The sequence below is a fragment of the Pseudomonas batumici genome (genome assembly GCF_036585405.1).
GTDB classification, from domain to species: domain Bacteria; phylum Pseudomonadota; class Gammaproteobacteria; order Pseudomonadales; family Pseudomonadaceae; genus Aquipseudomonas; species Aquipseudomonas batumici.
In genome coordinates this window covers 5,187,291-5,300,465 of record NZ_CP144470.1, presented here as the reverse complement: position 1 = coordinate 5,300,465, position 113,175 = coordinate 5,187,291, and the positions used below count along the sequence as shown (strand labels likewise).

Genomic DNA, 113,175 nt, shown 5'->3' with positions numbered 1-113,175 from the left:
AAGAACGATTCTGAAAAAGATCAGAAATCAACATTCAGCGCCGTTTTAGCGGAATGCTCATTTCTAAGCTTTGACACAAGAAACAGCCGTAAATGGTGGAGCCAAACGGGATCGAACCGTTGACCTCCTGCGTGCAAGGCAGGCGCTCTCCCAGCTGAGCTATGGCCCCGTATTTCTACAGGCTTCCCACACAAAATTGGTGGGTCTGGGCAGATTCGAACTGCCGACCTCACCCTTATCAGGGGTGCGCTCTAACCAACTGAGCTACAGACCCAATTTCGAGCTTGTAACCGTTAGCGTTGAGCTATCAGCCTAGAGCTTAAAGCTGCTTCTATCGTCTTCTTCAATGAATCAAGCAATTCGTGTGGGAACTTATGGAGTAGCTGATGTCGTCGATTAAGGAGGTGATCCAGCCGCAGGTTCCCCTACGGCTACCTTGTTACGACTTCACCCCAGTCATGAATCACACCGTGGTAACCGTCCCCCCGAAGGTTAGACTAGCTACTTCTGGTGCAACCCACTCCCATGGTGTGACGGGCGGTGTGTACAAGGCCCGGGAACGTATTCACCGCGACATTCTGATTCGCGATTACTAGCGATTCCGACTTCACGCAGTCGAGTTGCAGACTGCGATCCGGACTACGATCGGTTTTATGGGATTAGCTCCACCTCGCGGCTTGGCAACCCTTTGTACCGACCATTGTAGCACGTGTGTAGCCCAGGCCGTAAGGGCCATGATGACTTGACGTCATCCCCACCTTCCTCCGGTTTGTCACCGGCAGTCTCCTTAGAGTGCCCACCATTACGTGCTGGTAACTAAGGACAAGGGTTGCGCTCGTTACGGGACTTAACCCAACATCTCACGACACGAGCTGACGACAGCCATGCAGCACCTGTCTCAATGTTCCCGAAGGCACCAATCCATCTCTGGAAAGTTCATTGGATGTCAAGGCCTGGTAAGGTTCTTCGCGTTGCTTCGAATTAAACCACATGCTCCACCGCTTGTGCGGGCCCCCGTCAATTCATTTGAGTTTTAACCTTGCGGCCGTACTCCCCAGGCGGTCAACTTAATGCGTTAGCTGCGCCACTAAAGACTCAAGGTCCCCAACGGCTAGTTGACATCGTTTACGGCGTGGACTACCAGGGTATCTAATCCTGTTTGCTCCCCACGCTTTCGCACCTCAGTGTCAGTATCAGTCCAGGTGGTCGCCTTCGCCACTGGTGTTCCTTCCTATATCTACGCATTTCACCGCTACACAGGAAATTCCACCACCCTCTACCATACTCTAGCTCGCCAGTTTTGGATGCAGTTCCCAGGTTGAGCCCGGGGATTTCACATTCAACTTAACGAACCACCTACGCGCGCTTTACGCCCAGTAATTCCGATTAACGCTTGCACCCTCTGTATTACCGCGGCTGCTGGCACAGAGTTAGCCGGTGCTTATTCTGTCGGTAACGTCAAAACACTAACGTATTAGGTTAATGCCCTTCCTCCCAACTTAAAGTGCTTTACAATCCGAAGACCTTCTTCACACACGCGGCATGGCTGGATCAGGCTTTCGCCCATTGTCCAATATTCCCCACTGCTGCCTCCCGTAGGAGTCTGGACCGTGTCTCAGTTCCAGTGTGACTGATCATCCTCTCAGACCAGTTACGGATCGTCGCCTTGGTGAGCCATTACCTCACCAACTAGCTAATCCGACCTAGGCTCATCTGATAGCGCAAGGCCCGAAGGTCCCCTGCTTTCTCCCGTAGGACGTATGCGGTATTAGCGTTCCTTTCGAAACGTTGTCCCCCACTACCAGGCAGATTCCTAGGCATTACTCACCCGTCCGCCGCTGAATCGAAGAGCAAGCTCTTCTCATCCGCTCGACTTGCATGTGTTAGGCCTGCCGCCAGCGTTCAATCTGAGCCATGATCAAACTCTTCAGTTCAAACATCTTTGGGTTTTGAGAAAACCCTAAACTTGGCTCAGCAATCGTTGGTTACATCTTTGATTTCTCGCGGAGTAACTTGTGATGCTGATAATCTAGTGACTATTCAGTCTGACTCCACAAGCACCCACACGAATTGCTTGATTCAGTTGTTAAAGAGCGGTTGGTTAAGCTGTTCGCTCAACCGAGGCGCGCATTCTACAGCAGCCTCATTTGCTGTCAAGTGATTATTTTCAGAAGCTTTCAAGGTTTCCCGTGTAACTTCAACCACTTGCGCTTCCGATCTCTCGTTAGCGGGAGGCGAATTCTACAGCGTTACACGCTGCTGTCAACACCTCTTTTACACCGCTTTCGATCGAGAGGATCGAACCGCTGAACCGGCGAAAATACGCTGCCGTTTCAGCTCCTTCTGGGCTTCGATACACTGAAGCGAACCGCCGATCCAAACTCTAAAAACCTTCGTAACTTATTGAATCTCAAAGGCTTTTCCGTTTCGACCGCGCCGGAAGTGGGGCGAATTATAGACCTGTAGGATTTGCCGTCAACCGTTAATTTCACTTTTCTGTCATGGAGCCGCATTAGCCCCTCCTCCCCCCCCCCTACTGCACGCCCTCCTATATAGAAGAGAAACCCTCAGGCAACACCCCGGCAGAACCGGCCACACCAAAAGGACTTTCGAAAGCAGAATTCGAAATGCATGAAGCATCGACAGACAGCGTCAGAGCGGAGTCGATAGAGGATCGAAGAAAGCAGGCAACAGATATATGGTGTCCCAGGGCAGGTTCGAACTGCCAACCTTCCCCTTAGGAGGGGGATGCTCTATCCAATTGAGCTACTGAGACAACGGTCGGCCACCAGGACAGGCGGCGCGAAGGACGGCGTGCATGTTAACGGGCATGCCGGTGTTTGTCATGTCATCCCCGGGCTTTTTAACAGTAGGTGATCTCCCGCAATCACCGCCTGAGCCGTGCCGAACACGCACTACGCGCCCCGGGGCAGCGGCTGTCGATGCTTCATCAGGCCTTCCGGGTTACAGCAAAGAACCATCATCACAAAGTGCACACTCACCAAAACAAAACACAACCTATTGTTTTAAAAGTATTTTTTCTGATAAAAAGCTTCGCATGCAGCCTGCTCCGACTCTCTCCATGAAAAACGGTCTGATCCATTATCAACCATGGGGAGCCTTTCGATGAATACCCCCATCACTCGCCAACCGCACGGCCCTGGACGATCAGCGCCAGGTAACCGTCGCGCCCGCAGGCGAACCCGACCGGCTGACGCTCCGAGTCCACTCCATCCAGGAACCGCCCATGTCCCGATATGCTTTCACCTTCCTGATCCTGACCCTGCTCGGCAGCATTGCCCTGTGGGCGGCTCCGGCCGACGCTTTCACCCTGCCACTGGTCGTCGCCACCGGACTGTTTGGCGTTTTTTTCGTCCTGGCCTTGTTCGCTGGTCGGAAAATCCGCTTCGACCCCGTCTTGCGCCCCTCCGCAGACTAGAAAACCAGCAAATTGCCACTACTCTTTAACATTAGAAGCAAAAGGCCAGACCGCCGGGTAAAATCCGTGCGGCACTGGCCAGAAGCTTCCTGACAGGCCCGGGATGGTCGATCAGAAGGTCGCTACTGAGGGGAAACTTTCCAACCAGTGCGCATTTCTGATAATTGGTGCTGGCATATTGCCTTTGTCCAGTTCAATATTTGTCACAGAATTGACGCCAAGGATCTGGCAAATATGAGGCATGATGCGGGCCTCATTTCAATTCAGGTTGAACATTTGGCCAAGCATGCTGTCCTACTGACATCCTGCGGCCAATTCCGAGAACCGCTCCCCTGAACTAACCGGTTTAAAACTATGCGCCCATTGAAACAGGCAATTTATTCCAGCCGTACGGCTGACAAATTCGTCGTGCGTCTGCCCGATGGAATGCGTGAACGCATCGCCGAGGTGGCTCGTAACCATCACCGCAGCATGAATTCCGAGATCATTGCACGCCTGGAGCAAAGCCTTATTCAGGAAGGTGCACTGGGCGACGAGTTGAGCATGCGGCTGGACAGCCCGGAACTCTCTCTGCATGAGCGTGAATTGCTCCAGCGTTTCCGCCAACTCTCCCATCGCCAGCAGAATGCACTCGTGTCGCTGATCGCCCACGACGCCGAAATGGCGGACGCCAGCTGATTCATCCCTGAAAGTTCAAGCCAGCGGTGTGCTGGCTTTTTTTTGCCTGAAATTCAGGAGGGGAGCGCTCAGAGCAGGAAGACGGTCGCCAGCCCGAGGAAGATGAAGAAGCCGCCGCTGTCGGTCATGGCGGTGATCATCACGCTGGCCCCCATCGCCGGGTCACGGCCCAGGCGCGCCAAGGTCATGGGGATCAGCACCCCCATCAACGCCGCCAGCAAGAGGTTGAGGGTCATGGCCGCGGTCATCACCACGCCTAACGACCAACTGCCGTATAGCACGTAGGCGACCACACCGATCACTCCCCCCCACACCAGGCCATTGATCAAACCAACCGCCAGCTCCTTGCGCATCAGGCGCGAGGTGTTGCCGGTGCTGACCTGGTCCAGCGCCATGGCGCGCACGATCATGGTAATGGTCTGGTTACCCGAGTTACCGCCAATGCCCGCGACGATCGGCATCAGGGCGGCCAAGGCCACCAGCTTCTCGATGGATCCCTCGAACAGGCCGATCACCCGCGAGGCGACAAAGGCCGTGATCAGGTTGATCGCCAGCCATGCCCAACGGTTGCGCAGGGATTTCCAGACCGAGGCAAAGATATCCTCCTCTTCCCGCAGGCCCGCCATGTTGAGGACTTCACTCTCGCTTTCCTCACGAATCAGGTCGACCATTTCGTCGATGGTCAAACGACCGATCAGCTTGTCGTTCTTGTCCACCACGGGGGCGGAAATCAAGTCATAACGTTCGAAGGCCTGGGCCGCGTCGTAGGCATCCTCGTCCGGGTGAAAAGTCACCGGATCGCCGGCCATGACTTCGGCCACCTGCTTCTCGGGATCGTTGACCAGCAGGCGCTTGATCGGCAGCACGCCCTTGAGCACGCCGTCATAATCGACCACGAACAGCTTGTCGGTATGGCTCGGCAGTTCCTTGAGCCGACGCAGGTAACGCAACACCACTTCCAGGCTGACGTCCTCGCGGATGGTGACCATCTCGAAGTCCATCAGGGCGCCGACCTGCTCCTCGTCATAGGACAACGCGGAGCGAACGCGCTCACGCTGCTGGCCGTCGAGGGCTTCCATCAACTCATGGACGACGTCTCGCGGCAGCTCGGGGGCCAGGTCGGCGAGTTCATCGGCATCCATCTCCTTGGCGGCAGCCAGGAGTTCATGATCCTCCATGTCGGCGATCAGGGTTTCGCGCACGGAGTCGGAAACCTCGAGCAGGATATCGCCGTCACGCTCGGCCTTGACCAACTGCCAAACGGTCAAGCGATCGTTCAGGGGCAAGGCTTCGAGGATATGGGCGACGTCGGCGGAGTGCAGGTCATCGAGCTTGCGCTGCAACTCGACGAGGTTCTGCCGGTGAACCAGGCTTTCCACCCGGTCGTGATGAGGGCCTTCCTGGCGATGCGTCAGGTCTTCGACCACGCGCTGGCGCTGCAGCAGGTCAACGACCTGGGCAAGACGGTCCTGCAGGCTGTCCTGGCTTTTCTTTGCTTCAATTTCGGTCATAGGCGAACTCCACTCCCAGCAGCGGGGCACGCCGGAAGGATCAATCAGTCAATTCGTGATTGGTAAAGCGAGAGAATAAGTAACTACTGGGTAAGTCCATGGAAATATTCCAAAAACCCCGGCGGGGCTGACGGGCGCAATCATACACTGTCCCTGGCCCTTCACGGCCAGAAATCTGGGCAAGAACAAGCGCTTGCGCCAGCCTGCAGAACGCTTTGCGGCGGTCTTTGCCCCTCGACGACTCATCTTGAAAAGAAAACCCACGACCCATCTGGAGGGCCGCTACTAGGCTGGGTGAATGACCGTCAAGGAGGACGTCCGATGCTGCCCAGAAGCCATCTTTCGCTGTTGCTCGCACTCTGCCTGCCCTTCCCCACCAGCGCCGCCGTCGTCCATCGCTGCGAAAGCGACAGCGGACATATCACCTTCACCACGTTGAGCTGCGCGCCAAGCGAAACGCTACAACCTCAGCGTGCGCACAACCCGGCGCCTGGAAGCAGAGCGCCGGCCAAGCGGTCGGAAACGACAACCTCAACCCCACGGAGCCTGACCGTAGTCGGTGAGCACGATGACGGCTGCGCCAATCTGCTGAGCGCGCAGGAAAAACGCCGGGCCATCATCAATCAGCAGGTTCGCCCCGGCATGAATCGCCTGGAAGTGGAAAGCGCCCTGGGCCGGCCGGACCGGATCAGCACGACCAACACCGCGACGCGCTATCACTACAACCTGAAAAGGGGCCGCAGCAGCCTGGTGGTGCTGGATGAGAAGGGATGCGTCAAAGGCTAGGCTCTGTACGATAACTACCTGCGCGGCGAGTTTCGTACAGACCCTAAACCCCAGACGGCAAAAAGCCCGCAACCAGTGCGGGCTTTTTGTTGTATGGTGCACTCGACAGGATTCGAACCTGTGACCGCTCGGTTCGTAGCCGAGTACTCTATCCAGCTGAGCTACGAGTGCAATTTGTGTTTTTAGACCAGATCACAACTGGTTGAAGCCACGCTATTCGTATCACTACCAACAACGCTTAAATGGTGCACTCGACAGGATTCGAACCTGTGACCGCTCGGTTCGTAGCCGAGTACTCTATCCAGCTGAGCTACGAGTGCATTTGATGCCGCGCATTATAGTCCGTGAAATCTTTTTGTAAAGCGCTTTTTTCTAGTAATTTCAACAACTTACCGAAGAAGCCAGACCAACACGTACTAAACAAATAATGGCGGAGAAGGGGGGATTCGAACCCCCGACACCCTTTTGAGGTGTACTCCCTTAGCAGGGGAGCGCCTTCGGCCACTCGGCCACCTCTCCGCAACACGGGGCGTATCATAACCAACCTTTTCCCCGTTTGCAAAGCAAAAAATCAAATAAAATTAATGGCTTGGTTCTTCGTCCTTCTCTTTCTTGATCCGCAGGTAGATTTCCTCACGGTGTACCGCCACTTCTTTGGGGGCATTGACACCAATTCGTACTTGATTTCCTTTGACGCCAAGCACGGTTACAGTGATTTCACCGTCACCGATGATCAGGCTCTCTGCGCACCGACGAGTCAGAATCAGCATACCTTTCTCCTACACGCACTTCAGTTCAGGGACAACAGTCTGCAAAAAAGGGCTTCGACTTACAGGCTATATAGCCATCGCCCTACACCCCCAAGTATTGACCAGCGCAGGTGAAAGACCAGCCGCCACCCACGCCCATCAAGAAAAACAAAGGGCGCGGTTAAACCGCGCCCTTCGGGACCACGCGTTACTCGCCTTGTCGGGCCGGCGCATCCAGCTCGAAGGCCGTGTGCAGTGCACGCACAGCCAGTTCCAGGTACTTCTCTTCGATCACCACGGAGACCTTGATCTCCGAGGTCGAGATCATCTGGATATTGATGCTTTCCTTGGCCAGAGCCTCGAACATGCGGCTGGCAACGCCGGCATGGGAACGCATGCCCACGCCCACGATCGACACCTTGGCGATCTTGGTATCGCCGACCACTTCACGGGCACCGATCTCGCGCGCGGTGTTTTCCAGGACGCTGTGCGCGGCCTGGTAGTCATTGCGGTGCACGGTGAAGGTGAAGTCGGTGGTGTTATCGTGCGCGACGTTCTGCACGATCATGTCGACTTCGATGTTCGCGGCACTGATCGGGCCGAGAATCTTGAAGGCCACGCCGGGGGTGTCTGGCACGCCACGGATGGTCAGCTTGGCTTCATCGCGGTTGAAGGCGATGCCGGAAATGATCGGCTGTTCCATGGATTCCTCTTCATCAATAGTAATGAGGGTGCCCGGACCCTCTTTGAAGCTGTGCAGGACGCGCAGCGGAACGTTGTACTTGCCGGCGAACTCGACCGCGCGGATCTGCAACACCTTGGACCCGAGGCTGGCCATTTCCAGCATCTCTTCGAAGGTGATCTTGTCCAGGCGCTGGGCCTGGGCCACGACGCGCGGGTCGGTGGTGTAGACGCCATCGACGTCGGTGTAGATCTGGCATTCGTCAGCCTTCAAGGCCGCCGCCAGCGCCACGCCCGTGGTGTCGGAACCGCCACGACCGAGGGTGGTGATGTTGCCGTGCTCGTCGACGCCCTGGAAACCGGCGACCACCACCACGCGACCGGCCTTCAGATCGCCACGGATCTTCTGGTCGTCGATCTGCAGGATGCGCGCCTTATTGTGCGCGCTGTCGGTCAGGATCCGCACCTGGTTGCCGGTGTAGGACACCGCCGGCACGCCGCGCTTGATCAGCGCCATGGCCAGCAAGGCGATGGTCACCTGCTCGCCCGTGGAAACGATCACATCCAGTTCACGGGGAACCGGCTGCTGCTCGCCGCTGATTTGCTTGGCCAGATCGATCAGGCGGTTGGTTTCGCCGCTCATCGCAGACAGTACAACCACCAGGTCATCACCGGCCTCGCGGAACTTCTTAACCTTGTCGGCTACCTGCTCGATTCGCTCGACGGAGCCGACCGAGGTACCTCCAAATTTCTGTACGATCAAAGCCATTTCTAAGCCGCCTCAGCCCGTAAAGGGGCGCCCATTAATCATCACGGTGCCTGCTACTAGACAACAGGCACCCGGTACAGCCTTAAACGCCCTGTTCGACAAACGGCACGGTCAGGGCCAGCGCGGCATCCAGTTGCGCGGCGTCGACACCACCGCCTTGCGCCATGTCCGGACGACCACCGCCCTTCCCGCCCACTGCCGCAGCGGCTTGTTTCATCAGATCACCGGCTTTGAGTTGGCCGGTCAGGTCCTTGGTCACGCCTGCGACCAGAACGACCTTTTCCTCATGGACACTGCCGAGCAGGATCACTGCGCGACCGAGTTTGTTCTTCAGTTGATCGACCAGCGCCAGCAGCGCCTTGCCGTCCTGCCCGTCCAGGCGCGCGGCCAGGACCTTGACACCCTTGACATCCAGGGCCGCAGCCGACAGGTCATCACCCGCCGCGCTGGCAGCCTTGGCCTGCAATTGCTCCAGCTGTTTTTCCAACAGGCGGTTGCGTTCCAGCACCGCCGACAGCTTGTCGATCAGGTTGTCGCGACTGCCCTTGATCAGGTTCGCGGCTTCCTTGAGTTGCTCTTCAGCGGCGTTCAGGTAAGCCAGTGCCGCAGCCCCGGTGACCGCTTCGATACGCCGTACGCCCGAGGCCACGCCGCCTTCGCTGATGATCTTCAGCAGGCCGATATCGCCGGTCCGGTTGGCGTGAATACCGCCGCACAGCTCGACGGAGAAATCGCCGCCCATACTCAGTACGCGAACGCTGTCACCGTACTTCTCGCCGAACAGCGCCATGGCACCCTTCTGCTTGGCGGTGTCGATATCGGTTTCCTCGGTTTCCACCGCCGAGTTCTTGCGGATTTCGGCGTTGACGATGTCTTCCAGCGCCTTGATCTGTTCTGGTTTGATGGCTTCGAAGTGGCTGAAGTCGAAGCGCAGGCGCTGACTGTCGACCAACGACCCCTTCTGCTGGACGTGCTCGCCCAACACCTGGCGCAACGCGGCGTGCAGCAGGTGCGTCGCCGAGTGGTTCAGCGACGTGGCGTGGCGCACCTCGGCCTCGACCTGGGCCTGGACCTGCGCCCCCACCAGCAGGCTACCGTTGGCCAGCACGCCGTGGTGCAGGAACGCCCCGCCAGTCTTGGTGGTGTCGCGCACGTCGAAACGACCGGCAGCTGCCTGAAGATAGCCGCAATCACCGACCTGGCCGCCCGACTCCGCGTAGAACGGCGTGCGATCCAGGACGACAACGCCCTCGTCACCTTCATTCAGGACGTCAACCGACTGCCCTTCTTTATAGAGCGCCACCACTTTCGCCGAACCACTGCTCGCGCTGTAGCCGGTGAACTCGGTGGCGACGTCGACCTTGACCAGGCTGTTGTAGTCCATGCCGAAGGAACTGGCCGAACGCGCACGCACGCGCTGGGCTTCCATCTCGCGCTCGAAACCGGCCTCGTCGAGGGTCAGGTTGCGTTCACGGGCGATATCGCCGGTCAGGTCCATCGGGAAACCGTAGGTGTCGTACAGCTTGAACACCACGTCGCCCGGGACCACCGAGCCCTTGAGTTCGGCCAGGTCCTGCTCGAGGATCTTCAGGCCCTGCTCCAGGGTCTTGGCAAACTGTTCTTCTTCGGCTTTCAGCACGCGCTCGATATGCGCCTGCTGGGATTTGAGCTCGGGGAAGGCCTCGCCCATCTCGGCGACCAGGGCCGCGACGATCTGATGGAAGAAGCTGCCCTTGGCGCCGAGCTTGTTGCCGTGACGGCAGGCGCGGCGAATGATCCGACGCAGCACGTAGCCACGGCCCTCGTTGGACGGCAGCACGCCGTCGGCAATCAGGAAGCCGCAGGAGCGAATATGGTCGGCCACGACTTTCAGCGACGCCTGGTTGTCGTTGGTGCAACCGATGGCCTGGGCCGAAGCGCTCAACAGACTCCGGAACAGGTCGATCTCATAGTTGGAGTGAACGTGCTGCAGTACCGCACTGATCCGCTCCAGGCCCATACCGGTGTCCACCGACGGTGCCGGCAGCGGATGCAGCACGCCATCGGCGGTGCGATTGAACTGCATGAACACGTTGTTCCAGATTTCGATGTAGCGGTCGCCATCCTCTTCCGGCGAACCGGGTGGGCCGCCCCAGATATCGGCGCCGTGATCGTAGAAAATCTCGGTGCATGGACCGCACGGGCCGGTATCGCCCATGGTCCAGAAGTTGTCGGAAGCGTAAGGTGCGCCCTTGTTGTCGCCGATACGGACCATGCGCTCGGCCGGCACGCCGACTTCCTTGGTCCAGATGTCATAGGCTTCGTCGTCGCTGGCGTAGACCGTGACCCAGAGCTTCTCCTTCGGCAGGTTCAGCCACTTGTCGGACGTCAGGAAGGTCCAGGCGAAGGTGATCGCGTCACGCTTGAAGTAGTCGCCGAAGCTGAAGTTACCCAGCATTTCGAAGAAGGTGTGGTGACGAGCGGTATAGCCGACGTTTTCCAGGTCGTTGTGCTTGCCGCCGGCGCGCACGCATTTCTGACTGCTGACCGCGCGGGTATAGGCGCGTTTTTCCTGACCCAGGAAGCAGTCCTTGAACTGGTTCATCCCCGCGTTGGTGAACAGCAGGGTCGGGTCGTTGCCCGGAATCAAAGAGCTGGAGGCGACACGGGTGTGGCCTTGCTGTTCGAAGAAGCGAAGGAAGGCTTCACGGATTTCTGCGCTTTTCATAGGTTCTTCCACGGAGTCTGCGGCCAAACGCAAGTGCATCACATCCAAAGGGGTTTGCGACTTGCAAAAGGCCGCATTATATCGGCCCTGCGCCCAGGGTACAGTGTGTTTATACGATAGAAACCGTCAATTGGACGGCCTGCAGTCTCATTCATGGCCAAATTCGGCCAATACCGCAACGACTTGTTCAATTTACGTACGGCTGGCGTCCCGGTATCCGGTGTGATCGACGGCAGGCCGGATCAATGTCTACTAAAGAAATTCGATAGTCATTATCGAAACGACGACATGCACCCCCTGAAAATATATGTTAAAAACTGGGCGCCGCCAGAGAGTCTGGCGGCAACGTTCTCAGGGCGGGGTGCAATTCCCCACCGGCGGTAATGGCGCGCAAGGTGCCTAGCCCGCGAGCGCTTGACGGTTCGGACGGCTTTGCCGGTCAGGGCCGACAAGGTCAGCAGACCCGGTGTGATCCCAGGGCCGACGGTCATAGTCCGGATGAAGAGAGAACGGGATTGACACCCAGGGGCCGTCCGCTGAATCGGTGTGTGCCTGCGCGCAGCGCACACGGAGCCGAACGTACCCTTGAATCCCATTCGATTCATATCGCCCTGTTTTTCACACAAACAGGAGTCAGAACAGATGCAACCCACCCCGATTCATCACACTCAACGTATTGCCTTCATCCAGGCCTGCTGGCACAAGGATATTGTCGATCAGGCACGCCACGGTTTCGTCTCGGAAATCGCCAAGCTGGGCTACCAGGAAAGCGATATCGACTTCTTCGAAGTCGGCGGCGCGTTCGAAATCCCCCTGCATGCCAAGCTGCTGGCCAAGTCCGGGCGCTATGCCGGCGTGGTCGCCGCTGGCCTGGTGGTCGACGGCGGGATCTACCGCCACGACTTCGTCGCCACGGCGGTGATCGACGGCCTGATGCAGGTCCAGCTGGACACCGAAGTGCCGGTGTTTTCGGTGGTGTTGACCCCTCACCACTTCCACGCCGGTGAAGAACACCAGAAATTCTTCTTCGATCACTTCGTGCACAAGGGCCAGGAAGCGGCAAAGACCTGCGCCGACACCCTGAACAAACTGCGCGCCCTGCCGCGCCCCGCGGCACAGAAACTGGCGGTCTGACCCTCCCATACCTGCCGGCCCGGGCCGGCAGGTCATTGTCAACGCATAACTATCTACGCTCTCCCGCCTTCGTCTTTGCAGTTAAGTGAGCTCGACATTTCGCCCTAGCAGGGCTTTCGAGACCCACCACTTGCGGAGACACCTCAACATGAACGACTTTTCCAGACTCACCCCGGATACCCCCGTCCCGCCCGAAAATGAACACTGGATCGACGGCAACCACGAGAATGCCAAACCCGTCACGGGCGCCATGAACCAGTATCCGGACGACCAGAGGGTCATCCACAACCACGCACTCCACATGGACGACACGGCCAGGGTGGAACGCCAGAAACTCGACGCACCTCCCGATTATCAGGGGCCGACCGACCATCTGCTCTTCACCACCCGCGACCGCTCCGACCACGTGCACCTGTACCTCACCGATCATCCGGTCCTCGATATCAATGACCAGCGCTATCACCTGAAAATGGCCTCATCCGGGCAAGTCATCGTGCTGCGCACAGAGGGTGGCCATGACAACATCAGGATAGACGACCCTGTGAAGATCACGGTCTTCATCGATTCGGGCATGGGAAACGACCGGATACTCTGTGGCGGCGGCTTCACGAAAGTCGACGCCGGCCCCGGCAACGACCAGGTCTTTACACGATCCGGCAGCAGCTATGTCGAAGCCGGGGACGGCGACGACGTTGTCAGTGCCCAGGGCAGCGGCCCCATGACCGTCTATGGCGGCAAGGGCCACGACACCCTGGCCGGCGGAGAGGGCGCCTGTTTCATGGATGGAGGACAGGGCGACGACGTGCTGCTGGGCGGTGAGGGCCATAACGTGCTCAGCGGTTCCGACGGCAACGATCAGATCACTCCCGGGCCCGGCCCCAATACGGTCTACACGGGGACAGGAGTGGACTTCGTCGAACATCTCGGGTCCAACACCCGATTGTTCAATGCGTATGACGCCGACGGCCCCGCTCCCTCAACCCATCACCAGGACCCCGGCGTCATCATCGCCGCCAAGGGGCTGGACAGTTGCGGGGTGGTGGTCGAAGGCAGGCAGGCATTTCAGGAACGGGTCAATGACGATCTCAGGTTGCTGCTGGGTTCCGGCAATGGCCGGCAACTGCTCAGCGCCCTGGGCGATGCCAGGCAGAAAAGCGGTGTTGCGGTGATGGTCAAGGAGTTGACCGCAGAAGAAAACGGTATGTGTATCCCGAACGGCTCCCAGTCCGACAGCCCGTTCGACGACGACTCCCCCTTTATCGAAAGCGCTCGCCCCAACACTCCGGTCAAGGGTTGCACGGTGTACTACGACCCGTCGTTCCTCAAGGGTGAAGTCACCAGCATCGTGCATCTCTACCACGAGTTATGCCACGCCTATAACTTCGTGACGGGAACAATGCTTCCGGGCTATGGCCTAGATGGTGTGGACGCGGGCAAACCTCGTGACGTGGTTCCCAATGCAGAACTTCAGGCCGTCGGATTGGATGTCGATTTCGACGCAAATCCAGCGACAGCGCCCCTACCTGGCAACCCCGAGGCCTTTACCGAAAACGGGCTGCGCCTGGAGTTCGGCATCACGCCGCGCAAGCAATATCGGGAAGACTGAGCGGATTCTCCTCTTGTGACTCTCCTTCCCTGCGCACCCGATTTTTAACGGAGCCCTCATGAACAGCTTTCCCGACATCCCGCCGGCCAGGTCCGAGCGCGTGATAGACGGTAGCGCTCGTTCCTTTGACGAGCACTACCAGATCGTCCAGGAATACCTGGACGACTATAAACCGACCTCAACCTACCGACTCTCGGCAGAAAATGACCCGGTCCTGATCGAGCGAAAGATCGTTTCGACGCCCTACAATCCACGACACCCGCCGCTGGATTACCTGATATTCACCACCGGCGATAGCGCTGACAGCGTCAGGGTCCACTGCCCTCGGGAGCAATTGATCGTCGACATCAACCATGAGCGTTATCTGATCAACCCGGCCGCCTCCGAGCAGATACTGGTCATCCGCACCGGAGGGGGTCCGGACAGGGTGACGGTCGATGAACAGGTGAAGATCCGGATCATCGTCGAAACAGCCGACGGCGACGATGTGATCCACAGCGAAGGCGCCGAAACCCGGATCCATGCAGGCAAAGGCGATGACTTCATCACCACCGGCGAGGGCAAGGCCTATATAGAGGCCGGAGAAGGCAACGACATGATCTTTGTCGAAGGTGACGCAACGGTCTACGGCGGGGCCGGCAATGACCATATCAGCGCCACCGCCAGCCTGGACCACAGTCACCATCTGCTCAACGGCGGTCAAGGCAACGATCTGCTGATCGGTGGCCGGGGACACAGCATCCTCAGTGGAAACGACGGCGACGACTCCATTCTGGCAGGCGTCGGGAGCAACACAATCTACACCGGAGAAGGCCGGGACACGGTCATGTTGATCAAACCGACGGATAACGTCTTCAGCAACGATAGCCGCGACCAGTTGTTCCAGGCCGCCCCCCAACCACCCGCCGATGCCGAGGAATTGCGGGTTCACGCGTCGTCTTCCGAAGGTTTTCAGATAACCCTGCTCAGCAACCTGGGCCTGGAGCAGACCGGTATCGTGGTCAACGGTTCAGCGGCATTCCAGGACCGGGTCAATGACGACCTGAGGCTGCTGAGCGGCTCTCCCCGGGGACGCCAGCTTTTATCGGTGCTGAATAAAACGGCCAGAGAACACGGCATTGCCGTCGCGATCAACCCTCTGGAATATGAGAGCAATGCACTGTTTCTGGTCAATGCCCAGGCACCGGGCAATCCCTACATCAGAGAGACAAGCGCAGGAGACAGGCTCCCGGGGGAAGCATTCACTACAACCTCGCCGTTGAAATCGACGCAACCCCCGGCGTTGTATTGCTCTACCACGAACTCTGCCATGTCTATAACAGAGTCACCGGAACGTCTTTCCCCGGGGACGGCTTCGACGGCCCGCGTGACGGCAAATCCACACGCAGGGTGCCTAATGAAGAACTGCAAGCCATAGGCCTGCCGGCGGAAGTCAGACCCTTCGATTTCGACGCAGACCCGAGCACTCCCGCCTTGGACACCAACCCGACGCCCTTCACCGAGAACGGCTTGCGTGAAGAGTTGGGATTGGCACCGAGAACCTGGGTAAAGCCGGGCTAAACCAGCGTCTCGTCGCTGGACGGCACCACCAGGATCCCCGCTCGCAGGCCGTTTTTCACCTTCGGGTTGGGGAAAATGATCCGGGCGCCCTGCTCTTCCACGACCCAGCGACTGTTCGCCAGGTCCTCGGCCAGCAGGTAGCCCTTGGGCAGTTCCGAGAAGTTCTCGATATCCGCCGGCAAGTGCATCAGGAAACCATCGCTGTGCTTGATGATTTCCCGCGCCACGCTGAACAGTTGCAGGCCATCGAGCGCCTCGTCGGTGGCCGGCTCGCAGCCCTCGATGATCTGCTTGAGGCGCAGCTCCAGGCGCGACACATCGACGCCCTGGTTCTGCCCGAACGGACGCGCCTTGCCCAGCTCCAGGGTGAAGGACTCGGCAGCGAGCTTGTCGTAGGTGTAGCTGCTGAACACGATGGACGGCTTGTTCTGCAGCAGCACCGCCGACATCCCGGCCGCGCGCAGGCGAGCCAGCTGGCGGCGTGAATGTGCCCGGCCGTCCTTGTAGGGATAGAGCGCGAACTGTTCGATCTTCGAACCGCGGATGGCGGTGTGCAAGTCGTAGTGCAGGCGCTCGCGCCCCGGCAGGTTGAAGAAGCTCGCCGCCAACCGCTCCAGCTCGCACGCCCGCAGGGCTTCGCTGCCACTGCTCAACTCATGCCGGCCATTGAACAGCCGGTTGACGTCCTGCTCGACAAAGCGCTCGCCGCGGCGCATGGCCTCGGGGTTGCCGAACAGGAACAGAATACGCGCACGGGGCTTGAGGTCGCCCCGGGCGATGTCGTGCAACAGGCGATCGAGCAACTCGATCGGCGCTGTCTCGTTACCGTGGATACCGGCGGACAACAGCAGGTCCAGCCCATTGTCCCGGGCCTCGGGAGGCCGCACTTCGAGTGCGCCCTCGCTCAGCCAGCGCATGCGCACGCCGTCGACCGTCAGTTGAGTCTTCTCCGCCGGTTCACGACCGGCGAGGGTCAGTTCAAGCAGTTTGCCGAGGGCGAGCATGGCGCGGTGTTCCTTTAATCAGTGATGGTGACCGCAGTCGGGGCCGTGTACATGATCTTCGTCGCCGATATCCGCCGGCTCCATTTCCATTTGCAGGCTGACCAGGTTGGTCGCCAATGGACGCAGCAGCAGGTTGGCGTATTCGGCGTCGCCTTCCTCGACATCGACACCGATCAGCAGCTGGCCGCGGCCGTCATGCTGAATCCACAACTCCTTGCCCTGCCATATCACCGCCACGCGGGTACAGGAGGTTTCCAGTTGAGTGCCATCGGTGTCTTCAAGGATCAGCTGCAAGGTATCGCTCATGGTTCAGGCTCTCGTCTGGAGGTGAAACGCCGCGCTCCAGGGTAGAGCGCCGGCCTTCAATTGATCTGGAATGGGTAAACCGAGCCCAGTTTAAGGATTTGCGTCAGTTCATCCAATGCCGTACGGCATTCAAGCAGCAACTGCGGGTCCGCCAGATCGCTTTCGCGCAGGGTATCGCGGTAGTGCTTGTCGACCCACTGGGTCAGCGTGCCATACAACGGCGCCGTCATGATAACCCCGGGGTTGACCGCCGCCAGCTCGGTTTCCTTCAAGGCCACGCGCAACCGCAGGCAGGCCGGGCCACCGCCGTTCTGCATGCTCTGCTTGAGGTCGAAGACCTTCACCTCGCGAACCGGACCGCCAGAACTGGTCAGCTCTTGCAGGTAGGCCCAGACACGCGGGTTGCTGCGGCACTCTTCCGGCACGATCAACAACATGCCGCCGTCGGCACGGTTCAGCAACTGGCTGTTGAACAGGTAGGAACGCACCGCGTCTTCCACTGCCACTTTCGAGCGCGGCACGCAGATCGACTGGAAGTTGCCACCGCGCTTGGCCAGTTTGCCCTGCAGCTCGGCGAGCATCTGCTCGGTCTCGAGGAAAGCGTCCTCGTGGTAGAACAGCACCTCGCCGTTACCCACCGCGATCACGTCGTTGTGGAACACCCCCTGGTCGATCACCGCCGGATTCTGTTGAGCATAGACCACGCCATCGTCACTCAGGCCATGCAGCCGGGCGACCGCCTGCGAAGCTTCGAGGGTCTGGCGCGCCGGGTATTTCTGCGGTGCCGGATAGCGGGTATCGAAAGCGCTGCGACCGAACACGAAGAACTCGACGCCTGCTTCGCCGTATTCACGGCAGAAACGTGTGTGGTTGGCCGCGCCTTCGTCGCCGAACTGGGCCACGGCGGGCAGCGCCGCGTGATGGGCGAAATGCTTCGAGTCGGCGAACATCGCCCCCAGCACGCGGCTGGTGGTCGGGTGTTCGATGCTGCGGTGGTATTTGCAGTTGAGGTTGGCGGCGGTGAAATGCACGCGGCCGTCGGCGGTGTCGGCACTCGGGCTGACGGTGCCGGCGTTGGCCACCCACATGCTCGACGCCGAGCAACTGGCAACCAGCAGGGGCATCGCCTGCTTGGCGGCCTGTTCGATCACTTGCGCGTCGCTGCCGCTGAAACCGAGGCTGCGCAGGGCGGCCACATCAGGACGCTCCTGCGGGGCCAGCACGCCCTGGACATAACCCATGTCCATCAGCGCTTTCATTTTCGCCAGGCCTTGCAGCGCCGCTTCCTTGGGGTTGGAAGCCTGCTGGCTGTTGCTCTGGGAGGCGACGTTGCCGTAGGAAAGGCCGCCATAGTTATGGGTCGGGCCTACAAGACCGTCAAAATTGACTTCAAAGGATTTCATCGGCGAGGCTCCATGGATCTGTTTTTATAAGCGCAAATCATCTGTGTATGGCGACCGCTTCGCGGTCATCGCTGGCAATCGAACGTCGACCGGCGCTCCTACAAGGTTTGGCGGCGCGCACAATGGGCGCACCACTGTGGGAGCCGGCTTGCTGGCGATAGGGCCCGCAGGCCCGACGACTCAGGAAAGCCGGACACCCGGTGTCAGCGTCGCCGGCACCGTCAAGCTCGGCGTTTCCAGCGATGCCACCGGGTACGCGCAATAATCCGCCGCGTAATAGGCGCTGGCGCGATGGTTGCCCGACGCCCCGACCCCGCCGAACGGCGCGCTGCTGGCAGCACCCGTCAGTTGTTTGTTCCAGTTGACGATCCCGGCCCGGCTTTCCAGCCAGAACTGCTGGTAACGCGCCTCGGAGTCCGACAGCAGACCCGCCGCCAGGCCGTATTGCGTATTGTTGGCCTCGGCAATCGCCGCGTCGAAATCGGCGTAGCGAATGACCTGCAGCAAGGGTCCGAACAGTTCTTCGTCCGGACGCTCGGCCACCGCCGTCACATCGAGAATACCCGGGGTCAGCAGCGCCGCATTGGCCTGCGGCTGAGTCATTTCCAGCAACGCCAGCGCGCCCTGTGCCAACAGATGCGCCTGGGCATCCATCAAGGCACGTGCGGCACCGAGGGACACCACCGAGCCCATGAACGGCGCCGGCTGCTGGTCGAACGCGCCGACTTCAATGGTCGCGCTGACCGCCACCAGGCGCTCCAGCAGCTTGTCGCCCCAGGCCCCGGCGGGCACCAGCAGGCGACGGGCACAGGTGCAACGCTGGCCAGCCGAGATGAAGGCCGACTGAATGATCGTGTACACCGCCGCGTCCAGGTCCTGGACCTGATCCACCACCAGCGGATTGTTGCCGCCCATTTCCAGGGCCAGGATCTTGTCTGGGCGCCCGGAGAATTGCTTATGCAGATGATTGCCGGTGCGGCTCGAACCGGTGAAGAACAGGCCGTCGATGCCCGGGTTCGCCGCCAGGGCGATCCCGGTCTCCCGCGCCCCTTGCAGCAGGTTCAACACACCCCCCGGCAGACCGGCTTCGATCCAGCAACGCACGGTCAGTTCGGCGACCTTCGGGGTCAGCTCGCTCGGCTTGAACAGCACGCTGTTACCGGCCAGCAACGCCGGAACGATGTGGCCGTTGGGCAGGTGGCCGGGGAAGTTGTAAGGACCGAACACCGCCACCACACCGTGGGGTTTGTGACGCAGTACTGCGGTGGCGTCGCCCAGCGGGCCGCTCTTCTCGCCGGTACGCTCACGGTAGCTCTGCACCGAGATGGCGATCTTGTTGACCATGCTGGTCACTTCGGTCGCCGCCTCCCACAGGGGCTTGCCGGTTTCTTCACCAATGCAACGGGCCAACTCGTCGGCACGGTTTTTCAAGTGGGCGGCAAAGCTTTCGAGCACGGCAATACGCTCGTCGAGGGAACGCTTGGCCCACGCCGGGAAAGCCTGGCGCGCGGCCTGCACGGCGGCGTCGACTTGCGCGGCGCTGGCGCCCTTGCCGGACCACAGCACCTGCTGGGTCACCGGATTCAACGATTCGAAGGCCTCGCCCTGGCCTTCCTGCCAGGCACCGGCGATGTAAAGCGTGCTCATTATTTCGACTCCCGGGAAGCAGACAACGGAACCGCGCGGACCTGATCGCCCGCACTGAGTTGAAGACGTTTGGCGGTCAGCGGATCGACCACCAGCGTGCCCGCCGCCAGGCGCGCCGGTGCCGCGGTGATGCGGCAGTCCTCGCGCTTGCGGTTGTGGATCAGGTACGGCGTGGCGTCATCACCCGGGGTGCCGACGGCCAACACCAGCGCCTGGCTGTCGCGCACCGCACGGATCTTGCTGGTTTCGCACTCCACCGCAGGACCTGCGTCGAAGATGTCGACATAGCCCTGGTAACTGAAGCCTTCGCTCTTGAGCATCGCCAGTGCCGGCTCGGTGTCGGTGTGCACCTTGCCGATCACCGCGCGCGCCTCTTCGGAGAGGAAGCAGGTGTACAGCGGGAACTTGGGCATCAGCTCGGCGATAAAGGCCTTGTTGCCCACGCCGGTCAGGTAATCGGCCTGGCTGAATTCCATCTTGAAGAAGTGCCGGCCCAGGCTTTCCCAGAACGGCGAACGCCCGGCCGCATCGGACATGCCCCGCATCTCGGCGATGATCTTGTTGCCGAACAGCTCCGGGAACTCGGCGATAAACAGCATCCGCGCCTTGGCCAGCATGCGGCCATTGAGGCCACTGCGATAGTCGGCATGCAGGAACAGCGAGCACAGCTCCGAGTTACCGGTCAGGTCGTTGGCCAGGAACAGCGTCGGAATCTCACGGTAGATCTGCAACTCCTGGGAGGCACTGACCGTCAGGCCCACCCGGAAGTTGTACCAGGGCTCACGCAGGCCCACGGCACCGGCGATGGCGCTGATGCCGACCACACGGCCGTCATCGTCTTCGAGGACGAACAGATAGTCCGCGTCGCCGCGACCGGCCTCGCCGGTGAAGGTCTTTTCCGCCCAGCCGACCCGATGGGCCAGGCGCTCTTCGTTGGCTGGCAAGGTGGTCAGGCCGGTGCCCGTGCTACGGGCCAGGTCGATCAGAGCGGGTAAATCGCTGCTGCGTACGGGACGAACGATCATGCTATCTCCTCAGACGGGCACCGGCTGACGGGTGCCCGCGAAACTCGCTGTAAGGCTGCTTTCGATACCGGCCTTAAACCGCTACCAGGCGCACGCTGGCGCCTTCGCCGACGCCCAGGGCCTCGGCGGCTTGCAGGTCCAGGGTGACCGGTTTGCCCGGCGCATAATCGAGCTCCAGCAACACCGCGCGGTAGTCCTGCAGCTGCGCGTTGGACACCAGGTACTGGCGACCGCCGCCCTTGCCGGCATCACCGATCTTCACCGGCACCACCCGGCTCTGGGCGATGGAGCGAATCCCGCTCACCCGTGCATGCAGGGTCGGGCCGCCATCGAAGATGTCGATGTAGTGATCGGTTTCGAAACCTTCGCGCATCAGGATGTCGAAGGTGATCTGCGCACGCGGGTGCACCTGGCCCATCGCTTCCTGCGCGGCGTCCGGCAGCAGCGGCACATAGATCGGGTAGTGCGGCATCAGCTCGGCGAGGAAGGTCCGGCTTTTCAGGCCGCACAGGCGCTCGGCCTCAGCGTAGTTCAGGTCGAAGAAGTTACGCCCGATGGCGTCCCAGAAGGGCGAGTCGCCCTGTTCGTCGCTGTAGCCGACGATCTCGGTCACCACCGAATCGGCGAACCGTTCCGGGTGGCTGGCGACGAACAGCAGACGCCCGCGGGAATTGAGTTCCGACCAGGCCGAACCCACCAGCTCCGGGACCACGTAGAAGCTGGTCAGCAGGCTGTTGCCGGTCAGGTCGTGGCACTGGGAAAGCACATGGATCTTGTTGTGGATCTTCAGCTCGCGGGACGCATGCACGAAGGTCTCGTTGCGGAAGCTGTAGAACGGTTCCGAGTAGCCGGCCGAGGCCACGATGGCCGAGCAGCCCGCCAGCTTGCCGGTGTCGGTGTCTTCAAGCACGAAGAAATAGCTTTCTTCACCATTGAAGCTGACCTCGGCGGCGAACGAGGCTTCGCTTGCCGCGATCTTGTCGCGCAGGCGGCCTTCGTCGTCCGGCAGGGAAGTGACACCGATCGGGCTGTCCGCGGCCAGGCGCCGTACCTCGTCCAGGTCAGCCATTTGCGCGGGGCGCATCACCAGCATGGTGTCACTCCTTCAATCCAGAACAGGTCGGTGCTTGGCACCGACAGAAAAAAATACCGGGGGAACGCCGCCCGTCATAAGAGCGTGGTGGCCCGGTACAGGAAATTTGGCCCGCTGGCGGCCATCCAGGGCCACCAGCGGGCGGTCCATCAGGCTTGAGTCAGCTTGGCCACGGCGCGCTCGAAGCGATCCAGGCCTTCGTTGATGTCCGCCTCTTCAACCACCAGGCTCGGGGCGAAACGAATCACGTCCGGGCCGGCCTGCAGGATCATCAGGTTTTCTTTTTCCGCGGCGTTGAACACGTCCTTGGCCTTGCCCTTCCAGGCATCGGCCAGCACGCAACCGAGCAACAGGCCCATGCCACGCACCTGGGTGAACAGGCCGTATTGGGCACCGATCTGCTCCAGGCGGGTCTTGAACAGGTCGTGCTTGGCTTTCACACCGCTCAACACTTGCGGGGTGTTGATCACATCGATCACCGCGTTGCCGACCGCACACGCCAGCGGGTTGCCGCCGTAGGTGGTGCCGTGGGTTCCGACCACCAGGTGCTTGGCCAGCGCTTCCGTGGTCAGCATCGCGGCAATCGGGAAACCGCCGCCCAGGCTCTTGGCGCTGGTGAGGATGTCCGGAATCACGCCGTAGTGCATGTAGGCGAACAGTTCGCCGCTGCGGCCCATGCCGGTCTGCACTTCGTCGAACACCAGCAGCGCGTCGTGCTGGTTGCACAGCTCGCGGGCGCCTTGCAGGTAGGACAGCTCGGCCGGCAGCACGCCGCCCTCGCCCTGGATCGGTTCCAGCACCACGGCGCAGGTCTTGTCCGAGACTGCCGCTTTCAGCGCGTCCAGATCATTGAACGGCACATGGGTGATACCGGTGATTTTCGGACCGAAGCCATCGGAATACTTCGACTGGCCACCGACGTTCACGGTGAACAGGGTGCGGCCGTGGAAGCTGTTGAGCGCGGCGATGATTTCGTACTTCTCCGAACCGAAGCGGTCGAACGCCACACGACGGGCCAGCTTGAAGGCGGCCTCGTTGGCTTCGGCGCCGGAGTTGCAGAAGAACACGCGCTCGGCGAAGGTGGCGTCCACCAGCTTCTTGGCCAGGCGCAAGGCCGGCTCGTTGGTGAACACGTTGGACACATGCCACAGGTTGTTCGCCTGTTCGGTCAGCGCGCCGACCAGCGCCGGATGCGCGTGACCCAATACGTTAACCGCGATACCGCCGGCGAAATCGATCAGCTCCCGGCCCGCCTGGTCCCACACTCGGGAACCCGCGCCACGCACAGGAATAAAAGCCGCAGGTGCGTAGTTGGGAACCATGACCTGATCGAAATCGGCGCGTTGCACCGGAGCTTGCTCAACGGACATCGGAGTCTCCTGAAGAGGAACGCCTGCCTGGAACTGGCGAGCGATGGGGGGATTGTAAGGACAGTTTTCGGTCAGGCCTTGCCGCCAAGCGACAACTTCTTATAGCGCCAAACCGGGTTTTGCCGAGGTTGTCGGCAATGCGACAAATTGCGTCGCAAAGGCGCAGTTTAAACGCTGGCCGCGGTTTTGGTATCTATTTAGGCACGGCTGTCCCCGGGCGCTGGATAGCCTCGCTGCTTTACTCGCCACACGAGAAACCACGCCATGCCGACGCCCGCCGCAACCACGTCCGCGCATTACCCCGACAATTTCGAACTGATCAAAAGCAAACTGCCGAACTGGCTGACCGACGCCCCCCAGTCCCTGCGCCAGAGCTATGGCGACAGCCTGTTGCTGACCCACACCCACAAGACCCGGGTGGCCGAGCACCTGCAAGGTTTGCAGGGCCTCGAGGCCTTTGCCGTGCCGATCCTTTCCAACGCCCTGAGAACCCGCTTCGGACACCGACTGGATCGGCAACACGACCGAATCACCTGCGTACGGCTGATCACCGCCGCCACCCTCTCGACACCGCGCAAGGTATCCGTCGTCGACATGAGCCTGCTTGAGGCCGCCCTGAAGAACTTCGTCACGCCCCGGCATGAGAACCCGGTGTTCTACAACGAATCCCGTCTGTACCGATGGCTCAACGACAGGCAGACCCTGCCCATTCAAGCCTTCACGCCGCGGGCATTCGTCGAGCTGTGCCGGGAGCTGGATATCGGTGGTCAGTACGACCGCCATATGGAGGCGGTGCTGCTGCCGAAAAAGCCCTCGGGCGAGGCTGACAACAGCTTTCGCGATCAGTATGAACTCAGTGAAAACCACGAACTGGTTACCCAGGCCCATATCGCCCTGATGAAAGGCCATATCAGCGCCTCGACCCACGACTTTCTGAACGCCGTCAGTCAAAAGGAGCCCTTGCCCCACTGGGATGGCAAACCGGTGAACTGCAGCGAATTGCAGCTGTTCAACTTCAAGACGCCCCTCAGCAGCTCGACCGGCGTCACCCTCAAAGGCGCCTTGCTGATTGAGCACCAGGACACCCTGGCCGCGCGCAACCGCCCTTGTATCGTCTATCTGAGCGGTGATCCGGAGCAGGCCCTCAAGCAATACGCCAGCTTCGACGCGTTCGAAGAGGAACTGGGCCGCCGCCTGGGCAGCAGCGACTACCGGAGCTTCTTCAGCCGCTACATCAACCTGCGCACCCAATCGGCTTTTTTCAGCGCCCTCGAGCGCAGCCTTGGCACCTCGGGCACGGCGGCCGAGCTGCAACTCAAACGTTTTCCGCTGATCGGCCAGCCACTCCGTGAACTCCATACCCAGCACCTGGTCAAGCTGCTGGACGATGGCAACTTCAGCGCCGTGCCGGTGGCCACTGTCGACCGCCAGGACCAGCGCGACTACCTGCAATCGCTGGCGAATATCGGCCTGAATCTGCTGAACGTCGCCGCCCTGTTCGTCCCCGGGCTGGGCGAGGCCATGCTGGCGGTGGCCGGCGCGCAGATGATCAGCGCGGTCTACAACGGTATCGAAGACTGGCATCACGACGAGCGTGAACAAGCCCTCAAAGGTCTGATCGGTGTCACCCTGAACCTGGCGCTGATTGGCGGCATCAGCGTGGTCGCCCACCGATTTGCCGGGGCCGGACTGGTCAAGGAGTTGAAACAAGTGACCCTGCCCAGCGGAGAAAGCACCCTGTGGAAACCGGACCTGACACCCTACGAGCAATCACCGGCACGGCCCGAGAGCCTGCAACCGAACGCCAGCGGCCTGTATGAAATCAACGGCCGCCAATACCTCAAACAGGACGACAGACTCTATGAAGCCGAACTGAATCCGCAGGGCAATCGTGGCAGGATCAAGCACCCGAACAGACCCGGCCAATACTCGCCCAGCTTCAGGCATAACGGTGCCGGTGCCTGGTTTCACGAACTGGAGAACCCCTTGCAGTGGCAAGGCCCGCAGCTGATGCACCGCCTGGGTCTGGCCGGCGAAGCCTTTTCCGACATCGACACCGCGCGGATCATGGCGGTCAGCGACACCGACGAAGCCCTGCTGCGCCGGGTGCATTTCGACAGTCAGCGGCCCCCCGCACTGCTCAAGGACAGCCTGCTGCGCTTTCGCCTCGACCGCGATATCCAGCGTTTCATCGAGCAGATGGCCCGCGGCGAGGCCGCACCCGACGAAAGCATGCAGGAGCAGATTCTGCTGGACCTCTGGCAAGCGCAGCCCAGGGCACTACAGCTGGTGGACAACCAGGGACGGGTGATCATGGAGACCACCCGCACCGGCACAACCCAGGGGCAACCGGTGGTCATCCCGCTCGCCCCCTTGCACGACGGCGATCTGCTCAAGACCCTACTGAACTCGCCCGACCTGAAGGAAAGCGATATCCGCACACTGCTGGGGGAAAGCCAGAGTTTCGCCACCCCCGCCGAAAAGCCGGAAACGCGGTTGCTGAACTTTCGCAAGCAAATCGCCCGACATGCCCACCTGCGCCGAAAAGCACTGTTCGAATCGCAATACCGGTTTCGTACCCAATCACGCGATCCCTCGGTGGGCGTGCTGCAAACAGCGTTTCCCGACCTGCCCGTGGTCGTGCTCGAAGAACTCGCCGAACAGGCCAGCGGTGCACAACTGCAAGCCTTGCGCGAGTCCGCCGAAATCGCCCCGGACATCGCCGACGAAGCCGCGCAGTATCGCCAGCAGGTGCGCCTGGCCCGCGCCCGCGAGGGGTTGTATCTGACGTCGAGCGGCAATGCCGACAGCGAAAAGCTCATGCTGCACAGTGTGCAACGCCTCCCCGGCTGGTCCACGCAAGTGCGTATCGAGGTGCGCACGCAATCGTCAACCGGGCCGTTGCTCGATAGCATCGGCAGCGCCGACGCGCCGATCTGCAAAGTGCTGATCAAGGAAAACGACCTGTACCAGACCCGCGATGCCCTGGACCAGGAGCTGCACGACTCCGATGATCTCTACGCCTCGCTGCTGCATGCCCTGCCCGACACCCAGCGCCGCGAACTGGGTTACCCCAGCCCCAAGCAGGGTGAGCAACTCCGGCAAGCCGTGCAGAACAGCCCCTTGCCCGGGCCCGACGCACTCCGCCAGATACTGGAAATGCCACCGCCCATCCCCAGCGGACAATCACCCATGGCCTTGGCCAAGAGGCGACCCGGTTATCAGCTCAGCGGCCGTGGGGCGCCGCAGGCGGGCAGTCGCTGGGCCCTCGAGGATCGTGTAGCCCGGCTGTTTCCGAGCTTCTCCGATGAGCAGATCCGGCAATTTATCGGCAGCCTGGGCAGTATGCGGGTCTTCGATGAACTGCGGCGGCTGGAGCAGGAGTACGAACGACTGACGGAGGAGCTGGAGCTCTGGTCATTCATCACCTCCTCCACTCACCCGATCAGCGGGGAACGCTTGAGCCTGATGCAGCGCGTCAACCAACAACGCACCCGCGCCCAGTTCGCCGAAGCCATCCGGCGTTGCTGGCGCCGTGAGCCCGACCTGTTCTACTCCAACAATCCCGAGGAGCACGGCTACACCCTCAGCGCCAATGGCTTGCTGGGCGAATTGCCCGAACTGTCGGTCGACTTCAACCATGTCCGCTACCTGAACCTAGTGGCCGACACCCCGGCCCGGGAGTTGGCCCGGTTCATGGCGCGCTTTCCCGACCTGCGCCGGCTCTCCATACGCGGCTTCCAACTCGACAGCCTGCCCGAATCGATCACACAAGGGCGCCTGACCGAAATGAGCCTGGTCAACTGCAATCTGCGCCTGACCGCCCAGACGACGCAAGCACTCTCCGGCATGCGGACCCTGGAGATTCTCGACCTGAGCCACAACCCTCTCGGCCAGCCCCCCGACCTGCGTCAACTGCAGGCACTGGAGGTCATCGACCTGAGTCACACCGGAATCAACGCGATTCCCGAGGGCCTGTTCGAACTGCCGCGATTGGAAGCCGCCCTGCTCAGCGACAATGCCATCAGCGACCTGCCGCAGACACTCAATGAGGTTTCCGGCAACCTCGGCTCCGGCCTGGACCTGAACGGCAATCCACTGTCCGAGTCCAGCCTGCAACTCGCCCGGGACTATTACCGCAGAACCGGCCACTCACTCGGCGTTCAGTCCCAGGTCGAGCGAACACGCATCCAGGCGCTCTATCCGGGCCTGAATGGCGAACAGCTGGAGAGCTTCATTCGGGCCCAACCGCGAATCCTCAAGGAGTCCTTGAGCCAGTTGAACCGACTGGAAGCCCAATACCGCCAGCTGCAAGCCGATCTACAGGCCTGGACCAGCGATATCCCCGCGCTTCACCCGCAAACGCAGGCACCGCTGAGCCCGGTCGAGTTGGCGCTGGAAAGTCTGAACCGAGATGACTTTGCCCAAGAGCTGCAACGGAGTTGGCAGCGCCAGAGCGAAGAAATGCTGCCTGACGGCACGCACTTGTATAGCTTCACCTTCACCCAGCGATTCACCGGCAGACTGCCCGCGCTCTCAGCGGATTTCAGCCATCTCGCCCGCCTGGAGATCCACGGTTACGGCGCCAGCCACGGACTCGACGGCTTCCTCCACAGCTTCCCCCATCTACGCGTGCTGTATGCCTCCAGCTTTATGGACCGGGACTTCCCCGCCGCGATTTTCGACATGCCGCACTTGAGAAACCTGGAACTGCCCTACGGCCGGATCCGACTGAGCGAAACCTCACACCGACAGCTCGCGGACATGACCGGCCTGCACATGCTGGACCTGTCCGGCAATCCGCTGCAATCGGCCACGCTGCGAGCCGAGGGCATACTGCTGACACCGAACGTCGCACGGATGACGGACCTGAGAGTGCTCGACCTGAGCGACAGCGGTATCCAACAGACACCCGAGGGGCTGTTCGGACTACGCGTACTGGGGATTGCCGACTTGCGCGACAACCAGATCAGCGACATACCGGAAAGCCTGTTCGAGGTACCGACCTCGCAATCGGTGACCTATGACTTCAGGAACAACCCGCTGACGGAGGCCAGCCTGCAAAGAGTCCGCAGCTACAGAGAGCTGAACGACGGCGTACAGCAGGTCAGAATCCTGATCGGTGACGATGTGAGCAGCGGCGACGAGAGCGAAAGCGACAATGGCGGCAGTGTCCCGCCAGTGGCATCCCCCATAACGCCGCCCACGCCCCGCGAAGAATAAGCCTTAGCCGCGTTCCGAAGGCACCGATGACAACTCGAACGGGCTGCTGCTGCGCCGCTGGTTGCGATCTTCGCGCGGCGTGGCGCCAAAGAAATTGCGGTAGGCGCTGGAGAAATGCGGCCCCGAGGAGAAACCGCAGGACAGACCGATCTGGATGATCGACTTGCTGGTCTGCATCAGCATCTGCCGCGCCTTGTTCAGGCGCAGCTCCAGGTAATACTGGCTCGGCACGCGGTTGAGGTACTGCTTGAAGATACGCTCCAACTGACGCCGCGACACACAGACATGCTGGGCGATCTCGTCGGTGGTCAGCGGCTCCTCGATATTGGCCTCCATCAGCAGCACGGCCTGGGTCAGTTTCGGATGGCTGGAGCCCAGGCGGTTCTGCAAGGGAATGCGCTGGCGCTCACCGCCTTCGCGGATACGCTCGACCACCAGTTCCTCGGAAACCGCGCCGGCCAACTCGGCACCATGGTCACGGGCGAGTACCGCCAGCAACAGGTCCAGCACCGACATGCCGCCACAGGCGGTCAGGCGATCACGATCCCAGTCGAACAGATGACTGGTGGCGATCACCTTGGGAAAACGTTCGGCGAAATCATCCTGCCAGCGCCAGTGCACCGCCGCACGGTAACCGTCGAGCAAACCCAGTTGGGCCAGCGGGTACACCCCGGCGGACAAACCGGCCACCACGCAACCGGCGCGAACCAGTTGCTTGAGGGCACTGCTCAAGGCCGGCGCCAGGCTGGTGGGCGGCTCGTCCGCCAGCAGGAAGAGTTTCTGGAAACCTTCCAGCTTGCCGGCCCAGGGCTCGCCCGGCAGCTGCCAGGTGCCGGCGGCCGCGACCTCGGCGGACGCCTCGGCCTGCAGGAAGGACAATTCGTAGACCACTTCCGGATGCACCCGCTGTGCGACACGCAAGGCCTCCTCGGCCAGCGCCAGCGTCAAGGCTTGGGTGCTGGGCCAAATCAGGAAACCGATTCGATGGGCAGTCATGGCAGGCAATCCGAAAACAGAACAGAGTGAAAAGCCGAGGGCAGCCCACTCAAAGTAGACCACGCCGCGCATGGCGCGCAGCATGACCTATTTGGGTGCGCAACGGCAGCATAAAAAACGACGACTATTTCAAGCTGCCCGAGAGGAATTGCTGCAGGCGCTCGGACTGTGGATTAACCAGCACTTCGCGCGGATTACCGCGCTCTTCCACCACGCCTTTATGCAAAAACACCAGCTGGTTGGAGACTTCACGGGCAAAGCCCATCTCGTGGGTCACCACCACCATGGTCCGGCCTTCCTGGGCCAGGGCCTGCATCACCTTCAACACGTCGCCCACCAGTTCGGGGTCCAGTGCCGAGGTCGGTTCGTCGAACAGCATCACTTCCGGCTCCATCGCCAGCGCCCGGGCAATCGCCACGCGCTGCTGCTCGCCACCGGACATATGACCCGGGTAGGCGTCCTTGCGATGCGCCACGCCGACTTTCGCCAGGTAGTGCTCGGCCTTTTCCAGCGCTTCTTTCTTCGACACGCCGAGGACGTGCACCGGTGCCTCGATGATGTTTTCCAACGCGGTCATGTGCGACCACAGGTTGAAATGCTGGAACACCATCGACAGCCGCGAGCGCATGCGCTGCAACTGTTTCGGGTCGGCGGCCTTCATCGCGCCGTCCTTGCTGGCCACCAGCTTCAGCTCTTCGTTGTTGAGCAGGATACGCCCGGCATGGGGCTGTTCCAGCAGGTTGATGCAGCGCAGGAAAGTACTTTTGCCGGAGCCACTGGAGCCGATGATGCTGATCACATCGCCAGCGGCGGCTTCCAGGGACACGCCCTTGAGCACTTCGTGACTGCCATAGCGTTTATGCAGGTCTTGGACTTCAAGCTTGTACATGCGGTCGGTTCTCACAAAAACAGTCAGGTCAGTCGCTGAGCGAGCCGGTGTGGCGACGCGGCACGCGCCCCGCCACCTTGGCCAGCCCGATCGTGGGTTGGGCGTAACGCAGCCGTTCCATGGTCAGTGCTTCCTCGGCGCCAGATAGCTCAGCCAGCGGCCCTCGGCCTGCTTGAACAGGCGCACCAGGATGAAGGTCAGGCACAGGTAGAACACGCCGGCGGTGATGTAGGCCTCGAACGGCAGGTAATACTGGGCGTTGACGGTACGGGCGGCACCGGTGATGTCGATCAGGGTCACGATGGACGCCAGACTGGTGGTCTGCAGCATCATGATCACTTCGTTGCTGTACTGCGGCAACGCCCGGCGCAGGGCCGACGGCAGCAGGATGCGGCGGTACATCTTGTAGCGCGACATGCCCATGGCCTTGGCCGCCTCGATTTCGCCATTGGGCGTGGCCTTGAGGCTGCCGGCGATGATTTCGGCGGTGTAGGCGCTGGTGTTGATGGCAAAGGCCAGGCAGGCACAGAAGGTCGCGCTCGACAGCCAGGGCCAGAGGAAACTCTCGCGCACCGCCTCGAACTGGGCCAGACCGTAGTAGATCAGGAACAGCTGCACCAGCATCGGCGTGCCGCGGATCACGTAGGTGTAGAGCCAGGCGGCCATGTTCACCACCGGCTGCTTGGAGACCCGCATCAGCCCCAGCGGCAACGCCGCCAAGAGACCGAACAGCAGCGACAAGGCCAGCAGTTTCAGGGTGGTCAGCAAGCCGCCGAGGTACAGCGGCAAGGCTTCCCAGATGACGTTGTAGTCGAAGATCATAGATCAGCCGCCCTTACGCCTACCGAGTAGCGCTTCTCAAGGTGACGCAATGCCAGCAACGAGACACTGGTGATCACCAGGTACATCGCCGCCACTGCGAGGAAGAAGGTGAAAGGCTCGCGGGTGGCGTCCGCCGCCTGCTTGGCCTTGAACATCATGTCTTGCAGACCGACCACGGAAATCAGCGCGGTGGCCTTGGTCAGGACCAGCCAGTTGTTGGTGAAGCCAGGGATCGCCAGGCGAACCATCTGCGGTACCAGCACCCGGAAAAACACCTGCAGGCTGCTCATGCCGTAGGCCATGCCAGCCTCGGCCTGCCCCTTGGGAATGGCCATGAAGGCCCCGCGAAAGGTTTCCGACAGGTAGGCACCGAAAATGAACCCCAGGGTGCCGATACCGGCGACCAGCGGGTTGAGGTCGATGTAATCGTCATGACCGAGCAACGGCGCGACGCGGTTGAGCAGGTCCTGGCCACCGTAGAAGATCAGCAGGATCAGCACCAGGTCGGGAATCCCGCGGATGACCGTGGCATACAGGTCGCCCAGCCGGGCCAGCCAGCGCACCGGCGACAGACGCAAGGCCACCCCGATCAGACCCAGAACAATGGCCAGGGCCATGGACGACAAGGCGAGCTGAAGCGTCAGCCAAACGCCATCGAGGATGACAGCCCCGTAGCCTTTCAACATGATTCAGGTCCTCGAAATTAGGGATGAAAAAATGGCGCAAACCTCAGAGCTCCTGCTGCTTGCGCCATTTCGGACTTGTCGCTGCGGCGTATTACTTGCCGTAGATATCGAAGTCGAAGTACTTGTCCTCGATCTGCTTGTACGTGCCATTGGCACGAATCGCGACGATGGCGGCGTTGATCTTGTCCAGCTCGGCCTTGTCGCCTTTGCGCACGGCGATGCCGATACCGTCACCGAAGTATTTCTCGTCGGTGAATTGCGGACCGACGAACGCGAAGCCCTTGCCGGAGTCGGTCTTCAGGAAACCGTCCTGCAGCAGGGTGGCGTCAGCCACGGTGCCGTCGAGGCGACCGGCGGCCACGTCCAGGTAGATCTCGTTCTGCGAACCGTAAGGCTTGATTTCGGCACCCAGCGGCTTGAGGACTTCTTCAGCGAAGCGGTTGTGGATCGAACCGCGTTGCACGCCGATCTTCTTGCCCTTGAGTTCCGACAGGTTGTCACTGACAACGGTGCCTTCCTTCATCACCAGGCGAGCCGGGGTGTTGTAGTACTTGTTGGTGAAATCGACCGATTTCTTGCGATCGTCGGTGATCGACATGGACGACAGGATGGCGTCGATCTTGCGGACCTTGAGGGCCGGGATCAGGCCGTCGAACTCCTGCTCGACCCAGACGCACTTGACCTTCATCTCGGCGCACAGGGCGTTGCCGATGTCGTAGTCGAAGCCGACGATGCTGCCGTCCGGCGCCTTGGAAGCGAACGGAGGGTAAGCGGCTTCGATACCAATTTTCAGTGGCTTTTCATCGGCGAATGTCGGCAGCGACAGCACGGACAGCGCCAGGGCGCCAAGAAGCACGAGTTTCTTCATCTTAGAACTCCATCGGTCAAGGGCAAAACGGCAGAGTGAGCAACAGCCCAATATGCGGATGGGAAAGCAGTCTTCGCGCAAGGGTCGGCGGCGAACGCGTTCGGCGCGCGCCACGACAAGCGAGTGATCGGCATTCTAACGACAGGTCCGAAGCCGATATTTCCTCAATGCGACAACTAATTACAGAAGCGCCGAGAAAGCGTCTCAGACACATTGACAACCCTTGAGCTTTGTGCAAGGGCGAAAGAAGGGATAACCGATCTATCCTGCAAATAGCGGGCCTATTATTGGCAAAGCCTTCTATTCCGGCAAGCACGGCGTTCGATGAGATTTTCGCGACCCCGGATTCGGGCCAAAAACGGGCACCGGCGTTTCCCTTTGCCCCGTGCCCGGGCGCCAGGTGACACAATTGGTTACCTGCCGAACAACCGGTAACAGACGGAGGAATTCACAGCAAAAACCGATATTTATCCCACTTCCTTCAAAGACATTGCTGTCTTTGTAGGAGCGAGCTTGCTCGCGATGGTAGTCCAGGCACGCGGGGCATCAGGATGCCCCGCGTTATCGTTGACGTCCATCGTCGGAACGCCGCCCGGAGCAATCGAGCGTCGACCGGCTGCTCCCACCCCGCAAACGGGCGCAGTCGGACTTGCAGGCCCAAACAGCTCTAACGAAAGCTCAAATAGATCGGCATGACATGATCCAGAGTCAACGGCGCCAATTGCAATTGCGCGTAGCTGTGGCGGTCAACCCAAACCGCCTCTTCTATCTCAGCCGCGGCATTGACAGGGACATCTATCGAAATCTGAAACAGCTCACAGCACACCTCGAAACCCGGTTCGTTAGCCGCTGGAGCCCTAAACATGCCCAAAAAATGCGCTTGGGCAGTATCGATTTGTACGCCTATTTCTTCATCCAGCTCCCGGGCCAAGGCATTTACCGCCAATTCGCCGGGTTCGATCTTGCCCCCAGGTTGCATAAAAGCCGTAGTGTTGCGTTTGCGTACCAAGAGGGTCTTGCCGCAAGGGTCGATCAATAGGGCAGCAGCGATGTGGATTGATTGAGTCATTGGTAAGTCTTAGCTGATGAAAAAGAGATTGTTAACATTTTCATGCGAGGTGTGCGGTCCGGGAATGAAAAGCCCCGCCCGGCGCTAGCGCCGGACGGGGCTCGGTCAACCTGGAACGGCGGTTACGCGACGCTCATGGTCTTGTGGGTATCGATCAGATGCTGCACCACGCCCGGATCCGCCAGGGTGGAGATATCCCCCAGGCCGTCGTACTCCGCCGTGGCGATCTTGCGCAGGATACGCCGCATGATTTTCCCCGAACGGGTCTTCGGCAGTCCCGGCGCCCACTGGATGACATCCGGCGAGGCAATCGGCCCGATCTCCTTGCGCACCCAGTTCTTCAACTCCAGGCGCAGTGCCTCGCTGGGCTCCTCGCCGCTGTTGAGGGTGACATAGACATAGATGCCCTGCCCCTTGATATCGTGCGGCACTCCCACCACCGCCGCCTCGGCGACTTTCGGGTGGGCGACCATGGCGCTCTCGATCTCGGCGGTGCCCATGCGGTGGCCGGACACGTTGAGCACGTCATCCACACGCCCGGTGATCCAGTAGTAGCCATCCTCGTCGCGGCGCGCACCATCACCGGTGAAGTACATGCCACGGAAGGTCTTGAAGTAGGTATCGACGAAGCGATCATGATCGCCGTACAGGGTCCGCGCCTGGCCCGGCCACGAATCGAGGATCACCAGGTTGCCTTCGGCGGCGCCCTCGATGATGTTGCCCAGGTTGTCCACCAGCGCCGGCACCACGCCGAAGAACGGCCGCGTCGCTGAACCCGGCTTGAGCGCATGGGCGCCCGGCAGCGGGCTCATCATGTTGCCGCCGGTCTCGGTCTGCCACCAGGTATCGACGATCGGGCAGCGCGACTTGCCGACATTCCTGTAGTACCAGTCCCAGGCTTCCGGGTTGATCGGTTCGCCCACCGAACCCAGCAGGCGCAGGCTGCTGCCATCGGCGCCTTCGACAGCCGCCGTGCCCTGGGCCATCATGGCGCGGATCGCGGTCGGTGCGGTGTAGAGGATGTTGACCTTGTGCTTGTCGACGACCTTCGCCACCCGGGTGATGTCCGGATAGTTCGGCACGCCTTCGAACAGCACGGTGGTTGCGCCATTGGCCAGCGGGCCGTAGACAATGTAGGTGTGGCCGGTGACCCAGCCGACGTCGGCGGTGCACCAGTAGACTTCACCCGGACGGTAGTCGAACACCCGCTCGTGGGTCAGCGCCGCATACAGCAGGTAACCGCCGCTGGTGTGCTGCACGCCCTTGGGCTTGCCGGTGGAGCCGGAGGTGTAGAGGATGAACAGCGCTTCTTCGGCGCCCATCTCCTTCGGCGCACAGACACTGCCGGCCACCTTCATCAGGTCTTCGAACCAGATGTCGCGATGCTGGTTCCACTTGATATCGCCGCCGGTGCGCTTGCACACGATGACTTTCTGGATGCTGTGGGTTTCCGGGTTGGTCAGGGCGTCGTCGACGTTGGCCTTGAGCGGGATCTTCTTGCCGGCACGCACACCTTCGTCGGCGGTGATCACCACTTTGGAGCGGCAGTCGATGATGCGACCGGCCAGGGCTTCCGGCGAGAAACCACCGAACACCACCGAGTGGATCGCGCCGATGCGAGCACAGGCCAGCATGGCGACCACGGCCTCGGGGATCATCGGCATATAGATGGTCACCACGTCGCCACGGTGCACGTCCTGGCCACGCAGGGCGTTGGCGAACTTGCAGACCTGCTCGTGCAGCTCGCGGTAAGTGATGTTGCGGGAATCGGCGGGATCGTCGCCTTCCCAGATGATCGCGACCTGGTCACCGCGCTCGGCCAGATGGCGGTCCAGGCAGTTGTAGGAAACGTTCAGGGTGCCGTCGGCAAACCACTTGATATCGACATGGTGATCGTCGAAGGAGGTCTGTTTCACCGTGGTGAAAGGCTTGATCCAGTCGAGGCGCTTGGCTTGTTCGCGCCAGAAGCCGTCTGGGTTGACGACCGACTGCTGGTACATCGCCTTGTAGGTCGCCTCGTCGGTCAGCGTAGTCGCCAGGACCTCAGGACGAACGGGGTACAGGGAAGCCGCACTCATCTTTCTTACCTCGGTGGGTAGTTGTTGTTTTATGGCCCTGTTGTAGCCGGGCCTGCGCCATGGAACCATTCGACGATGGTAGTAACAAGCCCCTGCACAACCTCGTATCAAGTGCCGCAAGGCTTAAAACACGGGGTCTGTAGCGATTTCCGGCGGACTGAAAATAGCTCGAAAACCGGGCTTCGGCGACGTTTTTCGACGATTGTTACAGGTTTTGTCAATAGTCTTTATCAAAACCCCCTCTATATGAATGTTTTGTAGACTCTTAACATCCACTCCGCCAACTAAGGCAGCGAATTAACTTAGCGACAGCCCCCACGAAGGCCGTTAATTCGAACTCAAATCAAGACCGCGTCACACGTAGCCTCACAAGGGCTACGTGACCCCTTACGACCCGAAAAAGGTGAATCGAGATGAAAGCTCTAGTCGTTCTGGCCCTCAGCAGCCTGTGTGCAACCGCCATGGCTGACGAGATTCCAACCGACGTTGCCAGCAAGACTGCTCCGGTGGAACAGTACACTTACAGTTCCCACCCGGATATTCAGAAAGTTATCTCCATGAGTGAAACTCCGGATGTTTGCGAAGTTGTCCCGGCACGCATGGTCTATGAAGATTCGCAAGGCGTCCGGCATACCATGGAATACCGCGTCATGGGTAACGGTTGCTCCCATGGTTGAAACCCCGGCCTGAACCAGCATTGTAAAATCACCCGCCGCAAGAAGCGCTTCTTGCGGCAAAGGTGTTTCCCTCCGCCCCCCTCCTCCTCCACGACCTGCCCGCCCCCTGCTCGGATCTTTACCCTCACGACGGTAAAAACTGGCTGAAACGCCCGGACAAAAACCTTATACTGTCGGACTCTATTCGCGCCTGAAAAAGCGCCGAATCGAGCTGAAAACCCTCGTCGATTCAGCCTCTTGCAGGCCCCAGGGGAAGGCCCGGCGCCCTCTCTCGGCGACGACACGGGGTCATCCCGTACCTATTCATGTTTTTGCGTGCACGAACCGCTGCTGCAAGCAACATATCCTTTAGATCCAAAGCGGCCACTGGTCGTGTGACCACCCAACCATCAATGTTTTTCACACGGGCATCTGGCCCTCACGCAGGAGACGACACGTCATGCTGAGCTGGGACGAATTCGACAAAGAAGAAGGCGAGGTAGCCGTCAAGGGCGCCAACGCCGGCCACGCCACCGAAGCCAACCTGGACCGCCTCGACAGCGCCGGTGGCGCCGCGGCCCTGGAAGCCCGTGCCGTGACCGCTTCCGACTCGGCCGCCATCGCCCGCGCCAAGGCCGCGCTCGACGCCCTCGACGTCGCCGAAGGCCTGGCCGAGCTCGAAGGCGCTTCAGCCCGTGTCGCGGTCGATGAAAAGCGCATGATCAACTGCCGCGCCGACCTCAACCAGCTCGTGCCGTTCAAGTACGACTGGGCCTGGCAGAAGTACCTCGACGGCTGCGCGAACCACTGGATGCCGCAAGAAGTCAACATGACCGCCGACATCGCCCTCTGGAAAAACCCGGAAGGCCTGACCGACGACGAACGCCGCATCGTCATGCGCAACCTGGGCTTCTTCTCCACCGCCGACTCCCTGGTGGCGAACAACCTGGTGCTGGCCGTGTACCGCCTGATCACCAACCCCGAGTGCCGCCAGTACATCCTGCGCCAGGCCTTCGAAGAGGCGATCCACACCCACGCCTACCAGTACTGCATCGAATCGCTGGCCATGGATGAAGGCGAGATCTTCAACATGTACCACGAGATTCCATCGGTGGCGAAAAAGGCCACCTGGGGCCTGAAGTACACCCGTTCGATCTCCGACCCGGAATTCAAGACCGGCACCGTCGAGACCGACAAGGAACTGCTGCGCAACCTGATCGCCTACTACTGCGTACTGGAAGGCATCTTCTTCTACTGCGGCTTCACCCAGATCCTGTCCATGGGTCGGCGCAACAAGATGACCGGCGTCGCCGAGCAGTTCCAGTACATCCTGCGTGACGAATCCATGCACCTGAACTTCGGCATCGACGTGATCAACCAGATCAAGATCGAGAACCCGCACCTGTGGGATGCCGAGATGAAGGAAGAAGCCACCCAGATGATCCTGCAGGGCACCCAGCTGGAAATCGAATACGCCCGTGACACCATGCCGCGCGGCGTGCTGGGCATGAACGCGGCGATGATGGAGGACTACCTCAAGTTCATCGCCAACCGTCGCCTGAGCCAGATCGGCTTGAAGGAAGAGTACCCAGGCACCACCAACCCGTTCCCATGGATGAGCGAGATCATGGACTTGAAGAAAGAGAAGAACTTCTTCGAGACCCGCGTGATCGAGTATCAGACTGGCGGGGCGTTGAGCTGGGATTGATGCAGGTATTCACCTTGGGTGAATAGACTGGAACATCGAAAAGCCCTGAACTTGTTCAGGGCTTTTTTGTTTGTGTCTGGGCACTGCGTTATGAAGCCATGTGCTTCGCTTCCAGCCCTCGCGTTTCGATCAGCGATGTTGTCCATTAATCAGAAACAAGAGCCCTGGCGCCGATTTGACGCTAGGTGGGCAACGACAAGTGGCGAGCCTTTCCATGCTCTTGCAGCTCCTGCTCGATAAACGCCGCAATCATGGCCCGGTAGACCTGCTCGACCACATCGGGATTGACAGCGTACTCCTCGGATAATGCCCGCACCTTGGCTATCACCTGCTCCACGCGCTGTGGTGCCCTGACCGCATCGCTGTCTTTCTTGAAGCGCGCGGCCTCGGTGACGTAGGCACCCCGCTCCGCCAGCAGCGTTACGATCTGCCGGTCCAAACGGTCGATGTTTTCGCGGACTTCTTCGAGTGATGTACAACGGACGGCCATGTCGTTCTATCTCCTGTTGATTCCGGTCACTTTGGCTGATCCCTCTCTCCCTTTGCAACCTATGCTCAGGCCATGGCATTAGCGATTGCAGGAATCGAAGCGACCCGAGCGGCGACAAAGGGCGCGATTCAAACGCCCTGAGCCTCTCCGTATTCACCCCATCAGGCATACAACTCGCGCAACGCCGCCGTCGCCAGAAACCCAGAGCGCGAGGCGTAGCGATGATCCTTCTGCACACGCTCGTCAATCCGCTCAAGCAGATGCTCGGGCAGCGAGGCGTTGAATCTCACCGACTTGCCCAGGTAAGGCGTCACATCGAAGTCGACGATGGCCCAGAGACCGCCGGCATAGTCCGGATTGTCCAGATAGACATCGGCCTCCTGCGCATGGGGCAACGGCTCGCCATCCGCCAGCAACCCCTCGAAGTGCAAGGCCAAGGCCTCGTGCACATTCTCCAGGGCTTCGGAAAAAGTGCTTCCGGCGGAAAAACAACCCGGCACATCCGGCACGGTCACGCCGTAGTCCGATTCCGCCTCTTTATGCAATACGACTGGAAATTTCATTGGATACCTCGCCCACATGGAAACACGTCATGACTGTTTCCATCGCTATACGCTGCGCCCTTCAGGCCAGCCGACTTCAATATGTTATGGAGTGTTCCCTTAGGAACTTCCGCCTTGGGATGGGGAACAGTGACACGGCCTGTCTTTCTCGGATGCCGAAATTGATGGTGACTTCCCTTCACCGCCACCTCATACCAACCATCGGCTTCGATCAGTTCAATGACCTCTCTGCTTCGCATGCTCACTCCTTGAGCTCTGTTGTGTAAGGTACACACGCGCTTGATTTACATCAAGCTGAAAATACACACCCTACACAACAATGTTTTTGCCAAGCAGAGAAAGGTCGTGACAAAGCATGTCGCACGGCTGATGCCTGCACCTGGGCTGATCGCGATCCCTGCGCGCACAGCGACCCGATACCGATAATCGGAATGCTGAAAAAACGTTTGATCAGGTCCGAAAACAACTGTACAAAAACACAGTATTCTCAAATCAACCGATCAAGCCCGGAGAGCCCCATGTCCAGCCAAGCCGCCAGTCATGTGATGAGGACCACCGTTGAACGCATCGTTTTGCATCAATTCACGCCCCAGCACTGCGTGCAGGCTCGCGTCATGCTGGGCTGGAGCCATGAGCAGTTGAGCCGGGAGTCCGGCGTCTCGGTCGCGGCCATCCAGCGCTTCGAAACCGGCGAACCACTTAAGGATGTCACCCGCTTGGCCCTGGCCTTTCGCTTCGAGGCAGAAGGCCTGGTGTTCTTCCCCGGGTTTGCCCCCGGACGCGGGATGAATATCCGCGGAACCACGCCGGACCCGATTGAGCGCAAGGATTACGAACTGATCGAATAATCGGCTTACAGCGATGCTGCCGGACTCTCCAGCGCTCGCGCCACCTGATCAACCAGCGCCCCCACCGCATGCTCGGTGGAGTCCAACCGCAACACCGGACACGGCAAGCTCCTGATCCAGGTTTCATGGCGTTTGAGGCTGCGCGTGCCATGGTCGCCGGTGTCGTAGCCCGCCGCCCACTCCAGGAAGGTGCGAGTCGCGATAAAACGCTCTCCCCCTTCATGAATCTGCGCGCCGTAGCGCTGGAATTCGCGGGTGCGCAAACGCTGCAAACGGACCTCGGGATCGAGGCGCATGAAGATCGCCAGGGTGAATGTCGGAATCAGCGCATCGCCCCAGCCACAGAGCGAACCGGAGAGCACCCAGTTGTCCTGCCGGGCCAGTTGCTCACTCAGCAACTGCGCCCGCTGCTCACGAGGGCGCTTGCAACTGAAGGGCTTGGCGGCGGGCTGCCAATAGAAATTGTCCGAGTCGAAATGCGCAATTCCGAAGTGCTCGGCCAGTGCAGCTCCCAGCGTTGTGGTGCCGGAGCCCGACGCGCCGAAGAGATGAATTCGATGAGCCATGGTCGTTCCTGACGTTCCGCTTCCAGTCTCGAGCGCCATGGTAAACCTGTACCTTACTGGAGTCTGTACGAAAACTTTCGGCTGGTGAGCCGACGTTTTCGTACAGCACCTAGCTCTGCAATTGCAGCGACCGCCGGATAACCTGCGGCGGCTGGCCATAAGCACGCAGAAAGGCGCGGCGCATGCGCTCCGGATCGGCAAAGCCGGTGTCGCGAGCAACGATATCGATGGAATGCCAGCCTGACTCCATCATCAACCGCGCCGCTTCCAGGCGCAGGTGTTCAATGGCCTTGGCCGGCGACTGGCCAGTCTCGGCCCGAAACAACCGGCTGAACTGCCGAGGACTGAGGTGAGCAGCCTGTGCCAGTTGTTCAACCGACAAAGGTTGTCGCAGGTTCTGCCGGGCGAAGGCCAGGGCGGTCTGAATGCGGTCGGATTTAGGGTCGAGTTCCAGTAAGGCCGAGAACTGCGACTGACCGCCTGCCCGACGGTGATAAACCACCAGCGAACGGGCGACCTGACGGGTCACCTCTACCCCCAGGTCCTGTTCGACCAACGCCAGGGCCAAGTCAATGGAGGCGGTCATGCCGGCCGATGTCCAGATCGGGCCATCGAGGGTGAAGATCCGATCCTCGTCCAGGAGTACCTGCGGGTAACGCTGTTTGAATTCCCTGGCGTGATACCAGTGGGTGGTCGCGCGGCGCCCGTCCAGCAAGCCGGCGGCGGCCAGATGAAACGAGCCGGTGCAGGCCGACGCCACTCGTCGAGCAAAATCCGGCGCCCTGCGCAGGTAGTCGATCAGGCCGGCAGATCCCACTGCCAGATCGTTGTCCCCCACCACCAGCAGCGTGTCGTAGCGTTCGCGCCCAAAAGGTTGCGTCTGGACCGCAAAACCCAGGGAGCTGCTGACCGGTCCGCCGTGCTCGGAAATCAGATCCACCCGATAGACCTGACGCTCCACCTCCAGGTTGGCGTACTCGAAGACCGTTCCGGTGGCCAGGCTCAAGGCCTGGAAGCCCGGAAACAGGATGATGCCGATGCTGATCATGGACGGCGAGCCCTCGATGTCCTGAAAGGTGGGATATATGACATTGATGACAATAGATTACCTCCATAATCTTATCGCCAGCAACGCCGACATCTCGCCGGCCACTCTGGAGAATTGCCATGACCCAATCATCCTCGAAAGGTTTTGCCCTGATTACCGGCGCCTCTTCCGGTATCGGCGCCGTCTACGCCGACCGTCTGGCACACAGCGGCTACGACCTGATTCTGGTAGCACGCAACCGCGAACGCCTGGAGCAACTGGCCACGCGACTGGGTAACGCCACCCAACGGACCGTCGAAGTGGTCCAGGCCGATTTGAATGACTCGGGCGATCTGGCACGGATCGCGCAAATCCTCGAGCAGGACCAGCGGATCAATCTGCTGGTGAACAACGCCGGCGTCGGGGCATCCGCCTCGCTGCTGGAATCCGAACAAGCGAAAATGGATGCGATGATTCACTTGAACGTCGTGGTGCTGACCCGCCTGGCCAAAGCGGCGGCGACCAACTTCGTGGCCCGCACTGAAGGGACGATCATCAACATCGCCTCCATCGTCGCCCTGGCGCCCGAGTTGCTCAACGGTGTGTATGGCGGAACCAAGGCTTTCGTGCTGGCATTCACTCAATCCCTGCATCACGAACTGAGCGAAAAAGGCGTCAAGGTCCAGGCCGTATTACCGGGTGCCACCAGCACCGAGTTCTGGGATATCGCCGGTTTGCCGGTCCAACACCTGCCCAGCGAGATCGTGATGAGTTCCGAGCAGATGGTGGATGCGGCACTCGCCGGCCTGGCCCTCGGCGAACCGGTCACTATCCCTTCGCTACCGGACATTGCCGATTGGCAGGCGTTCGAACAGGCTCGCCAGGCACTCAAGCCCAATCTTTCACACAAGGCGCCCGCTGCTCGCTATGCGGTAAAAGGCTGATCCTGCGACCTGCCACCCGGCCCGGTGGCAGGCCGACAAGCTACCCGGGCTTATTCAAAGTCCGGGTCCTGTCGCGCATTCGAAGCCTGCTCGTAGCCATAGGCAATCGCCAGCAGTTCAGCCTCGCTCCAACGCGCACCGTAGAAATACACCGAAGTGGGCATGCCGTCGGCGTCCATCCCCGAAGGCACGGTAATCCCCGGATACCCGGCAAAGGTTGCGCTTCCCAGCTCAAGAATCGCGAACGGATGGGGATCCCCCAGTGCCGCATCCAGTCCGTTATCCGCCAGCAACTTATCGACGTTGCTGCGCGCCTCATCGCCCAATCCATCTGACAGCTTCAGGTATTCAGCCTCGTCAAACGCCAGCGCATTGGCTCGCTTGAGCAGGTCCTGGTTGTAGTTTCCCTCACCGGGATGGCTTTCGTTGTAATCCACCAGTGCCTGAAGGGTCGAGACTTGCAAACCTGAACGACTGGCCAGATAGCCAGGCAACACCCGCTTGATCGTCATCTCGAACAGGCGGCTCACCCGCGACCAATCGTTGTCACTCCAATCGGTCCCCTTCAAGTCGACCGGAACCAGTTGCGCACCAGCCCGGCGCAGGGTATCCAGCGCCTGGGCAAACTGCGGATGCTCGTTCAGGTCGGCGCTGCCGGGTTTGAAGCGACTGGGATAGCCGATGACTTTTCCTTGCAGCGCATCGGCTTTCAGCTTTTGCGTGTAGTCCTTCCTGACAGGCACTTGCGCGGTGGCCAGGTCACGCGGATCGAGTGCCACCATGGCATTGAGGAGCAATGCTGCATCGCGCACCGTACGCGTGATCGGCCCCGCGCTGTCGAGTTCACGAGAAGCGGGAATGATGCCCGTGCGGCTTAACAACCCCACCGAAGGCCTCAGGCCGACGACGCCATTCTTCGACGCTGGACAAATCACCGAACCGAAGGTGTCGGTCCCCAACGACAGCGGCGCGTACCCCGCTGCGATCGCGGCAGCGGAGCCCGAACTGGAGCCACAGACATCGCCGGCCAGCGCATGGGGATTCTTCGTCAGTCCCCCTCGCCCGCTCCATCCATCAGGCAATTGGTCACCGCGAAAGTTCGCCCACTCGCTCATGTTGGTCTTGCCCAGGATGATCGCCCCCTGCTCACGGAGTTTCTGCACGATAAAGGCATCGTCAGCCGCCGCGGCCCCGACCATGGCCAATGATCCCGCCGCCGTCTGCATCTGGTCGGCGGTGTGGATATTGTCCTTGAGCAGCACCGGGATGCCATGCAAGGGACCACGCACATTGCCCCCTTGGCGCTCCTCGTCCAACGTCCGGGCAATCGACAACGCTTCGGGATTGAACTCGATCACCGCGTCAATGGCCGGTCCGAACGAATCCAGATCGACCGTACGGGAGACGAGATAACTCACCAGCTCCTGCGAAGTGAAGTGTCCTTCGGCCAACGCCAGCGCCATCTCCCCGGCACTGGCATAGATCATCTGCGCCAACACGGCGTTTTTAACGCTGGCTTGCGCCGGGAACACGGGTTGGTCGGAGGTATTCGCTTGACTGACCAGCGGGGTCAGACAAAGGGCGTGCAAAAACGCCAAGCGGGTGAGCACCCCGGCGTGCTTTCTGAGCATTCGATTCATGACTTCGTGTCCTGATAAAACCAAACACCCGTGATCCATATCACGGGCGGCGGTCATCCTAATGGGCGCTTCCGTCAGAAGCGCCGGACACAATCGGTTGCAGGCTGAGCGAAAAATCAATGCAAGCCGTGGGACACCCTAGCGAGCCGCAATCGGCGTTTCAGCCGCTTCCGGGTGCTCCACTTCCAGCCACCAGGCATACCCGCGATGCGGTTGCAGCAGGTTGAAGGCCTCGCCCATCCGCGGCGTGGTGATGGACACATTGCGTTCCCAGGCCAGGGCCAGGATCCGGTCGAAGGGTTCATGCCAGGCATGGAAGGACAGGTCGAACGTGCCGTTGTGGATCGGCAGCAACCAACGCCCCTGGAGGTCGAGGTGAGCCTGCAGGCTCTGCTCCGGTTGCATGTGCACATGCGGCCAATCGACGTTGTAGGCACCGGTTTCCATCAGGGTCAGATCGAAGGGGCCGTAATGTTCACCGATCCGCTTGAAGCCCTCGAAGTAGCCACTGTCACCGCTGAAGAAAATCCGCTGGTCACCCACCATCATGACCCAGGACGCCCACAGCGTCTGGTTGCTGTCGAACAGCGTGCGACCGGAAAAATGCTGCGCCGGGGTAGCGGCAAAGCGAATACCGCCCACCTGGGTCTCTTCCCACCAGTCCAGCTGCCGCACCTTCTCAGCCGGGATGCCCCACTTGATCAACTGGTCGCCAACCCCCAGGGGCGCGAGGAAATGTCGCGTCTTGGCGGCGAGTTGCAGGACTGTCTTGTAGTCAAGATGGTCGTAATGATTGTGGGAAAGAATCACTCCCTCGATGGGCGGCAATGCTTCAAGGCTGATGGGCGGTTGATGAAAGCGCTTGGGACCGGCCCATTGCACCGGCGACGCACGTTCGGCGAACACCGGGTCGGTCAGCCAGAACTGCCCCTGCAGCTTGAGCAACAACGTCGAGTGGCCGAGACGGAACACACTGAAGTCGTCCGCCGCCAGCAGTTGCTCGCGGGTCAGCCCCAGGACCGGGACGCTGCCGGCCGGACGGGTATTGCGGGGTTTGTGAAACAGCGCTTTCCAGAAGATACCCAGCATCTTGCCGAACCCGCCCCGGGGTGTTGGCACGTGGTTTCGGTACTGCCCCTGCTCCTGCAAGGACGATGGTTTGACGCGGGTAAGCGAACGAGTAGCCATAACGGGGTGACTCCCGGAAACCGCAAAGGGTTCCCACGTTCTTCTGCTGGATGATCGAGAGCCGCTGCACGCAAGCCTTGATCGAATGAAATACTGGAGCGGAGCAACTACACTACACAGTGTAGTTTCAAGCTTGCAACAACGCCGCCAATAAGTAAACTACCGAGTGTAACTTTTCTTCTCCTGCCGAAGCCGCCCCATGACCGCTCCCCTACGCCTCACCGACCGCAAGCGCGAAGCCATTATCCAGGCGGCCATCGAGGCCTTTCGCGCCGACGGTTTCGAGGTCACCAGCATGGACAAGATCGCCGCCAAGGCCGGGGTGTCCAAGCGCACGGTGTACAACCACTTCCCCAGCAAGGAAGAGTTGTTCGCGGAAATCATGCACCACCTGTGGGCCAGCAGCGCGGCACAAGTGGACATGTCCTACCACCCGGATCGGACCTTGCGCGAGCAATTGCGCGAATTGCTGGCCTTGAAACTGCGCCTCCTCAGCGAAAATAGCTTCCTCGACCTGGCCCGGGTCGCGATCGCCGCCACCATCCATGCGCCCGAACGAGCCCAAGGCATGGTCGCGCGCCTGGCCGAACGGGAAGAAGCCTTCAACCAGTGGATTCGCGATGCCCAGGCCGACGGCACCTTCAAGCCCGTGGACCCGGCCTTCGCGGCCGCCCAGTTGCACGGCCTGCTCAAGACCTTCGCCTTCTGGCCACAGATCAGCCTCGGCCAGCCGCCCCTGGACCCGCCGACACAGGCCCGTGTCATAGAGTCGTCGCTGGATCTGTTTCTCGCCGGCTACGAAATCGTCAAATAACCGGCGAATACTGCCAAACCCGCCCCAAGACCTTTGAAATGGCTTGGAAGGACACTGATTATTCTTTACGGAATGCTCGACAATATTCATCCTCCTTATCCGATGAACGGCCGTTCCGTGCAGAACACCACCCTGGTGTTCAGATTAAACAGTGGCGCAAAAAACCTATGCAAATCCAACGAGGCAAAGGGTTATCGTTTGCCAGGCGCATTTACCTACCGCGCACGGTAGGCGTTGGTGTCGGCTGTTTCAGCGTCATCGCCGCGCTCTACCCGTTGGCCATGCCGATGTGGATCTGGATATTGATGGCGATCAATGCCGTGGCCTGGCCGCACCTGGCCTACCAGGTCGCCAGGCGCTCACCCTTTCCCTACCAGGCCGAACGCCGCAATATCCTGATCGATTCGCTGATGGGAGGATTCTGGGCCGCCACCATCCAGTTCACGCCACTGACCACGATCAACATGCTGGGCTTGATGGCCATGCACAACGTCGCGGCCGGCGGACCACGGCTGATGGCCCAGGGGCTGGTCGCCCAGGCCATCGGCATCCTGGTGTCCTGGCTGATCTTCGCCCCGGCCTTCAACCCGCTGACCACGTCGGTGCAGATCTATAGCGTTCTGCCGGTGCTGATCCTCTACCCCCTGGTGATCGGCATGGGCTGCTACCAACTGGCGATCAAGCTGGCCGAACACAAACGCATCCTCAGCGCCCTGAGCCGTACCGACAGCCTCACCGGGCTGCTCAATCACGGCTCCTGGAAAGACCTGCTGCACCTCAAGTTCCACAAATGCCGCTACAGTCAGTGCCGCGCGGTGATTGCCTTGATCGACATCGACCACTTCAAGGCCATCAACGACACCTACGGTCATCTGGTCGGCGACAGTGTGCTGCGTCAATTGAGCAAGGACCTGCGCGACAACCTGCGCGAAGATGACCTGGCCGGGCGCTATGGTGGCGATGAGTTCTGCGTGATCCTGCCGGAGATGTCACTGGAACGGGCCAATGAAGTGATGGAGCGCCTACGGGAAGTGTTCGGTAACTATCGCAATGCCGATGTCCCGGAATTGCGGGTCAGCCTGAGTATTGGCCTGGCCTCCTGTCGCAAGGATTTCAACGATGCCGGCGCCTGGCTGAACGAAGCCGACAAAGCGCTCTATGTCGCCAAGAACACCGGGCGCAACAAGGTCAACAGCGCAGATGCGGACAATGCTTGTTGCAGCCTGGCCGACCCGGTCTGAGTCGCTTGCCTCGGTCTGAGAGGCACTTCAGTCAGTTGTTGTAGAATTTCACGTTGCCTTGTATAAGAAAAAGACATCACAAGGCCACTATTCAGCCAGGACTTTCCTGAACGATCACCTTGATAGGGACATTTGCACAACCCAGGAGTTTTCATGGGCACGGCAGTGCAGTGCTCTGGATCGAAAATGCTTTGCGGCCGCATACGCCGCAGTGAATTGCCAGCCATGGAGCGCTGGCATCGGGCTGTCGCTTCCCTTGCCCTTTCTCGGACAAGCCGCAAGCCGCATGACCAGGGACTGACTCTCACGTTGTATCCCTCTCCGAGCAAATGCCATGCTATTCAATACCTATAAAAAAACCATCAGTGCCCTCCAACAATCCCTGACCGAACAAGCCAACCAGCTCAGTGCCATCGACCGGTCCATGGTCGTGATCGAGTTCGACCTCAATGGCACGGTCCTGCGCGCCAACGACAATTTCCTCAAGGCCACCGGCTATCGCCAGGAACAGGTGGTGGGCCAGCCGCATCGGATGTTCTGCACACCCGCCTACGCCCGCAGTGCCGAGTACACCCAGCTCTGGGCGCGGCTGAAGTCCGGCCAGTTCGAAGCCGGGACATTCGAGCGTGTGGCGGCCGATGGCCGCTCCGTCTGGCTGGAAGCCAGCTACAACCCGATCAAGGATGACGGGGGCCGCGTGTGCAAGATCGTCAAATATGGTCTGGACGTCACGGCCAAGATGCAATGCGAGAGTGAGGCCAACAGCAAGTTGCAGGCCATCGACCGGGCCATGGCAATGATCGAATTCAATCCCGACGGCAGCGTTATCGCCGCGAACCAGAATTTTCTCGGCCTGATGGGCTACACCCTCGCGGAAATCCAGGGCAAGCACCACAAGATGTTCTGCAGACCGGACACCACCCACAGCAGCGAGTACCAGGATTTCTGGCGACGGCTGAACCAGGGCGAGTTCTTCAGCGGCCAGTTCGAACGTGTCGGCAAGCGTGGCCAGACCCTGTGGCTCGAGGCCAGCTACAACCCGGTGTACGACGCCAGCGGTCGCCTGTGCAAGGTGGTCAAGTTCGCCACGGACGTCACTGGCCGCGTGGAGAAACACGAACAGGATGCCAGGAGTGCGAGCGACGCCTACCACATCTCGATCGAGACGAGAAAAGTCGCCGAGCACGGCACCGGCGTGATCCAGCAGGCAGCCACCGAAATGCGCGAAATCGCCTCGAACATCGAAGGTTCTTCAGCGCTGATCGCCAAGCTGGGCGAGCGCTCCGAACAAATCACCGCCATCGTCAATACCATTCGCGGGATTGCCGAGCAGACCAACCTGCTGGCGCTGAACGCGGCCATTGAAGCCGCCCGGGCCGGCGAACAGGGACGAGGTTTCGCGGTGGTCGCCGACGAGGTGCGGCTGCTGGCGGCGCGTACCAGCGGCTCGACGGCCGAGATCTCCGAGATGATCGGCATGATCCAGAGCGAAACCCAGAAAGCCATCGACAGCATGACCGGCACCCGCGACCGGGCGGCCAAGGGGGTCGACCTGGCGGACCAGGCCGGCACGGTGATCCTGCAGATTCGCGACGGCGCCAGTAACGCGGTGCAGGCGGTGAGCATGTTCGCCAACGAGCGCAACTGACACCCGAGCGGGCAGCGCGAGCGCCAGGGAAGGCGCCGGGCAACATCGGATAGGGCTATAGTGTGCCCTGACTCCCATGCCCCGCAGAGTTCGCCATGACCTCAAAAAAACCTGAAGACTCCTCGAAAAGCACCGACCACCTGCGCTTCCACCGCCCCCACGCACATTTGTCCAGCACCTTCGGCAACGACACCTTTGCGCTGAAAGCCGAAGCCTTCGCGCGTTTTTTTGGTACGCCGATGTTTCTCGGCGCCCAGACGGTGATCGTCGGGGCCTGGATTATCCTCAACGTCGCGGGCGTGACCCAGTTCGACGTCTACCCGTTCATCCTGCTCAACCTGGCGTTCAGCCTGCAGGCGGCCTATGCCGCCCCCCTGATCCTGCTGGCCCAGACCCGCCAGGCCGCCCGCGACAAGGCCCATGCCGACGCGGACGCGCAACACCGTGAAGCACTGGCGATCGCCAATACCGAGCGTCAGGCAGCGGCGGCGAAAACCAGCGAACAACTGCTGGCGCTGCTCGAACAGAACACCCAACTGACCGAAATGACCAAGCAACTGACCGAACGCATCGAGAGCCTGACGCTGGAGATGCACGAGCATTTCGTGCGCAAGACCTGATGGCGGTAAACGCTATTTCAAGAAGGTGTTCCGCCAGCATCACCTAGGCGAATGGTCCGCGCCAGTTCATCGAACAAGGTCACCACCGAGCGCAACGCCCGGCAGTCGGGGCGGGTCAGCAACCACAACGCCGTGTCGTAGCTCGGCGGTACATCCGCCAGCGACTGCAAGCCCTGCTGCTCACCCGACATGAAGTCCGGCAGCACCGCGATCCCCAACCCGGCCCGCGCCAGCTCCGCCACCGACAACATGCTGTTGCAACGGTAGTTCGGCACCACCCCGGGAAAGCGCTGACGGCGCCAGCTCACGCTCGGATGATCGGGGAGAAAATCATCCGGGGCGATCCAGGCCAGTCGCTCCAGATCCCCGAGAGCGACCGTCGACAGATACGCCGGGCTGGCACAGACCCGGTAGGACACCATGCCCAGGCAGCGCCCCACCAGATGTTCCGGCGGCGAGTCGGTCAAGCGCAAAGCGATATCGGCATCACGCCGGTTCAGGTTGGCAAAATCGTTGGAGGTACTGAGCTCCAGGGTCAGGGCCGGATAAGCCGGCATGAACCGCGCCAGCGCCGGTAACAACAGCGCATGCAGGACCGAGGCGGTGCAGGTCAGGCGCACCGTGCCGCTGATCACCTCGCCGCCCTGTTCGATGCTGACGCACGCCGCCTCCAACGCCTGCTCGGCGCGCTCCGCCTGTTCGGCCAGGGATTGGGCCAGGCTGGTGGGCAGGTAACCGGCGCGACTCTTCTCGAACAACTGCCGGCCCAGCGCCGCCTCCAGCCGACGCACCGAACGGAACACCGTCGACACATCGACCTTGAGCAAACCTGCCGCTCGCGCCAGGGAGCGTCCGCGGACCAGCGCGAGTATCAGCGACAGGTCGGCATGCTCGAGTCGATAGTGCAGCGGTGCATTGATCACTTGGGTAAATGCCTATATTGAATGCGTCGTCGCCACCTTATAGTTCGCTCCGGGAATCAACAAGCCTGGGGGAAATATCCATGGAGCCACGCTCGCCACGCACCGTCCTGAACATCGCCCTGATCGGCGATCACGACCCGCAGATCACCGCTCACCGCGCCCTTACCGTGGCCCTGCAACGGGCAGCCGAGGACGCTGGCCTGAACGTGCAGGCCCAATGGCTGGCCACGAACAGCCTCACGCCGCAGACCGACCTGAGTCTTTTCGACGGTTTCTGGTGCACCCCGGGCAGCCCCTACCGCAGCCTGGAAGGCGCACTGCTGGCGATTACCCATGCCCGCGAACAACGACGCCCGTATCTGGGCACCTGTGCCGGTTTCCAACACGCCATCCTGGAATATGCGCGCCATGTGCTGGGCTGGACGGACGCCGAGCATGGCGAAACCGCGCCCGACTCGCCGCGCTCAGTGATTTCGCCGCTGAGCTGCTCCCTGGTCGAAGCCCATGACCGCATCCGGTTTGTCGAAGGCACGCTGATTGCCAAGGCCTACGGGGCCCTGGAAACCCATGAGGGTTATCACTGCCGCTACGGCATCAACCCCAAGTTCGAAAGTGCCTTGCTCGACGGCGACCTGCGCGCCAGCGGCCACGACACCCAGGGCGATCTGCGGGCGATCGAGCTCAAGGGACATCCCTTCTTCGTTGCCACCCTGTTCCAACCCGAACGCGCGGCGCTGGAAGGTCGTACCCCGGCACTGGCCAGCGCATTCCTGGCGGCCTGCGCGAGTCAGCGGCAATGATTGCCCAGACCCCGCAACCGCCCTACTACGCCGTCATCTTCACCTCCCTGCGTACCGAGGGTGATCAAGGCTACGGCGAGGCGGCGCAACGCATGGTCGAACTGGCCCGACAACAACCGGGCTTTCTCGGCGTGGAGTCGGCCCGGGGCGAGGACGGACTGGGCATCACCGTATCCTACTGGAGCAACGAAGCGGCGATCCTGGCCTGGAAGCAACACGCCGAACACAGCGAAATCCGCGAACGCGGTCGTTCGACCTGGTACCAGGCCTTTCACACTCGGGTGTGCAAGGTCGAACGGGCCTACCCTTTCGAGCGTTGACGGCCAGCATCACATCAGGAGGCGCTGACCGCCCGGCGCAGCGCCACGATCTCGGGAACGTCCACACGCCGCTGGTACACCCGCAACGGTTCGCTGATGTTGATCCGCTCATCGATATTCTGTGCCAGCAATAGCTGAATCCGTTCGCGACTGAGGCTCATGGCCTCTTGCGCGGTCGGCCGCCAGACAAACTCGCAGGCCGGAAAGATGGCGTCATCCGCCACATCCATGCCGAAGGCGTCCTCACTGAAGCGGACGATGTATTGACCGGTCTTGCGATTGAAGCCGACAAAGCCCTTGAGTTGGTCGGCCGCCTGGCAGATGAGCTCGGACGTGATACGCATGGTAAACCTCACTGAAGAGCCGCACGGCTCATGATGGATGGTTTACACGCAGGGCATGCCTGTCCCTCTGGCGGGGAAATAGGCGACAAGTCCTGAAACACAATACCCGATGAACCTGTCGAAAACCGGATCTGGCGCACGTTTGTGGCGGTTTCGCGGTAGCCGCTGTAGCAATCCGTTGTTAAAAGGAAGTCTTCACCCTCCGCGAAAGGAATTCGAGCATGCCCGTCAACTTCACCCAAAGCGCCCTGGTGCTGAGCCTGCTGCTGGGCCTCGGCACCGCCGAGGCCAACAGCGCCTCCAGCGACCTCGCAGCCGTGGCCGGTATTCCCCATCCCGCCGTGATCGCCCACCGTGGCGCGTCCTTCGATGCCCCGGAATCCACCGCGGCCTCCTACACCCTGGCCCGCGACCTGGGTGCCGACTATCTGGAAATGGACCTGCAACGCAGCAAGGATGGGGTGATCTTCGCCCTGCACGACAACAACCTGTCGCGCACCACCGACGTGGCCAGCAAGTTCCCGGAGCGCAAGGACAGCCCGGCCAACGCCTTCACCTGGGCCGAACTGCAGACCCTGGACGCCGGCAGCTGGTTCAACAAGGCCTACCCCGAGCGCGCCCGCCCGTCCTATGTCGGCCTGAAAATCCTCAGCCTGGACCAGATCATCGACATCGCCCAGGCCAATCCGAAACACCAGCCGGGGCTGTACATCGAGACCAAGGCGCCCAAGCAGTTCCCCGGTATCGAGCATGAGCTGAAGAACAAGTTGCAGGAGCGCGGCCTGCTGAGCCAAACGTCGGTGGTGTCCAAGGAACAGCCCCAGGTCGGCCAGGGCAAAGGCAAGGTGATCCTGCAGACGTTCGAGAAGAGCAGCCTGGAACTGCTGCAAAAGGAAATGCCGGACACGCCGAAGATCCTGCTGCTGTGGGTCGGTGAAGGCAGCATCGAGCCCAGGTCGAAGGTGAGCTTTGCCGACTCCGGCGAGAAGACCAAGGCCGCCTACTACGCCAAACAGGAACCCAAGGACAAGGCCGAGTTCGAGAAGTGGGTCGACTACGCCAAGGCCCAGGGCGCCATCGGTACCGGCCCGTCGGCGGAGCTGACCCAGGGTGGCGACCAGAGCTATTCGGACCTGGTCAAACCCTGGATGAACCAGTACACCCACGATAAGGGCATGCTGGTGCATGCCTACACCATCGATACGCCTACGGACTTCAAGAAGGTGCTGGACGCCGGGGTGGATGGCATCTTCACCAACCGCTCGTCCGAGTTGCTGAAGTACTTCAAGCGCCCGTCACCGAAAACCGTGCCGCAGATCCTCGAGGCCAACGGCTACTGAGCAAGAGGCGGCGTACTCCCTCGAGAACGCCGCCAAACCTGCAGGAGCCAGCTTGTCGGCGATAACCGTTACCAGAGCGCCAAGGTATAGCTGATGATCAGGCGGTTCTCGTCCAGATCGTTGCCGAAGTTCGAACGTACTGTCGCATTGCGCCACTTCACGCCCAGCCCCTTGAGCGTGCCGTCCTGGAACACATAGCCGATGTCGGTGTTGCGCTCCCACTCCTTGCCTTCACCCGGAATCGTGCGCTGCACATTGTCGCCGGACACGTAGCGGGTCATGAAGGTCAGACCCGGCAGGCCCAACTGCGCAAAGTCGTAGTCATAGCGCACCTGCCAGGAACGCTCGTCGATATTGGCGAAGTCGCCGATCTGCACGAAGTTCACCAGGTACGGATCGCTGTGCCCGATGTAAGGGTACGGGTCCTTGCCGCTCATGCGCTGATAGCCGAACCCCAGGGCATGCCCCTTGAGGCTGTAGGTGAACATGCCCCCCAGTGCCCGGTTATCCAGCGGACGGAAGTTGCCGTCCTCGGTACTACGGGCGTAACGCAGGTCGCTCTTCAGGTTCTGGCCCTGACCCAGGTCCCAGTTATGCACCAGGCCGAGGAAGTTCTGCTGGTAGATACTCTCCAACTTGCCATAGCGGTACTGGGTCAGCAGGCTGGGCGACCACTGATAATCCGCCCCGGCGAACTGGAACTTGTCGCTCGAACCGCCAATGCGGTTGGCGGTCATTTTCTGATTGTCGGTGGAGTCGACATACTTGATCTGGTTGAACGAGCCCCCCGTCAACTTCAAGTGGTCAATTTCCTGCACGTTCAACAAACCGCCCTGGAAGGTGCTCGGTAGCAGACGGGTGTCGTTGGAAATGATCACCGGGTCCTTTATCTGCATGTTCCCCACTTTCAAGGTGCTCTTGGAAAAACGTACCTTGGCCGCCACCGCCAGCTTGCCGTAGCTGTCCTGGGAGCCGCCGTGCCGGGTGTCCGCCGGCAGCAGGCCGGTGCCCGCCGTGCCGCGCCCCGAGTCCAGTTTGTAACCGACCATGCCCAGGGCATCGAGGCCGAAACCCAGGGTGCCTTCGGTGTAGCCGGATTCCATGCGCAACAGGAAACCCTGGGCCCATTCATCGGCCTTTTCCCGCGAGCCCGGCTGGCGAAAATCCCGGTTGAAGTAGAAGTTGCGCGCCTCCAGGCTGCCCTTGCTGTCGGCGAGGAAATCCGCCCGGGCACCCGGCGCACAGAGCAGGCCCAAGCCCAGTAACGTGCCCGCCGGTACCGACAAACGCGAGAAATAATCGAACGGTTTCATGCTGTGCTCCTTTGTTGCGGGCGCGAGCCGACCCTCTCGGGGGCGTTGGGATCGCGACCGATGTGGTTGAAACGTCAGGATCAGGAGTGCCCGGGCCCACGGGGCCCGGGTGCGTCGGGACTCAGCTCTCGAGCTGGCGACCGCGGGTTTCCGGCAGGCTCAGGGCCGCCAGGATCACCACCGCATAGGCACCGGCGGCAAACACCCCGATGCCGACGCCGATCGGCAGGGTTTCACTCAGCGCGCCGATCAGCAGTGGGAACAACGCGGCGATGGAGCGCCCGGCGTTGTAGCAGAAGCCCTGGCCCGAACCGCGCATGCGGGTGGGAAACAGCTCGGTCAGGAATGCGCCCATGCCGGCGAAAATGCCCGAGGCGAAGAACCCCAGGGGAAACCCCAGCCAGAGCATCCAGGTGTTATCGATGGGCAGTTGGGTATAGGCCAGGACGATGCTCATGGAGCCGAGGGCAAAGAGGATGAAGTTCTTCTTGCGGCCAACGGCGTCGGTCAACAACGCGCTGCTGACATAGCCGACATAGGAGCCGACGATCACCATCGCCAGGTAACCGCCGGTGCCCAGCACGCTCAGGCCGCGCTCGGTTTTCAGGTAGGTCGGCAACCAGGTGGTGATGGCGTAGTAACCGCCCAGCGCGCCGGTGGTCAGCAACGACGCACGCAAGGTGGTGCTGAGCATGCGTGGCGCGAAGATCTCGAAGAAAGCCCAGGGCGAGGGCTTTTCAGACTGGCCCAGACGCTCGTCCCGGGCCTGCTCGAAAGTGTCGGACTCCTTGACCAACCGGCGGATCAGCAGTACGAACAGCGCGGGTATCAGGCCGATCATGAACAGCGCCCGCCAGGCCTGCTCCGCCGGCAGAAAGCTGAACAAGCCGGCATAGAGCAAGGCCGTCAGTCCCCAGCCCAGTGCCCAACCGGCCTGCACCATGCCCACCGCCTTGCCGCGATCCTGGGAGCGGATCACCTCGCCGATCAGCACCGCGCCGGCGGTCCACTCACCCCCGAAACCGAAGCCCATGAACGTGCGCGCCACCAGCAGTTGGTTATAGTTCTGCGCCAGCCCGCACAGGAAGGTGAAGAAGGCAAACCAGAGCACCGTCAGTTGCAGGGTGCGCACCCGACCGATGCGGTCGGACAGGATCCCGGCGATCCAGCCGCCGGCCGCCGAGGCCAGCAAGGTCGAGGTGCCGATCAGCCCGGCATCGCCCTTGGAAATGCCCCAGGTGGCAATCAGGGTGGGGATCACGAAACTCAGCATCTGGGTGTCCATGCCGTCCAGGGCATAGCCGATCTTGCAGCTCCAGAAGGTGCGTTTTTCATTTTTGCTCAGTGGGCCGTACCAACTGAACGGTCCGGCACGGCTCGCCCCTGAAGGCACGTGGTCAGTCGTGGTGTGTTCCATGGAGGGTTCCTGCGGCAGCAAGGGAAGATGACGGACATGCCTCATTGTTTTTTTGTGAAGGCGTTGTCGTGGAGAGCCGACGCGGTGAGCTGCGTCGTGGAGTGGATTCTTCGCGCCGGAGCGGTACAGCGTCAAACGGAAAAAAAGCCGGTCAATGCATAAGAAAAGTTGATGCCCCTCTCAGGGATGCCTGGCGAAATCCGGGATCGCCGACCGGGACCGAAGATCAGTTTTTCTTGTTCGCAATAACAGATTTTCTCGTTGGACGACGCTGCCGCGGCGCCCTAAAAAGGCCTCGACCCAACACAAGAGAGACGTTCGATGAACCTGCCTGCGCTGTCCTTCGACCAGTTGCGCCATCTGGCGCCGCGCGCCTTGCGCCGACACATCGCCACCGACCAGTATCAAGGCCATACCAGCGGCCTGGGCCAGGGCCGGGTGCAAGCCAATATCGTGATCCTGCCCGGGGACTGGGCCGACGAGTTCCTGCGCTTCTGCACCCTCAATCGCCAGGCCTGTCCGATACTGGACATCACCCGACCCGGGGACCCGCTGTTCCGTCACCTGGGCGAGCACGTCGACATCCGCCACGACGTGCCCCGCTACCGGGTCTATCGCCAGGGCGAGCTGACAGAGCAGCCGCAGAACATCAAGCACCTCTGGCGTGACGACCTGGTGGCCTTCGCCATCGGTTGCTCATTCTCCTTCGAACAACCCTTGCTGGAGGCCGGCATCGATCTGCGCCATGTCAAATTGGGACGCAACGTGGCGATGTACCAGACCGATATCGACACCCGCCCCACCGAACGCCTGCAGGGCAAGCTGGTGGTGAGCATGCGGCCACTGAAGGCCGCCGATGCAATCCGGGCGATCCAGATCACCGGGCGCATGCCCAACGTGCATGGCGCACCGGTGCACATCGGCGACCCGCGGCTGATCGGTATCCATGATCTCGGCGCACCGGACTACGGTGACGCCGTGCCGCTGGCCAACGATGAACTGCCGGTGTTCTGGGCCTGCGGGGTGACCCCGCAAGCGGTGGTGCAAGCGTCACGCCCACCGTTGTGCATCACCCACGCGCCGGGCTGCATGCTGGTGAGCGATCTGCACAATCACAGCCTTTGACTCAGGCGGTGGTGTTCACCGAAGTGCCCGAGGTGCTGCTGCCTTCTTCCTGCAAGGCGTTGGTCAGGGCGGCGGTGACCGTCGCAATGGAACCGGCAATGGAAGACACCTGCGACTCCGCGGACGATAGCGCGGTGGCCTTGGCGTCCGGGCTGTCATTGCTCGACTGGGCCTTCTGCATCTGCAGCTCCGCTTGCTGCAACTGCTTTTGCAGATCGGCCAGTTGCTTTTGCAGCTCCTTGACCGTCTCGGAGGAGGAGCTGGAGCTCGAACTGCTGTCGCTGCCGCCGCTGCCAGACGCGCCGCCAGAGCCGGTCACTTGACTGGTGTCGACCTTGGTCGTGCCGCTGGCAGCCCCTGTGGTGCTGGTGCTGCTGGTGTCACTGCTGGTGGTGCTGGTGGTCTTGTTGGTGCTGGTGGTGGAAACGCTTGAAGCAATGTTGACCGAAGTGATGCCGACCATGGAGGATCTCCCGATTCAGTTATAGGCAGTCCTATGATCGACAGCTTTACAGCATGATTGAGAGTGATTCTGTATCACACGTGTCAGCACCCCGATACAACCCCACATCCTTGTGGCTCCAGGTCAGGCCCCGAGGCGGGCCGTCACATCATTCAACTGCCCCGACAAGCCGTGCAGGTTCTGGCTGGCGGCTTCGGTGCGCTTGACGTTGTCCAGATTGGTACTGGCGATGGCGGTGATCTCGGTCAGGTTGCGCGAAATGTCCTCGGCCACCGAGGTCTGCTCTTCGGCGGCGGTGGCGATCTGGCGGTTCATGTCGCGGATCGCTTCCACGGCAGTGGTGATACGCTCGAGCATGGCGCCGGCCTCGGTCACCTGCTCGACGCTCTCTTCACTGCGGGCCTGGCCGCCCTCGATGGCCTGCGCCGCATCCACCGCGCCGGTCTGTACCGAGTGGATGATCTGGTTGATCTCGGCGATGGAATCCGCCGTACGCTGGGCCAGGCTGCGCACCTCATCGGCGACCACGGCAAACCCGCGTCCGGCTTCCCCGGCACGGGCGGCCTCGATGGCGGCGTTGAGGGCCAGCAGGTTGGTCTGTTCGGCAATCCCGCGAATCACTTCCAGCACCTTGCCGATCCGCCCACTGTCGGCTTCCAGGCGTCGAATGACCGTGGCGGTGGTGGTGATCTCTCCACGCATGCGGGTAATGGTCTCGATGGTCGATTGCATCACCAACTCACCCTGCTGGGCCGAGCGATCGGCATCATCCGCCGCCGTCGCGGCATCCCCGGCATGGCGGGCGACCTCCTGGGCGGTAGCGGACATTTCGGTCATGGCGGTGGCCACCTGGTCGGTGCGCTCGAACTGTTCGTGGGTCCCTTGGGCCATCAGGCCGGCAATCGACTTCAGCTCGCCGCTGGCGCCGTCCAGGTCCGAGGTGCTGCGCTTGAGGTGACTGAAAGTCTCCGCCAGGAAGTCGCGCAGGGTATTGGCCGCCACCGCCAGGTGACCCAACTCGTCCTGGCGATTGGCACTCACGCGATCATCGAACTTGCCATGGCTCAATTGCGCCACATAGGCAATCAGGCGGCGGATCGGCGTCACCAGATTGCGGTTGATCAGCCACAGGCTCAACAGGCCGATCAACAGCCCCGACGCCAGCAACACCAGGATACCGATCCAGATGGTCCGTTCGGCCTCGGCACTGATGGCCATCGACTGTTCATCACCCTGCTTGCGCAACTGGGCGACCAACGTACTCATCTGTTCGCTGGCGGCGCGGTCCACGCCCTTGACCGCCTGGTCACCGGCGCTCGAGTCGGCCCCGGCGGCCAGGTAGGCCTCGCGACCTTTCAAGTAGGCGCTGCCCAGCAAACGGTGTTCTTCACGCAGTTGCTCGATCTGTGACTTGAGCCGTGCATCCATGCCCGGCTGGGCGGCCAGACGGCCGAGAATATCCTGCACATCGCGCTGGCGCGCTTCAAACTGCGACCAGTACCGGTTCAGATCCTGGGGTTGCTTGCCACGCAGCAGGACATCCTTCCACTCCTGCACCTGGGCCTTGAATTGCACGTTGGCCTCGTCGATCAGGTGTGAGGTGCGCAAGGGGCCTTCGATCAGGTCGCGATATTCCTGGACGCCATTGGACAGGAAGTGGAAGCAGGTCAGCGCGATCAGCAGCATGGCGATCAGGCTGCCACTCAGGAGCGTGAGAATTTGGGCTCTCAAGGATTTCTGCAACATCGGGGGGAATCTCTGAACAAGGATTGAGCGTTCCCTGTAGGAAACGCGAGCAGTCGAAACATCCCTGTCAGCGACAACCGGGCACATGGCCAATAGTGCTGCGGATTACATCACTACCATCGGCGCGCCAGTGCGGCGCTTGAATTGAGCCGACCATCGGTCAATGGCGCGCATCATACCCGTCGTCCGGTGAAAAAAGTGCCAACCCCCTCACGTCCACGCAAACTCGCTGGCGGGCGACCCGGAGGGATTCCGGATCCTGATGGCGCCGGACGTTTCGCAAGCGTCAGGATTACTGACTTGGAGCAGTCTGCCTGTAACATTTGGCAACGATCATGTCTGGCATCCGTTCTCAAAAAGGATTTACGGCATGGCCACCCCGTCATTGACTGCCGCCTCGCCCGCCCAGGACACAGGCAAACCCCAGCTCGAAAGCAAACCCCGCGTCCTCACCGCCGTGATCTTTTTCGCGGTGCTGGCCATGGGGCTGCTGTTCACCGCCTACAGCCTGATGCACGACATGCACGACTTCGGCACCGTGGTCACCACCTGGACGCCCTTCCTGCTGCTCGGCGTGGCGCTGTTGATCGCCCTGGGCTTCGAGTTCGTCAACGGTTTCCACGACACCGCCAACGCGGTGGCCACGGTGATCTACACCCATTCCCTGCCGCCGCATTTCGCGGTGGTCTGGTCCGGCTGTTTCAACTTCCTCGGCGTGCTGCTCTCCAGCGGTGCGGTGGCCTTCGGCATCATTGCCCTGCTGCCGGTGGAACTGATCCTGCAAGTGGGCTCCTCGGCCGGCTTCGCGATGATCTTCGCCCTGCTGATCGCCGCCATCCTGTGGAACCTCGGCACCTGGTGGCTGGGCCTGCCGGCCTCCTCGTCCCACACCCTGATCGGCTCGATCATCGGTGTGGGCGTGGCCAACGCGCTGATGCATGGGCGCGACGGCACCAGCGGCGTGGACTGGAGCCAGGCGATCAAGATCGGTTACGCCCTGCTGGTGTCGCCGCTGGTGGGTTTCTTCTGCGCCGCCCTGCTGTTGCTGGCCCTGCGCCTGCTGGTCAAGAACCGTGCGCTGTACAAAGCGCCCAAAGGCAAGGCGCCACCCCCGTGGTGGATTCGCGGCCTGCTGATCCTGACCTGTACCGGTGTGTCCTTCGCCCACGGTTCCAACGACGGGCAGAAGGGCATGGGCCTGATCATGCTGATCCTGGTCGGCACCCTGCCGATGGCCTACGCCCTGAACCGCACCATGCCGGCCGACCAGGCGCTGCAATTCGCCGCGGTCGCCGAAGTCACCCAGCAGGCGCTGGTACGCAGTGCGCCGCAACCGGCCCCGGCCGACCCGCGCCAGACGCTCTCGGAGTATGTGCGCAGCAAACAGGCGACACCGGAACTGGTCCCGTCACTGGCCGCCCTGGCCGGCAGCATCGGTACTGAAGTCAAGGGCTACGGCTCGCTGGCCAAGGTCCCGGCCGAAGCCATGGGTAACGTGCGCAACGACATGTACCTGAGCAGCGAAACCATCCGCCTGATGGACAAGGACAAGGTCGGCAACTTCGACGCCGATACCCAGGGCAAGCTGCAGCTGTTCAAGCAGCAGATCGACGGCGCCACCCGCTTCATTCCGCTGTGGGTGAAGATTGCCGTGGCCATCGCCCTGGGCCTGGGCACCATGGTCGGCTGGAAGCGCATCGTGGTCACCGTGGGCGAGAAGATCGGCAAGAGCCACCTGACCTACGCCCAGGGCGCCTCGGCGGAAATGGTCGCCATGCTGACCATCGGCGCGGCGGACATGTACGGCTTGCCGGTGTCCACCACCCACGTCCTGTCCTCGGGCGTGGCCGGGACCATGATCGCCAATGGCGGTGGCCTGCAGATGCGCACCATCCGCAACCTGGTCATGGCCTGGGTCCTGACCCTGCCGGCGGCGATCCTGTTGTCGGGCAGCCTGTACTGGTTGTTCACGAAGCTGTTCTGAGCCCTGCCCCGGGACCGCATGCCCAGGGCATGCGGTCCGCTTCAAGCGTCAGCCAGATCCTCCTGCATCACCTGCCCCAACCACGCCATGAACACCCGCACCCGCCGGGGCAAATGGCGTTGCTGGGCATACAGCAGCGACACCTCCAGCGGCGCCGGCAGACAGTCGGGCAACACCTCGACCAACGCACCGCTGTCCAGATGCTTGCGCATGCCGGAGTACGGCGCCTGGATCAGGCCGAACCCGCCCAGGCAAGCCGCCTCATAACAATCGATATTGTTCACCGTGACACTGCCGGCCATCGGCACCTGTTGCAGCTTGCCGTTGTGCAGGTACTCGAATCCCGAGGAGCGGGCGCCCAGCACACCGACATAGTGCACCAGCCGATGGTTGGCCAGATCGGCGACGGACTCCGGTCGACCATAACGCTGCAGATAGGCGGGACTGACGCAGTTGACCATCCGTAGCGCGCACAAATGCCGAGCCACCACCGATTGATCGGGTTGCGCGCCGACCCGCAGCACACAATCGAACCCCTCGCCCAGCAGATCGACGCGGCGGTCGGTGCCGCTGATCTCCAGCTCGATCAGCGGATGACGGGCCATGAACTCCGGCAGGCGCGACATGATCACACGACGGGCCATGACACTGGGCATATCGAACCGAATACGCCCGGCGAGCAAGGCCGCATCCTGGCGAAACAGGCCTTGCAGCTCATCCATCTGCGCCAGCAGGTCCTTGCTGCGTTCATACAGCACCAGGCCGTCCTGGGTCGCCTGGACCTTGCGCGTGGTGCGCTGCAACAGGCGCGTGCCCACCAGTTCCTCCAGCGCCTGGACGTGCTCGGACACACTGGACCTGGGCAGGCCAAGACTTTCCCCCGCCTGGGTGAAACTCGACAGTTCGGTGACCCGGATAAAGGTCCGCAACAGGTCCAGCTTGTTCATGACGGCGCTTTCCTATTGTTCGGCGTATGCGATCAGTGTTTCCGATTCAGCACCATTTATCCAATCCAGACCGGATAAATACACTCTCCTCACGTCATCCACCCCTTGAGGAACACCACATGACTCGCAAAATCGCCCTGATCACCGGTGCCAGTCGCGGCCTGGGCAAAAGCACCGCGCTGCACCTGGCCGCCCAAGGTGTCGATATCATCGGCACCTACAACAGCCGGGCCGACAACGCCCAGGCCGTGGCGGCCGAAATCGAAAAACTCGGTGGCCGCGCCGCCATGCTGCAACTGGACGTGGGCCGGACCGACGGATTCAAGGCTTTCAGCGAGGCCGTGGCCAAGGTTCTGGCCACTGTCTTTGCCCGCGAGCACTTTGATTTCCTGGTCAACAACGCCGGGGTCGGGGTGCATGCCCTGTTCGCCGAGACCAGTGAAGAGCAGTTCGACCAATTGCTGAACGTGCACTTCAAGGGGCCGTTTTTCCTGACCCAGAAACTCTTGCCGCTGCTGGCCGACGGCGGGCGTATCGTCAATATTTCCAGCGGCCTGGCGCGCTTCAGCCTGCCGGGATACGGTGCCTATGCGGCGATGAAGGGGGCAATGGAAACCTTGACCCGTTACCAGGCCAAGGAACTCGGGGCGCGCGGTATCAGTGTGAACTGCCTGGCCCCCGGTGCCATCGAGACCGATTTCGGGGGCGGCGCCGTGCGCGATAACCAGGACCTGAACACCTATGTCGCGGCCAACACCGCGCTGGGCCGCGCCGGCTTGCCGGACGATATCGGCGGGGCCATCGCGCTGTTGCTGGGCGACGGCGGCCAGTGGATCACCGGGCAGCGGATCGAGGCCTCGGGCGGCATGTTCCTGTAAATACGGCGGAGCCCGAGCTTGGCGCTTTCGTGAGCAAGCTCGGCTCCTACGAGGTCCGTGCCCGCAGCAACAACCGCTCGCGCACAGCGTCATAGGCCCAGTGATACAGGTAGGTATAGGGCAGGAAAAACAGCAGCACACCGATATCCAGCAGCAACGCCGTCAACAGGCTGAGCTCCAGCCACCAGGCCACCAGCGGCACGCTCACCACGATCAGCCCACCTTCGAACAACAGGGCATGGAGCAGGCGGGTCCAGACGTTCCGGGCCAGGGCGAAGCGCTCGCACATCCGGTCGAACATCCCGTTGAATACAACGTTCCAGCCCAGGGCGATAAAGCAGTTGGCGACCGTCACCACGCCCATGTCCAGCAGCGGCTTGCTCATCACCCAGGCGAACAGCGGCGTGCACAGGAGTACGGCGAAAACCTCGAAGCCAATGGCCTGTAATACTCGCTCGGTAAAGGACTTGCCGGGGGTCATGACGGACGCCTCCATTGATGTCTGGAGTTGCCATTATCGCCGCCCCTATAGATACTAAAAGTCGATTACCATCGACAAAAGCGATAGTTTATGGCCTCCAACGAAATGCTCCAGGCCTTTGTCCAGGCCGCGACCCTGGGCTCCTTTTCCGCGGCGGCACGCAAGCTGGGCAAGAGCCAATCCACCATCAGCGCGGCAGTGGCGAGCCTGGAAATCGACCTGGGTATCGAGCTGTTCGACCGCAGCACCCGCAAGCCCGGCCTGACCGCCGCCGGCCATGTCATGCTGCAGAAGGCCGAGGACATCCTGGCGGCCAACAATCGCCTGGAAATGACCGCCCGCCAATTGGCCGGGGGCTTGGAAGCGAAGCTGACGGTGGTGATTTCCGACACCTACCAGTCCAACCGTTTCGAGGCGGCCCTGAGCGGCTTCGAAGCGCGCTACCCGGACCTTGAGCTGGAATGCCTGATCGCCGAATGCGCCGACCTGGTGGAGCTGGTCCGGCAAGGCCGCGCACAGGTAGCCTTTGCCGAGCGGCAGGACAGCTACCCGCCGGACCTGGGCAGCGCCACCGTGGATGAACGCACCGAGTTTGCCGTGTTCGTCCACCGCGATCATCCCTTGGCGAAACAGACCAAGGTCGATCAACCCAACCTGCAGCGGCACCGCGAACTGCGGCTGGCAACCATCGTCAATCCTTACGAGAGCCGTGCCCAGGGGCGCTTCTGGTCGGCATCGAGTTACCTGATGTTGCTGGAGATGGCCCAGCGCGGGTTCGGCTGGGCTTCGTTGCCGCGCTGGCTGGTGGAGCGCTTCGACAACGCTTCGCTGGTGGAGCTGCCGGTCCGCGGCTGGCCGCGGCCGATCGCGGTGGATGCGCTCTGGTCACGCCTGCATCCGCCGGGGCCGGCGGGCAGTTGGTTGCTGGCCAGGATGCTGGAGTAACGGCCCTACTCTACCCGGCGCCCTTCAACTCCTCCAGCCGGCGCTCGATAAAACGCCGCTCCGGCGCCTGCTGCGTCAATTCCAGCGCACGCTGATAAGCCTCGCGCGCCTGTTCCACCCGCCCCAGCCGCCGGCAGAAATCCGCCCGCGCCGAATGCGCCAGATGATAGTCCAGCAATTCGCCGCGCCCGAGGATGCCCTCCACCAGTTCAAGCCCCGCCAGGGGGCCGTCACGCATGGCTACCGCTACCGCCCGATTGAGTTCTATCACCGCCGAGGGCACCACCCGCAGCAACAGGTCATAGAGCCCGACAATCTGCCGCCAGTCGGTGTCCTCGGCCGTCGCCGACTCGGCATGCACGGCGGCTATCGCGGCCTGCAAGCCGTAGGGCCCGAAACGTCCCGTGGCCAGTGCGCGCTCCACCAGGGCACAGCCTTCGGCAATCAGCACCGGGTTCCAGCACGAGCGATCCTGGGCATCGAGCAGCACCAGTTCCCCGCTCCCGGAGACCCGCGCCTGGCGCCGCGACTCATGCAGCAGCATCAACGCCAGCAAGCCCATGACCTCGGGATCGGGCAACAACTCCAGCAACAGGCGCCCAAGGCGAATGGCTTCCGCCGTCAGGTCATCGCGGGTCAGGTTGGCTCCCAGGGATGCCGAATAGCCCTCGTTGAACACCAGGTAGATAACCCGCAACACACTGTCCAGGCGCTCAGGCAACTCCGCCCGGGAAGGCACCTGGTAAGGAATCTTCGCATCGCGAATCTTGGTCTTGGCCCGGACAATGCGCTGGGCGATGGTCGAGGGGCTGGAAAGAAAGGCCCGGGCAATTTCTTCCGTGGTCAGGTCGCAGACTTCGCGCAACGTCAGTGGCACCTGGGCATCCGCCGACAGCGCCGGGTGACAGCAGGTAAAGATCAGCCGCAGCCGATCGTCCTCGACGTCCTCGTCGCACCATTCACCCTGCTCCAGCGCTTCGGCCTGGGCGATCAACTGCTCCCGGGACGCGGCAAAACGTGCCCGTCGGCGCAGCACATCGATGGCCTTGAAACGCCCGGTGGAGACCAGCCAGGCACGGGGATTGGCCGGCACGCCATCGCGCTGCCAGCGTTCGACGGCGATGAAGAAGGCTTCGTGCAAGGCCTCCTCCGCCAGGTCGAAATCCCCGAGCAAACGGATCAGGGTCGCCAGGATCCGCCGTGACTCCTGTCGATAAACCGCCTCGACCTGCTGCTTGACGCTATCGGCTTCGAGGGTCAATCCGGCAACCCCAGATTGAGCGCCCGCACCGGCCGCACTTCCACGCTGCCCACCCGTGCGGCCGGGATATGGCCGGCAATCTGCAAGGCTTCGTTGAGATCGCGGGCCTCCACCAGATAGAACCCGGCCAGTTGCTCCTTGGTCTCGGCAAACGGCCCGTCGACGATGGACAGCTTGCCGCCACGCATGCGCACCGTCGTGGCGGTGCTCACCGACTCCAGCGGCTCGGCGGCAAGTATTCGGCCACTGGCCTGGATCGACTGGGCATAGGCCAGGCACTCGGGGTCCTGGGGACTGTCGGGGTGGGAATGCATCAGCTCTTCGTTACTGTAGATCAGGCATAGGTATTTCATGGAGTGTCTCCAGGGCGGTCGAGCAACTATGGCTGCTGTTTCGAGCTTTGGCGAAGGCCATCGACGATCAGCAGGTGTACGAATAGTCGCCTGGGAGCGAGCGAAATCGACAGGCGTGAAAAGTCGCTGGAAAAATAATATCAAGCCTGACAAAGCCGATAGAATCCGCCCTCTGCTACCAGAAAAAAGACCTGCCGCTGTGAGAACCGTCACGCATCCCCGACTGGCCCACTATGCCGATCTGACCGCCCTTCAGCGAGAGCAGCTCGTGGGCCTCGAAGTCCATCCTGAACAACTGCAGTTTTGCGGTGACATCCAGTCGGCCCTGCACTCCCTGCCGCGCAAGTCCCATGACGGTGTGCTGGGTCTGGTCCTGCTCGACGAGGACATGCCGGTGGCCTTCCTGTTGCTCAAGCGCCACCCTTTCGTTCCGCACTGGGCCGGCGCAGGCAGCGCCACCCTGCATGCCCTGCAAGTCGACAGACAGGTGCAAGGCCGGGGTTTCGGCGTGGCCTGCCTGCAAGCCCTGCCCGAAGCGGCACGCCGGGCCTGGCCGCAGACCCGTGAGTTACTGCTGTCGGTAGGAACGGATAACAAAGCAGCAATGAACCTTTACCTGAAACAGGGTTGGGTCGATACCGGCGAAGCCTACCGCGGCGAACGAAGATTGGCCTTGGCACTTTGAAGTTGTGGGTGGCCATAACTATGAGATCAGTTGGTCATTTACAGTAAAACTTGAGCGCTGGGCAAATTCGCCTTCCAGTTATTAAATCGATCACGTCGCTACTTCATCAGGAAGCCGACGTGCCGCTACTTGATAAACCGTTATTTAACTCAAGTGGCCATTTAATAAACTGAAAGGACTCAATACCCATGGATGCACAAAGTCGAATCTCGAACAACGCCCCAAAAACCTCGCCCTCCGCGGTCATCAAACGGCCCGGCAGCGCCGGAAAATTTGATCTGGAATTTGGTGAACACCGCGACGGTCTGGTTATTTTTTCAGAAAGAGGTCCTGGCTTTGTCGGTCCCTCTTTATTGCGGCCCGACGGCCGTCATCGGTTTATCGGCGTACATGAAGACCGCCCGGAAAGTATCACCCAGGCCGACTTCAGCGAAGACGGCCTTTACTATAATGACTTCGCCCAATCACTCGGAAGTTCCAGCCGAAGACTGATCAAGGCTGTCGTCGACGAAGATGACAAATTCCTCTTGCTCGGCCACTTCCGCTCCGGTGAACAGGTCTTCTGCGCTCGTATCACTGAAACCGGCGCCCCGGACCCCGACTTCGGCGATAACGGTCAGGTCACCCTGCCTTACACGGCGCCCTGGACCGGCTATGGCCGCCGACTCACCGTGCAACCCCAGGACGGCTTTATCGTCCTGGCCCTGAGGAACAGCGCCGTGGGCGAGCCGGCACGCGACGTTATCGTGCGTCTCGACCGCAGCGGCAGTTTCGACCTGCGCTTCGGCACCTGCGGGGTGGTCACGGCACCGGAACCGAACATCGCCTTCGAGGCGGTTCAGGTCCAGGCCGATGGCAAGCTGATCGTGGCCGGTCGACGCGGCCGCAAGGCCATGCTGATGCGCTACGGGGCCACCGGCCTGCCGGACAAGACCTTCGGCTGCGCCGGCTATCTGGAGCTGGAGCCGGCCCGCGACGGCAACGCCGCGTTTTTCGATATCGCCGTGCAGCCCGATCAGAAAATCGTCGTCACCGGCTCCGCGGATCTCACCCACAACATCGCCCTGCTCACCCGCGTCAGCGCCGACGGCAAGCTGGACGATACCTTCAATGCCGGGGTGCCCTGGGAGCTGCCGGAACTGGATATATCCTTCGCCCTGGCGGTGCAGGAGGACGGGAAAATCGTCAGTGCCGGTCATATCAACAGCGGCAGCCGCTGCTGGTTGATGCGCCATTTGAGCAACGGCGAACTGGATCCTTATTTTGGCGATAACGGGATCAGCCGCCTGATCTACATCGGCGACTCCACCAGCTACCTCTCCAACCTGGAGTTGCAGCCGGATGGCAAGATCCTGGTCTCTGGACGCTACGCCACCCATTCGGCGTTGATTCGCTGTTACGGCAACTGAGCACGTAGCACCTGGGGAAAGGCAACGTCATATCGGTTATACGGCGCTCCTCGATGCCACCCAGGCGCCCCAGAACAGGCTGGAAAAGAACCGCGTCGCGGCGCCGAATCCGGCCTCCTCGAGCAAGTGCTGAACCGCCGCCTCCGAGTGTGGCGGATCGGCACCCTGGAGAATCTTGCCAAGCTTGGCGCGAACGGCATCGGCACTCGCGCCCTGCTGACGCCAGCGCTCGCCCCAGGCCGCCAACAACAACGGCTGGCTGGCATAGGCCTGATGGTTGCCCGCCACAATCAACGGGGCTCCCGGTTTTAGCCGGGTGGCAATCGCCTTGAGGATGTCGTGCTTGGTTTGATCGCCGGGCAGGTGATGCAACACACCGATCAGGGTCGCGGCATCATAGGGCGGCTCGTCGGTCAGTTCCTCGACCGTACCCAGGAATACCCGCGTGTGCGCAAGCAGCCCCTGTGCCTGAAGGCTGGCCTGTGCCAACTCAAGCATCGGTGCCGAGGGGTCGACCGCAGTGAACCGCCAAAGCGGCTCAAGCGCCGCCGCCGTCAGGATTTCCTGGGCGGTACCACCGGCCCCCACCACCAGAATCCTCGCCTCGCGCCCGCTGCCCAGGCTGGCCGCCAGCATGCAGGCGACCAACTCGTGACAGGCGTCATAACCAGCCAGGGCGATGCGGCTTTGCTCGGCGTATTCATCGGCACGGGACACATCGAATTTCCGAGCAGAATCCAGGTGTTCGGACGACATGGGCTTTCTCTTCTTGGCGGGGACTTCAGCCCAAGGTAGTCGCCCTGCGAAAATAAAGAAAATTCATGTTTTTAATGCAATGCATTCCTTGCTGGAATACGTAAAAGTACCGGCGGTTCAATGGACATTACGCAGCCGAACGTCCCGTTGATCGAAAGCCGACGACGGGGTCGAGAGAGTGGTTGGCGGCATCGGAACGACGATTTCAGCCCACTTCGTATTCGCCCCATATTGTTGCGCGAACACCCCGTAAAGCTTTCATATAGTCGATGTCATTTGCCCGGGTTTTCGACTATTTCTCTGCAGGTCGCCGCCTGATGCGGTGTTTTCCGGAGACTTGTCATGACCCATACCCAGATCGGCCTGCTCATGCTGTCGGGCATCAGCGTGTTCGGTATGATCACCCTCTACCTCGACTTCTGGCGTGCGACCAAAACGCAAAAGGACAACAAGGAAGGACATTGAAAGGGCATAGGGAAACCCGCTCCCCTATGCCGAAGGAGAACGTAGGTCGTGCGGGCTCAGGCCTTGATCGGCACCCAGATCTCCACCGTGCCGGTGCCTTTTTCCGGATTGAAATCGGCGCTGTAGCGTTCGAACTCCGGCGCATCCGCCGCCTGGTAGCCGGACTGCGGCAACCAGTCGTTCCAGATGAACTCGAATGTCTGCTTGAGGGTTTCCAGCGAGCCTTGATGTTCGAAGACCGCGTAGTGCTGGTCCTGCAACTCTACCCAGCGGTACAGCTCGGGCAGGTCGTCGAGCTTGCTGATCTGCACTCCGGCGATGTACTCGAAGCCGCCCTGACCATCCGGATTGCAGCAGATACCGTACGTCACTTCACCCACTTGGCTGGGGACTTTTCCGATGTGCGGCACAAAAGCATCCCACAGGTCGGGGATGGCGCCCGAGGTCTCGGCGGTAAAACGCGCGCCCAGGCCGGCGATCAATCGAAAATGACCATGCTCGAAACGTGGCTCTGGCAAGGTATACATGTAGCCAAGGTTATGTGCTGCGTCCATGGGTGAAAACTCCATATGGGGAACGACTCCGGAGGCAGTATAGAAGCAAATGGCCGTGCCGTTTGACCGACCCGGCACTTGTCCGCCGTCGGAAATATTTTCCGCAAGCCATCTGGACAGATGGCCAGCATCCCCCTTATTGTCAGCCCCGCAGGCCACCGCAGTGGCCAACGTCGCTCGGACGGTTCCGGGCGCTTACGTGTCAGAGGTTTACATGGCAACCCCAGGTTCGCCGCGCCGCTTTGCGCGCATTGATCGACTCCCCCCTACGTATTCAATATCACCGCCGAGCTGAAGATGGCCGCCCGTCGTCGTGGCGAAGACATCATCGACCTGAGCATGGGTAACCCCGACGGCGCCACCCCGCCGCATATCGTCGAAAAACTGGTCACCGTCGCACAGCGCGAAGACACCCACGGCTACTCCACGTCCAAGGGTATCCCACGGCTGCGTCGGGCGATTTCCCACTGGTACAAGGATCGCTACCAGGTCGATATCGACCCGGAAAGCGAAGCCATCGTCACCATCGGTTCGAAAGAGGGTCTGGCCCACCTGATGCTCGCCACCCTCGACCAGGGCGACACGGTGCTGGTGCCCAACCCCAGCTACCCGATCCATATCTACGGCGCGGTGATCGCCGGCGCCCAGGTCCGCTCGGTACCGCTGGTGCCAGGCGTGGACTTCTTCGCCGAACTGGAACGAGCCATCCGTGGCTCCATCCCCAAGCCGAAGATGATGATTCTCGGTTTCCCCTCGAACCCCACCGCGCAGTGCGTGGAACTGGATTTCTTCGAGCGGGTGATCGCCCTGGCCAAGCAGTACGACGTCCTGGTGATCCACGACCTGGCGTATGCCGACATCGTCTATGACGGCTGGAAAGCCCCGTCGATCATGCAGGTGCCGGGCGCCAAGGACATCGCGGTGGAATTCTTCACCCTGTCCAAGAGCTACAACATGGCCGGCTGGCGTATCGGTTTCATGGTCGGCAATCCGGAATTGGTCAGCGCCCTGGCGCGGATCAAGAGCTACCACGACTACGGCACCTTCACCCCCTTGCAGGTGGCGGCCATCGCCGCGCTGGAAGGCGACCAGCAGTGTGTCCGGGACATCGCCGAGCAGTACCGCCAACGCCGCAACGTGCTGGTCAAAGGCTTGCACGAACTGGGCTGGATGGTCGAGAACCCCAAGGCCTCGATGTACGTCTGGGCGAAGATACCCGAGGCCTACGCCCATCTGGGCTCGCTGGAGTTCGCCAAGAAACTGCTGGCCGAAGCCAAGGTCTGCGTATCGCCGGGGGTCGGCTTCGGCGAGTACGGTGACGATCATGTGCGTTTCGCCCTGATTGAAAACCAGGACCGCATCCGCCAGGCCGTGCGCGGGATTCGCGGGATGTTCCGGGCCGATGGTCTGCTGAAGAAAACCGCTGCGGAATAACCTGCGTAGCGAACGGGTCTGCCACAGGATCGGGGCCGACACCTGCCACAGGTGTCGGCCCCGAATCGTTCAGACCACCAGCGACAACAGCAGGATAAACACCAGCCCCACCACCGACAGAATCGTCTCCATGGCCGTCCAGGTCTTGAACGTCTCGGCCACGGTCATGTTGAAGTACTGCTTGACCAGCCAGAACCCGGCATCGTTGACGTGCGACAGGATCAACGACCCCGCCCCCGTCGCCAACACCAGCAATTCGCGGTTCACCCCTGGAATCAGGTCCACCACCGGCATCACGATGCCCGCCCCGGTAATGGTCGCCACCGTTGCCGAACCCGTGGCCACGCGGATCACCGCCGCCACCAGCCAGGCCAGCAGGATCGGCGAAATCTGCGCATTCACGGCGATATGCCCGATCACATCGCCCACGCCGCTGGTCACCAGCATCTGCTTGAAGCCACCCCCGGCACCGATGATCAGGATGATCGCCGCCGTCGGCGCCAGGCTGGCGTCCAGCAGCTTGAGCACGCGCTTGGAATCCATGCCCTGGCGCTTGCCGAAGGTGTACAGCGCCAACAGCAGCGCCAGCAGCAAGGCACTGATCGGGTGACCGATCATGTCCATCCAGATCCGGAAGAAATGCCCGTCCGGCAGGGCAATGTCGGCGAAGGTCTTGAGCAGCATCAGGAACACCGGCAGCAGCACGGTGACCAGGGTCACGCCGAAGCTCGGCAGCGCCGTCACTTGCGGCTCACGGGCCAACTGGTCGACCAATTCCTGCGACGGGTTGCCCGGGATGTACCGGGCAATGAAGGTGCCGAAGATCGGCCCGGCGATGATAGCGGTCGGCAAGGCGACGATCAGGCCGTAGAAAATGGTCTTGCCGATATCGGCGTTGAACACCCCGATGGCCAGCAGCGGCCCCGGATGCGGCGGCACCAGACCGTGCACCGCCGAGAGCCCGGCCAGCAGCGGAATGCCGATCTTGATCAGCGGCACACCGGTGCGCCGCGCGACGATGAACACCAGCGGAATCAGCAGCACGAAGCCGATCTCGAAGAACAGCGGAATGCCCACCAGGAACGCCGAGCACATCATCGCCCACTGCACCCGCTCCTTGCCGAAGGCACGGATCAGGGTCTGGGCGATCTGATCGGCGCCGCCGGAATCGGACATCATCTTGCCGAGCATCGTACCCAGCGCCAGGATGATCCCGACAAAGCCCAGCACGCCGCCGAAACCGTCCTGGAAAGCCTTGATGATCTTGTCCGCGGGCATGCCCGAGGTCAGGCCGAGAAACGCCGAGGCGATGATCAGGCCGATGAAGGGGTGAATCTTGAAGCGGGTGATCAACACGATCAGCCCGATAATCGTGACCACTGCATCCAGCAACAGATAGGTCTCGTGGGACAGTCCGAACATAAGGTGTCTCCTGCTTGTTGTTTTTATGCGGTGCGTTGTTTGACGATAGCCGACTGGGACAGCGCTATCTTTTCCAGGCGAAAATCAGGCCGAGCGGTCCAACCCGTGTGCCTGCCACCAGCGATGGGCCGACTGCGCCAGGCGTTCGACGCTCTGGGTGGAAGCGTCCAGGGCCAGGGTCAGGGGCTCGCCGACCGGCGATTCAAGGGTGGCGAACTGGCTGTCGATCAGGGTCGAGGGCATGAAATGCCCCGGACGATGCGCCACCCGCTCGGCGGCGACTTCGCGGTTCAGTTCGAGAAACACGAAGCCCAGGCCCGGCGCGGCGCGGCGCAGGCGTTCACGGTAACTGTGCTTGAGCGCCGAACAGGTCAGCACCGGGTGCTGGCCGGTCGCCAGGACCCGCCGCAACTCGTCGCACAGGCTGTCGAGCCAGCCGGCACGGTCGTCATCGGTCAGGGGAATGCCGGCACTCATCTTGGCGATATTGGCGGCGGGGTGAAAACTGTCGCCTTCGATCTGGGCCGCGCCGTTGAGCCGGCACAGGGCCTCGCCCACACTGGACTTGCCGCAACCGGAGACGCCCATGATGACCAGGGCAGTGATGGGTTGACTCATGTAACACCTCGACACGCAGACAGCGCTGTCTTTGTCAGAGCTTTCATTACAGGGAAAGCAAAGCACAAAACGCAAACTGCCGACGCTTTCTTGTCATTTTTATGGGGTGGTGCGGTACCACGGGTTGCAACAACCGTCCGACGACACCGGGCGCGATTCAGGTCGATCACACTCAGGCAATTGCAGGCTCGTCGAGACAGCGCTACCTTAGTGCCTTGAATTTTGTTTGGCAAGCCGTCCGATGACCTCCACGAAAAACGACAGGAATACCCGTACCACGGGACGCCCTACCCTCAGCGAAGTCGCGCGCCTGGCCGGCGTCAGTCCCATCACCGCGTCGCGGGCCCTGCGCGGCATCAGCAGCGTGGCCACGGAACTGGTGGAAAAGGTCCGACACGCGGCGGAGGAATTGAACTACGTGGTCAATCCGGCCGCCCGCGCCCTGGCCTCAGCCCAGAGCCATTCGGTGGTGGTGCTGGTGCCGTCGCTGTCCAACCTGTTGTTCATCGACACCCTGGAAGCCATTCACTCGGTGCTGCGGCCCCGGGGCTTCGAAGTGCTGATCGGCAACTATCACTATTCCCGCGACGAAGAAGAAAACCTGCTGCGCAACTACATGGCCTACCAGCCACGGGGCCTGTTGCTGACCGGCTTCGATCGTTCGGAAAGCGCGCGGCGGATGATCGAGGCGAGCAACGTGCCCTGCGTCTACATGATGGACCTGGACCCCGGTGCCGGGGTGAACTGCGTCGGCTTCTCGCAACAGAGCGCCGGCGCCACGGCGGCCGAGCACCTGATCTCCCGAGGACGCAAGCACCTGGCCTACATCGGCGCGCAGCTGGACCAGCGCACCCTGCTGCGCGGCGAAGGCTTTCGCCACGCGCTGCAGGCGGCAGGGCTGTATCACCCGGATCTGGAACTGCTGACGCCGCGCCCTTCGTCGGTGGGCCTGGGCGGAGAACTGTTCCTGCAACTGATGCACAGCCATCCGCAGGTCGACGGGATCTTCTTCGGTAACGACGACCTGGCCCAGGGCGCCCTGCTGGAGGCCATGCGCTGTGGTATCAAGGTGCCGGAACAGGTCGCGGTGGTGGGCTTCAACGACCTGCCCGGCTCGGCCTTCATGGTGCCGCGCCTGAGCAGCATCCGCACGCCCCGGGAGGCTGTCGGCCGGCGGGCGGCGGAGCAGATGCTGAGTTTGATGGCCGGTAATCCGGTCGCCCAACCGGTGCAGGACATGGGCTTTGAACTGATGGTGCGCGAGAGCAGTTGACCCGCGGTAGGAGCCTGGATCACGCCCCTGTCCGCAGGGGCATGCCCGACATCAATCCTGTTCGATCCGACGCTTTTCCCGCGCCAGCAACAACCCCGCAAACACCCCGATCCACACCACCGAAGCGCCGTAGTTCAGGCGCTGGTACAGGCCGAACCCCTCCCCTTGCGCCACCGCCAGTCCCATCAAGGGCAACGCCGCCAAGGCCACCAGGGTGCACGCCAGGGAAAACCAGGCGAACGCCCTGGAGCCCAGCAACCGAGCGGCGAGGTACACCCACAATGCGTTGGCGATCACCAGGGTCAGAAACATCACCAGGCCCGCGCTGTTGTGCACGGTCTGGCTGAAGGACGGGTTCTGCAGTCCGCAGCCCGCGTCGCAGGAAAAGTAACCGGTGAACAGGCTGGCAATGCCATGCAGCGCAATCAGCACACCACTGATCTGGGCCAGGCCGCGCCCTTCGAAACAGGCAAAGACCGTCACACCGAAAGCGAAGAACAACAGCCCCAGCGGCAGGTTGTTGATCAACGGCGACAACTCGTGGGTCGGCGCACCCAGCGCGCCCAACTCACTCATGGCCTGATTGAGATGGCTGTAGCCCGGATACAGGGCACCGGCCAGGGCCACCCCCACAACTAACCAGAACGGCGTCAACAACCCGGCCATGCAGCCGAATCTACGTAATGCCTTGTGCATCTAGCGGGGACCTCTGAGCGTTGGATTAAAGCAGCGGGCCACTATCCTAAAACGCCATGCGAACCTCGGGCTAGAGATTTATCGAGCCGACAGATTCGTGGCCATGGTCTATCTTCAATCGTCACGAATCATTCATCTGGTCGTCATAAAAACAACATGGAAGTCAGAATGAACCCACTCAAGGTGTTGCTGACCGGTGCCTGTGGCCGCATCGGCAAGACGTTTTTCCAGGCGGCAAAACACCGCTACGATTTTGTCCTCGCCGACCGCCACCAACCGGACTTTGCCATCGGCGATCACCGCTTCATCCGCCTGGACATGGCCGACAAGGATGAATTGGCGACCCTGGTCGAGGGCATCGACGTGGTGGTGCACCTGGCGGGTATTCCTTTTGCGGATTCGTCCTTCGAGGAACTGCTGCCGAACAATATCCTGGCCACCACCTACCTGCTCGAGGCCGCCGCGCGCGCCCAGTGCAAGCGCGTGGTGTTCGCCAGCAGCGCCCAGGCCATCGAGGGTTACCCGATGGATCGACAGATCACCCCGGGGATGCCGGTGATGCCGGCCAATCTGTACGGGGTAAGTAAATGTTATGGCGAAGCGCTGTGTGCGTTCTATTCGGCCAAGCGCGGATTATCGACCATTGTCTTGCGCGTCGGTGCCTTCGAGTTTCCCGATGATCATGACCTGCGCACCCGCCGCGACCTGAGTGCCTGGCTCAGCCCGCGCGACGCCGTGCAGTTGTTGCAGCGGGCGATCGAGGTGGAAGGCGTGCAGCACCTGGTAGCCCACGCCATCTCCAACAACCGCTTCAAGCGCCTGGACCTGAGCGAAACCACCCAGGTACTGGGTTATCAACCGGTGGACGACGCTTTCCGCGAGTTCGGCCTGCCGCTTCACTGAAACCCGGAACCGCCCTGCCGGAAGCGGCAATCGATGCGGCAAGGCCTCTCCGCTTGCCGCGGCGTTTTCAGCCATGATGTATCCGGAAGACCTTGATAAGGCCGACTTTGTACCAACAGGCATACAAATTGCTGGCATCGGCCCTGTACTCACATTCAGGTGTTTATCCCATGTTGGTCAATGCCCGTAACAACCCGGTGATTCAACCCAGCCATCGTGCGGACCTGGATCCGACCACCGCCGCCGCCAGCGCGCTGTCCAGTGGCTTTATCCAGAATGCCCAGGCGGCCGCCACGGCCACCAGCGCACCCGGTACCCAGAACGCCGCGGACAAGATCGCCGACAACCTCAACGCGGCCTTCGCCAAGACCCGTGTGCACCTGCAGGCCGCGGTGCCGAATGTCGCGGCCCCGGCGACCCTGACCGCCACGGCGCCGACGACCCGCACGGCCCCCGCCGCCATCGCGAGCAACGACAGCAACGCGACGAAGGAATTCAAGGACTACATGAACAAGCCGGTGGCCCAGCGCATCCGCGAACAGCTCCTCAAGGAACAGGGCCTGACCGAGGACAGCCTGAAAAGCCTGTCGCCGGAAAAACAGAAAGGCATCGAGGACAAGATCGCCGAACGCCTCAAGCTGGAGTTCAACGCGAAGACCGCGGATAACCAGGCCAGCCCTGTCGACCAGCAGATGGCCGGCGCCTTCCTGGCCACGAAGTAACCCATCGGCGCCGGGACTGACGCTGTTCCGGCAAGCGTCAAATCAGCGCAACATCTCGAACAAGGCCCGCACTGCCGCCGAGCGCGCGCCCGCCGCCGACGGCAGCAAGCCGAAGCGGCGCTCGATCGTCGCCTCCAGGCGCAGTACCCGCAGGCCCCTGCGTCCGGCGGGCAGGGCCAGTTCGGGGACCAGCGTCACACCGAGGTTTTCCCGCACCAGGGCATAGGCGCTGCTCCACTCACGGACCTCGACGCGCACGTCCTGAAGCGACAGACCGATTTCGGCGGCAATGCTCCGCGCGTTGACCGCGCAACCGCCGGTCGCCAGCACGAAGGGTTCGACGACCAGCTCGGCCAGGCTCACGCAGCCATCGACGCCCCTGGCGGCCAGCCGATGGCCCATCGGGACCACAGCGACCCAGGCATCGCGCCCCAACTCCAGGGCGCCGCTTGCGATATCGGGGTTGAGCACCACGCCGACATCCACGGTGTCATTGGCGAGCATGGCCTGCACTTCATGGTCGCTGACCTCCAGAGCCACGACTTCGATACCGGGATGACGCTGGCGGAACTGACGCAACAGCGGTGGCAGCAAGGTGCTCAGGACCATGGGAAAGCTCGCCAGGCGAATGCTGCCGTCGATCAGTCCTTTATCGCTGTCGACCTGCCGGCGGATGGTTTTCAGGGCGGTGAGCATTATCCGAGCCTGCTCGAGAACCTGCAGGCCGATGGCGGTAGGCAATGACTGGCGGGCGTGACGGGTGAACAGCTGGACGCCCAGGGTCTGCTCCATCGCCGCCAACGCCTGGCTGGCCGCCGATTGCGTCATGCCGACCTGTTCGGCGGCGCGGGTCAGGGTACCGGTATCGAGCACCGCCACCAGCAGGCGCCAATGCAGCAGATTCATCATGACAGTAGCTGACCTTATGGCTGTTTTCTCAAGAATTAATTTTACCCAGGTCGATGGCAAGGATGACACTGCCGCTCGCCAAAGCCGTCAAGGCTGAACACGGTTCTTATTCAGGGAGTCCGATTGCCATGAAGCTGTACTACGTCCCACAAACCTGCTCGCTGTCACCGCATATCGTCCTGCGTGAACTCGGCCTGCCCTTCGAACTGGTGCGAGTCGACAACCAGAGCAAAGTCACCGAACACGGCGAAGACTTCCTCAAGATCAATCCCAAGGGCTACGTGGCCGCCCTCCAGCTGGAAGATGGCCGGGTGCTCACCGAAGGCACGGCCATCGTGCAGTTTCTCGCCGACCTCAAGCCCGAGGCCGGGCTGGCGCCGCTCAATGGCAGTTGGGAGCGCTCGCGCTTGCAGGAAGTGCTGAATTTCATTTCCGGCGAAGTGCATGGCGGGATGGGGCCGTTGTTCAACAGTGCGATACCGGACGCGGTGAAAGCGATTTTCCGGGAGAAGCTGTACAAGCGTTTCGCCCTGCTGAGCCGCACGCTGGAACAGCATGACTATCTGCTGGGCGAACACTTCGGCGTGGCCGATGCCTACCTGTTCACCGTGCTGCGCTGGACGGCCCTCCTTGGCCTGGACCTGGAGCCGTGGCCGGCGTTGCAGCGGTTCATGGCGCGAATCGACCAGCGTCCGGCGGTGATCGCCGCGCTGGCGGTGGAACTGGCGTAACACCCCGCGCCTCGATCAACGCCAGCTACACCGCAAACAAGCCCGGCAGCCGGCCCAGACGCTTGAGCCTCACAGGCTGGTGCTCACACGCTGGGCCACCGTCGAGGGCACCCAGGCGTTCCAGACCTGCGGCTGCTCACGCAGGAAAGCTTCGGCGACCTGGCGCGGCGGCAGGCGTTTCTCGCCCATTTCGGCCAGGGTGCGGTTCAGCAGGTCGATGGGCAGGTCGACTTTTGCAAAGAACTCCACCAGTTCCGGGTACTGCGCCTTGAACGGCGCGGACACGCCGATCGCCAGGTGCGCCGGCATCGAACGGGTACCCCGCGGGTTCGGGTTGCTGGCATCGGCCAGGGTCTTCCAGGCCTCGGCGTCGAACGGCGGCTCTTCCAGCTTCACCAGGTTGAAGCGGCCCAGCAGCGGGGTCGGCGACCAATAGTAGAAGAGCACCGGCTTACCGCGCCTGACCGAAGCCGTGACCTCCGCATCCAACGCCGCGCCGGAGCCGGTGCGGAAGTTGACGAAGCTGTCGCTCAGGCCATAGGCCTTGAGTTTCTGGCTGTTGACGATCTCCGAGGTCCAGCCGCTGGGGCTGTTGAGGAAGCGTCCGCGGGACGGGTCTTCGGCGTCGCGGAACACGTCCTTGTAGCGTGGCAGGTCGGCCACCGACCTGAGGTCCGGCGCCAGTGGCTTGAGGCCGCGCGCCGGGTCGCCCTTGATCACGTATTCCGGCACCCACCAGCCTTCGGTGGCGCCCTTGACCGTGTCGCCGAGGCCGAACACCTTGCCTTCGTTTTCGGCCTTGACCCAGGCCGGGCTGCGTCCGGCCCATTCTTCGCCGATGACCTGGATATCGTTTTTCGCCAGGGCGGCTTCCAGGCTCACGGTGCTGCCGGGCAAGGTATCGGTGGAATAACCGTAGCCTTTCTCGACGATCAGCCGCAGGACTTCGGTGATCAGGCTGCCGCTTTCCCAGGTGATGTCACCGAAGTGGATCAGGGCGTTATTTTCGGCGGCGGGTGCGGGCTGGGCCAACAGGCTCAGGGCCAGTAGGGAGCCGCCAAACAGGGTCTTGATGGATTTCATGTTCACCTCGTGGTGGTTGGGATTTCAGGTCGGGTCATTGCGTTCCACTGGGATTCATCCGGCCCATGGCCGTCAGAAGCTGTCACTCAGCCGAGTGCAACGGCCCTCCCTGCGGCGCCGCCGCTGGCAGGTAGCAGTGTGGCCGGCCCGGGCCATGTAGTCGCTGACCGAGCGCTGGGAAATACCCAGCTCGGCGGCGATCTCGGGATAGGTCAGGCCGTTGACCCGGGACAGCAGGAAAGTGGCCTTGACCTTGTCCGGCAGGCCGTCGAGCAGGCTGTCGATGTTTTCCAGGGCTTCGAGCATCCGGGCCTGATCTTCGGGAGATGACCCTTCGGCGTCGGGGAGCTGTTGCAAGGCATCGAGATGGGCGCGTTCCAGATCGCGGCGACGCCAGAGCTGGTAGATCAGGCGCTGGGCGATGGTGGTCAGCAGGGCCCGCGGCTGGCGGATCGGCCCGGCGTCGGGGGCCATCAGCAGTTGGACGAAGGTGTCGGCGGCGATGTCTTCGGCGCTGGCGCTGGAGTCCAGGTGGCGGCGCAAACGGGTGCACAGCCATGGGTAATGACTACGGAACAATCCGCCCACGTAATCGCGGTGAGGTGTGTCGGCGCCGGACATAGTGGCTCCAATTCAAGAGGGGTGCGCTGTATGTCCGGTGGTCCGGTGGCAGAATCCTACCAACACGACTTATTCTTTAATAATACTTAAAAACTATTTTTATATTCCTATAAGTTAGTTTATGCGTGAAAGGCTACGCCCTGCCGGTCATCTCTGGCACCGCTAGCGCAAGTGAGCAAACCCCAGTGCCTGGGCCTGATCCCGATAATCCAGCAGGACCTGATAGTCCGCCTCGCTCGCCGGCAACACCTCGCCCAACCCCAGCGTGGCCGCGACATCGGGAAGCTCGCGCAGCGCCTGGTTCATTGCCGCACGAATGCGCTCGATGTCCTCGACGCTCGACTCGACAGGGGCAATGTAAGGCAGGCACGGACTCAAGGCGCTGCGCGCCACCACCCTCAAGCCGGCCACCTCATGGGGCGCAAAACGCGCGAGATAAGCAAAGGTCACGCTGTCCACCGCCGCCAGGTCGGCCAGGTCCTCGCGCAACCAGCGCAGGCTTTCGCGGTGGGCACCACTCTGCCCGACACTGGCGAAGAACCGACCATCCCGGTGCAAGGGCGCCAGACGCTGGCGCAGCAGGTTCATCCCGCTGTTGGAGCCCTCGTCGTTGATCACCCCACGACTGCCGTGGAAGTCTTCCAGCGTCCGACGCCCCTCCCGCTCACGGCTCAGCAACAGGCTGCAATGATCGCCGCCCGAAGCGTGCTCCAGTTCATAACGCGGACGTCCGATCAGCTTGACCTGCCCCCGCAAAAGGGTCATCAGCGGGTAGCCGCAGGTCTGGGTGAACAACAGCTGCGGTGACAGCCAGAGTTGCATCAAGTCCAGGCCCCGGGCCGAACGACGGCTGACGCCGAGCCTTGCCACAATCCGCTCGATCCAGCGCTCGTTGGCCTCCTGCACTTCGCCGGGGGCAACGTACATCGGCAGTTCGGCATAACGATGAGTCATGAACCTTCCTCAGGCAAACGGATGCCGTGGGCTATCGACAACCTTCAGCGCATGTTGTCGCGCCAGCTCGCCATAGCCTTTTACCAGGTAGCCACCGCTACGCGCCAACCACGCCGCGCGCCGCGCGCGATAGACCCGTGGCAGGAAATACCAGGGCAGCTTCGGCAGGTCGTGGTGCACCAGGTGCAGGTTCAGGTTGAGGAACAGCCAGCGCCAGGGCCAGCCCGCTTCGTTGAGCACCGTGCGCTGGTGCGGCAAGGCACTCGGGCGGTGTTCATAGAAAGACCGCAGCGCTCCCACCGACAGCGCCGGAACGCTGATCAGCAGCAGGTAATGCCAGGCTGGGATAATGCTGTAGTGAACGATGAACGCCAGCATCAGCAGGGCCAGCGTGCCGTGGGTCAGCCACATCAGCCAGGCCTGGCGGTCGCCGCGCCGCAGGCGCCTGCCTTCTTCCCTGGCCAGGCCGAACAGCGCCAGCGGCGCACCCAGCAACAGGCGCCCAGGGACCGTCTTGTTTAAATAGTGCACGCCGCGCTCCAGGGCTGAACGGCCCTGCCAGTCCTGCTGGCCGAAGTAGCGGCTTTCCGGATCGACACCCGGCAAGGTCAGGTCCTCGTCGCGGTGATGCAACAGGTGGCTGTCGCGATACAGGGTGTAGGGGTACCAGACGGCGAACGGCGCATAACCCATGAGCTTGTTCAGCCAGACGAAACGCGTCGGATGGCCATGCAGCAGTTCATGCTGCACCGACATCCAGAGCGTGACGATGGGGATCAGCAGGACGGTGCTCGGCCACAGGCCCAGCCGGGGGCTGGCCAGCACCACGGCCAACCAGCCCAGGTAGACGCCGATCAGCAATAGCCAGGTTGGCCATTCGGTACGACCGGTGAAGGTTTGGTGCAACTGCAGGATTTCTTCGCGTTGAGCAATATCGAGGTAATTGGGCATCGTTCGGCTTCACACAGGTTCAGCCGATGGATAAACCCCGGCGTTCTCTCCTGATGTGCATTACCGAGGAAAAATCTTGCAGATCGATTGGTTATATCGTTGGAACCCTCAGTGACCGAAGACGTCCACCTTCTTCGCTCTCTTTGCTGCGCGCTTTTCATCGGCGCTCCTGATCGGTTTCTTCTTGGCGGCTTTTTTTGCATCCAGACTCTTGCTCATGATGCGTACTCCACGGTGGATGTAGATTAAGGTATAGACCCATCCGGCCACTTCGGCTCCTTATAATCCGGCGCCTGCCTCCTCCACCGACAAATCCCATGCCCAATCCCAACTACGAGCGACTCGCGCCCCCCCTGCGGCCCCTGCTGAACAAGTTCTACCGAGCGCACCACTCACCGATGCGCTCGGCCAGCGACGGGCAACTGTGGGTCGCCAGGCAAGGGGAAATCATCGGCGGGCTCTCGTTGACGCCCATCGCCCAGGGGCATTGGCTCACCGGGCTGTTCGTCGCCCCGCAATGGCGCGGTCGGGGGATCGCCGCGCAGTTGCTGCAACAGGCCCTCGGCGACTGCGACGGCCCGGTCTGGCTGTTCTGCCATCCCGACCTGCTCGGGTTCTATGAACGGTTGGGATTCCATGGCGCCCCGGCCCTGCCACAGCCACTGGCGGAGCGCCTGGCCCGCTACTCACGCAGCAAGCCGATGATCGCCCTGGGTATGGATCGACACCCCATTTACCCGTGACTCGAAGCCTGGGGCGGTCACTCGTCCGCCGGGGCCAGGTCGGGGAACAGCACGTCGGTGAAACCGAATCGACTGAAGTCGCTGATCCGCGACGGGTACAGACGCCCGATCAGGTGGTCGCATTCGTGCTGCACGACACGGGCATGGAAACTCTCCGCAGTGCGCACCAGCGGCGCGCCATTGGGCGTGTAGCCTTCGTAACGGATACGCGAGTAGCGCTGCACCACGCCGCGCAGGCCCGGCACCGAGAGGCAGCCTTCCCAGCCCTCTTCCAGCTCCGGCCCCAGGGGCGTGATCAGCGGGTTGATCAGGATGGTCTGCGGCACCGCCTCGGCATCCGGGTAACGCTCGCTGTGCTCGAAACCGAAGATCACCAGCTGCAGGTCGACGCCGATCTGTGGCGCGGCCAGACCAACGCCACCGACATGCTCCATGGTCTGGAACATGTCGTCGATCAGGTCCCACAATTCCTTGCTGTTGAACATTTCCGGCGGCACCGGCGGGGCGACGCGCAACAGGCGCTCATCGCCCATTTTCAGGATTTCACGGATCATGATCAGGCTTCGTCAGTAGTCGGTTTGAGGGAGTGGTCCCGCCCCAGTCCGGAGATGGGCATTTTGTCGTCGTGCGCCTGGAGGTCCTTTTCGCCGGGATGCTTGCCTTCGGACGACATGTGTTCGATCACCGCATTCATTTCCGCCCCCAGCAGCAGGACCGCCGCGGAGATATAGAAGTACAGCAGCAGCACGATGATCGCTCCGATACTGCCATACATTGCATTGTAGTCGGCGAAGGTTTTCACGTAGTAGCCGAAGCCCAGGGAGGCGACGATCCACACCACCACCGCCAGCACGGAGCCCGGAGAGATAAAGCGGAATTTGTGCTTCACATCCGGCATCGCGTAGTACATCAGGGCCACGGCGAACATCAGCAGCAGGACCACCACCGGCCAACGCAACCAGGTCCAGAGGGTGACGACGTACTCCTCCATACCGATCTGCCCCGCCAGCCAGCTCATCACCTGCGGCCCGAGCACCATCAACGCGGCGGCGGCCAGCAGCATCACGGCGATGCCGACGGTATAGAAGACCGACAGCGGGAAGCGCTTCCAGATCGGCCGCCCCTCGACCACATCGTAGGCAGCGTTCATCGCGCTCATCATCAGGCGCACACCGGCCGAGGCGGTCCACAGGGCAATGACGATACCCACCGAGAGCAGGCCGCCCTTGGATTGCTGCAACTGGTCGATCACCGGGTTGACCTGGTCCAACGCCTGGGGCGGCAACACCAGCGCCGACTGCAGGCGCAGCCAGGTGAAGAAGTCCGGCAGGTGGAGGAAACCGATCAGGGCGATCAGGAACAACAGGAAGGGAAACAGCGAAAACAGCATCTGGTAGGCCAGTGCCGAAGCATAGGTCGACATTTCGTCGGCGACGAAGGCAGTGACCGTGCGCATCATCACGCGGTGCAGGGGCAGCCCGCGCAATTCGGGGAAAATCATAGCGTCTCCTTTCGCCGCAAATAAAGGTAGCGAGTCAAGGCGACTCAAAGGGCTTTCCTATAATGGTCTTTCTATCGCAAAGCAACGCGGTTGGCGACCCTCAAAGCATTTCTCGATCCTAAGCAGTGTAGCCGCCACGGGAAAACGGCCATCCGGGGATGGCCGCGGTATCCGTTCCCTTGAAGTTTCAGCACGGCTTTTCATCGAAGAACTCAGGTTTGCCTTTATGTTTGCCCGCCAACCCCTGAGAATGCGCGGCAGATTCAGGCTCTGGCGCTGAAGATCGATAACGGTAGGAAAGTCATGAAACTCGATAAAAAGCAGGCCATCGCCCGCCGAAACCAGGAACTGGGCGGCGCGGTGCTGGGCGTCAACAACTGTCATTTCACCGAACTGAACCGCAACAAGAACATCTGGTGGTTCGATATCCCGGTGGCTCGCCTGGCGATCGGGCAATACGAATGGGTGCATCTGTTGCTGTACACGCCGAGCACCGACCAGTTGTTGCACCTGAAGGTGACGACGCAGTTCCTGCGCGAGAAGATGGAAGGTCTGGTGGTGCGCAACGCCGGCAAGCGCCGACCGACCCTGAGCCTGGAGCTGAGCGCCGACAAGGACTCGTTCCTCAAGGACGTGCGGCCGGCGGGTACCGGCGTGGGGTTCGCGCAGTTCCAGCAACCCTGAGTCGCGCATGCCATAAACGACAAAGCCCCGCAATGCGGGGCTTTGTCGTTTCGCGGGATCAGGCCGTCTTTTTCAGGCCCAGCTTCTTGAGCTCGGCATCGCGCAGCTCGCGGCGCAGGATCTTGCCGACGTTGGTGGTCGGCAGCGCATCGCGGAACTCGACGTACCTGGGCACCTTGTAGCCGGTGACATTGGCGCGCATGTGCTCCATCACCTGGTCCTTGGTCAGGGTCACGCCCGGCTTGGCCACGATGAAGATCTTGATGACCTCCCCGGACTTCTCGTCCGGCACGCCGATGGCCGCGCATTGCAGCACGCCGGGCAAGGTCGCCAGCACGTCTTCCAGCTCGTTCGGATAAACGTTGAAGCCCGACACCAGGATCATGTCCTTCTTGCGGTCGACAATACGCATGTAGCCGTCCGGCTGGATCACCGCGATATCGCCGGTCTTCAACCAGCCTTCGCTGTCGAGGATCTCGTCGGTGGCGTCCTGGCGCTGCCAGTAGCCCTTCATCACCTGCGGGCCCTTGACGCACAGCTCGCCGATTTCGCCCAGGGCCTGTTCTTCCCCGGCATCGTTGACCACCTTGCACAGGGTCGAGGGCACCGGAATGCCGATCGTGCCGGCCTGGATGTTCTGGCTCGGGTTCACCGAAGCCACCGGGCTGGTTTCAGTCATCCCGTAGCCTTCGCAGATCGAACAGCCGGTCACCGCCTTCCAGCGTTCGGACGCCGCCAGTTGCAGGGCCATGCCGCCGGACAAGGTGACCTTGAGCCCGGAGAAGTCCAGCTTGCGGAAGGCCTCGTTGTTGCACAGCGCCACGAACAGCGTGTTCAGGCCGACAAAGGCGCTGAACTTCCACTTCGACAGCTCCTTGACCATCGCCGGCAGGTCACGCGGGTTGCTGATCAGGATGTTGTGGTTGCCGCTCAGCATCATCGCCATGCAATGAAAGGTGAAGGCATAGATGTGGTACAGCGGCAGCGGGGTGATGACGATCTCGCCACCTTCATTGAGGTTCGAGCCCATCAGCGCCCTGCACTGCAGCATGTTCGCCACCAGGTTGCGGTGGGTCAGCATCGCGCCCTTGGCCACGCCCGTGGTGCCGCCGGTGTATTGCAGCACGGCGACGTCGCCGCTGGACGGATTGGCTTCCTTGACCGGCTGGCCACGGCCCTTGCTCAGCACGTCGTTGAACTTGACGGCCTTGGGCAGGTGATAGGCCGGGACCATTTTCTTCACGTACTTGATGACACTGTTGATCAGCAGGCGCTTGAGCGGCGGCAACAGGTCGGCGACTTCGGTGACGATCACGTGCTTGACGCCGGTCTTGGGCACCACGGCCTCGGCCAGGTGCGCCATGTTCGCCAGGCACACCAGGGCCTTGGCGCCGGAGTCGTTGAACTGGTGTTCCATTTCCCGCGCGGTGTACAGCGGGTTGGTGTTGACCACGATCAGCCCGGCGCGAATGGCACCGAATACGGCGACGGGATATTGCAGCACGTTGGGCAACTGCACGGCGATGCGATCGCCCGGCTGCAGGTCGGTGTTCTGTTGCAGGTAAGCGGCAAAAGCACCCGACAGTTCGTACAGCTCACCGTAGGTGAGTGTCTTGCCGAGGTTGCTGAAGGCCGGCTTGCTGGCGAATCGTTGGCAAGACTGTTTCAATACCGTCTGAACATTCGGGTACTCGTCAGGATTGATCTCGGCAGCAATCCCAGCCGGGTACTTATCCTTCCAAAAGTCTTCGATCATGGAAGCCTACTCCTCAGCAACGCGAATTCAGTACCGCATTTGATGCGATTATTATTTATCTGTGTTTTTTATGGGGTGAGTCCGGCTTTTATCGATGCCGAGAAGTCACAAAGCGCGCCGAGAGTAGCAGCTTTGCCGAGGGTCGCCTAGAGCCAAATGCGGCCCTTACGGTCATAAACATGACTCAATAAACACCAATAGTCATTTTTAGAGTAAAAATTCTATTTACTTGAATTCCGCTCTAGATCGGCTGTTTCAGGCCAAAAAAGCTTCGCGGGCAAGCCCTGCTCCCACATCGGTTCCTGTGGGAGCGGAGCTTGTCGGAACGCCGCACCGCCGCGAAGAGGCCTTCAGCGGCGCCACATCAGGTCCGGCCTAGGCGATATCGCGCAACTCCCGCCGCAGGATCTTGCCTACCGGCGTCATCGGCAAGGAATCGCGCAGCACAATGTGCTTGGGCACCTTGTAGCCGGTAAAGTTTTCCTTGCAGTAGGCCTTCAGCTCTTCGAGGCTGACCCCCGAATCCCGCGCCACCACGAACAACTTCACCGCCTCGCCGGAACGCTCGTCCGGTACACCGATGACCGCGCAGTTGGCGACCTTCGGATGGGCCATCACCACATCTTCGATTTCATTGGGATACACGTTGAAACCAGAGACGATGATCATGTCCTTCTTGCGGTCGACGATGCGCACGAAGCCGTCCGGGTCGATCACCGCGATATCGCCGGTCTTGAACCAGCCCTCGGCGTCCAGCACCTGTTCGGTGGCCTCCGGCTGCTGCCAGTAGCCCTTCATGACCTGCGGCCCCTTGATGCACAGCTCGCCACGCTCGCCCAACGGTTGCTCGACCCCATTGTCGTCGATGACCTTCAAGGCGGTGCCGGGCACCGGAAGGCCGACCGTGCCCAACCGGCCCTTGTCGCCATAAGGGTTGGTGCAGGCGATCGGCGAGGTTTCGGTCAGCCCGTAGCCTTCGGTGATGCGACAGCCGGTGAGCTGCTGCCAGCGTTCGGCGGTGGCCTTGACCAGCGCGGTACCACCGGAGTTGGTGAGTTTCAGGCTGGAAAAATCCAGGGTCTTGAAATCCGGATGCTCCATCAAGGCCACGAACAGGGTGTTGAGCCCCAGCAGCGCGGAAAAGCGCCAGTTCTTCAGCTCCTTGATAAAGCCACCGATGTCCCGCGGGTTGCTGATCAGCACGTTGTGGTTGCCGGTGACCATCATGCACATGCAGTTCGCGGTGAAGGCATAGATGTGGTACAGCGGCAGCGGCGCGATCATCACCTCCTGGCCTTCCTTGAGCAGCGGCTGGCCGTCGGGCCCCGGCTGGGACAGGCAGCAGCGGGCCTGCTGCATGTTCGCCACCAGGTTGCCGTGGGTCAGCATCGCGCCCTTGGCCAGGCCGGTGGTGCCGCCGGTGTATTGCAAGACCGCGATATCCTCGAGGCCGACGCTCAATGGCCGGATGCCGTGCCCCCGGCCCAGGCGCAGGGCGCTCTTGAACGAGGCCGCCTGGGGCAGGTCGTAGGCCGGGACCAGCTTCTTCACCTTGTCCACCACCAGGTTGGTCAGCCAGCCCTTGGCGGCGGGCATCAGGTCGCCCATCTTCGCTTCGATCAGGTACTCGATCTTCGTATCGGGCAGCACTTCCTGCACCCGCTGGCCGAACAGGTTCAGGTACACCAGCGCGCGGGCGCCGGAATCCTTGAACTGATGGCGCATCTCGCGAACGGTGTACAGCGGATTGGTGTTGACCACGATCAGCCCCGCGCGCAGCGCCCCGAACACGGCAATCGGATAATGCAGGACGTTGGGCAACTGCACCGCGATCCGATCACCCGGTTGCAGCTCGGTGTGGTTTTGCAGGTAACCGGCGAAGGCCGCGCTGTAGCGCTCGAGTTCGGCGTAGGTCAGGGTCACGCCCATGTTGCTGAAGGCCGGACGGTCGGCGAACTTCTTGCAGGAGCGCTCGAACACCTCGATCACCGACTTGTAGGCGCCCCGGTCGATATCCAGGGGGACGCCGGTGGGGCGTTTGTCATTCCAGAAATCAGGTTGCATTGTTTTTGTCCTCTTACCTGAGCCTCTGCGGGGCCGCCTGCGCGCCAAGGCGAAAAAAGCGGTGCTTAGCGGACGTTAGCAGTTAACGCGGATCAGGCAAATATGCCAAACACTGTCATCAACATCATGAATCTAGCTGCCAATGCGCAGCAGGGTCTGCTTCCTGTGCGAGGATGCGCTATACAATGGGGCGACAACGTGCCCCCACCCGATGTCCGTCTCGCCCCCGTGCAAAGGAACCGCCATGATCCATGACACCTTCTGGCTGACCGTGAGTGACCACAGCCGCCTGTACGTCAATCGCTGGTTGCCGGATGCCCCGCCGAAAGCCGTGATCATGCTGTCCCACGGCATGGCCGAGCACAGCGGTCGCTATGAGCGCCTGGCCGATGCCCTGTGCGAGGCCGGCCATGGCGTGTACGCCCTCGATCAGCGCGGCCACGGCAAGACCGCCGAACACGGCATACTCGGGCACTATGCCGACCAGGATGGTTGGTGCGCGGTGGTCAGTGACCTGGCCAGCCTCAACCAGCGCATCGGCGCACAACACCCGGGTGTGCCGATCATCCTGCTCGGCCACAGCATGGGCAGCTACATCGCCCAGGCCTACCTGCTGCACCACAGCGCCAGCTTGCAGGGCGCGATCCTCAGCGGCTCGAATTTCCAACCGGTGGCGCTGTACCGCGCGGCCGGCGCGATTGCCCGCTTCGAACGCTGGCGCCAGGGCCCCGCCGGGCGCAGCGGGCTGATCAACTGGCTGTCGTTCGGCTCGTTCAACAAGGCCTTCAAGCCCAACCGCACCGCCTTCGACTGGCTGAGCCGCGACCCGAATGAAGTGGACAAGTACGTCAACGACCCGCTGTGCGGCTTCCGTTGCACCAACCAATTATGGATCGATCTGCTCGGCGGCCTGCAGCAGATCAGCAAGGCCAGGAACCTGGCGCAGATCGACCCGGGCCTGCCACTGCTGGTGATGGGCGGTGAATGTGATCCGGTCAGCGAGGGCAAGCGTCTCAAGAATCTGGCTGACGCCTTGCGCGCCGCCGGTAGCCAGAACCTGCAATTGAACGTCTACCCACAGGCACGGCATGAAGTGTTCAACGAGACCAACCGCGAGGAAGTCACCCACGACGTGGTCCTGTGGCTGGAACAGGCCCTGGCCCATCGTCGACCCTCGCGCGCGGAATGATCACCAGTCAAATTCTTTACTTTAAAATCAATGGGTTGATTTTAAACAACACCCTTACAGGACACCCTTGCGATGACCCAGGTTACCAACACGCCTTACGAGGCCCTTGAAGTCGGCCAGACCGCCAGCTACAGCAAGACCGTTGAAGAGCGCGATATCCAGTTGTTCGCCGCCATGTCCGGCGATCACAACCCGGTGCACCTGGACCCCGAGTTCGCGGCGGCGAGCATGTTCAAGGAGCGTATCGCCCACGGCATGTTCAGCGGTGCGCTGATCAGCGCCGCGGTGGCCTGCGAGCTGCCTGGACCTGGCACCATCTACCTGGGCCAGCAGATGACGTTCCAGAAGCCGGTGAAGATCGGCGACACCCTGACCGTGCGCCTGGAGATTCTCGAGAAGTTGCCGAAATTCCGCGTACGCATCGCCACCCGCGTGTTCAACCAGCGCGATGAGCTGGTGGTCGACGGCGAGGCCGAGATCCTCGCCCCGCGCAAGCAACAGACGGTGACCCTGCCGACCCTGCCCGCCATCAGCATCGGTTGATGCATAAAAAACGCCGGATAAACCGGCGTTTTTTTGTTCAGGCACGAAACCTGTCAGGCAAAATCTGTATGCCGGTTATTGGCAGGAACTGTCCATTGGCCTGCCTGCAGAACGCCTGTATTTTCCAAGACGCTTGAACAGCGCAAGACAAGGTTGCCATGAATCCCGAGACACTCGAACTGCTGGTCACCCGCGAGATGCCGTTCGGCAAATACAAGGGGCGGATCATCGCCGACCTGCCCGGCCCATACCTGAACTGGTTCGCCCGCCAGGGTTTCCCCCACGGCGAGCTCGGCGGCCTGCTCGCGCTGATGCAGGAGATCGACCACAACGGCTTGTCCGACCTGCTCGATCCGTTGCGCGCCAAGCACGGCAAACCCAAACCCCGCCATTGATCCCGTTGTCGAGAGAAGCACCGCCATGTCAAGGAATGAAGAGCAGGCCCGCGACGAACACTTCTGGCAGGGCGTGGCCGCGCGCTACGACGTCGAGCCCGGCCCGATCAACCTGGAAAACGGTTACTTCGGCCGCATGACCCGCAGCGTCGTGGCGGCGTACCAAGGCCATATCGAATTCATCAACCGCAGCAACTCGGTGCATGTGCGCCAGCGCTTCGACACCCTCGAAAGCCTGGAGATTCGCGCGCAACTGGCCGATCTGCTGGGCACCTCTCCGGAGTCAGTGGCCCTGACCCGCTGCGCCAGCGACGGCCTGCACGCGCTGATCCGCAACTACAATGCCCTGCGGCCCGGCGATCAGCTGCTGGTCAGCGACCAGGAATACCCCAGCGTACTGGGTGCCATGCGCTGGCTGGCGCGCCACCGCGGCGTCGAGCTGATCGAGATCAGCCACCCCTTCCCGGTGAGTTTCGACAGCCTGGTGGCCACTTATCAGGAGGCTTTCGAACGTTATCCCCGGCTGAAGCTGATGGCCCTGACCTATGTCACCCATCGCAGCGGACTGGTGATGCCGGTGCAGGCCATCGCGGGCGCGGCCCGGGAGCATGGGATCGACGTGATCCTCGACGGCGCCCATGCCCTGGGCCAGATCGATTTCAACCTTGAAGCACTGGGTATCCTGTTTGCCGGTTTCAACCTGCAGAAATGGATGGCCGCGCCCCTGAGCCTGGGCTTTCTCTATATCGATCCCAAGCGCCTGGCGGATATCGACCCGGACATGGGGGAGGAACGCTACCCCCTCGACGATATCCGCGCCCGCGCGCCCTATGGCACGCCGAATATTCCGGCCTGGATGACCTTGCCCCTGGTCCTCGAGGAGCATCGGGCACTCGGCGGTTCGGTGGCCAAGGGCGCACGCCTCAATTACCTGCGCGATCTTTGGGTGAGCAAGGCGCGCGGGATGCCGGGCATCGAGGTGCTGACACCGGATGATCCCAGGCTGTATTGCGCCATCACCTCGTTGCGTTTTCGGCATGAGCCGGACCAGCAGCGGATGGCCGACCGGCTGCTGGCGGACTACAACCTGTTTACCGTGGTCCGCGACGGCGCGGCCCATGGTCATTGCATCCGGATCACGCCGGGGTTGGCCAATTCGGCGCAGGACCTGAAGTTGCTGGTGCGGGCGTTGGACGAGTTGAGCGGTTGAATGACCCGCTTCGCGGGATCGCCAGCAAGCCGGCTCCTGCAATAACGCTGTGACAGCACTTTTCGTCAGGCAAAAAAAACGGTGCGCCGACCAAGCGCACCGTAAAGCCGTAGAACACACAACGAATTCAGTAACGATGAATCAGTCCAGCAAGGCCAGCGCCTCGGCGGTGCACTCCTGGATCCGCGCCCAGTCGCCGTTCTTGATCCACTCGGGATCGAGCATCCAGCTGCCACCCACGCACATCACGTTCTTCAACGCCATGTAGCTCTTGATATTGGCCGGGCCGACACCGCCGGTCGGGCAGAACTTCACTTCGCCGAACGGACCGCCCAGCGCCTTGATCGCCGCCACGCCGCCGCTGACTTCCGCCGGGAACAGCTTGAAGCGGCGATAGCCCAGGCCATACCCCTCCATGATCCCCGAGGCATTGCTGATGCCAGGCAGCAACGGAATCGGACTGTCGACGCTGGCTTCCAGCAGGTCACGGGTAATGCCCGGGGTGACGATGAACTGCGAACCCGCCGCCTCCGCCGCCGCCAGCATCTGCCGATCGAGCACGGTACCGGCGCCGGTCACCAGCTCCGGACGCTGCTCGCGCAGGATCTGGATGGCCTTGAGGCCGAACTGCGAGCGCAGGGTCACTTCCAGCGCCGTCAGGCCGCCGGCGGCCAGGGCGTCGGCCAGCGGCAGCACGTCCTGCTCGCGGGCAATGGTGATCACCGGAAGAATCCGTGCACGGGTGCAGAGCTCATCGATCAGGACGACCTTGTCTGCCATGGAGACGGTCGGGACATTTTTTGTCATAGCAGCGGATCCTTGGCTCATGGGCACCAGTAAATATCCAGGGTAGGTTGCAGGAAGGCACGAATTGGCATGGTGGCGAGGCTGTCGCCAGCCAACGCGGCATTCAGGGTGGTGAGTTTCGACTGACCGGAAATCGCCAGCACGGTGAAGGTGGCCGAAGCCAGCAGGGCCCGGCTCATGCTCAGGCGCTGGCGCGGCACGGTCGGCGCCATCATCGGCCAGACCCGACGGCTGCCATCCACTTGCAGAGCCGCCGCCAGGTTCGGGCTGCCAGGGAACAGCGAAGCGGTGTGACCGTCATCGCCCATGCCCAGGACCAGCACGTCGATCGCCGGCAGCTCGGCGAGCAGGCCATCGGCCTGTTCCGCCGCCGCCTCCAGGTTCGCCGCCGCGTTGTACAAGCCGATGAACCGGGCCTTGGCCGCAGGACCTTGGAGCAGGTAGCGCTTGAGCAGACCGGCATTGCTGTCGGCGTGCTCCACCGGCACCCAGCGCTCGTCGGCGAGACTGACGACCACCTTGGACCAGTCCAGCTCCTGTTTCACCAGGCTCTGGAAGAACGCCACCGGGCTGCGCCCGCCGGACACCACCAGGGTCGCCACGCCGCGCGCGGCGATGGCACCACGCAATTGCTCGGCAACCGCCCGGGCCTGGCCCTCGGCCAACAAGGTCGGGGTGCGGAATTCATGCACCTGCACGCCCTGCGGCAGTTTCAATTCAGATATCGCCATACCACGACCTCCCATCCCGCGTGATCAGTGCAATGGAACTCATCGGTCCCCAGGACCCCGCCGCGTACGGCTTGGGCGCATCGCCGGATTTCTTCCAGCCGGCGATCAACTGGTCGCACCACTTCCACGCGGCTTCGATTTCATCTTTACGGACAAACAGGTTCTGGTTGCCGTGCATCACTTCCAGCAGCAGACGCTCGTAGGCGTCCGGAATCCGCGCACTGCGGTAGGTGTCGGAGAAATTCAGTTGCAGCGGCCCGCTGCGCAGTTGCATGCCCTTGTCCAGGCCCTGCTCCTTGGTCATCACCCGCAGGGAAATGCCTTCGTCCGGTTGCAGGCGGATGATCAGCTTGTTGCTGATCTGCAGGCGCTGCTCGGGGGCGAAGATGTAGTGCGACGGTTCCTTGAAGTGGATGACGATCTGCGACAGCTTCTGCGGCATGCGCTTGCCGGTACGCAGGTAGAACGGCACGCCGGCCCAGCGCCAGTTGCGGATATCGGCGCGCAGGGCGACGAAGGTTTCGGTGTCGCTCTGGGTGTTGGAGTTTTCCTCCTCCAGGTAACCCGGCACCGAGTGCCCTTCGCTGTGCCCGGCAATGTACTGGCCGCGCACCACCTGGGTGGTCAGGCCTTCCGGACTGATCGGCGCCAGGGCCTTGAGCACCTTGACCTTCTCGTCACGGATGCTGTCGGCCGAGAGGTCCGCTGGCGGGTCCATGGCGATCAGGCAGAGCAGTTGCAGCAGGTGGTTCTGGATCATGTCCCGCAGCTGGCCGGCCTTGTCGAAGTAACCCCAGCGGCCTTCGATACCGACCTTCTCGGCCACGGTGATTTCCACGTGGGAGATGTAGTTCTGGTTCCACTGGGTTTCGAACAGGCTGTTGGCGAAACGCAGGGCGATCAGGTTCTGCACCGTCTCCTTGCCCAGGTAGTGGTCGATGCGATAGGTGCGGTTTTCCGGGAAGAACCGCGCCACGGCGTCGTTGACCTTGCGCGACGACTCAAGGTCCGAACCGATGGGCTTCTCCAGCACCACCCGGGTGTTTTCCGCCAGGCCGACCTTGGCCAGGTTCTCGCAGATCGCGCCATAGACCGAGGCCGGCGTGGCGAAATAGGCAATCAGGCACTGGCGGGTACCGGCCTGCTCGGCCAAGGCGACATAGTCGTCGGCCTTGAGGAAGTCCACATGCAGATAGCTCAGGCGCGCGAGAAAGCGCTCGAGCACCGCTTCGTCGATCTCCTTGGCCTCGACAAAGACCCGCAGTTCTTCCTCGATGGTCGCCAGGTGCTCGGCAGGACTGCCGGGCTCGCGCGCCAACGCCAGGATGCGCGTGTCCGCATGCAGCAGGCCGGCGCCATCAAGGTGATACAAGGCAGGAAACAGCTTGCGAAGCGCCAGATCGCCCAGGGCGCCGAACAAGGCAAAGGTGCACGGTTCAACCGTTATCGAAGGCATGATGTTTGTTCTTTTATCAAGTTAAGCGATAAATACCTTTTTTCGAGGCATCACTCAAGGAAAAATGTAGTAATAACCACAACATTTTATCAAAATGATGATTCCGAGTGGTGGTCATCACACGCCATCAGTAGGATAGGCCACCGCCGGGAACCGCCCAAGGGCATGGTTCCGGGCCTTGCAGAACCCAAGTTGTCTCGAATCAAGGACCCTCAAAATGGACCGCGTGCGAAATCTCCTGGAGCAGATCCAGAGCCGCCTCGAAGACCTGAACAAGGCCGAGCGCAAAGTCGCCGAAGTCATCCTGCTCAACCCACAGCAGGCGACCCGTTTCAGCATCGCAGCCCTCGCCCAGGCGGCCTCGGTGAGCGAGCCGACGGTCAATCGCTTCTGCCGCTCGTTCGGTGTCAGCGGCTATCCCGAACTCAAGTTGCAACTGGCCCAGAGCCTGGCCAGCGGCGCCGCCTACGTGAGCCGCGCGGTGGAGGCCGACGACAACCCCGAGGCCTACACGCAAAAGATCTTCGGCAGCGCCATCGCCTCCCTGGACAGCGCTTGCCAGGCCCTGGACCCGAACCTGATCAGCCGTGCCGTCGACCTGTTGATCCAGGCCCGGCAGATCCACTTCTTCGGCCTGGGCGCTTCGGCGCCGGTGGCCCTGGATGCCCAGCACAAGTTCTTCCGTTTCAACCTGGCGGTCACCGCCCATGCCGATGTGCTGATGCAGCGGATGATCGCGTCGGTGGCCCACACCGGCGAGCTGTTCGTGATCATTTCCTACACCGGACGCACGCGGGAACTGGTGGAAGTGGCGCGCATCGCCCGGGAGAACGGCGCTTCGGTGCTGGGTCTGACGGCAGCGGGCTCGCCCCTGGCCAAGGCCAGTACCCTGAGCCTGAACATTCCGCTGCCGGAAGACACCGACATCTACATGCCAATGACCTCGCGGATCATCCAGTTGACGGTGCTGGACGTCCTGGCCACCGGCATGACCCTGCGCCGCGGCGTGGATTTCCAGCCGCACCTGCGCAAGATCAAGGAAAGCCTCAACGCCAGCCGCTATCCGGTGGGCGACGAGTTCAACTGAGGCCCGTACGGATCAGGCCGAAGCACGTGCCTGCAAACTCAGATGCGCCCGCTCCCCGGGCGCCAGGCACAGGCTGTCGGTGCCGCCACTGGCGGCCTCGACACAGACGAACCCCATCACTTCGCTCCAGCTCACCCCCAGCAACGGCCGGTGCCCCGGGTGCCAGACCACGGTGTCGGCGCTGTCGCCGGTGTCGATGCACAATTCCCGCTGCCAGGCATGATCCTTGAGGTGCAGCTCCCCTTCATGCTGGAAGACCCGCTGGCAACCGCCCTCGACTCGCAACTCGCCTTCCTGCCGGCAGGCCTGGCGATTCAACTGGTCATAGCCCTGTGCGCCCTCAAGCCCAGACAGCGCTATCTCACCCACGTCGCCAATACGCCAATAGGCGTGCAACGCATGGCTCAGCTGGCACGGTTCGCTGTCCTGATGCTCGGTGCTCAGGCGCAGGTCCATGCTCTCGCCCAAGCGAGCATGCAAATCAACCTGCCAGTCGCACAGCTGCAAACGCCAGTGCAGGCTGACACCTTCCTCGTCGCTGCTGCTTTCCAGCAGTTTCCAGTCGATCAACCGCGCCCAACCATGGGACGGCCAGGCGTTCTCGCTCGGATGGCGACCGTACCAGGGCCAGCACACCGGCACTCCACCGCGAATCGCGCCGACCTGCGGCCACTTCGCCGCGCACCACAACCAGGGCTTCTGCCCCCGAGGCTGGAAGTGCAGCAATTGCGCGCCCTGGCGGCTGAACACCGCCTGGCACAGCGGATGGTCGATCACCAGCACCTCGCGCTGTTGAAAGCGCTCCCACTGGAAAATCGGCTGTTCGCGCCGGGATTTGAAAAAGCGTTGTAGCGGTTGCTCGTGCATGTGCCGCGAATCCTGAAATCACCAAACCATTTGCATCTTTCCACCTGTAGGAGCGTCGACCAGCTGCTCCTACAACGCGCGCCAAAAAAAAGCGGACGGTCTGGTGGACCATCCGCAAGATGCGCACATAGAGAGAGAGCTTACCAGCCGAGGCCTTAGAAGACCGACTGAATTTTCAGACCGGCCACCACAGCGTTGTCGACTTGATTCACGCCACCCGGGTGGGTGACGTACTGCAGGTTGGGACGTACGGTCAGCCAGTTGGTGACGTGGAAGCCGTAGTTGATCTCGTAGTTGTACTCGGTGTTGCGCAGTGGCGAGAACAGCGGGTCGTTGTAGTCGCTGACGCCAAGGGCGGTGTTTTGCAACTCGGCGTTTTTCCTCACGTCCTCGTTGACATGGATACGGGCGAAACCGATCCCGACGTCATCCTTCGGACGCGCATCGAACGGCCCCTTGTACACGAACATCAGCGACTGGTAGTTGTCGACGAGGTTGGTGGCCTTGTCGTGGAAGGTCGCGTTGGCCGCGATGTTCAGACCGCGGGAAGCGTCGCCGTTGTGGCTGGTGAGTTGCTGCTGCGCAACGAACCAGTAACCGTGCTTGCTGTCGTGGACACGATAGGGCTGCCCCGTCGTTGCGGCATTCCCGCCATTGGCGTCCTTGAGCACGTCATTAGCCGGAGCCGCGCTTTTGTAGTAACCGACACGGTATTCGCCCGGCAGGTCGTTGACCTTCGGCGACCAGACCAGTTCGACCGGCAAGACGGTGCCCTTGGTGCCGCTACCGCTGAGCTTGAAGCCGTTGCCGTGCTCCAGTTGCGACGGGTTCTGGTTGTACGCACCGATCTGCGCATACAGCTCAGGCGTGATGTTGTACTTCACGCGAATGGCGGCCTGGCTGACGGGCCAGTTGAACCAGGTGTTGACATAGTTACCCACCTGGGAGCCACAGAAAGACAGGTTCTGGAAGTCGCAAGGGAAGGTGTTGAAGTCTTCGCCTTCGCCGAAGTAACCGGCCTTGACGTCCAGTTTATTGTCGAAGAACTGATGCTGGATCCACAATTGGGTCAGACGGACCATATGGCCACGACCGTAGACTTCCATGGAGGAACTCAGGGTGCCGGCACGCGGATCGCCGACACGGTCATTGGAGATGTTCTGACCGTTGCGGTTGGTCAGCTCGATCTTGGCCTGGGTGTTATCCCAGCCCCACAGTTTTTGCAGGTCCAGCGCCGCCCCCAGGCCGAACTGGTCACTGTAGCGCGCCGTCTTGTCGTGGTTATAGCCGCCGCCCAGGTTGCCGCCCACTTCACCGACGTAATCCGCCTTGATGTCGATACCTTGCTCGATCAGCTTGGTCCGCTCGCCACCCCAGTCGCCGGTCATCCACTTCGAGTCGGCGCTGAAAGCGTCGGCCGCCATGGCATTGCCAGCCAGGACCAGTGTTGCCGCCGCCGACAATTGGCAGAACAGGCGGGTATTGACGTGTCGCTTTTTCATCCCTACATCCTCGTCTTATTGTTATTAACTGCTTTATCTAACGCGGTTACATCGACTGCGACGCGGGGCGAACCCCGCGTTACGAATTTCAGCGGCCCTTGAACTGCGCCACGTTGTCGGCATGCACCTGGGCCTGCGGCTTGCCCACCACCCCCAGGCGCTCGCCGGTCTGGGCGTCGAACAGCAACACCTTGGCCGGATCGAATTGCAGGGTCAGGGTTTCGCCCACCTGCGGCGCCACGTCCGGCGCCAGTCGGCAGCAGACCTTGGTGTCGTTGAGGTTGACGAACACCAGGGTGTCGGGACCGGTCGGCTCGGTGACCTGCACCTCGGCACGGATGCTCGGCAGCCCGTTGGACTCGCCCTGCATCAGGCCGATCTGCTCCGGGCGCATGCCAAGGATCACTTCACGGTCCTCCAGACCGGCATCGGTCATGCCCATCGGCAACTCGCAACGGGCCTGGCCGCTGTCGAGCAAGGCCAGCAGGCGGCCGTCCTTGCGCTGCAGGCGCAGGGGGATGAAGTTCATCGGCGGCGAACCGATGAAGCTGGCGACGAACAGGTTTGCCGGATCGTTGTAGATCTGCTTGGGCGTGCCGAACTGCTGGATGATGCCGTCCTTCATCACCGCCACCTTGTCGCCCAGGGTCATGGCTTCGATCTGGTCGTGGGTCACGTAGACCGTGGTGGTTTTCAGGCGCTGGTGCATCAGTTTCATTTCGGTGCGCATCTCGACCCGCAGCTTGGCGTCGAGGTTGGACAGCGGTTCGTCGAACAGGTAGATCTTCGGCCGCCGAGCCAGGGCACGACCCATGGCGACCCGTTGCTGCTGGCCGCCGGACAACTGGCCGGGCTTGCGATTGAGCAAGTGCTCGATCTGCAGCAGCTTGGCGACTCGCGCGACCTCCTCGTCGATGGCCGACTGGCTCATCTTGCGGATTTTCAGGCCGAACTCGATGTTCTCGCGCACGCTCATGGTCGGGTAGAGCGCATACGACTGGAACACCATGGCGATGTCGCGGTCCTTCGGGCTCATGCCGCTGACGTCCTGGTCACCGATCATGATCGCGCCGCCGGTGATGTTCTCCAGGCCCGCGATGCAGTTCATCAGCGTTGACTTGCCGCAGCCCGAAGGCCCCACCAGGATCAGGAACTCGCCGTCCGAGATCGACAGTTCGATGTTCTTCAGGGTGTCCGGCAGGCCGGCGCCGTAGGTCTTGTTTACATTGCGAAGTTCGAGCGTTGCCATGATTACCCCTTGACCGCGCCGGCCGTCAGCCCGCGCACGAAATACTTGCCTGCGACCACATAGACCAGCAGGGTCGGCAGCCCGGCGATCATCGCCGCTGCCATATCAACGTTGTATTCCTTGACCCCGGTACTGGTGTTGACCAGGTTGTTCAGCGCCACCGTGATCGGTTGCGAATCACCGCTGGAGAACACCACGCCGAACAGGAAGTCGTTCCAGATCTGGGTGAACTGCCAGATCAGGCAGACCATGATGATCGGGGTCGACATCGGCAGAATGATCCGCCGGAAGATGGTGAAGAAACCCGCGCCATCCAGGCGTGCCGCCTTCACCAGCGCATCGGGAATGCTGACGTAGTAGTTACGGAAGAACAGCGTGGTGAACGCCAGCCCGTAGACGATATGCACGAACACCAGGCCGGTGGTGGTGCTGGCCAGGCCCATCTTGCCGAGGGTGAACGAGGCCGGCAGCAGCACGGTCTGGAACGGCAGGAAGCAGCCGAACAGCAACAGGCCGAAGAACAACTGCGAACCGCGAAAGCGCCACATCGACAACACGTAGCCGTTCAACGCACCGATCGCGGTGGAGACCAGGACCGCCGGAACGGTGATCTTGATCGAGTTCCAGAAGTAACCGTTGACCGTGCCCCAGGCCTTGACCCAGCCGATGTCGGTGACCACCGTTGGCCAGCTCAGCAGGTTGCCGGTGCTGATGTCTTCCGGCGACTTGAAGCTGGTCAACAGCATGACCACCAGCGGTACCAGATAGAGCAGCACGGCGAGGAGCAGCACCGCGTAGATGGCAATGCGGCTCAGGCTGATGGACGGTTTGTAGGCGAGACTAGTCATGACGCTTGGCCCTCAGCTCGGAGTACAGGTAAGGCACGATGATCGAGAGAATCGCACCGAGCATCAGGATCGCACTGGCCGAGCCCATGCCCATCTGGCCGCGACTGAAGGTGAACGAATACATGAACATGGCGGGCAGGTCGGACGAGTAACCCGGGCCACCGGCTGTCATCGCCGCCACCAGGTCGAAACTCTTGATCGCGATGTGCGCCAGGATCATCACCGCACTGAAGAACACCGGACGCAGGCTGGGCAGCACCACTTTCCAGTAGATCGTGGGCATGCTCGCGCCATCGATCTGGGCGGCACGAATGATCGATTGATCGACACCGCGCAGACCGGCCAGGAACATCGCCATGATGAACCCCGAGGCCTGCCAGACCGCGGCAATCACCAGGCAATACACCACGCGATCAGGGTCGATCAGCCAGTCCAGGCGGAAGCCTTCCCAGCCCCAGTCACGCAGCAGCTTGTCCAGGCCCATGCCCGGGTTGAGCAGCCATTTCCAGGCGGTACCGGTGACGATCATCGAGAGCGCCATCGGGTACAGGTAAATGGTGCGGATGAAACCTTCGCGACGGATGCGCTGGTCGAGGAACACCGCCAGCAGCACGCCGATCACCAGGGTGACAGCAATGAACAACCCGCCGAAGACCGCCAGGTTCTTGCTCGCCACCCACCAGCGGTCGTTGTCGAACAAGCGTGCGTATTGCGCCAGGCCTACCCATTGGTAGGTCGGCAGGAAAGTCGAGTTGGTGAACGACAGTACGAACGTCCACAGGATATAGCCATAGAAGCCCACCAAGACGATGAACATGCTGGGCGCCAGCACCAGTTTGGGTAGCCAGCGCTGCAACGCATCGAACGGCGAGGCCTTGCTGAACACAGCAACAGAACTCATGGGAAGCATCCACTTGAATCGGTTTGATCCAGGCCACAGCCGTGCCTGAAACCCGGTGAGGTTCCAGTGACACGAACTGCGGCTGGGGCCTACGTGTTACGCCAAGGATTTACTTGGCAGACTTGACCGCTGCGCCGAGTTTCTTGGCGGCATCGACAGGGTCGGCTTTCGGGTCGTTGATGTAGTTGGTCACGACATCAAAGAACGCCCCTTGCACGGCCAGCGTGGTCGCCATGTTGTGCGCCATGCTCGGCTGCAGGCCGCCGGTCTTGGCATCCGCCAGGAAGTCCTTGGCGGCGACCTGGGCGCAGGAGTCGAAACCGTATTTGCCCATGTCGCTCAGCATGTCGTTACGAACCGGGATCGAGCCCTTGTTGATGCTGAAGACTTTCTGGAAGTTATCCCCCAGGACGACCTTGGCGATATCCTGCTGGCCCGCCGCGGTGCCCTTGTCTTTCTGCTTGAACACCACCAGGGAGTCGATGTTGTAGGTGAAGGCTTTTTCGGTGCCTGGGAAGGCTACGCATTCGTAGTCCTTGCCGGCGACTTTCTTGGCCGCCGTCCACTCGCTCTTGGCCCAGTCACCCATGACCTGCATGCCGGCCTTGCCGTTGATGACCTTGGCCGCTTCCAGGTTCCAGTCCTGGCCTTTGCCGTCGACGTCCATGTAGGTCGCGACTTTCTTCAGCTCGGTCAGCGCCTTGACCATTTCAGGACCGGTCAGGGCCGCGTTATCCAGGTCGACCAGGGCTTTCTTGTAGCCATCAACCCCCATGACCGAGAGTACGACGGCTTCGAAAACGGTGCTGTCCTGCCAAGGCTGACCGCCGTGGGCAAGCGCAATGAAACCCGCGGCCTTGAGCTTGTCGCCGGCAGCGTCGAATTCCTGGAGGGTGGTCGGCGCTTTTTCGATGCCGGCTTTCTTGAAGACTTCAGGGTTGATCCACAGCCAGTTGACGCGGTGGATGTTCACCGGCACGGCCACGTAGTTACCGTTGTACTTCACGGTATCGGAGACTTTCTTGTCGAGCAGGCCGTCCCACTTCTCTTCCTGGGCAGCGCCCTTCAGGACATCGGTGTCGAGCAGCCCGGTAGACGCCCATTCCTGGATGTCCGGCCCCTTGACCTGCGCCATGGCCGGAGGGTTGCCGGCGACGGCACGGCTCTTGAGCACGGTCATGGCGGTGGCACCGCCGCCGCCGGCTACGGCGCCGTCTTTCCAGGTGAAACCGTCTTTTTCAACTTGGGCCTTGAGGACATCGACCGCGGCTTTCTCACCACCGGAAGTCCACCAGTGAACGACTTCCACGGACCCTTTCGAGTCAGCGGCCATAGCACTGAGAGGAAACAACGAGGCGAGGGAAACGACAGCGGCGAGGCGGGAAATCGAATTCATCTGTAGTACCTTTCTTGTTGTTATGCATGCAAGCCTGGTGCTTGCGCTGCATGGGATTTTAGTCAAGGCAAGGCCCCTCGCGGGTAACGAAGGGACGTGCAAATGTCACGACATGGTGACATGAGTTGCGCTGCCATTATCACCCGAAGACTGCCGGGCCAGAGCGCTCGCGAGGCTTTTAGCCAGTGGCAGGCCGGGAAGCAGTACTGCTTGAAAGGCATGATAGAGGTCAGGCTTGCCGCCCCAGATCTTCGCATCGGGTCGGTTGTGCTCATCCAGTTCGTGATGCCAACTGCCCAGCACCCGGTCGATGAAATGCACGTCGATGAAATCCCAGAAGCGTCGATACCAGGTTTCGTACTGCGCCTCGCCCGTGCGCCGGAGCAGGGCGGCGGCCGTGGCGCTGGCTTCGGCGTGGGTCCAGTGCAGGCGCTGGCGGACCACCGGGCGGTTGTGCCAATCCAGTGTGTAGACAATGCCCGCGACACCATCGGCCTGCCAGCCGTAACGGCAGGCGCTGTCGAACAGAGCGCGGGCATCGTCCAGCAACCAGTCGGGGGTCAATAGGCCCGCTTGGCGGCGAGCGGCCTCCAGGTGCAGCACCAGGCGCGCCCACTCGAAACCGTGGCCCGGCGTTGTGCCATAGGGACGAAAGCCGTCCGCCGGGTTGTCGTGGTTGTACTCGCGCAGCGGTTGCCACTGGCGGTCGAAATGCTCGATGACCATGAAATCGTTGGCGGCGGCGTGAGTGTGGATCACCCGCTCGACGATACGCAGCGCGCGGTCCAGCCAGCGGCTGTCGCCGGTGACATCCGCCAGGGCGAGAAAAGCCTCGGTGCCGTGCATGTTGCTGTTGGCGCCGCGATAAGCCTCTTCCTGCTGCCAATCACGGGCAAAGGACTCACGCAGGGCGCCCTCCTCCTCGCTCCAGAAATGCGTCTCGAGCACCCGGATCGCTTCGGCCAGCAGACGCGGGGCATCGGCGCTGCCGGCCACCACCGCGGAACTCGCGGCCAGGGCGACAAAGGCATGCAGGTAAGCAGCCTTGCCACTGTTGCCATCGCGATGCCCGGGCGCTGCATACCAGCCACCGTGGACCGCATCGCGCAAGGCCCCCCAGAGGGCGGCGACACCGTGATCGACCAGCGCCAGGCAACCGGGAATCCCCTGGATATGGGCCATGGCGAAACTGTGGGTCATGCGCGCGGTGTTCATGGTTTCGGCCATGGCGCCGTCCGCCAGGCGCCCGTGCGCGTCGAGATTGCCGAAGCCTTCGGCCAGGCGCGAGGCCCTGGCAAACGCCAGCAGCCGCCGGCCCTCGGCCAGCAACCAGGCACGATGCGCAGGAGCGTTGAGCCAACTGCTGAAGGGCAGTTCAAGGGTGTCCATCCGAGTACCTTTCTTGTTGTCAGGGTCGAAACCGTTATCGGGCGATTCTAGCCAGCCGACCTTCGTCATCAGGTCACGAAGCCCCGCGCAAATGTCACCACTTGGTGACAAAGGCACAGGGGAAAGAGCGCTTCGAATCAGCGCTTCGGAAAGTAGGAAAATTGCTGAATAAGTCGTTTCCCTTTCCCGTGTAGGAGTGATCCCTAACGTCTTTTCCCACGTTGAAGCACTCCTTTACTTAGGCGAATCTGCTGCACGTCTTCATTCCAAATGCGCCGGTCGAGCGCCCACGAGGAGGTGTGTTCCATGGTTGCCCCCCATCTGCGCAACCCCCGCCAATGCTGCATCTTCCCGCTCTACAACGAGCAAGGCCTGTGTGCCTGGAAGGTCGAGGTCATGCGGGGCGGCGCCCGGTTGGGCGGGGTCTTCAGCTTCGCCGAGTGTGGCGGCGAGGGACCGGCCCGGAGCATGGCCGAGTCCTGTCGCAACGCCCTGGTGCTGAAAATGCAGCCGTCGCAGAGCTATGCCGAGCGCCAGCGGCTGATGCCCCACAACACCAGCGGTCATCCCGGGGTGATCCGGGTCGAGACGAACCATACCGGCTACTGGCGGGCCAGCACGCGGATTCATGGCTACTGCCTGAGCCGCAGTTTCAGTGTCCGCCGCCACGGCGAAGAACAGGCCAAGCGCCTGGCGCTACGTGAGCGCGAACGCCAGCTGGCCCTGTGCAACGAACCCTATGAACAGGCGATGGAAGCCTTGCAACGCTACTTCAGCCAGAGCAACAGCCGCGTGCGCGAGCACCGCATCCGCGCCGCCATGGCACGGCCGCGGGAGGTTCGGGCCTCAGCCGATATCCTCGCGCCGGACTCGTTCGAGCCGGCGCTGAACATCAGCCCGGAACAGGCGCTCCTGTCGATCAGTCGGCATTTCGCGGCAAGTACAAAGTAACCCGCAGCCCGCCTTCGCGCAGGTTCTGCAAGCTCACCTCGCCGCCATGGCTGTGGGCGATATTGCGCGCAATCCCCAGCCCCAGACCATAGCCCTGCTGCTGGCCGGACAAGCGAAAATGCGGCTCGAACACCTGCTCCAGGCGCTGCTCGGGCACTCCCGGACCTTCGTCATCGACGTGCAGCACAAAGGCCACCTCATCGTCTTCGACGCGCAGATGGGCCTTGTCACCATACTTGAGGGCGTTGTCGATCAGGTTGCCCATGCAGCGCCGCAACGCCAGCGGCTTGCCGGGAAAGGCCGCGAGGGCACGACCGTCGAGCGTCACCCGACCGTTGCCGTTGGGCGGCAGGTAGGGTTCGATCAGGCAATCGAGGGCATGGTTGAGGTCCACCGGTTCGATGTTCTCGTGGATATCGGTGTCCTTCACGCATTGCAGCGCGCCCTTGACCAGCATCTCCAGCTCATCGAGATCCCGCCCGAACTTGTACTGCAGTTGCTCGTCCTCCAGCAACTCGACCCGCAGCCGCAGGCGAGTGATGGGGGTGCGCAGGTCGTGGGAAATGGCACTGAACAGTTGGCTGCGCTCGGTCAGGTAACGGCTGATGCGCTCACGCATGGCGTTGAGGGCCCGTCCCACCTCCACGACTTCGCTGCCGCCGCCCTCGGCCACCGGCCGCACCTGCGCATCGCCCAGCGACATGTCCCGCGCCGCCCGTGCCAGGCGCTTGAGGGGCCGACTCTGCCAGTGCACCAGCAGGCCGATGAACAACAGCAGGAAGCCGCTGGTCAAGACAATGAACCACACCTGCTGGGACGGCAGGCCTTCCTCTTCCAGGCTGGTGTAAGGCTCCGGCAGCAAGGAGGCTATGTACAGCCATTCGCCGGGGGCCATCTGGATCTGCGTCACCAGCACCGGCGGATTGACCGGTTCCAGGGTCAGCGCATAGTGGGCCCAGGAACGCGGCAGCTCATCCAGTTTCAGGCCACCGTTGAAGATCCGCAGGTCGTCGGGGCTGACGAATTGCACCGAGATATCCACCTCGTTGCCCAGCGCCTGGCGCAGCACCTCGTGCACGGCTTCGAGCACCGCCGTCTTGCGTGGAGTGGCCGGCAGCAGGCGCATGTCCAGGGGTTTGTCATTGAGGGTGACGACAAAACGCGTACCACCCATGCTGCGCAATTGATCGAGCACCAGGGGACGATAGGCCAGTGGCAGAGAGCGCAGGTAGCTGACACTGGCGGTCATCGAATGGGCCAGGCTGCGGGCACTGGTGACCAGCCCTTCGAGCTGCGTGGCGCGCAACTGCGAGAGCCAGATCACGCTGGACAGCGTCTGGGCGATCAACACCGCCAGCAGGGTCAGCAGCAGCATGCGCCCCAGCAGCGAGCGCGGAACCGGCAGGCGCCGGCGCAGCTCAGAGAGCATTGGCCGGGGTGACGTTGGCCGCCAGCTGATAGCCGCTGCCGCGCACGGTACGAATCAGCCGCGGCGGCTTGTCGGTGTCACGCAGGCGTTGGCGCAGGCGACTGACCGCCATGTCGACGATCCGGTCCAGGGGCATCAGGTCACGTCCACGGGTGGCATTGCCGATGGTGTCGCGGTCGAGGATTTCCTGGGGATGATCGAGAAACAGCTTGAGCAGGGCGAAGTCCGCGCCAGAGAGAATCACTTCTTCGCCGTCGAGATGGAACAGTCGGTGACTGACCGTGTCCAGGCGCCATTCGTCGAAGGCCAGGACCTCGCTGCCGCCGCGCTCCTGGCCGAACTGGGCACGGCGCAACAGGGCCTTGATCCGCGCCTGCAACTCCCGGGGGCTGAAGGGCTTGCCCAGGTAGTCATCGGCGCCCAGCTCCAGGCCGATCACCCGATCGGCCTCGTCGGAACTGGCGGTGAGCATGATGATCGGCACCTGGGCCTGGCGCGGATGCTGGCGCACCCAGCGGCACAGGCTGAAGCCGTCCTCGTCGGGCAGCATGACGTCGAGGATCACCAGGTCGCTGGGGGCATCGTTGAGGGCCTGGCGAAAGCCGGCGCCATCGCCGACGGTACGCACCTGGAAACCGGCACGGCTGAGGTAGGTGTCCAGCAACTCACGGATTTCCTGATCGTCGTCGACCAGGAGAATGGACTTACTGAATACGCTCACGAAAATCGTCCTTGTTGTTGTGGGGAGGACAGAAATGCGGATTATGCCTTAATCGATTAAGCCGTGAAGGCCTGCTGCAACGCCACCCCCGCGCCAATCAGCCCGGAATAGGGTGCCGTCACCAGCCACACCGGAATCCCCTTGAAGTAATCGCTCATGCAACCTTTGTCGGCGAAGCTTCTGGCAAAACCGCTGTTGATGAAAAAGTCGGCAAACCGCGGGATCACCCCGCCGACGATATACACCCCGCCGCGCGCGCCCGTGGTCAGCACGTTGTTGCCCGCCACCCGGCCCAGCCAGCAACTGAACTGCTCCAGCACTTCCCGGGCAATCGGATCGCCGGCCAGACCGGCCGCGGTGATCGACTCAGGGGTTTCCAGCACCGGCACATGCCCGTCCACCGCGCAGATCGCCCGGTACACCCGTGGCAAGCCGCCGCCACTCAAGGCGGTCTCGGCGCTGACATGACCGATCTCACTGTGGATATGCTGCCAGAGCTGGGTCTCGCGCGGGCTGCTCAGGGGCAGGTCGACATGCCCGCCCTCCCCCGGCAAGGCCATGAAGCGCTGCTCGCCCAGGTCCAGCAAGGTGCCCACGCCCAGCCCGGTGCCGGGCCCGATCACCACCGCCGGACGCAAGGGTTCCGGCGTGCCTTCGCAGACTACCCGGTAATCCCCCGGTTCCAGCCGGGTCATGCCCAGGGCCATGGCGGAAAAGTCGTTGACCAGCAACAGCTCGTCGACCTGCAAGGTCTCGCAGAAGGTACGGCGGCTCAGCCGCCAGTGGTTATTGGTGAAACGGAACTCGTCGCCACCCACAGGACCCGCCACCGACAGGCACACGGCGCCGACCGAGCCCGGCGCCAGGCCGAGGCCGTCGAGGTAGACCTTGATGGCCTCCTCGGGACTGGCGTAATCGACGGTCGCCAAGACCTTTACCGAATCCAGGGCATTGTCCTTCCACAGCGCGAACCGCGCATTGGTCCCGCCGATATCCCCTACCAACGCCAACTTCATTCAAGGTGCTCCAGGGCCGAAGTGAACGCGCTGGCGCCCTGCTCCGCCGAGCTGAAGGCCATGCGCATGAAGCCGAAGAGTTCACGGCCGCAGCCGATATTATTACCCAACAGGCCGACCGCAGGCTCGCGCGCGGCGAATTCGGCGTCGTCCACCAGTACCCGCAAGGTGCCCTTGACACCGTCCACGCGAATCATGTCGCCGTCGCGGACCCGCGCCAGCGCACCACCGACATGGGCTTCGGGACAGACATGGATGGCCGCCGGGATCTTGCCCGAGGCCCCTGACATGCGCCCGTCGGTGACCAGCGCGACCTTGAAGCCACGGTCCTGCAGCACGCCGAGGAACGGGGTCATCTTGTGCAGTTCGGGCATGCCGTTGGAGCGCGGACCCTGGAAGCGCATCACCGCAACGAAATCCTTCTCCAGCAAGCCGGCCTTGAACGCATCGGCCAGGTCCTGCTGGTCCTGGAACACCACCGCCGGGGCTTCGACGATCTGGTGCTCCAGCGCCACGGCGGAGACTTTCATCACGCCACGCCCGAGGTTGCCTTCCATCACCCGCAGGCCGCCTTCGGGGGAGAAGGCACGGGCCACCGGGCGCAGGATGTTTTCATCGAGGCTTTCGATCGGCCCGTCGCGCCAGACCAGTTGACCGTCCTGCAGGAACGGTTCCTGGGTGTAGCGGCTCAGGCCGTGACCGGCCACGGTGTTGACGTCTTCGTGCAGCAGGCCGGCTTCCAGCAGTTCGCGGATCAGGAATGCCATGCCGCCCGCCGCCTGGAAGTGGTTGATATCGGCCTTGCCGTTCGGATAGACGTGGGACAGGGTCGGCACCACCTCGGAGAGGTCGGCCATGTCCTGCCAGGTCAGTTGGATACCGGCCGCCTGGGCAATCGCCGGCATGTGCAGGGTGTGGTTGGTGGAGCCGCCGGTGGCATGCAGGGCCACGATGGAGTTGACCAGCGAACGCTCGTCGACGATCTCGCCCAGGGGCATGAAGCTGCCGCTCTGCTTGGTCAGGCGGGTGATCTGGTGCGCCGCTTCACGGGTCAGGGCATCGCGCAGCGGGGTATTGGGGTTGACGAAGGACGCGCCCGGCAGGTGCAGGCCCATCACCTCCATCAGCAACTGGTTGGTGTTGGCGGTGCCGTAGAAGGTGCAGGTGCCCGGGCTGTGGTAGGACTTCATCTCCGACTCCAGCAGCTCCTCGCGGCTGGCCTTGCCTTCGGCATAGCGCTGGCGCACGTCGGCTTTTTCCTTGTTGGAAATCCCCGAGACCATCGGCCCACCGGGCACGAAGATGGTCGGCAGGTGACCGAAGCGCAAGGCCCCCATCAACAGGCCGGGGACGATCTTGTCGCAGATGCCGAGCATCATCGCCGCGTCGAACATGTTGTGGGACAGGGCCACGGCGGTGGACATCGCGATCACTTCGCGGCTGGCGATGCCCAGCTCCATGCCCGGCTCGCCCTGGGTCACGCCGTCGCACATGGCCGGTACGCCGCCGGCGAACTGGCCGACCGAGCCGATCTCGCGCAACGCCTGCTTGATCTGTTCCGGATAGGTTTCGTAGGGCTGGTGCGCGGAGAGCATGTCGTTATATGACGAAACAATCGCCACGTTGGCGGCGTTCATCAGACGCAGGCTCTGCTTGTCGTCGCTGCCACACCCGGCCACGCCGTGGGCGAAGTTCGCGCATTGCAGCTTGCCGCGCATTGGGCCGTCACTGGCGGCACCGCGAATCAGTGCCAGATACGCCTGGCGAGTGGCGCGGCTGCGGGCGACAAGCCGTTCGGTGACCTCAAGGACGCGGGGATGCATGTGTTGAACTCCAGGCTAACGGATGTGGCGACCTGTGGTTCCAAGCTGACCGAAAGCCTCGTACGACGGGGCTTTGCAATCATTCGGACCCGTTGATCCAGGTCACTCGTTGTAGATAAAACAAAATATTGCCACTAAAAAGGCTTGTTTTCTATTTTTTTGCGAATAATCTTGTAATTCCAACAACAAAATTATGACAGGCACGTCCCCAAATGACTCTACGAATCGCAATCAACGGATTTGGCCGCATCGGCCGCAACGTACTGCGTGCACTCTATACCCAAGGTTACCGCCAGGACCTGCAGGTCGTCGCCATCAACGACCTGGGCGACAGTGCCATCAATGCCCATCTGCTCAAGTACGACACGGTTCACGGCACCTTTGATGCCAGCGTAGAGCATGACGCTGAAAGCCTGACCGTCAACGGCGACCGGATTGCCGTCAGCGCGATCCGCAACCCGGCCGAACTGCCCTGGGCCGCCGAGAAGATCGACGTGGTCTTCGAATGCACCGGTCTGTTCACCGACCGTGCCAAGGCCGCCGCGCACCTGAGCGCCGGCGCCCGCAAAGTGATTATTTCCGCACCGGCCAAAGGTGCCGATGCCACCGTGGTGTACGGGGTCAACCATGACATCCTGCGCTCATCGCACCAGATCATTTCCAACGCGTCGTGCACCACCAACTGCCTGGCCCCGGTGGCCCAGGTGCTGCACCGCGAACTGGGCATCGAAAGTGGCCTGATGACCACCATCCATGCCTACACCAACGACCAGAACCTGACCGACGTCTACCACACCGACCCGTACCGCGCCCGTTCGGCGACCCAGAACATGATCCCGAGCAAGACCGGCGCCGCCGAAGCCGTGGGCCTGGTGCTGCCGGAACTGGCGGGCAAGCTGACCGGCATGGCCGTGCGCGTGCCGGTGATCAACGTTTCCCTGGTGGACCTGACCGTGCAGCTCAAGCGCGAGGCCACGGCCGATGAGGTCAACGCCCTGCTCAAGGAAGCCAGCCGGCATTCGAAGATCCTCGGCTACAACACCCTGCCGCTGGTTTCCAGCGACTTCAATCACAACCCGCTGTCGTCGATCTTCGACGCCAACCACACCAAGGTCAGCGGCAAGCTGCTCAAGGTCCTGGCCTGGTACGACAACGAGTGGGGCTTCTCCAACCGCATGCTGGATAACTGCCTGGCGCTGTGCAACGCCGAATAACCGCGGAACGAGGAACAGGCGTGGAGCCACCGATGATAGGGATCAGCTTTACCCATACCACCATGGCGGCGCGCAAGCGCATCGCCCTGGTGGCCCACGACAACTGCAAAGTGTTTCTGCTGGACTGGGCCGAGCGCCAGAAAGACCGCCTGGCCCAGCATGAGCTGGTGGCCACCGGCACCACCGGCTTGCTGCTGAACAAGCGCCTGGGGTTGCCGGTGGAAAGCATGATCAGCGGCCCGTTGGGCGGCGACCAGCAACTGGGCGCACGCATCGCCGAGCAGCGGGTGGACATGCTGGTGTTCTTCTGGGATCCGTTCGAACCGCAGCCCCACGACCCGGATATCAAGGCGTTGCTGCGGGTCGCGGCGGTGTGGAACATTCCGGTGGCCTGCAACGAATGCACCGCCGACTACCTGCTCAGTAGTCCGCTGATGGAGCAGGCGCATGAGTATCGGGTGCCTGATTACAACGCGTATCTGGCGGCAAGACGTTAACGTCGGTTAGCCAGGCTGAACACGATCCCTTGTAGACGAACCAGTTAGTGGCACGTTGCCTTGCTTCGCTTCCGAGTATCCGAGAGAATCCCGACGCCCTAGCGTTTTGGCGCTATGGCAGGGAAGCGTTAATGGAAGTCACTTACTGGGTAGGGAGAAGGACGTGAAAAAACTGTTCAAATGGGTTGGTATCGTTTTGGGTTGCCTGATCGCAATCTCACTCATCTCGAACGCCATGAAATCCCCAGAGCAAAAACAGGCGGACGCTGCAGCTCGGGAACAAAAACAGGCTCAACAAGCCGCCGCCGATCAGGCCCAGGCTCAGGCA

Annotated in this window: 103 protein-coding genes, 6 tRNA genes, 1 rRNA gene, 4 pseudogenes and 1 riboswitch (1 of these 115 cut by a window edge); of the genes and pseudogenes, 43 read left to right on the top strand and 71 right to left on the bottom strand. The window is 61.8% G+C overall.

The features are described 5' to 3' along the window. Positions 1–93: 93 nt before the first annotated feature. The 4 genes from NUH87_RS24135 to NUH87_RS24120 form a co-directional block, all read right to left on the bottom strand. Positions 94–169, bottom strand: a tRNA-Ala gene (locus NUH87_RS24135). A 28-nt stretch (positions 170–197) separates the two neighbouring features. Next, a tRNA-Ile gene (locus NUH87_RS24130) sits at positions 198–274 on the bottom strand. 123 nt (positions 275–397) lie between these two features. Next, positions 398–1,934: ribosomal RNA gene (locus NUH87_RS24125) — 16S ribosomal RNA — on the bottom strand. A 765-nt stretch (positions 1,935–2,699) separates the two neighbouring features. Continuing rightward, positions 2,700–2,776 (bottom strand) — tRNA-Arg (locus tag NUH87_RS24120). Positions 2,777–3,247: 471 nt separating this feature from the next. Between NUH87_RS24120 and NUH87_RS24115 the strand changes: the two genes are divergently transcribed. After that, positions 3,248–3,439, top strand: a complete 192-nt coding sequence (locus tag NUH87_RS24115; protein ID WP_040070181.1) for a PA3371 family protein — start codon at positions 3,248–3,250, stop codon at positions 3,437–3,439. A 354-nt stretch (positions 3,440–3,793) separates the two neighbouring features. Further along, positions 3,794–4,117, top strand: coding sequence for an Arc family DNA-binding protein (locus tag NUH87_RS24110; protein WP_103497682.1), 324 nt, complete (start codon positions 3,794–3,796; stop codon positions 4,115–4,117). 68 nt (positions 4,118–4,185) lie between these two features. On the opposite strand, the gene mgtE is transcribed toward NUH87_RS24110, so the two are convergent. Beyond that, on the bottom strand, positions 4,186–5,628 hold the full coding sequence (gene mgtE, locus NUH87_RS24105; RefSeq protein WP_338522975.1) for a magnesium transporter: 1,443 nt from the start codon (positions 5,626–5,628) through the stop codon (positions 4,186–4,188). 321 nt (positions 5,629–5,949) lie between these two features. Here mgtE and bamE point away from each other — a divergent pair, with 321 nt between their 5' ends. After that, positions 5,950–6,414 carry an outer membrane protein assembly factor BamE domain-containing protein gene (gene bamE / locus NUH87_RS24100; RefSeq protein ID WP_338522974.1) on the top strand — a complete coding sequence of 155 codons (465 nt, stop codon included), beginning with the start codon at positions 5,950–5,952 and terminating at the stop codon, positions 6,412–6,414. A 94-nt stretch (positions 6,415–6,508) separates the two neighbouring features. Here bamE and NUH87_RS24095 read toward each other — a convergent pair. From NUH87_RS24095 to alaS, 6 genes are all read right to left on the bottom strand, one after another. After that, positions 6,509–6,585, bottom strand: a tRNA-Arg gene (locus NUH87_RS24095). Between the two features lie 72 nt (positions 6,586–6,657). Continuing rightward, positions 6,658–6,734 (bottom strand) — tRNA-Arg (locus NUH87_RS24090). A gap of 108 nt (positions 6,735–6,842) precedes the next feature. Beyond that, positions 6,843–6,933, bottom strand: a tRNA-Ser gene (locus NUH87_RS24085). Between the two features lie 62 nt (positions 6,934–6,995). Continuing rightward, positions 6,996–7,184, bottom strand: a complete 189-nt coding sequence (gene csrA, locus NUH87_RS24080; RefSeq protein ID WP_002554426.1) for a carbon storage regulator CsrA — start codon at positions 7,182–7,184, stop codon at positions 6,996–6,998. A gap of 187 nt (positions 7,185–7,371) precedes the next feature. Next, positions 7,372–8,613 carry an aspartate kinase gene (locus NUH87_RS24075; protein ID WP_040070185.1) on the bottom strand — a complete coding sequence of 414 codons (1,242 nt, stop codon included), beginning with the start codon at positions 8,611–8,613 and terminating at the stop codon, positions 7,372–7,374. 82 nt (positions 8,614–8,695) lie between these two features. After that, complete coding sequence (alaS, locus tag NUH87_RS24070; RefSeq protein WP_338522973.1) at positions 8,696–11,320, bottom strand: alanine--tRNA ligase; 2,625 nt, start codon at positions 11,318–11,320, stop codon at positions 8,696–8,698. Positions 11,321–11,663: 343 nt separating this feature from the next. Next, a riboswitch (FMN riboswitch) is annotated at positions 11,664–11,835 on the top strand. 127 nt (positions 11,836–11,962) lie between these two features. On the opposite strand from alaS, the gene NUH87_RS24065 reads away from it, so the two are divergent. The 4 genes and pseudogenes from NUH87_RS24065 (at position 11,963) to NUH87_RS24050 (ending at position 15,620) form a co-directional block, all read left to right on the top strand. Further along, complete coding sequence (locus tag NUH87_RS24065) at positions 11,963–12,454, top strand: 6,7-dimethyl-8-ribityllumazine synthase (RefSeq protein ID WP_338522972.1); 492 nt, start codon at positions 11,963–11,965, stop codon at positions 12,452–12,454. A 148-nt stretch (positions 12,455–12,602) separates the two neighbouring features. Then, the gene (locus NUH87_RS24060) at positions 12,603–14,060 is read left to right on the top strand and encodes a M91 family zinc metallopeptidase (protein WP_338522971.1); all 1,458 of its coding nucleotides are present in this window, start codon (positions 12,603–12,605) and stop codon (positions 14,058–14,060) included. A 58-nt stretch (positions 14,061–14,118) separates the two neighbouring features. Further along, a pseudogene (locus NUH87_RS24055) lies at positions 14,119–15,186 on the top strand (M91 family zinc metallopeptidase); the annotation flags it as partial. Positions 15,187–15,299: 113 nt separating this feature from the next. Further along, positions 15,300–15,620: a M91 family zinc metallopeptidase gene (locus NUH87_RS24050; RefSeq protein ID WP_338526921.1), complete on the top strand. Its 321-nt coding sequence runs from the start codon at positions 15,300–15,302 to the stop codon at positions 15,618–15,620. On the opposite strand, the gene astE is transcribed toward NUH87_RS24050, so the two are convergent. The 7 genes from astE to NUH87_RS24015 form a co-directional block, all read right to left on the bottom strand. Then, complete coding sequence (astE, locus tag NUH87_RS24045; protein ID WP_040070190.1) at positions 15,617–16,624, bottom strand: succinylglutamate desuccinylase; 1,008 nt, start codon at positions 16,622–16,624, stop codon at positions 15,617–15,619. The genes NUH87_RS24050 and astE overlap by 4 nt on opposite strands. A gap of 18 nt (positions 16,625–16,642) precedes the next feature. Beyond that, positions 16,643–16,930: a hypothetical protein gene (locus NUH87_RS24040; RefSeq protein ID WP_040070191.1), complete on the bottom strand. Its 288-nt coding sequence runs from the start codon at positions 16,928–16,930 to the stop codon at positions 16,643–16,645. A 56-nt stretch (positions 16,931–16,986) separates the two neighbouring features. After that, complete coding sequence (gene astB / locus NUH87_RS24035; protein ID WP_040070192.1) at positions 16,987–18,333, bottom strand: N-succinylarginine dihydrolase; 1,347 nt, start codon at positions 18,331–18,333, stop codon at positions 16,987–16,989. Positions 18,334–18,513: 180 nt separating this feature from the next. Beyond that, positions 18,514–19,983, bottom strand: a complete 1,470-nt coding sequence (gene astD, locus NUH87_RS24030; RefSeq protein WP_338526919.1) for a succinylglutamate-semialdehyde dehydrogenase — start codon at positions 19,981–19,983, stop codon at positions 18,514–18,516. Continuing rightward, positions 19,980–21,005: an arginine N-succinyltransferase gene (gene astA / locus NUH87_RS24025; protein ID WP_040070194.1), complete on the bottom strand. Its 1,026-nt coding sequence runs from the start codon at positions 21,003–21,005 to the stop codon at positions 19,980–19,982. Before astA ends, astD begins: the two co-directional genes overlap by 4 nt. A gap of 73 nt (positions 21,006–21,078) precedes the next feature. Continuing rightward, positions 21,079–22,098: an arginine/ornithine succinyltransferase subunit alpha gene (gene aruF, locus NUH87_RS24020; protein ID WP_338522970.1), complete on the bottom strand. Its 1,020-nt coding sequence runs from the start codon at positions 22,096–22,098 to the stop codon at positions 21,079–21,081. A gap of 149 nt (positions 22,099–22,247) precedes the next feature. Then, positions 22,248–23,468: an aspartate aminotransferase family protein gene (locus tag NUH87_RS24015; RefSeq protein WP_338522969.1), complete on the bottom strand. Its 1,221-nt coding sequence runs from the start codon at positions 23,466–23,468 to the stop codon at positions 22,248–22,250. Between the two features lie 264 nt (positions 23,469–23,732). Here NUH87_RS24015 and NUH87_RS24010 point away from each other — a divergent pair, with 264 nt between their 5' ends. Next, positions 23,733–28,691, top strand: a complete 4,959-nt coding sequence (locus tag NUH87_RS24010; protein ID WP_338522968.1) for a dermonecrotic toxin domain-containing protein — start codon at positions 23,733–23,735, stop codon at positions 28,689–28,691. A gap of 3 nt (positions 28,692–28,694) precedes the next feature. Here NUH87_RS24010 and NUH87_RS24005 read toward each other — a convergent pair whose 3' ends face one another. From NUH87_RS24005 to acs, 7 genes are all read right to left on the bottom strand, one after another. Next, positions 28,695–29,687 (bottom strand): GlxA family transcriptional regulator, encoded by a 993-nt coding sequence (locus NUH87_RS24005; protein WP_338522967.1) that lies wholly within the window; start codon positions 29,685–29,687, stop codon positions 28,695–28,697. Between the two features lie 124 nt (positions 29,688–29,811). Next, positions 29,812–30,576 carry an ABC transporter ATP-binding protein gene (locus NUH87_RS24000; RefSeq protein ID WP_338522966.1) on the bottom strand — a complete coding sequence of 255 codons (765 nt, stop codon included), beginning with the start codon at positions 30,574–30,576 and terminating at the stop codon, positions 29,812–29,814. A 123-nt stretch (positions 30,577–30,699) separates the two neighbouring features. Further along, positions 30,700–31,398 carry an ABC transporter permease gene (locus tag NUH87_RS23995; RefSeq protein WP_338522965.1) on the bottom strand — a complete coding sequence of 233 codons (699 nt, stop codon included), beginning with the start codon at positions 31,396–31,398 and terminating at the stop codon, positions 30,700–30,702. Beyond that, entirely contained in the window at positions 31,395–32,084 is a 690-nt protein-coding gene (locus tag NUH87_RS23990; RefSeq protein ID WP_040070201.1) for an ABC transporter permease, read from the bottom strand. The genes NUH87_RS23995 and NUH87_RS23990 overlap by 4 nt, the downstream gene beginning before the upstream one ends. A gap of 91 nt (positions 32,085–32,175) precedes the next feature. Next, positions 32,176–32,952 (bottom strand): ABC transporter substrate-binding protein, encoded by a 777-nt coding sequence (locus NUH87_RS23985; RefSeq protein WP_040070202.1) that lies wholly within the window; start codon positions 32,950–32,952, stop codon positions 32,176–32,178. Positions 32,953–33,619: 667 nt separating this feature from the next. Further along, positions 33,620–34,021: an NUDIX domain-containing protein gene (locus NUH87_RS23980; protein WP_338522964.1), complete on the bottom strand. Its 402-nt coding sequence runs from the start codon at positions 34,019–34,021 to the stop codon at positions 33,620–33,622. 122 nt (positions 34,022–34,143) lie between these two features. Beyond that, entirely contained in the window at positions 34,144–36,099 is a 1,956-nt protein-coding gene (acs, locus tag NUH87_RS23975) for an acetate--CoA ligase (protein WP_338522963.1), read from the bottom strand. A gap of 413 nt (positions 36,100–36,512) precedes the next feature. Here acs and NUH87_RS23970 point away from each other — a divergent pair, with 413 nt between their 5' ends. Together NUH87_RS23970 and NUH87_RS23965 are read left to right on the top strand one after the other, a co-directional pair. After that, on the top strand, positions 36,513–36,776 hold the full coding sequence (locus NUH87_RS23970; RefSeq protein ID WP_040070205.1) for a DUF2790 domain-containing protein: 264 nt from the start codon (positions 36,513–36,515) through the stop codon (positions 36,774–36,776). A 439-nt stretch (positions 36,777–37,215) separates the two neighbouring features. Beyond that, positions 37,216–38,463 carry a ribonucleotide-diphosphate reductase subunit beta gene (locus NUH87_RS23965; protein WP_338522962.1) on the top strand — a complete coding sequence of 416 codons (1,248 nt, stop codon included), beginning with the start codon at positions 37,216–37,218 and terminating at the stop codon, positions 38,461–38,463. 181 nt (positions 38,464–38,644) lie between these two features. Here NUH87_RS23965 and NUH87_RS23960 read toward each other — a convergent pair whose 3' ends face one another. The 3 genes from NUH87_RS23960 to NUH87_RS23950 form a co-directional block, all read right to left on the bottom strand. After that, a complete protein-coding gene (locus NUH87_RS23960; RefSeq protein WP_338522961.1) occupies positions 38,645–38,953 on the bottom strand; it encodes a chorismate mutase in 309 nt (102 codons plus the stop codon). A 161-nt stretch (positions 38,954–39,114) separates the two neighbouring features. After that, the gene (locus tag NUH87_RS23955; protein WP_040070208.1) at positions 39,115–39,516 is read right to left on the bottom strand and encodes a type II toxin-antitoxin system HicB family antitoxin; all 402 of its coding nucleotides are present in this window, start codon (positions 39,514–39,516) and stop codon (positions 39,115–39,117) included. Continuing rightward, positions 39,513–39,755 (bottom strand): type II toxin-antitoxin system HicA family toxin, encoded by a 243-nt coding sequence (locus NUH87_RS23950; protein WP_338522960.1) that lies wholly within the window; start codon positions 39,753–39,755, stop codon positions 39,513–39,515. Before NUH87_RS23950 ends, NUH87_RS23955 begins: the two co-directional genes overlap by 4 nt. A 279-nt stretch (positions 39,756–40,034) precedes the next feature. Between NUH87_RS23950 and NUH87_RS23945 the strand changes: the two genes are divergently transcribed. Further along, a complete protein-coding gene (locus NUH87_RS23945) occupies positions 40,035–40,364 on the top strand; it encodes a helix-turn-helix transcriptional regulator (RefSeq protein ID WP_338522959.1) in 330 nt (109 codons plus the stop codon). A 5-nt stretch (positions 40,365–40,369) separates the two neighbouring features. On the opposite strand, the gene NUH87_RS23940 is transcribed toward NUH87_RS23945, so the two are convergent. After that, on the bottom strand, positions 40,370–40,930 hold the full coding sequence (locus NUH87_RS23940) for an AAA family ATPase (protein WP_338522958.1): 561 nt from the start codon (positions 40,928–40,930) through the stop codon (positions 40,370–40,372). A 109-nt stretch (positions 40,931–41,039) separates the two neighbouring features. Next, positions 41,040–41,978 carry a GlxA family transcriptional regulator gene (locus NUH87_RS23935; protein ID WP_338522957.1) on the bottom strand — a complete coding sequence of 313 codons (939 nt, stop codon included), beginning with the start codon at positions 41,976–41,978 and terminating at the stop codon, positions 41,040–41,042. A 119-nt stretch (positions 41,979–42,097) separates the two neighbouring features. On the opposite strand from NUH87_RS23935, the gene NUH87_RS23930 reads away from it, so the two are divergent. Next, positions 42,098–42,901 carry an SDR family oxidoreductase gene (locus NUH87_RS23930; RefSeq protein WP_338522956.1) on the top strand — a complete coding sequence of 268 codons (804 nt, stop codon included), beginning with the start codon at positions 42,098–42,100 and terminating at the stop codon, positions 42,899–42,901. Between the two features lie 50 nt (positions 42,902–42,951). On the opposite strand, the gene NUH87_RS23925 is transcribed toward NUH87_RS23930, so the two are convergent. Both NUH87_RS23925 and NUH87_RS23920 read right to left on the bottom strand, forming a co-directional pair. Beyond that, positions 42,952–44,541, bottom strand: coding sequence for an amidase family protein (locus NUH87_RS23925; protein WP_338522955.1), 1,590 nt, complete (start codon positions 44,539–44,541; stop codon positions 42,952–42,954). A gap of 138 nt (positions 44,542–44,679) precedes the next feature. Next, positions 44,680–45,729 (bottom strand): MBL fold metallo-hydrolase, encoded by a 1,050-nt coding sequence (locus NUH87_RS23920; protein WP_338522954.1) that lies wholly within the window; start codon positions 45,727–45,729, stop codon positions 44,680–44,682. Between the two features lie 199 nt (positions 45,730–45,928). On the opposite strand from NUH87_RS23920, the gene NUH87_RS23915 reads away from it, so the two are divergent. From NUH87_RS23915 to NUH87_RS23900, 5 genes and pseudogenes are all read left to right on the top strand, one after another. Further along, entirely contained in the window at positions 45,929–46,543 is a 615-nt protein-coding gene (locus NUH87_RS23915; RefSeq protein WP_338522953.1) for a TetR/AcrR family transcriptional regulator, read from the top strand. Between the two features lie 167 nt (positions 46,544–46,710). Continuing rightward, complete coding sequence (locus NUH87_RS23910) at positions 46,711–47,784, top strand: diguanylate cyclase (protein WP_338522952.1); 1,074 nt, start codon at positions 46,711–46,713, stop codon at positions 47,782–47,784. A gap of 334 nt (positions 47,785–48,118) precedes the next feature. Continuing rightward, positions 48,119–48,892: pseudogene (locus NUH87_RS31370) on the top strand (PAS domain-containing protein); the annotation flags it as partial. A 111-nt stretch (positions 48,893–49,003) separates the two neighbouring features. Continuing rightward, on the top strand, positions 49,004–49,432 hold the full coding sequence (locus NUH87_RS31365) for a methyl-accepting chemotaxis protein (protein ID WP_422393957.1): 429 nt from the start codon (positions 49,004–49,006) through the stop codon (positions 49,430–49,432). Positions 49,433–49,527: 95 nt separating this feature from the next. After that, positions 49,528–50,052 (top strand): DUF1003 domain-containing protein, encoded by a 525-nt coding sequence (locus NUH87_RS23900; RefSeq protein WP_338522950.1) that lies wholly within the window; start codon positions 49,528–49,530, stop codon positions 50,050–50,052. Positions 50,053–50,069: 17 nt separating this feature from the next. Here NUH87_RS23900 and NUH87_RS23895 read toward each other — a convergent pair whose 3' ends face one another. Beyond that, a complete protein-coding gene (locus NUH87_RS23895) occupies positions 50,070–50,975 on the bottom strand; it encodes a LysR family transcriptional regulator (RefSeq protein WP_338522949.1) in 906 nt (301 codons plus the stop codon). 80 nt (positions 50,976–51,055) lie between these two features. Here NUH87_RS23895 and NUH87_RS23890 point away from each other — a divergent pair, with 80 nt between their 5' ends. Continuing rightward, positions 51,056–51,775, top strand: a complete 720-nt coding sequence (locus tag NUH87_RS23890; protein WP_338522948.1) for a CTP synthase C-terminal region-related (seleno)protein — start codon at positions 51,056–51,058, stop codon at positions 51,773–51,775. Further along, positions 51,772–52,095, top strand: coding sequence for an antibiotic biosynthesis monooxygenase (locus tag NUH87_RS23885; protein WP_338522947.1), 324 nt, complete (start codon positions 51,772–51,774; stop codon positions 52,093–52,095). Before NUH87_RS23890 ends, NUH87_RS23885 begins: the two co-directional genes overlap by 4 nt. Positions 52,096–52,109: 14 nt before the next feature. On the opposite strand, the gene NUH87_RS23880 is transcribed toward NUH87_RS23885, so the two are convergent. Continuing rightward, the gene (locus NUH87_RS23880; RefSeq protein ID WP_338522946.1) at positions 52,110–52,439 is read right to left on the bottom strand and encodes a DUF2025 family protein; all 330 of its coding nucleotides are present in this window, start codon (positions 52,437–52,439) and stop codon (positions 52,110–52,112) included. Positions 52,440–52,660: 221 nt separating this feature from the next. On the opposite strand from NUH87_RS23880, the gene NUH87_RS23875 reads away from it, so the two are divergent. Beyond that, the gene (locus tag NUH87_RS23875) at positions 52,661–53,779 is read left to right on the top strand and encodes a glycerophosphodiester phosphodiesterase (protein ID WP_338522945.1); all 1,119 of its coding nucleotides are present in this window, start codon (positions 52,661–52,663) and stop codon (positions 53,777–53,779) included. Positions 53,780–53,847: 68 nt separating this feature from the next. On the opposite strand, the gene NUH87_RS23870 is transcribed toward NUH87_RS23875, so the two are convergent. Continuing rightward, positions 53,848–55,092, bottom strand: coding sequence for an OprD family porin (locus NUH87_RS23870; RefSeq protein WP_338522944.1), 1,245 nt, complete (start codon positions 55,090–55,092; stop codon positions 53,848–53,850). 121 nt (positions 55,093–55,213) lie between these two features. Beyond that, a complete protein-coding gene (locus tag NUH87_RS23865; RefSeq protein WP_338522943.1) occupies positions 55,214–56,509 on the bottom strand; it encodes an MFS transporter in 1,296 nt (431 codons plus the stop codon). Positions 56,510–56,830: 321 nt separating this feature from the next. On the opposite strand from NUH87_RS23865, the gene NUH87_RS23860 reads away from it, so the two are divergent. After that, positions 56,831–57,634 carry a putative hydro-lyase gene (locus NUH87_RS23860; RefSeq protein ID WP_338522942.1) on the top strand — a complete coding sequence of 268 codons (804 nt, stop codon included), beginning with the start codon at positions 56,831–56,833 and terminating at the stop codon, positions 57,632–57,634. A 1-nt stretch (position 57,635) separates the two neighbouring features. Here the strand turns inward: NUH87_RS23860 and NUH87_RS23855 are convergent, their stop codons facing one another. The 3 genes and pseudogenes from NUH87_RS23855 to NUH87_RS31355 form a co-directional block, all read right to left on the bottom strand. Further along, positions 57,636–58,097: a hypothetical protein gene (locus tag NUH87_RS23855; RefSeq protein ID WP_338522941.1), complete on the bottom strand. Its 462-nt coding sequence runs from the start codon at positions 58,095–58,097 to the stop codon at positions 57,636–57,638. A 123-nt stretch (positions 58,098–58,220) separates the two neighbouring features. Continuing rightward, positions 58,221–58,925, bottom strand: a complete 705-nt coding sequence (locus NUH87_RS31360) for a methyl-accepting chemotaxis protein (protein WP_422393956.1) — start codon at positions 58,923–58,925, stop codon at positions 58,221–58,223. 228 nt (positions 58,926–59,153) lie between these two features. Next, positions 59,154–59,315, bottom strand: a pseudogene (locus NUH87_RS31355) (methyl-accepting chemotaxis protein); the annotation flags it as partial. 898 nt (positions 59,316–60,213) lie between these two features. On the opposite strand from NUH87_RS31355, the gene NUH87_RS23845 reads away from it, so the two are divergent. Further along, positions 60,214–61,827 carry an inorganic phosphate transporter gene (locus NUH87_RS23845; protein WP_338522938.1) on the top strand — a complete coding sequence of 538 codons (1,614 nt, stop codon included), beginning with the start codon at positions 60,214–60,216 and terminating at the stop codon, positions 61,825–61,827. Between the two features lie 41 nt (positions 61,828–61,868). Here the strand turns inward: NUH87_RS23845 and NUH87_RS23840 are convergent, their stop codons facing one another. After that, positions 61,869–62,774: a LysR family transcriptional regulator gene (locus tag NUH87_RS23840; RefSeq protein ID WP_338522937.1), complete on the bottom strand. Its 906-nt coding sequence runs from the start codon at positions 62,772–62,774 to the stop codon at positions 61,869–61,871. Between the two features lie 119 nt (positions 62,775–62,893). On the opposite strand from NUH87_RS23840, the gene NUH87_RS23835 reads away from it, so the two are divergent. Further along, the gene (locus NUH87_RS23835) at positions 62,894–63,652 is read left to right on the top strand and encodes an SDR family NAD(P)-dependent oxidoreductase (RefSeq protein ID WP_338522936.1); all 759 of its coding nucleotides are present in this window, start codon (positions 62,894–62,896) and stop codon (positions 63,650–63,652) included. Between the two features lie 46 nt (positions 63,653–63,698). On the opposite strand, the gene NUH87_RS23830 is transcribed toward NUH87_RS23835, so the two are convergent. Then, on the bottom strand, positions 63,699–64,133 hold the full coding sequence (locus NUH87_RS23830; protein ID WP_338522935.1) for a multidrug/biocide efflux PACE transporter: 435 nt from the start codon (positions 64,131–64,133) through the stop codon (positions 63,699–63,701). Positions 64,134–64,223: 90 nt separating this feature from the next. On the opposite strand from NUH87_RS23830, the gene NUH87_RS23825 reads away from it, so the two are divergent. Continuing rightward, a complete protein-coding gene (locus NUH87_RS23825; RefSeq protein WP_338522934.1) occupies positions 64,224–65,078 on the top strand; it encodes a LysR family transcriptional regulator in 855 nt (284 codons plus the stop codon). A 10-nt stretch (positions 65,079–65,088) separates the two neighbouring features. Here the strand turns inward: NUH87_RS23825 and NUH87_RS23820 are convergent, their stop codons facing one another. Both NUH87_RS23820 and NUH87_RS23815 read right to left on the bottom strand, forming a co-directional pair. Beyond that, the gene (locus NUH87_RS23820; RefSeq protein ID WP_338522933.1) at positions 65,089–66,339 is read right to left on the bottom strand and encodes an RNA polymerase sigma factor; all 1,251 of its coding nucleotides are present in this window, start codon (positions 66,337–66,339) and stop codon (positions 65,089–65,091) included. Next, positions 66,336–66,692, bottom strand: coding sequence for a YciI family protein (locus tag NUH87_RS23815; protein WP_338522932.1), 357 nt, complete (start codon positions 66,690–66,692; stop codon positions 66,336–66,338). The genes NUH87_RS23820 and NUH87_RS23815 overlap by 4 nt, the downstream gene beginning before the upstream one ends. Before the next feature lie 199 nt (positions 66,693–66,891). Between NUH87_RS23815 and NUH87_RS23810 the strand changes: the two genes are divergently transcribed. Then, the gene (locus NUH87_RS23810) at positions 66,892–67,377 is read left to right on the top strand and encodes a GNAT family N-acetyltransferase (RefSeq protein ID WP_338522931.1); all 486 of its coding nucleotides are present in this window, start codon (positions 66,892–66,894) and stop codon (positions 67,375–67,377) included. 353 nt (positions 67,378–67,730) lie between these two features. Then, positions 67,731–68,786, top strand: coding sequence for a hemolysin (locus NUH87_RS23805; protein WP_338522929.1), 1,056 nt, complete (start codon positions 67,731–67,733; stop codon positions 68,784–68,786). 36 nt (positions 68,787–68,822) lie between these two features. Here the strand turns inward: NUH87_RS23805 and NUH87_RS23800 are convergent, their stop codons facing one another. Then, on the bottom strand, positions 68,823–69,542 hold the full coding sequence (locus NUH87_RS23800; protein WP_338522928.1) for a class I SAM-dependent methyltransferase: 720 nt from the start codon (positions 69,540–69,542) through the stop codon (positions 68,823–68,825). A gap of 342 nt (positions 69,543–69,884) precedes the next feature. On the opposite strand from NUH87_RS23800, the gene NUH87_RS23795 reads away from it, so the two are divergent. Further along, entirely contained in the window at positions 69,885–70,007 is a 123-nt protein-coding gene (locus tag NUH87_RS23795; RefSeq protein ID WP_280806661.1) for a hypothetical protein, read from the top strand. A gap of 56 nt (positions 70,008–70,063) precedes the next feature. On the opposite strand, the gene NUH87_RS23790 is transcribed toward NUH87_RS23795, so the two are convergent. Further along, complete coding sequence (locus tag NUH87_RS23790; protein WP_338522927.1) at positions 70,064–70,561, bottom strand: GyrI-like domain-containing protein; 498 nt, start codon at positions 70,559–70,561, stop codon at positions 70,064–70,066. A 214-nt stretch (positions 70,562–70,775) separates the two neighbouring features. On the opposite strand from NUH87_RS23790, the pseudogene alaC reads away from it, so the two are divergent. Next, a pseudogene (gene alaC, locus NUH87_RS23785) lies at positions 70,776–71,995 on the top strand (alanine transaminase). A gap of 69 nt (positions 71,996–72,064) precedes the next feature. On the opposite strand, the gene NUH87_RS23780 reads toward alaC, so the two are convergent. Continuing rightward, positions 72,065–73,417, bottom strand: a complete 1,353-nt coding sequence (locus tag NUH87_RS23780) for a GntP family permease (protein WP_338522926.1) — start codon at positions 73,415–73,417, stop codon at positions 72,065–72,067. Positions 73,418–73,501: 84 nt separating this feature from the next. Then, the gene (locus NUH87_RS23775; protein ID WP_338522925.1) at positions 73,502–74,035 is read right to left on the bottom strand and encodes a gluconokinase; all 534 of its coding nucleotides are present in this window, start codon (positions 74,033–74,035) and stop codon (positions 73,502–73,504) included. 241 nt (positions 74,036–74,276) lie between these two features. Between NUH87_RS23775 and NUH87_RS23770 the strand changes: the two genes are divergently transcribed. After that, positions 74,277–75,308 (top strand): LacI family DNA-binding transcriptional regulator, encoded by a 1,032-nt coding sequence (locus NUH87_RS23770; protein WP_338522924.1) that lies wholly within the window; start codon positions 74,277–74,279, stop codon positions 75,306–75,308. Positions 75,309–75,359: 51 nt separating this feature from the next. Here NUH87_RS23770 and NUH87_RS23765 read toward each other — a convergent pair whose 3' ends face one another. Next, positions 75,360–76,004 (bottom strand): DUF998 domain-containing protein, encoded by a 645-nt coding sequence (locus tag NUH87_RS23765; RefSeq protein WP_338522922.1) that lies wholly within the window; start codon positions 76,002–76,004, stop codon positions 75,360–75,362. 168 nt (positions 76,005–76,172) lie between these two features. On the opposite strand from NUH87_RS23765, the gene NUH87_RS23760 reads away from it, so the two are divergent. Then, complete coding sequence (locus NUH87_RS23760; protein WP_338522921.1) at positions 76,173–76,907, top strand: NAD(P)-dependent oxidoreductase; 735 nt, start codon at positions 76,173–76,175, stop codon at positions 76,905–76,907. 170 nt (positions 76,908–77,077) lie between these two features. Further along, positions 77,078–77,629, top strand: a complete 552-nt coding sequence (locus NUH87_RS23755; RefSeq protein WP_338522920.1) for a hypothetical protein — start codon at positions 77,078–77,080, stop codon at positions 77,627–77,629. A gap of 42 nt (positions 77,630–77,671) precedes the next feature. Here the strand turns inward: NUH87_RS23755 and NUH87_RS23750 are convergent, their stop codons facing one another. After that, the gene (locus NUH87_RS23750) at positions 77,672–78,538 is read right to left on the bottom strand and encodes a LysR family transcriptional regulator (RefSeq protein ID WP_338522919.1); all 867 of its coding nucleotides are present in this window, start codon (positions 78,536–78,538) and stop codon (positions 77,672–77,674) included. A 128-nt stretch (positions 78,539–78,666) separates the two neighbouring features. Between NUH87_RS23750 and gstA the strand changes: the two genes are divergently transcribed. Continuing rightward, the gene (gene gstA, locus NUH87_RS23745; protein ID WP_338522918.1) at positions 78,667–79,269 is read left to right on the top strand and encodes a glutathione transferase GstA; all 603 of its coding nucleotides are present in this window, start codon (positions 78,667–78,669) and stop codon (positions 79,267–79,269) included. A gap of 69 nt (positions 79,270–79,338) precedes the next feature. Here the strand turns inward: gstA and NUH87_RS23740 are convergent, their stop codons facing one another. The 4 genes from NUH87_RS23740 to NUH87_RS23725 all read right to left on the bottom strand — a co-directional run bounded on the left by NUH87_RS23740 (position 79,339) and on the right by NUH87_RS23725 (position 82,878). Beyond that, positions 79,339–80,352, bottom strand: a complete 1,014-nt coding sequence (locus tag NUH87_RS23740; protein WP_338522917.1) for an ABC transporter substrate-binding protein — start codon at positions 80,350–80,352, stop codon at positions 79,339–79,341. A 72-nt stretch (positions 80,353–80,424) separates the two neighbouring features. Further along, a complete protein-coding gene (locus NUH87_RS23735) occupies positions 80,425–80,973 on the bottom strand; it encodes a sigma-70 family RNA polymerase sigma factor (RefSeq protein WP_338522916.1) in 549 nt (182 codons plus the stop codon). Between the two features lie 162 nt (positions 80,974–81,135). Further along, complete coding sequence (locus NUH87_RS23730) at positions 81,136–81,927, bottom strand: phosphate/phosphite/phosphonate ABC transporter substrate-binding protein (protein ID WP_338522915.1); 792 nt, start codon at positions 81,925–81,927, stop codon at positions 81,136–81,138. Between the two features lie 9 nt (positions 81,928–81,936). Beyond that, entirely contained in the window at positions 81,937–82,878 is a 942-nt protein-coding gene (locus tag NUH87_RS23725) for a fatty acid desaturase (RefSeq protein ID WP_338522914.1), read from the bottom strand. Between the two features lie 317 nt (positions 82,879–83,195). Between NUH87_RS23725 and NUH87_RS23720 the strand changes: the two genes are divergently transcribed. After that, entirely contained in the window at positions 83,196–83,621 is a 426-nt protein-coding gene (locus NUH87_RS23720; RefSeq protein WP_338522913.1) for a GNAT family N-acetyltransferase, read from the top strand. 17 nt (positions 83,622–83,638) lie between these two features. On the opposite strand, the gene def is transcribed toward NUH87_RS23720, so the two are convergent. Together def and NUH87_RS23710 are read right to left on the bottom strand one after the other, a co-directional pair. Continuing rightward, the gene (def, locus tag NUH87_RS23715; protein WP_338522912.1) at positions 83,639–84,175 is read right to left on the bottom strand and encodes a peptide deformylase; all 537 of its coding nucleotides are present in this window, start codon (positions 84,173–84,175) and stop codon (positions 83,639–83,641) included. Positions 84,176–84,177: 2 nt separating this feature from the next. Further along, complete coding sequence (locus tag NUH87_RS23710; protein WP_338522910.1) at positions 84,178–85,122, bottom strand: YihY/virulence factor BrkB family protein; 945 nt, start codon at positions 85,120–85,122, stop codon at positions 84,178–84,180. Positions 85,123–85,425: 303 nt separating this feature from the next. Here NUH87_RS23710 and NUH87_RS23705 point away from each other — a divergent pair, with 303 nt between their 5' ends. Further along, positions 85,426–85,806 (top strand): hypothetical protein, encoded by a 381-nt coding sequence (locus NUH87_RS23705; protein ID WP_338522909.1) that lies wholly within the window; start codon positions 85,426–85,428, stop codon positions 85,804–85,806. 58 nt (positions 85,807–85,864) lie between these two features. Here the strand turns inward: NUH87_RS23705 and fadD1 are convergent, their stop codons facing one another. Both fadD1 and fadD2 read right to left on the bottom strand, forming a co-directional pair. Beyond that, on the bottom strand, positions 85,865–87,562 hold the full coding sequence (fadD1, locus tag NUH87_RS23700) for a long-chain-fatty-acid--CoA ligase FadD1 (RefSeq protein WP_338522908.1): 1,698 nt from the start codon (positions 87,560–87,562) through the stop codon (positions 85,865–85,867). 375 nt (positions 87,563–87,937) lie between these two features. After that, entirely contained in the window at positions 87,938–89,626 is a 1,689-nt protein-coding gene (gene fadD2 / locus NUH87_RS23695; protein WP_338522907.1) for a long-chain-fatty-acid--CoA ligase FadD2, read from the bottom strand. Positions 89,627–89,870: 244 nt separating this feature from the next. Between fadD2 and NUH87_RS23690 the strand changes: the two genes are divergently transcribed. The 4 genes from NUH87_RS23690 to NUH87_RS23675 all read left to right on the top strand — a co-directional run bounded on the left by NUH87_RS23690 (position 89,871) and on the right by NUH87_RS23675 (position 92,963). Further along, positions 89,871–90,815 carry an alpha/beta hydrolase gene (locus tag NUH87_RS23690; protein WP_338522906.1) on the top strand — a complete coding sequence of 315 codons (945 nt, stop codon included), beginning with the start codon at positions 89,871–89,873 and terminating at the stop codon, positions 90,813–90,815. Positions 90,816–90,887: 72 nt separating this feature from the next. Then, positions 90,888–91,358, top strand: a complete 471-nt coding sequence (locus NUH87_RS23685) for a MaoC family dehydratase (protein ID WP_338522905.1) — start codon at positions 90,888–90,890, stop codon at positions 91,356–91,358. Between the two features lie 158 nt (positions 91,359–91,516). Next, positions 91,517–91,753 carry a DUF3820 family protein gene (locus NUH87_RS23680; RefSeq protein ID WP_040070258.1) on the top strand — a complete coding sequence of 79 codons (237 nt, stop codon included), beginning with the start codon at positions 91,517–91,519 and terminating at the stop codon, positions 91,751–91,753. Positions 91,754–91,778: 25 nt separating this feature from the next. Beyond that, positions 91,779–92,963: an aminotransferase class V-fold PLP-dependent enzyme gene (locus NUH87_RS23675; RefSeq protein WP_338522904.1), complete on the top strand. Its 1,185-nt coding sequence runs from the start codon at positions 91,779–91,781 to the stop codon at positions 92,961–92,963. Between the two features lie 141 nt (positions 92,964–93,104). Here NUH87_RS23675 and NUH87_RS23670 read toward each other — a convergent pair whose 3' ends face one another. From NUH87_RS23670 to zwf, 3 genes are read right to left on the bottom strand one after another with little or no spacing between them, the layout of a single operon-like run. Then, on the bottom strand, positions 93,105–93,770 hold the full coding sequence (locus tag NUH87_RS23670; protein ID WP_338522903.1) for a bifunctional 4-hydroxy-2-oxoglutarate aldolase/2-dehydro-3-deoxy-phosphogluconate aldolase: 666 nt from the start codon (positions 93,768–93,770) through the stop codon (positions 93,105–93,107). Between the two features lie 17 nt (positions 93,771–93,787). Then, positions 93,788–94,501 (bottom strand): 6-phosphogluconolactonase, encoded by a 714-nt coding sequence (pgl, locus tag NUH87_RS23665; protein WP_338522902.1) that lies wholly within the window; start codon positions 94,499–94,501, stop codon positions 93,788–93,790. Continuing rightward, a complete protein-coding gene (zwf, locus tag NUH87_RS23660) occupies positions 94,488–95,957 on the bottom strand; it encodes a glucose-6-phosphate dehydrogenase (RefSeq protein ID WP_040070262.1) in 1,470 nt (489 codons plus the stop codon). Before zwf ends, pgl begins: the two co-directional genes overlap by 14 nt. Positions 95,958–96,183: 226 nt before the next feature. On the opposite strand from zwf, the gene NUH87_RS23655 reads away from it, so the two are divergent. Then, a complete protein-coding gene (locus NUH87_RS23655; protein WP_177096979.1) occupies positions 96,184–97,044 on the top strand; it encodes a MurR/RpiR family transcriptional regulator in 861 nt (286 codons plus the stop codon). 12 nt (positions 97,045–97,056) lie between these two features. On the opposite strand, the gene NUH87_RS23650 is transcribed toward NUH87_RS23655, so the two are convergent. The 7 genes from NUH87_RS23650 to NUH87_RS23620 form a co-directional block, all read right to left on the bottom strand. Then, complete coding sequence (locus tag NUH87_RS23650) at positions 97,057–97,911, bottom strand: D-hexose-6-phosphate mutarotase (RefSeq protein ID WP_338522901.1); 855 nt, start codon at positions 97,909–97,911, stop codon at positions 97,057–97,059. 155 nt (positions 97,912–98,066) lie between these two features. Then, positions 98,067–99,413: a carbohydrate porin gene (locus tag NUH87_RS23645; protein ID WP_338522900.1), complete on the bottom strand. Its 1,347-nt coding sequence runs from the start codon at positions 99,411–99,413 to the stop codon at positions 98,067–98,069. An 88-nt stretch (positions 99,414–99,501) separates the two neighbouring features. Beyond that, positions 99,502–100,662 (bottom strand): sn-glycerol-3-phosphate ABC transporter ATP-binding protein UgpC, encoded by a 1,161-nt coding sequence (locus NUH87_RS23640; RefSeq protein ID WP_338522899.1) that lies wholly within the window; start codon positions 100,660–100,662, stop codon positions 99,502–99,504. A 2-nt stretch (positions 100,663–100,664) separates the two neighbouring features. After that, positions 100,665–101,510, bottom strand: a complete 846-nt coding sequence (locus NUH87_RS23635) for a carbohydrate ABC transporter permease (RefSeq protein WP_040070267.1) — start codon at positions 101,508–101,510, stop codon at positions 100,665–100,667. Next, entirely contained in the window at positions 101,503–102,411 is a 909-nt protein-coding gene (locus tag NUH87_RS23630; RefSeq protein WP_040070268.1) for a carbohydrate ABC transporter permease, read from the bottom strand. Before NUH87_RS23630 ends, NUH87_RS23635 begins: the two co-directional genes overlap by 8 nt. Positions 102,412–102,520: 109 nt before the next feature. Continuing rightward, a complete protein-coding gene (locus NUH87_RS23625; protein ID WP_338522898.1) occupies positions 102,521–103,807 on the bottom strand; it encodes an ABC transporter substrate-binding protein in 1,287 nt (428 codons plus the stop codon). A gap of 105 nt (positions 103,808–103,912) precedes the next feature. Next, on the bottom strand, positions 103,913–105,196 hold the full coding sequence (locus NUH87_RS23620) for an AGE family epimerase/isomerase (protein WP_338522897.1): 1,284 nt from the start codon (positions 105,194–105,196) through the stop codon (positions 103,913–103,915). A gap of 306 nt (positions 105,197–105,502) precedes the next feature. On the opposite strand from NUH87_RS23620, the gene NUH87_RS23615 reads away from it, so the two are divergent. Continuing rightward, positions 105,503–106,147, top strand: a complete 645-nt coding sequence (locus tag NUH87_RS23615; RefSeq protein ID WP_338522896.1) for an AP2/ERF family transcription factor — start codon at positions 105,503–105,505, stop codon at positions 106,145–106,147. On the opposite strand, the gene NUH87_RS23610 is transcribed toward NUH87_RS23615, so the two are convergent. From NUH87_RS23610 to edd, 4 genes are read right to left on the bottom strand one after another with little or no spacing between them, the layout of a single operon-like run. Next, positions 106,116–107,576 carry a HAMP domain-containing sensor histidine kinase gene (locus NUH87_RS23610; protein WP_338522895.1) on the bottom strand — a complete coding sequence of 487 codons (1,461 nt, stop codon included), beginning with the start codon at positions 107,574–107,576 and terminating at the stop codon, positions 106,116–106,118. The two genes, NUH87_RS23615 and NUH87_RS23610, sit on opposite strands and share 32 nt — an antisense overlap. Continuing rightward, the gene (locus tag NUH87_RS23605) at positions 107,566–108,297 is read right to left on the bottom strand and encodes a response regulator (RefSeq protein ID WP_040070273.1); all 732 of its coding nucleotides are present in this window, start codon (positions 108,295–108,297) and stop codon (positions 107,566–107,568) included. Before NUH87_RS23605 ends, NUH87_RS23610 begins: the two co-directional genes overlap by 11 nt. A gap of 56 nt (positions 108,298–108,353) precedes the next feature. Next, entirely contained in the window at positions 108,354–109,313 is a 960-nt protein-coding gene (locus NUH87_RS23600) for a glucokinase (protein WP_338522893.1), read from the bottom strand. After that, positions 109,310–111,136, bottom strand: a complete 1,827-nt coding sequence (gene edd, locus NUH87_RS23595; protein WP_338522892.1) for a phosphogluconate dehydratase — start codon at positions 111,134–111,136, stop codon at positions 109,310–109,312. Before edd ends, NUH87_RS23600 begins: the two co-directional genes overlap by 4 nt. Before the next feature lie 212 nt (positions 111,137–111,348). On the opposite strand from edd, the gene gap reads away from it, so the two are divergent. The 3 genes from gap to NUH87_RS23580 all read left to right on the top strand — a co-directional run. Next, positions 111,349–112,350, top strand: a complete 1,002-nt coding sequence (gene gap, locus NUH87_RS23590; protein ID WP_040070276.1) for a type I glyceraldehyde-3-phosphate dehydrogenase — start codon at positions 111,349–111,351, stop codon at positions 112,348–112,350. A gap of 32 nt (positions 112,351–112,382) precedes the next feature. Then, entirely contained in the window at positions 112,383–112,847 is a 465-nt protein-coding gene (locus NUH87_RS23585) for a methylglyoxal synthase (RefSeq protein ID WP_338522891.1), read from the top strand. A gap of 163 nt (positions 112,848–113,010) precedes the next feature. Then, positions 113,011–113,175, top strand: the 5' end (the start) of a protein-coding gene (locus NUH87_RS23580) for an OB-fold protein (protein ID WP_338522890.1). 345 nt of this gene lie beyond the right edge of the window; only the first 165 of its 510 coding nucleotides appear in the window; it begins with the start codon at positions 113,011–113,013; its stop codon lies beyond the right edge, outside the window.

Coding starts and splice junctions, on each gene's coding strand:
- NUH87_RS24115 (WP_040070181.1), top strand. CDS start 3,248: ATGTCCCGATATGCTTTCACCTTCCTGATCCTGACCCTGCTCGGCAGC.
- NUH87_RS24110 (WP_103497682.1), top strand. CDS start 3,794: ATGCGCCCATTGAAACAGGCAATTTATTCCAGCCGTACGGCTGACAAA.
- mgtE (WP_338522975.1), bottom strand. CDS start 5,628: ATGACCGAAATTGAAGCAAAGAAAAGCCAGGACAGCCTGCAGGACCGT.
- bamE (WP_338522974.1), top strand. CDS start 5,950: ATGCTGCCCAGAAGCCATCTTTCGCTGTTGCTCGCACTCTGCCTGCCC.
- csrA (WP_002554426.1), bottom strand. CDS start 7,184: ATGCTGATTCTGACTCGTCGGTGCGCAGAGAGCCTGATCATCGGTGAC.
- NUH87_RS24075 (WP_040070185.1), bottom strand. CDS start 8,613: ATGGCTTTGATCGTACAGAAATTTGGAGGTACCTCGGTCGGCTCCGTC.
- alaS (WP_338522973.1), bottom strand. CDS start 11,320: ATGAAAAGCGCAGAAATCCGTGAAGCCTTCCTTCGCTTCTTCGAACAG.
- NUH87_RS24065 (WP_338522972.1), top strand. CDS start 11,963: ATGCAACCCACCCCGATTCATCACACTCAACGTATTGCCTTCATCCAG.
- NUH87_RS24060 (WP_338522971.1), top strand. CDS start 12,603: ATGAACGACTTTTCCAGACTCACCCCGGATACCCCCGTCCCGCCCGAA.
- astE (WP_040070190.1), bottom strand. CDS start 16,624: ATGCTCGCCCTCGGCAAACTGCTTGAACTGACCCTCGCCGGTCGTGAA.
- NUH87_RS24040 (WP_040070191.1), bottom strand. CDS start 16,930: ATGAGCGATACCTTGCAGCTGATCCTTGAAGACACCGATGGCACTCAA.
- astB (WP_040070192.1), bottom strand. CDS start 18,333: ATGAAATCCTTTGAAGTCAATTTTGACGGTCTTGTAGGCCCGACCCAT.
- astA (WP_040070194.1), bottom strand. CDS start 21,005: ATGATCGTTCGTCCCGTACGCAGCAGCGATTTACCCGCTCTGATCGAC.
- aruF (WP_338522970.1), bottom strand. CDS start 22,098: ATGCTGGTGATGCGCCCCGCGCAAATGGCTGACCTGGACGAGGTACGG.
- NUH87_RS24015 (WP_338522969.1), bottom strand. CDS start 23,468: ATGTCCGTTGAGCAAGCTCCGGTGCAACGCGCCGATTTCGATCAGGTC.
- NUH87_RS24010 (WP_338522968.1), top strand. CDS start 23,733: ATGCCGACGCCCGCCGCAACCACGTCCGCGCATTACCCCGACAATTTC.
- NUH87_RS24005 (WP_338522967.1), bottom strand. CDS start 29,687: ATGACTGCCCATCGAATCGGTTTCCTGATTTGGCCCAGCACCCAAGCC.
- NUH87_RS24000 (WP_338522966.1), bottom strand. CDS start 30,576: ATGTACAAGCTTGAAGTCCAAGACCTGCATAAACGCTATGGCAGTCAC.
- NUH87_RS23995 (WP_338522965.1), bottom strand. CDS start 31,398: ATGATCTTCGACTACAACGTCATCTGGGAAGCCTTGCCGCTGTACCTC.
- NUH87_RS23990 (WP_040070201.1), bottom strand. CDS start 32,084: ATGTTGAAAGGCTACGGGGCTGTCATCCTCGATGGCGTTTGGCTGACG.
- NUH87_RS23985 (WP_040070202.1), bottom strand. CDS start 32,952: ATGAAGAAACTCGTGCTTCTTGGCGCCCTGGCGCTGTCCGTGCTGTCG.
- NUH87_RS23980 (WP_338522964.1), bottom strand. CDS start 34,021: ATGACTCAATCAATCCACATCGCTGCTGCCCTATTGATCGACCCTTGC.
- acs (WP_338522963.1), bottom strand. CDS start 36,099: ATGAGTGCGGCTTCCCTGTACCCCGTTCGTCCTGAGGTCCTGGCGACT.
- NUH87_RS23970 (WP_040070205.1), top strand. CDS start 36,513: ATGAAAGCTCTAGTCGTTCTGGCCCTCAGCAGCCTGTGTGCAACCGCC.
- NUH87_RS23965 (WP_338522962.1), top strand. CDS start 37,216: ATGCTGAGCTGGGACGAATTCGACAAAGAAGAAGGCGAGGTAGCCGTC.
- NUH87_RS23960 (WP_338522961.1), bottom strand. CDS start 38,953: ATGGCCGTCCGTTGTACATCACTCGAAGAAGTCCGCGAAAACATCGAC.
- NUH87_RS23955 (WP_040070208.1), bottom strand. CDS start 39,516: ATGAAATTTCCAGTCGTATTGCATAAAGAGGCGGAATCGGACTACGGC.
- NUH87_RS23950 (WP_338522960.1), bottom strand. CDS start 39,755: ATGCGAAGCAGAGAGGTCATTGAACTGATCGAAGCCGATGGTTGGTAT.
- NUH87_RS23945 (WP_338522959.1), top strand. CDS start 40,035: ATGTCCAGCCAAGCCGCCAGTCATGTGATGAGGACCACCGTTGAACGC.
- NUH87_RS23940 (WP_338522958.1), bottom strand. CDS start 40,930: ATGGCTCATCGAATTCATCTCTTCGGCGCGTCGGGCTCCGGCACCACA.
- NUH87_RS23935 (WP_338522957.1), bottom strand. CDS start 41,978: ATGATCAGCATCGGCATCATCCTGTTTCCGGGCTTCCAGGCCTTGAGC.
- NUH87_RS23930 (WP_338522956.1), top strand. CDS start 42,098: ATGACCCAATCATCCTCGAAAGGTTTTGCCCTGATTACCGGCGCCTCT.
- NUH87_RS23925 (WP_338522955.1), bottom strand. CDS start 44,541: ATGAATCGAATGCTCAGAAAGCACGCCGGGGTGCTCACCCGCTTGGCG.
- NUH87_RS23920 (WP_338522954.1), bottom strand. CDS start 45,729: ATGGCTACTCGTTCGCTTACCCGCGTCAAACCATCGTCCTTGCAGGAG.
- NUH87_RS23915 (WP_338522953.1), top strand. CDS start 45,929: ATGACCGCTCCCCTACGCCTCACCGACCGCAAGCGCGAAGCCATTATC.
- NUH87_RS23910 (WP_338522952.1), top strand. CDS start 46,711: ATGCAAATCCAACGAGGCAAAGGGTTATCGTTTGCCAGGCGCATTTAC.
- NUH87_RS31365 (WP_422393957.1), top strand. CDS start 49,004: ATGCGCGAAATCGCCTCGAACATCGAAGGTTCTTCAGCGCTGATCGCC.
- NUH87_RS23900 (WP_338522950.1), top strand. CDS start 49,528: ATGACCTCAAAAAAACCTGAAGACTCCTCGAAAAGCACCGACCACCTG.
- NUH87_RS23890 (WP_338522948.1), top strand. CDS start 51,056: ATGGAGCCACGCTCGCCACGCACCGTCCTGAACATCGCCCTGATCGGC.
- NUH87_RS23885 (WP_338522947.1), top strand. CDS start 51,772: ATGATTGCCCAGACCCCGCAACCGCCCTACTACGCCGTCATCTTCACC.
- NUH87_RS23880 (WP_338522946.1), bottom strand. CDS start 52,439: ATGCGTATCACGTCCGAGCTCATCTGCCAGGCGGCCGACCAACTCAAG.
- NUH87_RS23875 (WP_338522945.1), top strand. CDS start 52,661: ATGCCCGTCAACTTCACCCAAAGCGCCCTGGTGCTGAGCCTGCTGCTG.
- NUH87_RS23870 (WP_338522944.1), bottom strand. CDS start 55,092: ATGAAACCGTTCGATTATTTCTCGCGTTTGTCGGTACCGGCGGGCACG.
- NUH87_RS23865 (WP_338522943.1), bottom strand. CDS start 56,509: ATGGAACACACCACGACTGACCACGTGCCTTCAGGGGCGAGCCGTGCC.
- NUH87_RS23860 (WP_338522942.1), top strand. CDS start 56,831: ATGAACCTGCCTGCGCTGTCCTTCGACCAGTTGCGCCATCTGGCGCCG.
- NUH87_RS23855 (WP_338522941.1), bottom strand. CDS start 58,097: ATGGTCGGCATCACTTCGGTCAACATTGCTTCAAGCGTTTCCACCACC.
- NUH87_RS31360 (WP_422393956.1), bottom strand. CDS start 58,925: ATGTCCGCTACCGCCCAGGAGGTCGCCCGCCATGCCGGGGATGCCGCG.
- NUH87_RS23845 (WP_338522938.1), top strand. CDS start 60,214: ATGGCCACCCCGTCATTGACTGCCGCCTCGCCCGCCCAGGACACAGGC.
- NUH87_RS23840 (WP_338522937.1), bottom strand. CDS start 62,774: ATGAACAAGCTGGACCTGTTGCGGACCTTTATCCGGGTCACCGAACTG.
- NUH87_RS23835 (WP_338522936.1), top strand. CDS start 62,894: ATGACTCGCAAAATCGCCCTGATCACCGGTGCCAGTCGCGGCCTGGGC.
- NUH87_RS23830 (WP_338522935.1), bottom strand. CDS start 64,133: ATGACCCCCGGCAAGTCCTTTACCGAGCGAGTATTACAGGCCATTGGC.
- NUH87_RS23825 (WP_338522934.1), top strand. CDS start 64,224: ATGGCCTCCAACGAAATGCTCCAGGCCTTTGTCCAGGCCGCGACCCTG.
- NUH87_RS23815 (WP_338522932.1), bottom strand. CDS start 66,692: ATGAAATACCTATGCCTGATCTACAGTAACGAAGAGCTGATGCATTCC.
- NUH87_RS23800 (WP_338522928.1), bottom strand. CDS start 69,542: ATGTCGTCCGAACACCTGGATTCTGCTCGGAAATTCGATGTGTCCCGT.
- NUH87_RS23795 (WP_280806661.1), top strand. CDS start 69,885: ATGACCCATACCCAGATCGGCCTGCTCATGCTGTCGGGCATCAGCGTG.
- NUH87_RS23790 (WP_338522927.1), bottom strand. CDS start 70,561: ATGGACGCAGCACATAACCTTGGCTACATGTATACCTTGCCAGAGCCA.
- NUH87_RS23780 (WP_338522926.1), bottom strand. CDS start 73,417: ATGTTCGGACTGTCCCACGAGACCTATCTGTTGCTGGATGCAGTGGTC.
- NUH87_RS23775 (WP_338522925.1), bottom strand. CDS start 74,035: ATGAGTCAACCCATCACTGCCCTGGTCATCATGGGCGTCTCCGGTTGC.
- NUH87_RS23770 (WP_338522924.1), top strand. CDS start 74,277: ATGACCTCCACGAAAAACGACAGGAATACCCGTACCACGGGACGCCCT.
- NUH87_RS23765 (WP_338522922.1), bottom strand. CDS start 76,004: ATGCACAAGGCATTACGTAGATTCGGCTGCATGGCCGGGTTGTTGACG.
- NUH87_RS23760 (WP_338522921.1), top strand. CDS start 76,173: ATGAACCCACTCAAGGTGTTGCTGACCGGTGCCTGTGGCCGCATCGGC.
- NUH87_RS23755 (WP_338522920.1), top strand. CDS start 77,078: ATGTTGGTCAATGCCCGTAACAACCCGGTGATTCAACCCAGCCATCGT.
- NUH87_RS23750 (WP_338522919.1), bottom strand. CDS start 78,538: ATGATGAATCTGCTGCATTGGCGCCTGCTGGTGGCGGTGCTCGATACC.
- gstA (WP_338522918.1), top strand. CDS start 78,667: ATGAAGCTGTACTACGTCCCACAAACCTGCTCGCTGTCACCGCATATC.
- NUH87_RS23740 (WP_338522917.1), bottom strand. CDS start 80,352: ATGAAATCCATCAAGACCCTGTTTGGCGGCTCCCTACTGGCCCTGAGC.
- NUH87_RS23735 (WP_338522916.1), bottom strand. CDS start 80,973: ATGTCCGGCGCCGACACACCTCACCGCGATTACGTGGGCGGATTGTTC.
- NUH87_RS23730 (WP_338522915.1), bottom strand. CDS start 81,927: ATGACTCATCGTTATGCCGAACTGCCGATGTACGTTGCCCCCGGCGAA.
- NUH87_RS23725 (WP_338522914.1), bottom strand. CDS start 82,878: ATGCCCAATTACCTCGATATTGCTCAACGCGAAGAAATCCTGCAGTTG.
- NUH87_RS23720 (WP_338522913.1), top strand. CDS start 83,196: ATGCCCAATCCCAACTACGAGCGACTCGCGCCCCCCCTGCGGCCCCTG.
- def (WP_338522912.1), bottom strand. CDS start 84,175: ATGATCCGTGAAATCCTGAAAATGGGCGATGAGCGCCTGTTGCGCGTC.
- NUH87_RS23710 (WP_338522910.1), bottom strand. CDS start 85,122: ATGATTTTCCCCGAATTGCGCGGGCTGCCCCTGCACCGCGTGATGATG.
- NUH87_RS23705 (WP_338522909.1), top strand. CDS start 85,426: ATGAAACTCGATAAAAAGCAGGCCATCGCCCGCCGAAACCAGGAACTG.
- fadD1 (WP_338522908.1), bottom strand. CDS start 87,562: ATGATCGAAGACTTTTGGAAGGATAAGTACCCGGCTGGGATTGCTGCC.
- fadD2 (WP_338522907.1), bottom strand. CDS start 89,626: ATGCAACCTGATTTCTGGAATGACAAACGCCCCACCGGCGTCCCCCTG.
- NUH87_RS23690 (WP_338522906.1), top strand. CDS start 89,871: ATGATCCATGACACCTTCTGGCTGACCGTGAGTGACCACAGCCGCCTG.
- NUH87_RS23685 (WP_338522905.1), top strand. CDS start 90,888: ATGACCCAGGTTACCAACACGCCTTACGAGGCCCTTGAAGTCGGCCAG.
- NUH87_RS23680 (WP_040070258.1), top strand. CDS start 91,517: ATGAATCCCGAGACACTCGAACTGCTGGTCACCCGCGAGATGCCGTTC.
- NUH87_RS23675 (WP_338522904.1), top strand. CDS start 91,779: ATGTCAAGGAATGAAGAGCAGGCCCGCGACGAACACTTCTGGCAGGGC.
- NUH87_RS23670 (WP_338522903.1), bottom strand. CDS start 93,770: ATGACAAAAAATGTCCCGACCGTCTCCATGGCAGACAAGGTCGTCCTG.
- pgl (WP_338522902.1), bottom strand. CDS start 94,501: ATGGCGATATCTGAATTGAAACTGCCGCAGGGCGTGCAGGTGCATGAA.
- zwf (WP_040070262.1), bottom strand. CDS start 95,957: ATGCCTTCGATAACGGTTGAACCGTGCACCTTTGCCTTGTTCGGCGCC.
- NUH87_RS23650 (WP_338522901.1), bottom strand. CDS start 97,911: ATGCACGAGCAACCGCTACAACGCTTTTTCAAATCCCGGCGCGAACAG.
- NUH87_RS23645 (WP_338522900.1), bottom strand. CDS start 99,413: ATGAAAAAGCGACACGTCAATACCCGCCTGTTCTGCCAATTGTCGGCG.
- NUH87_RS23640 (WP_338522899.1), bottom strand. CDS start 100,662: ATGGCAACGCTCGAACTTCGCAATGTAAACAAGACCTACGGCGCCGGC.
- NUH87_RS23635 (WP_040070267.1), bottom strand. CDS start 101,510: ATGACTAGTCTCGCCTACAAACCGTCCATCAGCCTGAGCCGCATTGCC.
- NUH87_RS23630 (WP_040070268.1), bottom strand. CDS start 102,411: ATGAGTTCTGTTGCTGTGTTCAGCAAGGCCTCGCCGTTCGATGCGTTG.
- NUH87_RS23625 (WP_338522898.1), bottom strand. CDS start 103,807: ATGAATTCGATTTCCCGCCTCGCCGCTGTCGTTTCCCTCGCCTCGTTG.
- NUH87_RS23620 (WP_338522897.1), bottom strand. CDS start 105,196: ATGGACACCCTTGAACTGCCCTTCAGCAGTTGGCTCAACGCTCCTGCG.
- NUH87_RS23615 (WP_338522896.1), top strand. CDS start 105,503: ATGGTTGCCCCCCATCTGCGCAACCCCCGCCAATGCTGCATCTTCCCG.
- NUH87_RS23610 (WP_338522895.1), bottom strand. CDS start 107,576: ATGCTCTCTGAGCTGCGCCGGCGCCTGCCGGTTCCGCGCTCGCTGCTG.
- NUH87_RS23600 (WP_338522893.1), bottom strand. CDS start 109,313: ATGAAGTTGGCGTTGGTAGGGGATATCGGCGGGACCAATGCGCGGTTC.
- edd (WP_338522892.1), bottom strand. CDS start 111,136: ATGCATCCCCGCGTCCTTGAGGTCACCGAACGGCTTGTCGCCCGCAGC.
- gap (WP_040070276.1), top strand. CDS start 111,349: ATGACTCTACGAATCGCAATCAACGGATTTGGCCGCATCGGCCGCAAC.
- NUH87_RS23585 (WP_338522891.1), top strand. CDS start 112,383: ATGATAGGGATCAGCTTTACCCATACCACCATGGCGGCGCGCAAGCGC.